The organism is Streptomyces zaehneri (genome assembly GCF_032248645.1).
In the GTDB taxonomy this organism is placed as follows: Bacteria; Actinomycetota; Actinomycetes; order Streptomycetales; family Streptomycetaceae; genus Streptomyces; species Streptomyces coriariae.
This window is the reverse complement of sequence record NZ_JASTTJ010000003.1, coordinates 337,738-450,461: the sequence shown is the minus strand read 5'-3', so window position 1 is coordinate 450,461 and position 112,724 is coordinate 337,738. Positions and strand designations below refer to the sequence as shown.

At 72.4% G+C, this 112,724-nt stretch carries 105 protein-coding genes and 3 pseudogenes (2 of these 108 only partly in view); 54 read left to right on the top strand and 54 right to left on the bottom strand.

Annotation, left to right across the window (positions count from 1 at the left end; all coding sequences use genetic code 11):
* Window positions 1-1,991 carry the 3' portion of a SpoIIE family protein phosphatase gene (locus QQM72_RS07715; RefSeq protein ID WP_314220152.1) on the top strand. 169 nt of this gene lie to the left of the window's left edge, so the window shows 1,991 of its 2,160 coding nt (coding positions 170-2,160); its start codon lies off the left edge, out of view; the stop codon is at window positions 1,989-1,991.
* A 72-nt stretch (window positions 1,992-2,063) separates the two neighbouring features.
* On the opposite strand, the gene QQM72_RS07710 is transcribed toward QQM72_RS07715, so the two are convergent.
* Window positions 2,064-3,476, bottom strand: a complete 1,413-nt coding sequence (locus tag QQM72_RS07710) for a S1 family peptidase (RefSeq protein ID WP_314220024.1) — start codon at window positions 3,474-3,476, stop codon at window positions 2,064-2,066.
* 1,027 nt (window positions 3,477-4,503) lie between these two features.
* On the opposite strand from QQM72_RS07710, the gene QQM72_RS07705 reads away from it, so the two are divergent.
* The 8 genes from QQM72_RS07705 to QQM72_RS07670 all read left to right on the top strand — a co-directional run bounded on the left by QQM72_RS07705 (window position 4,504) and on the right by QQM72_RS07670 (window position 14,662).
* Entirely contained in the window at window positions 4,504-4,719 is a 216-nt protein-coding gene (locus QQM72_RS07705) for a hypothetical protein (protein ID WP_020128984.1), read from the top strand.
* 84 nt (window positions 4,720-4,803) lie between these two features.
* Window positions 4,804-5,610, top strand: coding sequence for an HlyD family efflux transporter periplasmic adaptor subunit (locus QQM72_RS07700; protein ID WP_314220023.1), 807 nt, complete (start codon window positions 4,804-4,806; stop codon window positions 5,608-5,610).
* Window positions 5,607-7,829 (top strand): NHLP family bacteriocin export ABC transporter peptidase/permease/ATPase subunit, encoded by a 2,223-nt coding sequence (locus tag QQM72_RS07695; RefSeq protein WP_314220022.1) that lies wholly within the window; start codon window positions 5,607-5,609, stop codon window positions 7,827-7,829. Before QQM72_RS07700 ends, QQM72_RS07695 begins: the two co-directional genes overlap by 4 nt.
* 1 nt (window position 7,830) lies before the next feature.
* Window positions 7,831-10,707, top strand: a complete 2,877-nt coding sequence (locus tag QQM72_RS07690; protein ID WP_314220021.1) for an NHLP bacteriocin export ABC transporter permease/ATPase subunit — start codon at window positions 7,831-7,833, stop codon at window positions 10,705-10,707.
* A gap of 143 nt (window positions 10,708-10,850) precedes the next feature.
* Window positions 10,851-12,353: an MFS transporter gene (locus tag QQM72_RS07685; protein WP_314220020.1), complete on the top strand. Its 1,503-nt coding sequence runs from the start codon at window positions 10,851-10,853 to the stop codon at window positions 12,351-12,353.
* 439 nt (window positions 12,354-12,792) lie between these two features.
* On the top strand, window positions 12,793-13,809 hold the full coding sequence (locus QQM72_RS07680) for an iron-containing redox enzyme family protein (protein ID WP_314220019.1): 1,017 nt from the start codon (window positions 12,793-12,795) through the stop codon (window positions 13,807-13,809).
* A 45-nt stretch (window positions 13,810-13,854) separates the two neighbouring features.
* Window positions 13,855-14,484, top strand: a complete 630-nt coding sequence (locus QQM72_RS07675; RefSeq protein WP_399076318.1) for a HemK2/MTQ2 family protein methyltransferase — start codon at window positions 13,855-13,857, stop codon at window positions 14,482-14,484.
* Window positions 14,465-14,662 carry a CDGSH iron-sulfur domain-containing protein gene (locus QQM72_RS07670; protein WP_314220018.1) on the top strand — a complete coding sequence of 66 codons (198 nt, stop codon included), beginning with the start codon at window positions 14,465-14,467 and terminating at the stop codon, window positions 14,660-14,662. Before QQM72_RS07675 ends, QQM72_RS07670 begins: the two co-directional genes overlap by 20 nt.
* Window positions 14,663-14,842: 180 nt before the next feature.
* On the opposite strand, the gene QQM72_RS07665 is transcribed toward QQM72_RS07670, so the two are convergent.
* Window positions 14,843-15,277, bottom strand: a complete 435-nt coding sequence (locus QQM72_RS07665; protein WP_314220017.1) for a protease inhibitor — start codon at window positions 15,275-15,277, stop codon at window positions 14,843-14,845.
* A 392-nt stretch (window positions 15,278-15,669) separates the two neighbouring features.
* Between QQM72_RS07665 and QQM72_RS07660 the strand changes: the two are divergent.
* From QQM72_RS07660 to QQM72_RS07650, 3 genes and pseudogenes are all read left to right on the top strand, one after another.
* A pseudogene (locus tag QQM72_RS07660) lies at window positions 15,670-16,221 on the top strand (hypothetical protein); the annotation flags it as partial.
* A gap of 269 nt (window positions 16,222-16,490) precedes the next feature.
* Window positions 16,491-16,847: pseudogene (locus QQM72_RS07655) on the top strand (cytosine permease); the annotation flags it as partial.
* A gap of 92 nt (window positions 16,848-16,939) precedes the next feature.
* A complete protein-coding gene (locus QQM72_RS07650) occupies window positions 16,940-18,109 on the top strand; it encodes a lactate 2-monooxygenase (protein ID WP_314220016.1) in 1,170 nt (389 codons plus the stop codon).
* Between the two features lie 100 nt (window positions 18,110-18,209).
* Here QQM72_RS07650 and QQM72_RS07645 read toward each other — a convergent pair whose 3' ends face one another.
* From QQM72_RS07645 to QQM72_RS07630, 4 genes are all read right to left on the bottom strand, one after another.
* A complete protein-coding gene (locus QQM72_RS07645) occupies window positions 18,210-19,853 on the bottom strand; it encodes an RICIN domain-containing protein (RefSeq protein ID WP_314220015.1) in 1,644 nt (547 codons plus the stop codon).
* A gap of 438 nt (window positions 19,854-20,291) precedes the next feature.
* Entirely contained in the window at window positions 20,292-20,669 is a 378-nt protein-coding gene (locus QQM72_RS07640; RefSeq protein ID WP_314220014.1) for a toxin Doc, read from the bottom strand.
* Window positions 20,670-20,672: 3 nt separating this feature from the next.
* A complete protein-coding gene (locus tag QQM72_RS07635; protein WP_037735240.1) occupies window positions 20,673-20,918 on the bottom strand; it encodes a hypothetical protein in 246 nt (81 codons plus the stop codon).
* Between the two features lie 139 nt (window positions 20,919-21,057).
* Window positions 21,058-23,298 (bottom strand): glycoside hydrolase family 9 protein, encoded by a 2,241-nt coding sequence (locus QQM72_RS07630; protein ID WP_314220013.1) that lies wholly within the window; start codon window positions 23,296-23,298, stop codon window positions 21,058-21,060.
* A 215-nt stretch (window positions 23,299-23,513) separates the two neighbouring features.
* Between QQM72_RS07630 and QQM72_RS07625 the strand changes: the two genes are divergently transcribed.
* Complete coding sequence (locus tag QQM72_RS07625; RefSeq protein WP_314220012.1) at window positions 23,514-24,080, top strand: cysteine hydrolase family protein; 567 nt, start codon at window positions 23,514-23,516, stop codon at window positions 24,078-24,080.
* Window positions 24,081-24,397: 317 nt separating this feature from the next.
* Here the strand turns inward: QQM72_RS07625 and QQM72_RS07620 are convergent, their stop codons facing one another.
* A complete protein-coding gene (locus tag QQM72_RS07620; RefSeq protein ID WP_314220011.1) occupies window positions 24,398-27,484 on the bottom strand; it encodes a glycoside hydrolase family 2 TIM barrel-domain containing protein in 3,087 nt (1,028 codons plus the stop codon).
* A gap of 300 nt (window positions 27,485-27,784) precedes the next feature.
* On the opposite strand from QQM72_RS07620, the gene QQM72_RS07615 reads away from it, so the two are divergent.
* Window positions 27,785-30,154: a SpoIIE family protein phosphatase gene (locus QQM72_RS07615; protein ID WP_314220010.1), complete on the top strand. Its 2,370-nt coding sequence runs from the start codon at window positions 27,785-27,787 to the stop codon at window positions 30,152-30,154.
* A 72-nt stretch (window positions 30,155-30,226) separates the two neighbouring features.
* A complete protein-coding gene (locus QQM72_RS07610) occupies window positions 30,227-31,522 on the top strand; it encodes an arsenic transporter (RefSeq protein ID WP_314220009.1) in 1,296 nt (431 codons plus the stop codon).
* A gap of 9 nt (window positions 31,523-31,531) precedes the next feature.
* Here QQM72_RS07610 and QQM72_RS07605 read toward each other — a convergent pair whose 3' ends face one another.
* Window positions 31,532-33,526: an RICIN domain-containing protein gene (locus tag QQM72_RS07605; protein ID WP_314220008.1), complete on the bottom strand. Its 1,995-nt coding sequence runs from the start codon at window positions 33,524-33,526 to the stop codon at window positions 31,532-31,534.
* Between the two features lie 276 nt (window positions 33,527-33,802).
* Entirely contained in the window at window positions 33,803-34,789 is a 987-nt protein-coding gene (locus QQM72_RS07600) for a helix-turn-helix transcriptional regulator (RefSeq protein ID WP_314220007.1), read from the bottom strand.
* A 68-nt stretch (window positions 34,790-34,857) separates the two neighbouring features.
* On the opposite strand from QQM72_RS07600, the gene QQM72_RS07595 reads away from it, so the two are divergent.
* Window positions 34,858-35,682 carry a phytanoyl-CoA dioxygenase family protein gene (locus tag QQM72_RS07595; RefSeq protein ID WP_314220006.1) on the top strand — a complete coding sequence of 275 codons (825 nt, stop codon included), beginning with the start codon at window positions 34,858-34,860 and terminating at the stop codon, window positions 35,680-35,682.
* Window positions 35,683-36,007: 325 nt separating this feature from the next.
* Here the strand turns inward: QQM72_RS07595 and QQM72_RS07590 are convergent, their stop codons facing one another.
* The 3 genes from QQM72_RS07590 to QQM72_RS07580 form a co-directional block, all read right to left on the bottom strand.
* Window positions 36,008-36,523 (bottom strand): flavoprotein, encoded by a 516-nt coding sequence (locus QQM72_RS07590; protein ID WP_314220005.1) that lies wholly within the window; start codon window positions 36,521-36,523, stop codon window positions 36,008-36,010.
* Between the two features lie 186 nt (window positions 36,524-36,709).
* Complete coding sequence (locus tag QQM72_RS07585) at window positions 36,710-36,913, bottom strand: ferredoxin (protein WP_314220004.1); 204 nt, start codon at window positions 36,911-36,913, stop codon at window positions 36,710-36,712.
* Between the two features lie 9 nt (window positions 36,914-36,922).
* Entirely contained in the window at window positions 36,923-38,239 is a 1,317-nt protein-coding gene (locus QQM72_RS07580; protein ID WP_314220003.1) for a cytochrome P450, read from the bottom strand.
* Window positions 38,240-38,539: 300 nt separating this feature from the next.
* Between QQM72_RS07580 and QQM72_RS07575 the strand changes: the two genes are divergently transcribed.
* Together QQM72_RS07575 and QQM72_RS07570 are read left to right on the top strand one after the other, a co-directional pair.
* Window positions 38,540-39,163: a LysE family transporter gene (locus QQM72_RS07575; RefSeq protein WP_314220002.1), complete on the top strand. Its 624-nt coding sequence runs from the start codon at window positions 38,540-38,542 to the stop codon at window positions 39,161-39,163.
* Between the two features lie 107 nt (window positions 39,164-39,270).
* The gene (locus QQM72_RS07570; protein ID WP_314220001.1) at window positions 39,271-39,720 is read left to right on the top strand and encodes a nitroreductase family deazaflavin-dependent oxidoreductase; all 450 of its coding nucleotides are present in this window, start codon (window positions 39,271-39,273) and stop codon (window positions 39,718-39,720) included.
* A 133-nt stretch (window positions 39,721-39,853) separates the two neighbouring features.
* Here QQM72_RS07570 and QQM72_RS07565 read toward each other — a convergent pair whose 3' ends face one another.
* Entirely contained in the window at window positions 39,854-40,933 is a 1,080-nt protein-coding gene (locus tag QQM72_RS07565) for a cation diffusion facilitator family transporter (RefSeq protein ID WP_399076305.1), read from the bottom strand.
* 301 nt (window positions 40,934-41,234) lie between these two features.
* Between QQM72_RS07565 and QQM72_RS07560 the strand changes: the two genes are divergently transcribed.
* Entirely contained in the window at window positions 41,235-41,531 is a 297-nt protein-coding gene (locus QQM72_RS07560) for a DUF4235 domain-containing protein (protein WP_020127674.1), read from the top strand.
* Between the two features lie 141 nt (window positions 41,532-41,672).
* Here the strand turns inward: QQM72_RS07560 and QQM72_RS07555 are convergent, their stop codons facing one another.
* Together QQM72_RS07555 and QQM72_RS07550 are read right to left on the bottom strand one after the other, a co-directional pair.
* On the bottom strand, window positions 41,673-42,065 hold the full coding sequence (locus QQM72_RS07555; RefSeq protein ID WP_314220000.1) for a VOC family protein: 393 nt from the start codon (window positions 42,063-42,065) through the stop codon (window positions 41,673-41,675).
* Between the two features lie 73 nt (window positions 42,066-42,138).
* Window positions 42,139-42,603 (bottom strand): pyridoxamine 5'-phosphate oxidase family protein, encoded by a 465-nt coding sequence (locus QQM72_RS07550; RefSeq protein WP_314219999.1) that lies wholly within the window; start codon window positions 42,601-42,603, stop codon window positions 42,139-42,141.
* 135 nt (window positions 42,604-42,738) lie between these two features.
* Between QQM72_RS07550 and QQM72_RS07545 the strand changes: the two genes are divergently transcribed.
* Both QQM72_RS07545 and QQM72_RS07540 read left to right on the top strand, forming a co-directional pair.
* Complete coding sequence (locus QQM72_RS07545) at window positions 42,739-43,101, top strand: DUF1304 domain-containing protein (protein WP_267023093.1); 363 nt, start codon at window positions 42,739-42,741, stop codon at window positions 43,099-43,101.
* Entirely contained in the window at window positions 43,098-43,661 is a 564-nt protein-coding gene (locus tag QQM72_RS07540) for a TetR/AcrR family transcriptional regulator (RefSeq protein ID WP_314219998.1), read from the top strand. The genes QQM72_RS07545 and QQM72_RS07540 overlap by 4 nt, the downstream gene beginning before the upstream one ends.
* Window positions 43,662-43,668: 7 nt before the next feature.
* Here QQM72_RS07540 and QQM72_RS07535 read toward each other — a convergent pair whose 3' ends face one another.
* Window positions 43,669-44,523 carry a hypothetical protein gene (locus QQM72_RS07535; protein WP_314219997.1) on the bottom strand — a complete coding sequence of 285 codons (855 nt, stop codon included), beginning with the start codon at window positions 44,521-44,523 and terminating at the stop codon, window positions 43,669-43,671.
* 72 nt (window positions 44,524-44,595) lie between these two features.
* Window positions 44,596-45,552, bottom strand: a complete 957-nt coding sequence (locus QQM72_RS07530) for a GlxA family transcriptional regulator (protein ID WP_314219996.1) — start codon at window positions 45,550-45,552, stop codon at window positions 44,596-44,598.
* A gap of 71 nt (window positions 45,553-45,623) precedes the next feature.
* Here QQM72_RS07530 and QQM72_RS07525 point away from each other — a divergent pair, with 71 nt between their 5' ends.
* The gene (locus QQM72_RS07525; protein ID WP_314219995.1) at window positions 45,624-46,574 is read left to right on the top strand and encodes an NADP-dependent oxidoreductase; all 951 of its coding nucleotides are present in this window, start codon (window positions 45,624-45,626) and stop codon (window positions 46,572-46,574) included.
* 7 nt (window positions 46,575-46,581) lie between these two features.
* On the opposite strand, the gene QQM72_RS07520 is transcribed toward QQM72_RS07525, so the two are convergent.
* Entirely contained in the window at window positions 46,582-47,688 is a 1,107-nt protein-coding gene (locus QQM72_RS07520) for an NAD(P)-dependent alcohol dehydrogenase (protein WP_314219994.1), read from the bottom strand.
* A 30-nt stretch (window positions 47,689-47,718) separates the two neighbouring features.
* Window positions 47,719-49,173: an aldehyde dehydrogenase family protein gene (locus QQM72_RS07515; protein WP_314219993.1), complete on the bottom strand. Its 1,455-nt coding sequence runs from the start codon at window positions 49,171-49,173 to the stop codon at window positions 47,719-47,721.
* A 104-nt stretch (window positions 49,174-49,277) separates the two neighbouring features.
* Between QQM72_RS07515 and QQM72_RS07510 the strand changes: the two genes are divergently transcribed.
* Together QQM72_RS07510 and QQM72_RS07505 are read left to right on the top strand one after the other, a co-directional pair.
* Complete coding sequence (locus QQM72_RS07510) at window positions 49,278-49,742, top strand: MarR family winged helix-turn-helix transcriptional regulator (RefSeq protein ID WP_057604054.1); 465 nt, start codon at window positions 49,278-49,280, stop codon at window positions 49,740-49,742.
* A gap of 165 nt (window positions 49,743-49,907) precedes the next feature.
* On the top strand, window positions 49,908-50,315 hold the full coding sequence (locus tag QQM72_RS07505) for an anti-sigma factor antagonist (protein ID WP_082412745.1): 408 nt from the start codon (window positions 49,908-49,910) through the stop codon (window positions 50,313-50,315).
* Between the two features lie 99 nt (window positions 50,316-50,414).
* Here QQM72_RS07505 and QQM72_RS07500 read toward each other — a convergent pair whose 3' ends face one another.
* The gene (locus QQM72_RS07500; RefSeq protein WP_314219992.1) at window positions 50,415-51,368 is read right to left on the bottom strand and encodes a ribose-phosphate diphosphokinase; all 954 of its coding nucleotides are present in this window, start codon (window positions 51,366-51,368) and stop codon (window positions 50,415-50,417) included.
* A gap of 469 nt (window positions 51,369-51,837) precedes the next feature.
* On the opposite strand from QQM72_RS07500, the gene QQM72_RS07495 reads away from it, so the two are divergent.
* A complete protein-coding gene (locus tag QQM72_RS07495) occupies window positions 51,838-52,518 on the top strand; it encodes a DUF4230 domain-containing protein (RefSeq protein WP_314219991.1) in 681 nt (226 codons plus the stop codon).
* A 773-nt stretch (window positions 52,519-53,291) separates the two neighbouring features.
* Window positions 53,292-53,768 (top strand): VanZ family protein, encoded by a 477-nt coding sequence (locus QQM72_RS07490; RefSeq protein WP_314219990.1) that lies wholly within the window; start codon window positions 53,292-53,294, stop codon window positions 53,766-53,768.
* Between the two features lie 6 nt (window positions 53,769-53,774).
* On the opposite strand, the gene QQM72_RS07485 is transcribed toward QQM72_RS07490, so the two are convergent.
* Window positions 53,775-54,011 carry a hypothetical protein gene (locus QQM72_RS07485; RefSeq protein ID WP_028806480.1) on the bottom strand — a complete coding sequence of 79 codons (237 nt, stop codon included), beginning with the start codon at window positions 54,009-54,011 and terminating at the stop codon, window positions 53,775-53,777.
* A gap of 96 nt (window positions 54,012-54,107) precedes the next feature.
* Here QQM72_RS07485 and QQM72_RS07480 point away from each other — a divergent pair, with 96 nt between their 5' ends.
* From QQM72_RS07480 to QQM72_RS07470, 3 genes are all read left to right on the top strand, one after another.
* Complete coding sequence (locus tag QQM72_RS07480; RefSeq protein WP_314219989.1) at window positions 54,108-55,148, top strand: PHP domain-containing protein; 1,041 nt, start codon at window positions 54,108-54,110, stop codon at window positions 55,146-55,148.
* A 34-nt stretch (window positions 55,149-55,182) separates the two neighbouring features.
* Complete coding sequence (locus QQM72_RS07475; RefSeq protein ID WP_314219988.1) at window positions 55,183-55,839, top strand: HAD family hydrolase; 657 nt, start codon at window positions 55,183-55,185, stop codon at window positions 55,837-55,839.
* 424 nt (window positions 55,840-56,263) lie between these two features.
* The gene (locus QQM72_RS07470) at window positions 56,264-57,226 is read left to right on the top strand and encodes an SDR family NAD(P)-dependent oxidoreductase (RefSeq protein WP_314219987.1); all 963 of its coding nucleotides are present in this window, start codon (window positions 56,264-56,266) and stop codon (window positions 57,224-57,226) included.
* A gap of 187 nt (window positions 57,227-57,413) precedes the next feature.
* On the opposite strand, the gene QQM72_RS07465 is transcribed toward QQM72_RS07470, so the two are convergent.
* The 4 genes and pseudogenes from QQM72_RS07465 to QQM72_RS40840 all read right to left on the bottom strand — a co-directional run.
* Entirely contained in the window at window positions 57,414-57,695 is a 282-nt protein-coding gene (locus QQM72_RS07465; RefSeq protein WP_314219986.1) for a hypothetical protein, read from the bottom strand.
* Window positions 57,696-57,915: 220 nt separating this feature from the next.
* The gene (locus QQM72_RS07460; protein WP_314219985.1) at window positions 57,916-59,208 is read right to left on the bottom strand and encodes an ROK family protein; all 1,293 of its coding nucleotides are present in this window, start codon (window positions 59,206-59,208) and stop codon (window positions 57,916-57,918) included.
* Window positions 59,209-59,299: 91 nt separating this feature from the next.
* Window positions 59,300-60,262: a phosphotransferase family protein gene (locus QQM72_RS07455; RefSeq protein WP_314219984.1), complete on the bottom strand. Its 963-nt coding sequence runs from the start codon at window positions 60,260-60,262 to the stop codon at window positions 59,300-59,302.
* A 17-nt stretch (window positions 60,263-60,279) separates the two neighbouring features.
* Window positions 60,280-60,459 (bottom strand): annotated as a pseudogene (locus QQM72_RS40840) (hypothetical protein); the annotation flags it as partial.
* 146 nt (window positions 60,460-60,605) lie between these two features.
* Between QQM72_RS40840 and QQM72_RS07450 the strand changes: the two are divergent.
* Window positions 60,606-61,205 carry an HD domain-containing protein gene (locus QQM72_RS07450; RefSeq protein ID WP_314219983.1) on the top strand — a complete coding sequence of 200 codons (600 nt, stop codon included), beginning with the start codon at window positions 60,606-60,608 and terminating at the stop codon, window positions 61,203-61,205.
* Between the two features lie 74 nt (window positions 61,206-61,279).
* Here the strand turns inward: QQM72_RS07450 and QQM72_RS07445 are convergent, their stop codons facing one another.
* The gene (locus QQM72_RS07445) at window positions 61,280-61,927 is read right to left on the bottom strand and encodes a TIGR03086 family metal-binding protein (RefSeq protein ID WP_314219982.1); all 648 of its coding nucleotides are present in this window, start codon (window positions 61,925-61,927) and stop codon (window positions 61,280-61,282) included.
* Between the two features lie 182 nt (window positions 61,928-62,109).
* Here QQM72_RS07445 and QQM72_RS07440 point away from each other — a divergent pair, with 182 nt between their 5' ends.
* Together QQM72_RS07440 and QQM72_RS07435 are read left to right on the top strand one after the other, a co-directional pair.
* Window positions 62,110-63,366 (top strand): FUSC family protein, encoded by a 1,257-nt coding sequence (locus tag QQM72_RS07440; RefSeq protein WP_314219981.1) that lies wholly within the window; start codon window positions 62,110-62,112, stop codon window positions 63,364-63,366.
* A gap of 381 nt (window positions 63,367-63,747) precedes the next feature.
* On the top strand, window positions 63,748-64,944 hold the full coding sequence (locus QQM72_RS07435; RefSeq protein ID WP_314220149.1) for a lactonase family protein: 1,197 nt from the start codon (window positions 63,748-63,750) through the stop codon (window positions 64,942-64,944).
* On the opposite strand, the gene QQM72_RS07430 is transcribed toward QQM72_RS07435, so the two are convergent.
* Entirely contained in the window at window positions 64,912-65,637 is a 726-nt protein-coding gene (locus tag QQM72_RS07430; protein WP_314219980.1) for a DUF2470 domain-containing protein, read from the bottom strand. The two genes, QQM72_RS07435 and QQM72_RS07430, sit on opposite strands and share 33 nt — an antisense overlap.
* Before the next feature lie 127 nt (window positions 65,638-65,764).
* On the bottom strand, window positions 65,765-66,379 hold the full coding sequence (locus tag QQM72_RS07425) for a TetR/AcrR family transcriptional regulator (RefSeq protein ID WP_314219979.1): 615 nt from the start codon (window positions 66,377-66,379) through the stop codon (window positions 65,765-65,767).
* 107 nt (window positions 66,380-66,486) lie between these two features.
* Between QQM72_RS07425 and QQM72_RS07420 the strand changes: the two genes are divergently transcribed.
* A complete protein-coding gene (locus QQM72_RS07420) occupies window positions 66,487-68,073 on the top strand; it encodes a cytochrome P450 (protein WP_314219978.1) in 1,587 nt (528 codons plus the stop codon).
* Here QQM72_RS07420 and QQM72_RS07415 read toward each other — a convergent pair.
* The 10 genes from QQM72_RS07415 to QQM72_RS07370 form a co-directional block, all read right to left on the bottom strand.
* Window positions 68,035-68,865, bottom strand: coding sequence for a pentapeptide repeat-containing protein (locus tag QQM72_RS07415; protein ID WP_314219977.1), 831 nt, complete (start codon window positions 68,863-68,865; stop codon window positions 68,035-68,037). The two genes, QQM72_RS07420 and QQM72_RS07415, sit on opposite strands and share 39 nt — an antisense overlap.
* A 41-nt stretch (window positions 68,866-68,906) precedes the next feature.
* The gene (locus QQM72_RS07410) at window positions 68,907-69,650 is read right to left on the bottom strand and encodes a PIG-L deacetylase family protein (protein WP_314219976.1); all 744 of its coding nucleotides are present in this window, start codon (window positions 69,648-69,650) and stop codon (window positions 68,907-68,909) included.
* Window positions 69,651-69,678: 28 nt separating this feature from the next.
* Window positions 69,679-70,980, bottom strand: a complete 1,302-nt coding sequence (locus QQM72_RS07405) for an alpha/beta fold hydrolase (protein WP_314219975.1) — start codon at window positions 70,978-70,980, stop codon at window positions 69,679-69,681.
* Between the two features lie 127 nt (window positions 70,981-71,107).
* Window positions 71,108-72,166, bottom strand: a complete 1,059-nt coding sequence (locus tag QQM72_RS07400; RefSeq protein ID WP_314219974.1) for a LacI family DNA-binding transcriptional regulator — start codon at window positions 72,164-72,166, stop codon at window positions 71,108-71,110.
* Window positions 72,167-72,268: 102 nt separating this feature from the next.
* The gene (locus tag QQM72_RS07395) at window positions 72,269-73,693 is read right to left on the bottom strand and encodes a BNR repeat-containing protein (protein WP_314219973.1); all 1,425 of its coding nucleotides are present in this window, start codon (window positions 73,691-73,693) and stop codon (window positions 72,269-72,271) included.
* 74 nt (window positions 73,694-73,767) lie between these two features.
* Window positions 73,768-74,088 (bottom strand): L-rhamnose mutarotase, encoded by a 321-nt coding sequence (locus QQM72_RS07390; protein WP_314219972.1) that lies wholly within the window; start codon window positions 74,086-74,088, stop codon window positions 73,768-73,770.
* Between the two features lie 40 nt (window positions 74,089-74,128).
* Window positions 74,129-75,211 (bottom strand): rhamnose ABC transporter substrate-binding protein, encoded by a 1,083-nt coding sequence (gene rhaS, locus QQM72_RS07385; protein WP_314219971.1) that lies wholly within the window; start codon window positions 75,209-75,211, stop codon window positions 74,129-74,131.
* A gap of 35 nt (window positions 75,212-75,246) precedes the next feature.
* Entirely contained in the window at window positions 75,247-76,239 is a 993-nt protein-coding gene (locus QQM72_RS07380) for an ABC transporter permease (RefSeq protein WP_314219970.1), read from the bottom strand.
* Window positions 76,232-77,329, bottom strand: coding sequence for an ABC transporter permease (locus tag QQM72_RS07375; RefSeq protein WP_314219969.1), 1,098 nt, complete (start codon window positions 77,327-77,329; stop codon window positions 76,232-76,234). The genes QQM72_RS07380 and QQM72_RS07375 overlap by 8 nt, the downstream gene beginning before the upstream one ends.
* A 91-nt stretch (window positions 77,330-77,420) precedes the next feature.
* The gene (locus QQM72_RS07370; protein WP_314219968.1) at window positions 77,421-78,935 is read right to left on the bottom strand and encodes a sugar ABC transporter ATP-binding protein; all 1,515 of its coding nucleotides are present in this window, start codon (window positions 78,933-78,935) and stop codon (window positions 77,421-77,423) included.
* Between the two features lie 261 nt (window positions 78,936-79,196).
* On the opposite strand from QQM72_RS07370, the gene rhaI reads away from it, so the two are divergent.
* The 6 genes from rhaI to QQM72_RS07340 all read left to right on the top strand — a co-directional run bounded on the left by rhaI (window position 79,197) and on the right by QQM72_RS07340 (window position 86,941).
* Window positions 79,197-80,357: an L-rhamnose isomerase gene (gene rhaI / locus QQM72_RS07365; RefSeq protein ID WP_314219967.1), complete on the top strand. Its 1,161-nt coding sequence runs from the start codon at window positions 79,197-79,199 to the stop codon at window positions 80,355-80,357.
* Between the two features lie 120 nt (window positions 80,358-80,477).
* Window positions 80,478-82,517: a bifunctional aldolase/short-chain dehydrogenase gene (locus QQM72_RS07360; protein ID WP_314219966.1), complete on the top strand. Its 2,040-nt coding sequence runs from the start codon at window positions 80,478-80,480 to the stop codon at window positions 82,515-82,517.
* A gap of 5 nt (window positions 82,518-82,522) precedes the next feature.
* Window positions 82,523-83,959 (top strand): rhamnulokinase, encoded by a 1,437-nt coding sequence (locus tag QQM72_RS07355; RefSeq protein WP_314219965.1) that lies wholly within the window; start codon window positions 82,523-82,525, stop codon window positions 83,957-83,959.
* A 107-nt stretch (window positions 83,960-84,066) separates the two neighbouring features.
* The gene (locus QQM72_RS07350; protein WP_314219964.1) at window positions 84,067-84,822 is read left to right on the top strand and encodes a (Fe-S)-binding protein; all 756 of its coding nucleotides are present in this window, start codon (window positions 84,067-84,069) and stop codon (window positions 84,820-84,822) included.
* The gene (locus QQM72_RS07345; protein ID WP_314219963.1) at window positions 84,819-86,303 is read left to right on the top strand and encodes a lactate utilization protein B; all 1,485 of its coding nucleotides are present in this window, start codon (window positions 84,819-84,821) and stop codon (window positions 86,301-86,303) included. The genes QQM72_RS07350 and QQM72_RS07345 overlap by 4 nt, the downstream gene beginning before the upstream one ends.
* Window positions 86,300-86,941, top strand: a complete 642-nt coding sequence (locus QQM72_RS07340; protein ID WP_314219962.1) for a LutC/YkgG family protein — start codon at window positions 86,300-86,302, stop codon at window positions 86,939-86,941. Before QQM72_RS07345 ends, QQM72_RS07340 begins: the two co-directional genes overlap by 4 nt.
* Before the next feature lie 2 nt (window positions 86,942-86,943).
* On the opposite strand, the gene QQM72_RS07335 is transcribed toward QQM72_RS07340, so the two are convergent.
* Window positions 86,944-87,327, bottom strand: coding sequence for a winged helix-turn-helix transcriptional regulator (locus QQM72_RS07335; RefSeq protein WP_314219961.1), 384 nt, complete (start codon window positions 87,325-87,327; stop codon window positions 86,944-86,946).
* 105 nt (window positions 87,328-87,432) lie between these two features.
* Between QQM72_RS07335 and QQM72_RS07330 the strand changes: the two genes are divergently transcribed.
* Window positions 87,433-88,278: an SDR family oxidoreductase gene (locus tag QQM72_RS07330; protein ID WP_314219960.1), complete on the top strand. Its 846-nt coding sequence runs from the start codon at window positions 87,433-87,435 to the stop codon at window positions 88,276-88,278.
* A gap of 2 nt (window positions 88,279-88,280) precedes the next feature.
* Here the strand turns inward: QQM72_RS07330 and QQM72_RS07325 are convergent, their stop codons facing one another.
* Complete coding sequence (locus QQM72_RS07325; protein WP_314219959.1) at window positions 88,281-88,859, bottom strand: hypothetical protein; 579 nt, start codon at window positions 88,857-88,859, stop codon at window positions 88,281-88,283.
* Between the two features lie 124 nt (window positions 88,860-88,983).
* Between QQM72_RS07325 and QQM72_RS07320 the strand changes: the two genes are divergently transcribed.
* Window positions 88,984-89,841: an AAA family ATPase gene (locus QQM72_RS07320; RefSeq protein ID WP_314219958.1), complete on the top strand. Its 858-nt coding sequence runs from the start codon at window positions 88,984-88,986 to the stop codon at window positions 89,839-89,841.
* Window positions 89,838-91,190 carry a vWA domain-containing protein gene (locus QQM72_RS07315; protein WP_314219957.1) on the top strand — a complete coding sequence of 451 codons (1,353 nt, stop codon included), beginning with the start codon at window positions 89,838-89,840 and terminating at the stop codon, window positions 91,188-91,190. Before QQM72_RS07320 ends, QQM72_RS07315 begins: the two co-directional genes overlap by 4 nt.
* Before the next feature lie 17 nt (window positions 91,191-91,207).
* Here QQM72_RS07315 and QQM72_RS07310 read toward each other — a convergent pair whose 3' ends face one another.
* The 3 genes from QQM72_RS07310 to QQM72_RS07300 all read right to left on the bottom strand — a co-directional run bounded on the left by QQM72_RS07310 (window position 91,208) and on the right by QQM72_RS07300 (window position 93,412).
* A complete protein-coding gene (locus QQM72_RS07310; protein ID WP_314219956.1) occupies window positions 91,208-91,567 on the bottom strand; it encodes a cupin domain-containing protein in 360 nt (119 codons plus the stop codon).
* Window positions 91,568-91,715: 148 nt separating this feature from the next.
* The gene (locus QQM72_RS07305) at window positions 91,716-92,690 is read right to left on the bottom strand and encodes a threo-3-hydroxy-L-aspartate ammonia-lyase (protein ID WP_314219955.1); all 975 of its coding nucleotides are present in this window, start codon (window positions 92,688-92,690) and stop codon (window positions 91,716-91,718) included.
* Entirely contained in the window at window positions 92,687-93,412 is a 726-nt protein-coding gene (locus QQM72_RS07300; protein ID WP_314219954.1) for a helix-turn-helix transcriptional regulator, read from the bottom strand. Before QQM72_RS07300 ends, QQM72_RS07305 begins: the two co-directional genes overlap by 4 nt.
* 173 nt (window positions 93,413-93,585) lie before the next feature.
* Here QQM72_RS07300 and QQM72_RS07295 point away from each other — a divergent pair, with 173 nt between their 5' ends.
* The gene (locus QQM72_RS07295; RefSeq protein WP_314219953.1) at window positions 93,586-94,404 is read left to right on the top strand and encodes an SAM-dependent methyltransferase; all 819 of its coding nucleotides are present in this window, start codon (window positions 93,586-93,588) and stop codon (window positions 94,402-94,404) included.
* 11 nt (window positions 94,405-94,415) lie between these two features.
* Here the strand turns inward: QQM72_RS07295 and QQM72_RS07290 are convergent, their stop codons facing one another.
* Window positions 94,416-95,339 carry a helix-turn-helix domain-containing protein gene (locus tag QQM72_RS07290; protein WP_314219952.1) on the bottom strand — a complete coding sequence of 308 codons (924 nt, stop codon included), beginning with the start codon at window positions 95,337-95,339 and terminating at the stop codon, window positions 94,416-94,418.
* Window positions 95,340-95,473: 134 nt separating this feature from the next.
* Complete coding sequence (locus QQM72_RS07285; RefSeq protein ID WP_399076419.1) at window positions 95,474-95,695, bottom strand: DUF397 domain-containing protein; 222 nt, start codon at window positions 95,693-95,695, stop codon at window positions 95,474-95,476.
* Between the two features lie 139 nt (window positions 95,696-95,834).
* Between QQM72_RS07285 and QQM72_RS07280 the strand changes: the two genes are divergently transcribed.
* The 3 genes from QQM72_RS07280 to QQM72_RS07270 all read left to right on the top strand — a co-directional run bounded on the left by QQM72_RS07280 (window position 95,835) and on the right by QQM72_RS07270 (window position 97,853).
* A complete protein-coding gene (locus tag QQM72_RS07280; RefSeq protein WP_314219950.1) occupies window positions 95,835-96,320 on the top strand; it encodes an ATP-binding protein in 486 nt (161 codons plus the stop codon).
* A gap of 1 nt (window position 96,321) precedes the next feature.
* Window positions 96,322-96,810, top strand: coding sequence for a hypothetical protein (locus tag QQM72_RS07275; protein ID WP_314219949.1), 489 nt, complete (start codon window positions 96,322-96,324; stop codon window positions 96,808-96,810).
* Window positions 96,811-96,887: 77 nt separating this feature from the next.
* The gene (locus tag QQM72_RS07270) at window positions 96,888-97,853 is read left to right on the top strand and encodes a pirin family protein (RefSeq protein WP_314219948.1); all 966 of its coding nucleotides are present in this window, start codon (window positions 96,888-96,890) and stop codon (window positions 97,851-97,853) included.
* Between the two features lie 95 nt (window positions 97,854-97,948).
* Here QQM72_RS07270 and QQM72_RS07265 read toward each other — a convergent pair whose 3' ends face one another.
* The 4 genes from QQM72_RS07265 to QQM72_RS07250 form a co-directional block, all read right to left on the bottom strand.
* Window positions 97,949-98,983 carry a helix-turn-helix transcriptional regulator gene (locus QQM72_RS07265; protein ID WP_314219947.1) on the bottom strand — a complete coding sequence of 345 codons (1,035 nt, stop codon included), beginning with the start codon at window positions 98,981-98,983 and terminating at the stop codon, window positions 97,949-97,951.
* Between the two features lie 190 nt (window positions 98,984-99,173).
* On the bottom strand, window positions 99,174-99,551 hold the full coding sequence (locus tag QQM72_RS07260; protein ID WP_314219946.1) for a hypothetical protein: 378 nt from the start codon (window positions 99,549-99,551) through the stop codon (window positions 99,174-99,176).
* A gap of 253 nt (window positions 99,552-99,804) precedes the next feature.
* Complete coding sequence (locus QQM72_RS07255) at window positions 99,805-100,026, bottom strand: hypothetical protein (protein WP_399076271.1); 222 nt, start codon at window positions 100,024-100,026, stop codon at window positions 99,805-99,807.
* Between the two features lie 212 nt (window positions 100,027-100,238).
* Window positions 100,239-100,709, bottom strand: a complete 471-nt coding sequence (locus tag QQM72_RS07250) for an ATP-binding protein (RefSeq protein ID WP_314219945.1) — start codon at window positions 100,707-100,709, stop codon at window positions 100,239-100,241.
* A 172-nt stretch (window positions 100,710-100,881) separates the two neighbouring features.
* Between QQM72_RS07250 and QQM72_RS07245 the strand changes: the two genes are divergently transcribed.
* The 3 genes from QQM72_RS07245 (at window position 100,882) to QQM72_RS07235 (ending at window position 104,001) form a co-directional block, all read left to right on the top strand.
* Window positions 100,882-101,250: an STAS domain-containing protein gene (locus QQM72_RS07245; protein ID WP_314219944.1), complete on the top strand. Its 369-nt coding sequence runs from the start codon at window positions 100,882-100,884 to the stop codon at window positions 101,248-101,250.
* A 416-nt stretch (window positions 101,251-101,666) separates the two neighbouring features.
* On the top strand, window positions 101,667-103,613 hold the full coding sequence (locus tag QQM72_RS07240) for a glycoside hydrolase family 9 protein (protein ID WP_314219943.1): 1,947 nt from the start codon (window positions 101,667-101,669) through the stop codon (window positions 103,611-103,613).
* A gap of 52 nt (window positions 103,614-103,665) precedes the next feature.
* A complete protein-coding gene (locus QQM72_RS07235) occupies window positions 103,666-104,001 on the top strand; it encodes a hypothetical protein (RefSeq protein WP_314219942.1) in 336 nt (111 codons plus the stop codon).
* A 138-nt stretch (window positions 104,002-104,139) separates the two neighbouring features.
* Here QQM72_RS07235 and QQM72_RS07230 read toward each other — a convergent pair whose 3' ends face one another.
* Window positions 104,140-104,262 (bottom strand): hypothetical protein, encoded by a 123-nt coding sequence (locus QQM72_RS07230; RefSeq protein WP_314219941.1) that lies wholly within the window; start codon window positions 104,260-104,262, stop codon window positions 104,140-104,142.
* A 34-nt stretch (window positions 104,263-104,296) separates the two neighbouring features.
* On the bottom strand, window positions 104,297-105,484 hold the full coding sequence (locus QQM72_RS07225; RefSeq protein WP_314219940.1) for a cytochrome P450: 1,188 nt from the start codon (window positions 105,482-105,484) through the stop codon (window positions 104,297-104,299).
* A 319-nt stretch (window positions 105,485-105,803) separates the two neighbouring features.
* On the opposite strand from QQM72_RS07225, the gene QQM72_RS07220 reads away from it, so the two are divergent.
* From QQM72_RS07220 to QQM72_RS07210, 3 genes are all read left to right on the top strand, one after another.
* Window positions 105,804-106,286 carry a MarR family winged helix-turn-helix transcriptional regulator gene (locus QQM72_RS07220; protein WP_314219939.1) on the top strand — a complete coding sequence of 161 codons (483 nt, stop codon included), beginning with the start codon at window positions 105,804-105,806 and terminating at the stop codon, window positions 106,284-106,286.
* A 2-nt stretch (window positions 106,287-106,288) separates the two neighbouring features.
* Complete coding sequence (locus QQM72_RS07215) at window positions 106,289-106,741, top strand: MarR family transcriptional regulator (protein ID WP_314219938.1); 453 nt, start codon at window positions 106,289-106,291, stop codon at window positions 106,739-106,741.
* 73 nt (window positions 106,742-106,814) lie between these two features.
* Window positions 106,815-107,186, top strand: coding sequence for a tetratricopeptide repeat protein (locus QQM72_RS07210; RefSeq protein ID WP_314219937.1), 372 nt, complete (start codon window positions 106,815-106,817; stop codon window positions 107,184-107,186).
* A gap of 66 nt (window positions 107,187-107,252) precedes the next feature.
* On the opposite strand, the gene QQM72_RS07205 is transcribed toward QQM72_RS07210, so the two are convergent.
* The gene (locus tag QQM72_RS07205) at window positions 107,253-108,680 is read right to left on the bottom strand and encodes a PepSY-associated TM helix domain-containing protein (protein WP_314219936.1); all 1,428 of its coding nucleotides are present in this window, start codon (window positions 108,678-108,680) and stop codon (window positions 107,253-107,255) included.
* A gap of 161 nt (window positions 108,681-108,841) precedes the next feature.
* Here QQM72_RS07205 and QQM72_RS07200 point away from each other — a divergent pair, with 161 nt between their 5' ends.
* Window positions 108,842-109,486 carry a peptide deformylase gene (locus QQM72_RS07200; protein WP_314219935.1) on the top strand — a complete coding sequence of 215 codons (645 nt, stop codon included), beginning with the start codon at window positions 108,842-108,844 and terminating at the stop codon, window positions 109,484-109,486.
* Between the two features lie 26 nt (window positions 109,487-109,512).
* Here QQM72_RS07200 and QQM72_RS07195 read toward each other — a convergent pair whose 3' ends face one another.
* Complete coding sequence (locus QQM72_RS07195) at window positions 109,513-110,937, bottom strand: dihydrolipoyl dehydrogenase family protein (RefSeq protein ID WP_314219934.1); 1,425 nt, start codon at window positions 110,935-110,937, stop codon at window positions 109,513-109,515.
* A 143-nt stretch (window positions 110,938-111,080) separates the two neighbouring features.
* Here QQM72_RS07195 and trxA point away from each other — a divergent pair, with 143 nt between their 5' ends.
* Entirely contained in the window at window positions 111,081-111,485 is a 405-nt protein-coding gene (gene trxA, locus QQM72_RS07190) for a thioredoxin (protein WP_314219933.1), read from the top strand.
* A 42-nt stretch (window positions 111,486-111,527) separates the two neighbouring features.
* Here the strand turns inward: trxA and QQM72_RS07185 are convergent, their stop codons facing one another.
* Window positions 111,528-112,724, bottom strand: the 3' portion of a protein-coding gene (locus QQM72_RS07185; RefSeq protein ID WP_314219932.1) for an aldehyde dehydrogenase family protein. It continues 240 nt past the right edge of the window; the window shows 1,197 of its 1,437 coding nt (coding positions 241-1,437); the start codon falls outside the window, past its right edge; its stop codon occupies window positions 111,528-111,530.

Genomic DNA, 112,724 nt, shown 5'->3' with positions numbered 1-112,724 from the left:
TGGCGGTGATGGCGGGCCTGCCCCGGTCCTTCGCTGCCCCCTGGGAGCGGGTGGGTCTGAGCGCGCCGATCCCGGTCGCCGAGGCGGTGCGCGAGCGGCGGCTGGTGTGGGTGGGCGGGGTGGAGGACATGGCCCGCCGCTATCCGCGGATCGCCGTCGTGCTGCCCTATCCCTTCGCGCTGGCCGCGCTGCCGGTGCTGACCGCGACCCGGGTGTACGGCGCGGTCTTCGTGACCTGGCCCGGCTCGCACCCGCCGGACCTCTCCGACCGGGAGCGCCGGGAGCTGACGGCGGCCTGTGAGCGGCTCGCGCTGCGGCTGGAACGCGCCGCTTCGAAGAACCGTTCGGTGCGGGCCGAGACCGATCTGCTGGAAGCGGGCCCGCTGCTGGGCGGCGTCGCCGGCACGCTCGGCACGATCGAGGCGGCGCGGATGGTGTCGCGGCTGCCGTACGGAATGTGCTCACTCGACGTGAGCGGACGGGTCGGGTTCGCGAACGAGGCGGCCTCCGAACTGCTCGGCGTCCCGGTGGGCACGCTGCTGGGTTCGCAGCTGTGGGCGGCGGTTCCCTGGCTGAACGACCCCCTGTACGAGGAGCGCTACCGGGCCGCGCTGCTCAGCCAGGAGGCCACCTCCTTCGTGGCGCTGCGCCCGCCCTCGCAGTGGCTGTCGTTCCGGCTGTATCCGAGTACCACCGGGATCAGCGTGCGGATCAGCCGGGCCCGTGCGGTGTCGGAGATGAGCCCGACCGGTCCCCGCTCGGAGGACGCGCCGACCCGGCTGGTGTCGATGTCGCAGGCGCTGAGCATGGCCGGGGCGCTCACCGAGACGGTGAGCGTGCAGGACGTGGTGGGGCTGGTGGCGGACGAGATCGCCCCGGCGGTGGGCAGCCAGGCGCTGGCGCTGCTCGGCACGCGGGCCGGGCGGCTGCACGTGCTCGGGCACCACGGATACCCCGACCCGCATGTCGTGGAGCGGTTCGACCGGACGCCGCTGTCCTCCCCGACGCCGGGCGCGCACGCGGCCGCCACCGGCGTCCCGGCGTTCTTCGACTCCCGGCGGGACCTGGAGCGGCTGTACCCGGCCCGGCACTCCACTCCCGACGGGTTCGCCGCCTGGGCCTTCCTGCCGTTGATCGCCTCCGGCCGCCCGGTGGGCGCCTGTGTGCTGGCCTACGCCGAACCGCACGCGTTCTCCACGCACGAGCGTGCGGTGCTGACCAGCCTCGCCGGGCTGATCGCCCAGGCCCTGGACCGTGCCCTGCTCTACGACGTCAAACACCGACTGGCGCACGGGCTTCAGGCGGCGCTGCTGCCGCACTCCCTGCCGTCGCTGCCCGGGATCGAGGCGACCGCCCGCTATCTGCCCGCCACCCGCGGCATGGAGATCGGCGGGGACTTCTACGACCTGGTGCCCTCGCACCCGCACGCGGCGGCCGTGATCGGGGACGTGCAGGGGCACAACGTGACCGCGGCCGGGCTGATGGGCCAGATCCGTACCGCCGTCCGCGCGTACACGACGGTGGGGCAGGAACCGGCGGAGGTCATGCGCAGCACCAACCGGCTGCTGATCGACCTCGGCTCCGACCTGTTCGCGAGCTGTCTCTACCTGCGGCTGGATCCGGCCCGGGGGCGGGCCGTCATGGCCCGGGCGGGGCATCCCCCGCCGCTGCTGCGCCGGGCGGACGGCCGGGTGCGCGTCCTCGACCTCGCGGGCGGTCCGCTGCTGGGCATCGACGCCGCGGCGACGTATCCGACGGCGGAGTTCGAGCTGACCGACGGCTGTGTCCTCGCCCTGTACACCGACGGGCTCATCGAGACGCCGGGGGTGGACATCGAGGACGCGGTCGCCGACCTGGGGCGGCGGCTCGGCGAGGCCGGCGACCGTCCGCTGGCGGAACTGGCCGACGAGCTGGTGGGTGCCTACGCGGCGGCGGACGAGCGACGCGACGACGTGGCGCTGCTGTTGCTGCGGACGCGGGGTGACGCGTGAGGACCGCCGCCGGGCGCAGAAACGAACGGTCCGACCCCCGCCGGAGGGTCGGACCGTTCAGCTGATGCCGGGTCAGTGGGACTCGGTCACACCCGAGCCGTCCTGCGCGCCGTTGTCGTTCTGGTCGTGGCCGTCGGCGTTCCCGGCCGCGCCACCGTCGGCGTTCTCGTCCGCGCCGCCGACGATGGCCTCGCCGGTCTGGTCGTCGATGCCGTCACCGTTCTCGTCCACCGCGCCGGCGCCGGCCTCCTCGCCACCGCCGACGATGGCCTCGCCGGTCTGGTCGTCGATGCCGTCACCGTTCTCGTCCACCGCGCCGGCGCCGGCCTCCTCGCCGCCGACCGCGTCACCGGCACCGACGCCGCCGTCGCCGAGCGTCGCGCCGACCGCCTCGAGCGCGGTGGTCACCGGCTGGAAGAACGTCTCGCCGCCGACGGTGCAGTCGCCGCTGCCGCCCGAGGTCAGGCCGATCGCGAGGCCGTCCTGGGTGAAGAGCGAGCCGCCGCTGTCGCCGGGCTCGGCGCAGACGTCCGTCTGGATGAGGCCCGTGACGGTGCCCTCGGGGTAGTTCACGGTGGCGTCGAGGCCGAGGACCTGACCGTCGTTGAGACCGGTGGTGCTGCCCATCCGGAAGACCTGCGTGCCGACCGTCGCCTCGGCGGCCTGGGTGATCGCGAGGGTCTGGTCGCCGAGGTTGACCTCGCTCGCGGCCACGGTGGCGGGGTCGTCGTACTTCACCAGCGCGAAGTCGCCGTCCCCGGGGAAGGTCGCCTGGTCGACGGTGGCGATCGGCTCGCCGGCCTCGGAGTCGGACCACTTCTCGGCCGCGACACCGCAGTGACCGGCCGTCAGGAAGGCCGGGGAGCCGTCGCCCGCCGTCACGTTGAAGCCGAGGGAACAGCGGGCCCCGCCGCCGAATATCGCGTCGCCTCCGGCGACCTTCGTGGTGAAGGTGCCGGCCGACTTCTGGATCGTCGCCATGCCCGAGCCGAGGGTCTGGACGGTCGACTCGATCTTGTCCCACTTGGTGCCGGTGACCGTGGAGTCGGCCGTGACGAGGATCTTGTTCGTCTTCGGGTCGACGGCCCACGCGGTGCCCGTGATGGTCGCCTCGGTCTTCAGCGTCTTGGCGGCCGCCTCGAGTTCGGCCGTGCTGTTCTCGACCTCGCGGACCTTGGCGCCCGCCTTCTTCGCCTGCACGATGACGTTGTTCTCGTCGCCGGAGACGTTCACGACGTTGACGACCAGCTGCTGGCCCTCGGTGTCGTAGTAGGAGCCGGCGAAGGCGTCACCGAGCAGCTTCTCGAGCTGGGACGCGAGATCCGAGGCGTCGCCCGCCTTGAGCGTCTTCACCGTGGCGGCGTCGTTGGAGCCGCCGTCCTGGGAGGCGTTGGCGTTGGGAAGCAGGATGGCCGCCGCTCCGAGCGCCGCCACACCGCCTGCCGCGATGATGGCCTTGCGCTTCGTAACTCGCTTGTGACTCAAAAAACTCGACCTCCTGGGGGACGGGGTCTGGCTGCCGGGGTTCGGCAGCTCCGTACAGCGGCGCCTGGTTGGCCATGAGTACGCAGGGGTCACGGGGTGCGTTCAATCGCGTTTGCCAACTTCCTTTGCTCAAACCTGAATCGGCCATGACCGGAGCCCGACCTCGCGACCCCGGGAACAAACGCCCATATGGCGATGACGACCGCCGAAGCCGACAAGATCCTTTCGGTCGGCTTCGCCCTCCGGGCGCTCACTCCGGGCCTGCGTGCCGAACTCGTCGACGAGCACCGCCGGTTCGGCGTCCTCCCTGGTCAGGAGCGTCGGCACGGGAAGTCGGGGGGCCTGCGGGACAGGTGCCGGCGGCGGCCCCGGACACGACCGCCGGGATCACCGCGTCGGCCGTTCACAGGAACCCGGAAACAGGAAGACGACATGCCGGCCGACTTCGTTCCGGTGCGCGGTGACCGGTTCGGATGTCCTGAACCGAGCGGTACGGCCGGAGCCCGACCCCCGAACGGGGTTCGGCAACCTGTGCACGCGCTATGCGCCTCCCGAACGGGCACACGCCGGCCGACACGCCCCGTGGCCGACCGGCGACGTTCCGTTCGCAGTCGCGGGCCGAATCCCCGCTTCAGGGAATCTGCACATCGAATGCCCAAGCGGGTCACCGCGAGCAGGGGTTCTGCACAACTGCCCGGCGCCCGCGCTGCCTTTGGTGCGGGAGTGTCGGATTCGCCGCTAGAGCGCCGGAAGCTCATCCGAGCGGATCCCGCCCGTGGTGTGAAGAAGTCGCCGACAAGCAGTGGGCGCGCCTGCACCGTTTCCTGCTCCCGTGACACAAGTTCGCAGGTGAACGCGGTGATTGATTGGCTGCGCCGACCGTGGACCTGCTTTGATCCAACGCACCGCAGGGTCATCGCGGTCTCCCGGAAACGGGGTGCCCGGTGCCCGTGCTCGCGGCCGTCATCTGTCCCCAGAGGGGGCCGCTCCCCCCTTATGAGATATCCATGTGAAGGGAAGTTCCACCATGAACTCCACCCCCCAGGTTGAGACCGTCGAGATCTCCGACGCCGAGCTGGACAACGTCTCCGGCGGTCTGTCCCTGAACGCCGTCGGCACCGTCACCGGCCTGGTGGACGGCATCGCCCCGGTCTCCGGCCTGGTCAACACGGCCGTCGGCACCGTCGAGGGTGTCACCGGCCTGAACACGGCCCCGGTCACCAACCTGGTCGCCGGTCTCTGATCGCACCTTCGTGACCCCTTCGAGTCCCGGAGCCCTCACCCGGCTCCGGGGCTCATCGGCGCCCGAAACTCCCTAGGTAGGCCCGTGCAGTTCCGCCAACAGGCCCTCGCCAAGCTCCAGTCGCCGGAGGAACTCGACCTGCCGGTGCGTTTCGCGCGCCCCCAGGGCTGGCTGGTGCTGTCCGTGACCGTGGTCGTCATGGCGGCCGCGTCCGTGTGGGCGGTGACCGGTTCGGTCGCCTCCACGGTGAGCGCGCCCGCCGTCCTCACCCACGGCGAGGGCAGCTACATCCTCCAGAGCCCTGCCGCGGGCCAGGTCACCGCGGTCCTCGCGAAGGAGGGCGAGCGGCTGCCCGCCGGCTCGCCCGTGCTGAAGGTGCGTACGGCGGAGGGCGACGCCGTGGTGCGGACGGTCGCCGCGGGCCGGATCACCGCACTCGCCGCCACCATCGGTCAGATCATCTCCACCGGCGCGAACGTCGCCGCCGTCGAGAAGGTCGCCGACGCCGACGACCCGCTGTACGCCACGGTGTACGTCCCCGCGGAGAACGCCGCCTCCATCCCGTCCGGCGCGACCGTCGACCTGACCGTGCAGACCGTGCCCTCGCAGGAGTACGGCGTGCTGCGCGGTCATGTGAAGTCGGTGGACCGCGCGGCCCAGTCGGCGCAGGCGATCGCCGCGTTCCTCGGCGACAGCCAGCTCGGCGAGCAGTTCACCGAGGACGGCCGCCCGGTGGCGGTCCTGGTCCGCCTCGACAGGTCCTCGGCGACGAAGAGCGGCTACCGGTGGTCGTCCGCGGACGGGCCGCCGTTCGCCCTCACCTCCATGACCACGGCCACGGGTTCGATCCGGCTGGCCGACCAGCGTCCCGTCGATTGGCTGCTCCCGTGACCACCACCGAGGAGCCGCGGACCCGGCGGCGTGCCGCACCGCCCCGGCGCACGGTTCCCAAGAGCCGGACGAAGACCGTCCGCACGCCCACCGTGCTCCAGATGGAGGCCGTGGAGTGCGGGGCGGCCTCGCTCGCCATGGTCCTCGGGCACTACGGCCGGCACATCCCGCTGGAGGAGCTGCGCATCGCCTGCGGTGTCTCCCGTGACGGCTCGCGGGCGAGCAACCTGCTGAAGGCGGCCCGCGGTTACGGCCTCACGGCCAAGGGCATGCAGATGGACCTGGCCGCCCTCGCCGGGGTCAGGTCGCCCGCGATCCTCTTCTGGGAGTTCAACCACTACGTCGTCTACGAGGGCCTCGGCCGTCGCTTCGGCCGCCGGGGCGTGTACATCAACGACCCCGGCAAGGGCCGGCGTTTCGTGCCGATCGAGGACTTCGACGGCAGCTTCACCGGTGTCGTGCTGGTGCTGGAGCCGGGCGAGGACTTCGAACGGGGCGGACGCAGACCGGGTGTGCTCGGCGCGATGCCGGCCCGGCTGCGCGGCACCGCGGGCACCCTGCCGGCGGCCGTGCTGGCGAGTCTGCTGCTGGTCCTGGTGGGCGCCGCCGTGCCGGCGCTCAGCCGGACCTACATCGACATGTTCCTGATCGGACGGCAGACCTCGCTGCTGGGCGTGCTGTTCGTCTCGATGGGCACCTGCGTGGCCCTCACGGTGGCTCTCACCTGGCTCCAGCAGGCCAACCTGCACCACGGCCGGATCATCTCCTCGACCCTCTCCAGCGCCCGCTTCCTGCGCCATCTGCTGCGGCTGCCGGTCACCTTCTTCTCCCAGCGCAGCCCGGCCGACCTGGTCCAGCGGCTCCAGTCGAACGACGCGGTCGCCGAGACGCTGGCCCGCGACCTGGCGTCGGCGGGCGTGGACGCGATCGTCGTCGTCCTGTACGCGGTACTCCTCTACACCTACGACCCGCAGCTGACGGCCGTCGGGATCGGCGTGGCGCTGCTGAACATCGTCGCCATGCGGATCGTCATCCGGCTGCGCGCGACCCGGACGGCGAAGCTGCGCGCGGACAACGCGCGGCTCACCAACACGGCGTACACCGGGCTTCAGTTGATCGAGACGATGAAGGCTACCGGCGGCGAGGACGGATACTTCCGCAAGTGGGCCGGGCAGCACGCCACCACGCTGGAGGAGCAGCAGCGGCTCGGGGTGCCGAGCGCCTGGCTGGGCGTGGTCGCGCCGACGCTCGCGACGCTCAACAGCGCGCTGATCCTGTGGATCGGCGGCATGCGGGCGATCGAGGGCCATATCTCGGTGGGGCTGCTGGTCGCCTTCCAGGCTCTGGTCACCCGCTTCACCGCCCCGCTGACCCGCCTCAACGGGGTCGCGGGCCGCATCCAGGACTTCGCGGCGGACGTGGCCCGATTGAAGGACGTGGAGAACTTCCGCGCCGACCCGCTCTACGACCGCCGAGCCGGCGGGGACTCCACACGTCGGCTGAACGGTCATGTCGAGCTGGAGAACATCACCTTCGGCTACAGCCCGCTGGACAAGCCGCTGCTGACCGGCTTCGACCTGACCGTCGGACCGGGGCAGCAGGTGGCGCTGGTCGGCGGCTCGGGCAGCGGGAAGTCGACGGTGTCGCGGCTGATCTCGGGTCTGTACGCGCCCTGGGAGGGCGTGATCCGGGTCGACGGCCGGCGCCTGGAGGACATTCCGCGCGGGGCGCTCGCCTCCTCGGTGTCCTTCGTCGACCAGGAGGTGTTCCTCTTCGAGGGCTCGGTGCGGGACAACGTGGCGCTGTGGGACCCGTCGATCCCGGACGACGCCGTCGTCGACGCGCTCAGGGACGCGGCCCTCTACGACACCGTCGTACGGCGGCCCGGCGGCATCCACAGCAAGGTCGAGCAGGACGGCCGCAACTTCTCCGGCGGTCAGCGCCAGCGCCTGGAGATCGCACGGGCGTTGGTGCGCCGGCCCAGCATCCTGGTGCTGGACGAGGTGACCAGCGCGCTGGACGCGGAGACCGAGCAGGTGGTGATGGACAACCTGCGCCGGCGCGGCTGCGCGTGCGTGGTGATCGCCCACCGGCTCAGCACGGTGCGTGACAGCGACGAGATCGTCGTCCTCCAGCACGGCGCGGTCGTGGAACGCGGGCGGCACGAGGAACTGGTGGCGCGCGGCGGCTCGTACGCGGCGCTGGTCAGGGAGCGATGAGATGACTGCCGTGTCCGAAGGTGACGTCGTGCTCGCCGCGCTGGGGCAGCTGGGCGCGCGCATCGACTGCGCGGGCTTCAGCCGGCTCGACCTGGAAGGGCCGCAGGTGCTGTGGCTGGTCGCGTCGGGCGCGCTGGACCTGTTCGCGGTGGACGCCGAACAGCAGAGCCACTGGCACCACTTGGGCCGGCTGGAGGCGGGCGCCCTGCTGCTCGGTCCGGTCACCGGACCCCACCACACGCTCGTCGCACGCCCGTTGCGCGACTGCGTCGTGCACCGCGTCGGGCTGCGGGAGCTGTACCAGCCCGCGAACACCCAGACCTGGTCCTACGACGAGTACGGCAACCCCCAGTACGTGCCGCCGACCTCGAGCCCCCTGGAGTACGCGCTCGCCCTCGGCGTCGGCCGCGGTCTGTCGATCCTCTTCCAGGCGCCGATGGCCACCGAACGGGCCGCCGGGGATGGGGGCGCCCCTGTGCGAGCTCGTTCGAGCACGGGGGACGACGACGTGTTCTGGATGCAGGTGCCGCCCGGCAGCGTGCGGTACGGCTCGTCGTACGGCCCGGAGGCGGCCGCCGACCTGCTGATGGACCCTGCGGTGTGGCAGAGCATGGTCGACCAGCAGTACCGGCTGCTGACCACGCTGGACCGCTGGATCGAGCAGCTGGAACACACCCACGAGACCCGCACGGCCGCCGGGATCAAGGCGGGTGAGGCGGTCCGCGCCCAGGCCGACCGGACCCTGCTCGCGTCGATCGGCAGGAGCGGCCGCGGCGACAGGAACGGCAGGGGCACCGGCAAGCGCGCCACGGCCGCCGACGCCGACGCCACCTACGCGGCGTGCGGGCTCGTCGCCCGGGCCGCCGGGATCACCCTCGCCGAACCCTCGCGGATGGGCGCCGACAGCGACCGGCTGGACCCGGTGGAGCGGGTCGCCCTCGCCTCGCGGGTGCGCGCCCGTGCCGTACGGCTGGACGGCCACTGGTGGCGGGACGACGTGGGGCCGCTGGTCGGGCACCGGGCCCTGTCCGGGGCGCCGGTCGCGCTGCTGTGGCGGCGCGGCGGCTATGTCGCCGTGCACCCGGCGACCGGGCGGGAGACCCCGGTCGAGAAGGCCAACGCGGAGGAGTTCGAGCCGCGTGCGGTCATGTTCTACCGCCCGCTGCCGGAAGCGGGCCTCGGCCCCCTCGGACTGCTGCGCTTCAGCATGCGCGGCACGGCGGGGGACCTGACGAACCTGCTGCTGAGCGGACTGGTGACGGTGGTGATCGGGGCGCTGGTGCCGATCGCGACCGGCAAGGTGCTCGGCGAGTACGTGCCGAAGGCCCAGCAGGGGCTGATCGTGCAGGTGTGTCTGGCGGTGATGGTCAGCGGCGTGGTGGCGGCGGCGTTCATGCTGCTGCAGAACCTGACCATGCTGCGGCTGGAGGGCCGGATCGAGGCGACGCTCCAGCCGGCGGTGTGGGACCGGCTGCTCAGGCTGCCGACGAAGTTCTTCGCCGAGCGTTCGACGGGCGAGCTGGCGAGTGCCGCGATGGGCATCAGCGCGATCCGCCGGCTGCTGGCGGGACTGGGTCCCTCGGTCGCGCAGTCCCTCACCGTCGGCGCGATGAACCTGGGGCTGCTGCTCTGGTACAGCGTGCCGATGGCCCTCGCCGCGATCGGCATGCTGGTCGTCATCGCGTCCGTGTTCCTGGCGCTCGGGCTGTGGCAGGTGCGCTGGCAGCGGCGGCTCGTGGTGCTCTCCAACAAGCTCAACAACCAGGCGTTCCAGACCCTGCGCGGACTGCCGAAGCTGCGGGTGGCGGCCGCCGAGAACTACGCGTACGCGGCCTGGGCGGCGCAGTTCGCGCGCAGCCGGGAACTCCAGCAGCGCCTCGGCCGGATCAAGAACCTCAACACGGTGCTGGGTTCGGTGTATCTGCCGCTGTGTTCCCTGCTGATGTTCATGCTGCTGGCCGGTCCGGCGCGGGGTGCGCTGTCCGCGGCGGACTTCCTCACCTTCAACACCTCGATGACGATGCTGCTCACCTCGGTGACCTCGTTGACCGGCGCGTTCGTCTCGGCGGTGGCCGCGCTGCCGCTGTTCGAGGAGATCCGGCCGGTGCTGGAGGCGACACCGGAGGTCCGCACGGCGAGCACCCGCCCCGGCCCGCTGACCGGCGCGCTCGAGGCCCGCCGGCTGTCCTTCCGCTACTCCGACGACGGTCCCCTCGTCCTCGACGACGTCTCCTTCGAGGTGCGTCCGGGCGAGTTCGTGGCGGTCGTCGGCCCGAGCGGCTGCGGGAAGTCGACGCTGCTGCGGCTGCTCATCGGCTTCGACAAGCCGGTCTCGGGCAGTGTGCTGTACGACGGCCAGGACCTGGCGGCCCTCGACCGCTCGGCGGTGCGCCGGCAGTGCGGGGTGGTGCTCCAGCACGCCCAGCCGTTCACCGGCTCCCTGCTGGACGTGATCTGCGGCACCGAGGCCTACACGCCGGAGGAGGCGATGGCGGCCGCCGAGCTGGCCGGGCTCGCCGAGGACATCAGGCGCATGCCGATGGGGCTGCACACGATCGTCTCGGGCAGCGGGTCGGTCTCGGGCGGCCAGCGTCAGCGCCTGATGATCGCCCAGGCGCTGATCCGCCGGCCGCGCATCCTGTTCTTCGACGAGGCGACCAGCGCCCTCGACAACGAGACCCAGCGCACGGTCATCGAGAGCACCCGCAAGCTCAACGCCACCCGGGTCGTCATCGCGCACCGCCTGTCGACGGTGATGGACGCCGACCGGGTCGTGGTGATGGAGAACGGCAAGGTCGCCCAGCAGGGCCCGCCCGCCCAGCTCCTCGCGGACACCGGCGGAAGGCTGCACGAGCTGGTGCGACGCCAGCTGGCCTGAGGCCCCGGAACCACCGGCGCCGCGTCCGACACGGCCCCCACTAACGAAACTTTGCCGTTTCGCAGAAACTGGTCTAGCCTCCAGGTGTACGAAACCGTTTCGTTTACGTGCTCTTTGCCCTCACGTCCCTGGAGTGGTTCCCCATGTCTCCGAAGACCTTGACGGACGGCACCCGCACGGGCGCCGACCAGGGGCCGTCCGCAGCATCCGCCAAGAAGTGGTGGATCCTCGCGGTCGTCGCCCTGGCCCAGCTGATGGTGGTGCTGGACGCCACCATCGTGAACATCGCCCTGCCCTCGGCCCAGGCCGACCTCGGCTTCTCCGACGGCAACCGGCAGTGGATCGTCACCGCGTACGCGCTGGCGTTCGCCTCCCTGCTGCTGCTCGGCGGCCGGATAGCCGACCTCTTCGGCCGCAAGACGGCCTTCCTGATCGGGGTCGTCGGCTTCGCCGCCGTCTCCGCCCTCGGCGGTGCCGCGACCGACTTCGAGATGCTGGTCACCGCCCGCGCGCTCCAGGGCGCCTTCGGCGCGCTCCTCGCGCCCGCCGCGCTCTCGCTGCTCAACACCACGTTCACCGACGCCAAGGAACGCGCCAAGGCGTTCAGCGTCTACGGCGCCATCGCCGGCGCGGGCGGCGCGGTGGGCCTGCTGCTCGGCGGCATCCTGACCGACGCGCTCGACTGGCGCTGGACGCTGTACGTCAACGTGGCCATCGCCGTCGTCGCCTTCGCGGGCGGCTGGCTGCTGCTGTCCAACCACCGCGACGCCGAGAACTCCAGGCTGGACGTGCCGGGCACCGTCCTGGTCGCCGCCGGCCTGTTCTCCCTCGTGTACGGCTTCTCCAACGCGGAGACCCACGACTGGGACTCGCCGCAGACCTGGGGCTTCCTGCTCGCGGGCGGTGCGCTGCTCGCGGCCTTCACCTGGTGGCAGACCCGGGCCGCGCACCCGCTGCTGCCGCTGCGCATCCTCCTCGACCGCAACCGGGCGGCCTCGTTCCTGGCCGTGCTGATCTCCGGCGCCGGCATGTTCGGCGTGTTCCTCTTCCTCACGTACTACCTCCAGCTGAACCTGGGCTTCAGCCCGACGAAGACGGGTGTGGCGTTCCTGCCGATGGTCGGGGCGCTCATGGTGGCGGCGCAGATCGGCACCACGGCCCTGGTGCCGCGTCTGGGCCCGAAGGCGGTCATCCCGCTGGGCTTCGCGATCGCCGCGGTGGGCATGGCCTGGCTGACCGGGATCGGCGTCGGCTCCCACTACCTGAGCGCGGTGCTGCCGCAGTTGGTCATCACCGGTGTCGGCCTCGGCCTGGTCATGCCGCCCGCCATGCAGATGGCCACCGGCGGGGTCGCCGCCGAGGACGCGGGCGTGGCCTCCGCCACGGTCAACGCCATGCAGCAGGTGGGCGGTTCGATCGGCACGGCCCTGCTGAACACCCTGGCCGCGAGCGCCGCCGCCGACTACCTGGTCGGGAAGAACCCGGCGAACAAGCTGGTCCAGGCCCAGGCGAGCATCGAGAGCTACACCACCGCCTTCTGGTGGTCGGCCGTCTTCTTCGCCGCGGGCGCGGTCATCGCGTTCCTGCTCTTCCGCCGCGGGGTGCCGCAGCAGGACGCGGACGCGGCACCGGTGGTCCACATGTGACGGGCCCTCCACCCGCCGCACCAGGGAGACACCGGGAAGAGGGGCCGCCGTCCGCGAGGGACGGCGGCCCCTCTGTGCCGTGCCCGGAAGGGCGGGGAGCCCGCAGGTTCGGCCCTGGGTACTCGCGGCCCCTGAGAATCAGCGTGCTCGGCGTGGACTCGAACGCCGTGCGGCTGGTGGTCGCGGACGCGGCGGGCGGGGTCCCTCTGCCGGTACACACGGCCAGGAGAAGGTGATCTCGACCGGCTCGGGTACCGCTGCCGGCGGCCGCCGGCCCGACGCTCCGGGTGACCGGAGCAGGTCGGCGCGGATCGGCGCAGACGGGCCGCCCAGGCCAGTCCCGGCCCGCGGGGCCGCGCGAGCCGCCGTACGCGGAGGGTCGCTCCGCGTGATCCGGGCCCCGGCGGGTGGTCCGGCGTGCGTGGGGTACCCGGCGCGCATGGCACAAGACCCCCATGGACCACAGCTGCCGGTCGCCCGGGGCCCGGTGTCCGCGGCCGTCCGCGGATACCTGGCGGGCGCGGACGCGCTCCCGGCGGCGGAGACGGTCGCGGTCGCTTCCGCGTACGGCGACGACCTCCAGCTGGCCCTGTACCTCTGCTACGAGCTGCACTACCGCGGTTTCGCGGGGGTGGCCCCGGACCGGGAGTGGGATCCCGCTCTGCTGCGGGTGCGGGCCGCGCTGGAGCACCGCTTCCTGACCGCCCTGCGCGAGGACACAGCGGTCCACGACTGCGTCGAGGACGCGCTCGCGGAGCTTCTCGTCGAGCCCGTCGAGGGCTCGGGCGTCAGCCATTTCCTCGCGGCCGAGGGCGAGTTGTGGCAGCTGCGCGAGTACGCGGCCCAGCGGTCCCTCTACCACCTGAAGGAGGCGGACCCGCACGCGTGGGTGCTGCCGAGGCTGTGGGGCCGGGCCAAGGCGGCGATGGCGGCGGTGGAGTTCGACGAGTGGGGCGGCGGCCGCCCCGACCGCGTCCACGCACGGCTGTTCGCGGACCTGATGACGGACCTGGGCCTGGACACCGCCTACGGCCGCTATCTGGACGCCGCGTGCGCCGAGACACTGGCCACGGTCAACCTGATGTCCCTCTTCGGCCTGCACCGGGCCCTCAGGGGCGCCCTCGTGGGCCACTTCGCGGCGGTCGAGATCACCTCCTCGCCCGGTTCCCGGCGGCTCGCGCGGGCGATGCGCCGCGCGGACGCCGGGCCCGCCGCCGTGCGCTTCTACGACGAGCACGTCGAGGCCGACGCCGTGCACGAGCAGGTGGTACGCCATGACGTCATCGGCGGTCTGCTGGACGAGGAACCGCACCTGGCCCCCGACATCACCTTCGGCCTCGACGCCACCGGGCATCTGGAGGACCGCCTCGCCGCCCGCCTGCTCAGCGCCTGGCGCTCGGGAGAGTCCTCGCTGCGTACGCCGCTCCCCGATCAGGAAAAAGCCCATATTTCGTGATTGTCTGGGTACTTGGTCGGCGTGAATCCTCTCGTACTCCCGGGCGTGTACGCCCCACAGGAGGACACCGCCCTGCTGGCCGGGGCACTGTCCGAGGAACCGCTGCTCCCGGGGGCCGACGTCCTCGACGTGGGCACCGGCACCGGCGCGCTGGCGCTGGAGGCCGCGCGGCGCGGCACGCGGGTCACCGCGGTCGACGTGTCCTGGCGCGCGGTCTGCTCCGCCCGCCTCAACGCCTGGCGGGCACGGCTGCCGGTGCGCGTGCACCGCGGCAACCTCTTCGCCCCGGTGCACGGGCAGACCTTCGACCTGATCCTGACCAACCCGCCCTACGTGCCCGCGCCGGCCGGCGACCGCGGGGTCCGCGGGACGGCCCGGGCCTGGGACGGCGGTGGTGACGGCAGGCTCCTGCTCGACCGGATCTGTCTCGAGGCGCCCCTGCTGCTGCGGCCCGGCGGGGTGCTGCTGATGGTCCACTCCGCGCTCAGCGACCCCGCGAGCACCCTGACGGTCCTGCGCGCGTCCGGCCTGAAGGCGTCCGTGACGCGACGCCGCCGCATTCCCTTCGGCCCGGTCCTGCGCGAGCGCAGGGACTGGCTGCGGGAGCGGGGTCTGCTGTCCGCCGACGACGAGAACGAGGAACTGGTGGTCGTCCGTGCCGAACTCCCCAGCTGACAGGCCCTGCCGGATCACCGTCCAGCGCCGGGGCCCGCTGCTCCTCGAGGGACCGGTCGAGGTGGAACTGGAGGACGGCACCACGGTCGCCTCCGACCGCTTCCGGGTCGCCCTGTGCACCTGCCGGCGCAGCCGCCGCTACCCCTGGTGCGACACCAGCCACCGGGAACGGTCCTGAGGATTCCCGGGGACGCGCTCCCGCGCCCTTCCCGAAAACGGGTGCACCGGAGGCCGGCGGACAGCCCCACACTGTCCTCCGGCCTCCGGGTACGGAATCACGGTGCTCCCGTGTCAGGGGCTCGCACTCCCCACCTCACGAGCCTCTCTCGGTGTCCACGGGGACCACGCGATCCCGGTCTCAGAACGCGAAGAGGCTGCTCCCGGCAGCGTTCTTCACGCACTCGTTGGAGAAGGCGCGCTCGAAGGAGACGCGCTTGCCCTGCCACACGCCGTCGACGGTGACGACCACCGGGTCGTACTGCCTCGTGCAGACGGCGTCGCCCGGGCCCGCCAGGGCGTCCAGATCGCCGCCGGCGGCGCGCAGTTCGGCGCAGGCGCGAGCGGCGGCGGGGTGGGTGCCGGAGGGCGTCGGGGCGCAGCTCAGAGTGACGGCCCGGGCCGCGTTGACGGTGGCGGCGGTCTCTCCGTGGCCCACGGTCAGCACGAAGGCCGACGGGGCGTAGAGGGAGGTCGGCGCTGCGGCCGGGGCGGCGAGCGCGGATCCGGTGAGGGATCCGCAGACGGTGGCGGCCGTGAGGCCGAGGGTCGCTGCCCAGCGCGCGGTGTTCCGCATTGTGTGCATCCTTCCGCTCGATTCGGGGGTGTGCCGGTCCGGCTCGGTCGGTGTCGAACGCGGCGAGCGCGAGTCTGCCGAGTCCACCGCCGAAACTCACATCGACCCCATGGGTTTCAGTAACCTTGCGTATTGAATCAGTGGCGAGAAGTAACGAAATTCGAACGTTCCAACGCCGAAAGCAAGCGCTTCATGATCCCTTCGGTCGACTCGATGACCGGTTTCCATAGCTTCGTTAATCGGCCTGAAACATTCCGCCTCCGCCTCCGGATCCCTCCGCACGCCCCTCCGCCACTTCTCCGCGCACCCCTGCGCACACCCCTCCGTTCCGCTCTCGGCGGACTTCTCCTCGACCACTTGTGTTCATGTACCTGCGGAGTAATCGTCATTACATGATTACGACCGACCAGAAAGAGAAGCTGAGGGGCTGGTTCGCCGGCCGCCTGCCGGACGACCTCTTCGAGGAGCCCGCCGAGGTGACGGTCGACCGCGAGGAGATCACCGTGATCGGCCGCATCGCCACACCCCGGCTGACCGACGGTGTCTCGGCCGCCGAGCGGCAGGCGGCGGTCACCGCCCGGATCCAGGAGTTCCGGGAGCGCACCCGGGAGACCCGGATGGCGGTGGCCCGCGACGCCGAACACCGGTTCCGCCGGAAGGTGTCCTGGGGTGTGGTGTGCGACGGGGAGCGCGCCCTGTTCACCCATGTGGCCGCGCCCGTCATGACCCGGCTGCGGCAGCCCGAACGGCAGGTCCTCGACACCCTGATCGCCGCGGGCGTGGCCCGTAGCCGCAGCGACGCGCTCGCCTGGTGCGTCCGGCTGGTCCAGCGCCACACCGACGACTGGCTCACCGAGCTGCGCGACTCCCTCGAACAGGTCCAGCGGGTGCGGGCCCAGGGACCGGACACGGCCCCCGACTCCCACACCGCCCCCGCCCCCGATCCCGGTCCCGGTCCCGGTCCCGGTCACGACTCCGGTCACGACTCCGGTCACGACTCCGGCCCCGCCCACGGAGGGGTGGCGGATTCGCCCGCTCCCGACACGGAAGAAGGATGATTCATCCTCTGGTCGGGGTCTTGCCCCGGGCCGTAGGTTCGGCAGACCCCGATCAGTGACGGCATCCGCCCGCGTCGCGACTGGTCCCGCTACATCCCGGCCACCACCCCGCGCCGCAGGGTGGTCGGCGCCGCGTTCCTGTCGCAGATCGCATCAACCGCCGTCAGCGCGGCGGGCGTTACTGGTTCGCGCACTGCTGGAACCGGCGCGGTGTGACCGCCTGGTGGGTGTCGGCGCTGCCCGGTGTGCTGTTCACGAACATCCCGGGCCAGTTCGTTGGCCCGCTGGGTGATCCGGCGAACGGCATCGACATCGGGCTGCCGCTGCCCCTGGCCGTCGCCGCCGTGCTCTACCTGGCGTTGCTGCGGCTGTTCCCCGAACCCCGGGCGGTGTACGGGCCCGAGGGGGCGCGGCCGGCCAGGACCGTGGAGGCGGCGGTGCCGCCGATCACCGGTCCGGGCACGGACGCCGGCGACCCCGCCGCCGTACCGTCCGGGTCGGCCGTCGGCTGAACCGCCGGACCGCCGCGACCGACCCACCGGTATGGTCGCCCTGCGACGGCGACGACGCCGGACCGCGGGACGTCGAGAGGCGGGACGTACGGATGGCGAAGCACTGGGCGGACTTCCAGTACGAGATCTATCTGGGCGGGATGACGGGCGCGGTCCCCCGGCTGCCCACCGACCTGACCCGGCTCGAGGAACTCACCGAACAGCGCCTCGGCCCGGGGCCGGTCGGCTATGTGGCGGGCAGCGCGGGGGACGGCAGCACGGCGCGGGCGAACCGGGCGGCTCTGGAGCGCCGCCGGATCGTGCCGCGCATGCTGCGGGACGTCCACGAGCGGGACCTGTCGGTCGAGGTGCTGGGCCGTGCCCTGCCCGCGCCGCTCGCTCTCGCGCCCGTCGGCGTGCTGTCGATCATGCATCCGGAGGCCGAGTCCGCGGCGGCCCGGGCGGCGGCCGCGCAGGGGGTGCCGTTCGTCCTGTCGTCGGCCTCCAGCACGCCGATCGAGCAGGTGGCCGAGGCGATGGGGGACGCCGAGCGCTGGTTCCAGCTGTACTGGTCCAAGGACCGCGAGGTGACCCGCAGCTTCCTGCGGCGAGCGCGGACGAGCGGGTTCACGGTGCTCGTCGTCACCCTGGACACCCCGCTGCTGGCGTGGCGGCCCCGCGACCTCGACCAGGCCTATCTGCCGTTCCTGCACGGCGTGGGCACCGCCAACCACTTCACCGACCCGGCCTTCCTGGCGGGCCTTGCCAAGCCGGTGCACGAGGACCCGAACGCCGCCGTCCTGCACTTCGTGAGTCTGTTCGCGGACCCCGGCAAGACCTGGCCGGACCTGGCGTTCCTGCGGGAGAACTGGGACGGGCCGATCGTCCTCAAGGGTGTGCTGCACCCCGACGACGCCCGGTTGGCCGCCGACGCCGGGATGGACGGCGTGGTCGTCTCCAACCACGGGGGTCGGCAGGTCGCCGGTTCGGTCGCGGCCGCCGACGCGCTGCCCCGGGTGGCGCGGGCGGTCGGCGACCGGCTGACGGTGCTGTTCGACAGCGGGGTGCGCACCGGCGACGACGTCTTCAAGGCGCTCGCCCTCGGCGCGCGGGCGGTGCTCCTCGGCCGTCCCTACGTCTACGGCCTCGGCCTGGACGGACAGCCGGGCGTCGAGCACGTGATCCGCTGCCTGCTCGCCGAGTTCGACCTCACCCTGGCGCTGTCCGGCCACGCCGGGCCCGGGACCGTGGGCCCGGCGGACCTCGTCGAGGACGCCGGGTGACCACGGTCGGGTGCCGGCGGTCGGGTGACGACGGTCGGGTGACCGCGGGCACCGGGCGCCGCCGTGCCCGCGGGCCGGCCGGGGTCGCGTACCTCGTGCCTCAGGCGGTGCCGTCCGCCAGGTCGACCGGCTGGGCCGACGCGGGCGCGTCCGTACCGGTGACCGCGAGGGAACCGGGCGTGGCGGAGGCCACGTCGGTGAGCCAGCGCTGGCCGGTCGAGTGGTCGCGGACCTTCACGACCACGTCCGCCCCCGGCTCCTCACCGGCCGCCGCGAGGGCGAGCGCGTCGTCCCAGCGAGGCAGCAACTCGCCCTGCACGGTGAGGTCGTAACGGACGTCGTCCCCCCGGTCGTCGGTCTCGTCCACGCACGCGCCGAGGATGACCACCCCGGCGTCCGCGTGGGAGTCCACGCACAGGCCGGGCCCGGCCACGCTGCGCAACTGCCCGTCGTCGTCGTACGACCACTGCTGGGTCGCGTCGGAGGAGCAGTCGGCCAGTTCGACGGAGGCGCCCGCCCGCGCCTCGCCCCGCACGTCGAGGCAGAGGTCGGCGGCGGCGTTGCGCAGACTGGTCTGCCGTGGCGCGGTGGGCAGTCGGGCCGTGTCCGGGGCGGTCGGCGAGGCGGTGGCGGCCTGCGAGTCGATGCCGGGGACGGTGCCGCTGGTGGAGGCGGCCGGGTCGGCGCCACCGTCGTCCGACCACATGCCGGCGGCGAGCAGCGTGGTCAGCAGACCCGCCGAGGCCAGGCCGACACCGGTGAACAGCGCGCGCGGTGAGCGGGTCTCCCCCGACGACCGCCGGCGGGGCGAGGGGATCCGCGAGAACAGGTTGCCGGCCCTGCCGCGGGTGCCGCGGGTGCCACGGCCGCCGTGCCGTGCGGAGCCCTTGAGCCGCACGGTCTGCTGCTTGGCGCGGCCGGGGCGGGTGTCGTGGTAGCGGCGGGCGCCCCAGCCGAGCACCGCCTCGGCGAGCAGCACGCCGAGGCCGCTCTCGAAGTGGCCGAGCTGTTCGGCGGCGGCACGGCAGTAGCGGCACTCGTCCAGGTGCTTGCGCACGTCCGGCAGGAGGTCGCCGCCACGGCGGATCGGGACGTCGAGGAGCCGGTTGTAGAAGCGGCAGTCCTTGCTCGGCGCGAGTTCCCGGTGGGCCCGGACGACTCCCTCACGCAGTTTGTCCCGGGACTGCTCCAGGACGGAGGTCACGCTGTCGGTGTCCATACCGAGCAGACCGGCGGCGACGGTGACCTCTTCGGCCTCGACCTCCACATGCCACAGGACGCACCGGGCGACCGCCGGAAGGCCCTGGAACGAGCGTTCCGCCAGCACCCGGTTCTCCGGGATCATGGACTTCGCGGCCCGCATTCCCCGGGCGCCGGCCGGCTTGCGCAGCACCGGCAGCACGCCGGACAGTTCCTCGTCCGCGGACCACAGCCGGGCCATGTCCCGCACGGTCACCAGCAGCCGGGGCCGCAGCGCGGTCCCCGGTTCGCCCAGCTTCAGCCGGTCGAGGACCTGGTGGAAGGCGGCCGCGGTGACCATGGACGCGACGCTCCCGGAGGAGGCGAGGCAGATGACCGCGTACTCGTGCACCGGCCGCCAGTGCCGGGCGATCAGCAGAGCGGTGGACTGGGCGACCTCGCTGTCCGCGCCGCCGCGTATACCCGCGGCGAGTGACTCGTCGGATTCTCCGGGACCTCCGCCCGGCGGAGGGTAGGGCGGACGAGGAGGCTGAGGGGTGGGCACTGAGCGCATTCCTTTGGTACGTACCTGTCCGGTGCGGCAGGGAGCGTGAATTCGCCTCCGCCGACGAACGCGGGGGGTTTGGTCATGACCCCCCGCACGGGCGGTTCACCTTTGCACAACTGAGTCGCGCACAACAAGGCGACGGCTGAAGCTGCGCCTTGTTGATAGAAAGTCGATAGGCGGGGCCGGTTCACACCGGGGATCACGCCTTTCCGCGGCCTCTGCCGGCCCGGCCGGAATTCGCCCCTGCGCCCCGTGTGAAACACGCGCACACGGCAGGGCGCCGCGCACTCTCCCGGCGCACCGGCCCGCGTAGTTGGCTGGAACCGGCCACTTCCTCGGAGGCCCCGCGCAGGACGGCGGCTCTCCTGCGCGAAACGGCCGCCGGCCCTGTTCCTCCCGCCCTCGGCCGGCGGCCCTGAACGCTTTGCGCTTTGCCTATATCTGCCAGGACCGCAGCCGGTCCGCCGCGCCGTAGACGTCCGCCTTGCCGTCCAGCAGATCGCGGGCGAGGTCGACGAGCGCGCCGTACGGCGGATCGATGCCGGCCCCACTGGTGAACATGTACGCCACCGCCGTCGCGCAGGCGAAGCGGGCGTTGGCCGAGGGCAGGGGCTTGAGCACGGTGAGGGTGTGCAGCAGCGCGGCCGCCCGCCAGGCCGGGTCGGAGTCCACGCCGAGCCTGGGCGGATCGACCCGGTGCCGGGCGACGGCGGCGACCAGCGCCGAGAAGTCGTTGACGGTGGGCTGCTCCGGCAGAACCTCTTCGTGGCGCTGGAGCAGCCAGGGGACGTCGATGTGGATGACGGAGGTCATCGGTCAGGCGACCCGCCCCTCGCCCCGCACGGAGCGTTCGTCCTCGGGGAAGGCGGCGGCGAACTCGTCCGCGTGCGAGGCGAAGAACCTGCGGAAGGCCTCCGCGCCCTCCTGGAGCGCCCGGTGCCGCGCGATGTCGGCGGCGGCCGCCTCCCGCACGAGTGCCTTCATCGACGTACCGCGTTCCTTGGCGATCTGCCGCAGGTCCTCCAGCTCGCGATCGCTGAATTCCACATTGAGGGCTGGCATGCCCCTCACGGTACCGCGCGGGTACTTACTCGTAAATATCCCCAGGTCAAACTGGTGACCGCGCGGTACCGGAAGGTGTTCGACCCTGCACACTGCCGATCAGGCAGGGCCTATGGCTGATCCGGTCGCCGATCCCTCCCTATCCCTGGTCCGCCACGAAGGAGGCCAGCCGGGCCAGCGCCGCGTTCCAGTTGATCGCGGTCTCGTTCGTGGACCAGGACTGGATGTCGTCGATATAGCAGAACTGGCCCACGCAGCCCTGGAGCTTGCCCTGCGCGTAGGGGTCCTGAATGCTCGAGTTCGCGCCGCCCGCCAGGGTCCCCCGCGGCGGGTCCGGCAGGTTCGGGTCCAGCTGGCGCGCGTACCAGCGGCTGTGCTGGTGGTGGGAGTTCACCTCGCCGTAGCCGGTGACGTACGACAGGTTGAGCGCGTTGCGCCCGAGGACGTAGTCCATGCCCTGGACGGCCCCGGCCCGGTACTTCGAGGCGCCGGTGAGGTCGTAGGCCGTGGCGATGACCACGGCGTTGTTGAGGACCTGGTGGCTGGAACCCCAGTCGTAGCGGTTGCCGTCGGGGGCGTAGGGCATGCCGTACGGCTGTCCGGCCAGCGTGGCGAGATACGTGTCGGCGCCCCGCACCACCGACCGGCGGACCTTGTCGAGGCCGGGCAGCCGGTTCGGGACGGTCGCCAGGTCGAGGCGGCCGGCGGCGGCCGTGCGGGACCAGTCGAAGCCGTTGGGGACGAAGATGTCGGCCGTGTGCACCGGGGAGTTCACCACCTTGTCGGCGAACTGCTTCTCCCCCGTGCTGAGGTACAGCTCGGCGGCCGCCCAGTAGAACTCGTCGGTCGCGTCGTCGTCGTTGTAGGCGCCGCCGCCGGTGCCGTCGTTCGGGTCCGCGTACACGTCCGGATGCGCGAGGGCCGCCGTGAAGGCCTTGCGCGCGGCCGTCAGCGCCTTCGCAGCGAAGGCCTTGTCGTAGGGCCGGTACAGGCGGGCCGCCTGGGCGGCCGTGGCGGCCAGGTTGAGGGTCGCGGTGGTGGTGGGCGGGTGCAGTTCACGCTTCTGCGGATCGTCGCCCGGCAGCAGCGGCAGGCCCGTCCACTGCGCGTCGTGGATCTTGTGGTGGGCCATGCCGGCGAGCGGCTGCCCGTCCGGCACCTGCATCTTCAGCAGGAAGTCGAGCTCCCAGCGGGCCTCGTCGAGGATGTCCGGCACCTTGTTGCCGCTCTCGGGGAGGGCGAGCGTCCCGTCGCCGAGAGCGGCCGGGTCGCCGGTGCGGGCGAGCAGGGAACGTTCGTAGGTGCTCAGCAGCTCCCACGTGGCGATGCCGCCGTTGACGACGTACTTGCCGTGGTCGCCGGCGTCGTACCAGCCGCCGGTGACGTCGAGGGTGTAGTCGCACACCCCGGGCTGACACGGGACCGCGGAGTCGCCCTGGTTGGGGGCCGCGTCCACATGACCGGCCGCCCTGCCGTACCCGGGCCGCAGGTCGTCCCGTATCGCGATGCCGCTGCGCTGCGTGTAGTAGTACTTCACCGCGTCCAGCCGCAGCCGGTCGTAGTCGGCCGTGCCGATGTCGAAGGGGCGACTGGTCTCGCCGTCGGCGACCAGCGTGAAGCCCGTCCCGCGCGTGCGGTAGCCGCCGAAGTCGATGGAGTGGACGTTCTGTCCGGAGGAGACGTCGAGTCCGCGCGGCACGCTCCAGCCGTGCGCGACCGTCGTCCCGGAGCCGTTCTTGAGCTGCCAGGGCAGCTTCGCGCCGGCGTCGGTGACCAGCGTGGCGTTCTTCGGTCCGGCCGGCAGATAGGCGACCTGGTTGACGCGCACGCGTGGCCCGGTGTCGGGCTGGTACACCTCCGGCGGCACCCCGCCCAGCAGCGACACGTCGTCCAGGCAGAACCGCCAGGGATCGGCGCTCCCGCCGACCTGGAAGGCGACCTGCCCCTGGGTGCTGTCGACCGGCGAGGTGAACGTGTACGAGTAGGCGTCTCCCGACTCGTTCAGCACCGGGGTCGCCTCGTACCAGGTGTCGTACGGGGAGACACCGAGGCCCACGATCGCCCGCACCACATGCCCCTCGGGCACCCCGGAGGCGCTGAAGGAGAACCGGTACGACGACCCCTTCACCAGGGTGATCGCGTCCTGACCGATGGCGGAGTCCCAGCGGTTGACGGTGCCGCCCGGCACGTCCGCGCACAGCCGGCCGTCGGTGAGACCGGCGGTGACGTTGCTGGTCCACCACGGGTCGGCGGTCGTCTCGAAGCCGCCGTTCCTGACCTGTTCGACCTCATCGGCACCGGCCGGCTGCACGGGCAGCGCGGTGAGCGCCGCGCCCAGCAGGGCCGCGAGGGACAGCAGGGTGGTTCTGCGTCGTTTCACGTCCGGGCTCCTCGGGGAGGTGTGGGACGCTCCGCACGGGAGGCGGGTGCCATCTCGTGGGAGCGCTCCCAGAGCGGGGTCGCAGGACATGGTTGTTGGAGTCATGACACTGCGTCAACGGTCCCGACGAGATGGCTTCGGGGCCGTTGTCAGTGGGGCGTCCTAATGTGGACCGTCCGAGCACCGATCACCCAGACGAGGAACCGGAGTTCTCCATGACCACCCTGCCCGACCGGCCGAACACCGCCCTGCTCGTGATCGACGTCCAGAAGGGCCTGGTGGCGGGCACGCCCCGGCGCGACGAGGTGATCGCGAACATCAACACCCTGATCGGCGCGGCCCGCGCGCAGGACGTGCCGGTCGTCTGGGTACAGCACTCCGACGACGACCTCGAACGGGGCAGCGAGAACTGGGAGTACGTCGAGGAACTGGTCCGCCTCGACGCCGAGCCGCTCGTCCACAAGACCTACCAGGACTCCTTCGAGGACACCGGGCTGGAGTCGGTGCTCGCCGAGCGCGGGGTGGGCCGGGTGGTCGTCACCGGGGCGCAGAGCGACGCGTGCATCCGCTCGACGCTGCACGGCGCCTTCGTGCGGGGATACGACGTGACACTGGTCGGCGACGCGCACACGACGGAGGACCTGAGCAAGTACGGTGCTCCGGCGCCGGAACAGGTGATAGCCCACACCAACCTGTACTGGTCGTGGCAGAGCGCACCCGGGCGTGCCGCGGGCACGGTGGACACGGCGAAGGTGACCTTCGAGGCACCCGACGCGGGCTGAGGCGGCGCGGACGCGGGGTGATCGGGCGGCGGCGCCGGGCCGGCCTGTGCGGGCCGGTCTGTGCGGCCCGCCCGGAACGGACCGGCCCGGAGGTTCCAGCAGGGTGGTCCGGGCCGGGCGGGCGGGCCGGCCTCGGCACAGCGGGAGAGCCGAGGGCCGGGCCGTACGGGCCGGGCGGTGCGGGCCGGGCGGTGCGGGCCGGCCGGGCCGCTCCAGCCTCGGCACCCCGGGAGAGCCTCTGATGAGCGAGCCGGCCGGTTCTGCCGGTTCAGCCCGACCGGCCGGTCAGGCGGTCAGGCGGTCAGGCGGTCAGGCGGTCAGGATTCCAGCTTGGTGATGCGGATCGCCCCTTGGGGTGTGCCGGGGGCGCTGCTGGTCAGGGTCAGACGCAGCCCGGAGCCGCGGACCGGGTCGAAGGTGAGAGCCGTCGGCGTGTCCGAGGCGGTGGCCCAGTCGACGGTGGCGCCGGTGACCGGCACATGGCGCTCTCCGTCCCAGACCTCCGCCTCGACCGCCGCGGGCAGGCTGTGCGTGGCGTCGACGGTGAAGGACACCTCCACCCGGTCGAAGTCACGGGTGCGCCCGTAGTCCACCGAGACCCAGTCCCGCGGCCGGGCCCCGCCGAAGGCGGGCAGCAGGGCGGTGGCCGGCTTGGCGAAGGCGTTGGACCAGCCGGTGGCGGGGTCGCCGTCCAGCAGGGCCGCGGGCAGCGTGTCCGGACGGCCCGAGTAACTGGCGTCCGCGTAGGGGTGGTTCACCGGCGCCGGCAGGTCGGGAGTGAAGGCGGCGGGCTCAGTGGTCGCCTTCGAACGGGCGGGCGTGGTGCGCACGGTGGCGGTGCCCTTGCGCAGCCCCTCCACGCGGGCGGTCACCCGCAGGGCTCCGGCCCCGGTGCCGGAGCGCACGATGGCGAGGGCCTTGCCGTGGAAGGCGGTGCGCGTGCTGGCCTGATAGCGCTCGGCGCTCTCCTCCCGCCCGTTGTCGAGACCGGCCAGCGAGCCGCCGCCGACCTCGAAGGAGACGAGGTGTTCGGCGTCGGGCACCACGGTCCCGTGCGCGTCGACCACGTCGGCGGTGACGAAGACCAGTGACCGCCCGTCCGCGGGAAGGGACCTGCGGTCCGGAGTGAGGCGTACGGCGTGCGGGGCGCCGGCCGTGCGCAGCACATCGGTGGCGACCGTCCTGCCGCCCCGGCGGGCCACCGCCTTCAACTCGCCCGGCCGGTAGGGCACCTGCCACGTCAGGTGCAGCTTGCCCGCGCTGCCGTTCGGGCTGGTGTAGCTGCCGGGATAAGGGCCGGTGGTGAAGGTCTTGTCGTCGCCGGTGGCCTCGGTGGTCTCCAGGTAGGCGCGGCCGTCGACGGTCTTCTTGGTGTCGAACCTCCTTACGCCCAGGGACTTTCCGTTGAGGTACAGCTCCACGGTGTCGACGTTGGAGTAGGCCCACACCTCGACCGTGTCGCCCGTCTCGTGGTTCCAGGTCGTCGGCAGCAGATGGACCATCGGCTCGTCGGCCCACTGGCTCCGGAAGAGGTGGTACATGTCCTTCGGGAACCCGGCCGTGTCGACCGCGCCGAAGAAGGACGCCTTCACGGGGAAGACGTTGTACGGGGTGGGTTCACCGATGTAGTCGATGCCGGACCACAGGAACTGACCCGTGAACCACTTCCGGTCGCGGTCCTTCTTGTGCCCGTACTCGCCGCTCATCGTCCAGGAGGCGAGGTTGTTGTCGTAGGAGGAGGTCGCCCGCCTGCCGGGGGTGTGGTTCTCGCCGGTGTTGAGGTGCTCGGGTTCCTGGTAGGTGCCGCGGGTCGAGGTCTGCGAGGACGACTCGGACTCGAAGAGGAACAGGTGCGGGTAGGTCGCGTGCAGGACGTCCACCGACTTGGCGGTGTTGTAGTTCAGGCCGAGGCCGTCCAGCTTGGCGAGCATCAGGTCGGCGGCGGAGCCCTTGGCGGGCGGGGTGCGGTACTTGTCCGAGCCGATGATGAGCGGACGGGTGTCGTCCGCGGCCCTGATCGCGGTGATGATCCGGTCCGCCATGGCGAGACCGGCGGTGGAGGTGGAGTCGGTGATCTCGTTGCCGATGGACCACAGCAGGACGGCGGGCGAGTTGCGGGCCGCAAGCACCATCTCGGTGGCGTCGCGCTCGCACCACTCGTCGAAGAACCGCCCGTAGTCGTACCGCGTCTTGCCGGTCTTCCAGCAGTCGAAGGCCTCCACCAGCATCACGATGCCCAGCTCCTCGCAGACCCGGATCATCTCCGGGGACGGCGGGTTGTGGGAGGTACGGAAGGCGTTGACGCCCATGGACTTCATGATCGTCATCTGTCTGCGGACGGCGTCGACGCTGATCGCGGCGCCGAGCGCGCCCAGGTCGTGGTGCAGGTCGACGCCCTTGATCTTGGCGTGGCTGCCGTTGAGGTGGAAACCCTCGTCCGGGTCGAAGCGGAAGGTGCGGATGCCGAACGGGGTGCGGTAGGTGTCGGTGACCCGTCCGGCGACGCGCAGCTCGGTCTCCAGGGTGTAGCGGCGCGGGGTCTCGAAGTCCCACCGCTGCGGGTCGGTCACGGTGAGTTCGTGGGTCTGCGTGGCCCGGTCGGCGACGGCGGCCGTGGAGGAGGTGCGGGCGACGGTGCGGCCGTTCGGGGCGAGGACGCGGGAGACGACCTCGACGTCCGTGCTCGCACCGGACGCGTTCGCCACGGTGGTCGCGACCCGGACGACGGCCCGTTCGTCGGTGACCTCGGGGGTGGTGACGTACGTGCCCCAGCGGTCCACGTGCACCGGTTCGGTGACGACCAGGCGGGCCTCGCGGTAGATGCCGCTGCCGGAGTACCAGCGGCTGCTCGGGAGCCGGTTCTGCACCTTGACCGCGATCACGTTCTCGGTCGTGCCGTCGGTGTGCAGCAGGTCGGTGAGGTCGAAGGCGAAACCGGTGTAGCCGTAGGGGTGGTGGCCGACCTCGGTGCCGTTGCAGTAGACGTACGAGTCCATGTAGACGCCGTCGAACTCGACCGAGATCCGCCGGCCGGTGTGTCCGGGCGGCAGGGTGAAGGCGAGTCGGTACCAGCCCAGGCCGCCGGGGAAGAAGCCGGTGCCGCTGGTCGTGCCGTTCTGCGTGGTGGGCGTCTGCTCGATGCTCCAGTCGTGCGGAACCGCCACCGCGCGCCAGGTCGAGTCGTCGTAGCCGGGGGCGGCGGCGTCCGCGTACTGCCCGGTCGGGTCGGTGATCCCGCCCGGATTGACCAGCGCGAAGCGCCAGCCGTCACGCAGCGCGACCGTGCGGCGGCCGGATGCGCGCACGGCGTCGGCGGCGGCCCGTGCCGCCGGTGTGCCGAGGAACGCTCCGGCGGCCGGCGCGGCCGCGGACGCGAGAAGGACCGATCTGCGAGTGACCGTCATGGTCGGCTCTCCCTCATCAGGAACCAGAAGTACTCACAACTGATCGTTAACAAACAGAATCTGACGACGGGCCGCTCCTGCCCGTCAAGGGGCTCGACGCGCCCGCCCGCTCCGGCGGCGGACCGGGGCTGCCCCGCCCGGGGATCGCACGGGACTGGCCGGTTTTAGCCCTTGACCCCGACGGGAACTCGCTGTTCAGCCGAGCCCTGGGGGTTCCCGTCCGCCGGGGAGCGGGACACACTAGGCTGGAACGGAAGTGACGTGCCTGTTCACTGTGAGTGTCCGCGATGGAGTGCCGAGATGAGCCCGGAGTATCCGTTCGACGAGGCCGCGACGGCCCGGGCGATCGTCGACGACTCCGGCGCGCTGGTCGGGTGGAACGACGGCGCCCGGGCCCTGCTGGGCTGGACCCCGGCCGATGTCCTGGGCCGGCCCGCCACCGAACTGCTGGCCGACGGGACACCCGACTTCACCGGCACACGCTGGGACGGAACGGTCACTTTGCGCCATCGCGACGGCCGCCCGGTCCGGGTGTGGCTGCTCGCCCACCGCCTCCCGGACCGGGCCGACGACCGGGGACAGTGGCTCGTCGTCACCCCGCTCGCCGGCGGTGGCACCGACCCGTCGGACGCACTCCTGGCCGCGGCGGGCCTCGTCCAGTCCCCCTGCGCCGTGGCCGTCTACGACGAACGGCTGCGGCTGCGCCGGCTCAACGACGCGATGCGCGAGGTCATCGGGCTCCCCGAGGAACGGGTCCGGGGGCTGCGGCTCGCCGAGATCGGCGGCGGACCGCAGAGCACGGAGCTCGAACAGCACATGCTGCGGGTGCTCACCAGCGGCCGGCCGCAGGACGTGCAGACGTACATCCGCACCGGCGGCGAGTCGCGGGCCCACGCCTGGCTGGCCCGGATGGCGCCGGTCCTCGACGCCGACGGCCGGGTCCGGGGCGTGTGCCTGTCCGCCCACGACTTCACCGAGAACTACCTCGCACGCGAGCGGCTCCAGCTGGTCAACGAGGCCAGCGTGCGCATCGGCAGCACCCTCGACGTCATCCGGACGGCTCAGGAGCTGGCGGAGGTCTGCGTGCCCGCGCTCGCCGACTTCGTCAGCGTCGACCTGCTCGACCCGCAGGACGGCGGGGAGCCGCCGAGCCGGTTCAGCCCGCCGGTGGGGCTGCGGCGTGCCGCGCACCACTCGGTGAACGCCGGCAACCCGGAGGCGGTGGCCAAGCCGGGCGAGGTACAGCAGTACCCGACCGGGTCGCCGCAGGCCGACTCGCTGGTCGCGGGACACACCGTCATCGGCTCCCTGGCGGAGGGCGGTCTGGACGCGTGGCTCGCCTGGGACCCGGCACGCGACGCCCGGGTGCGGGAGCTCGGCATCCACTCCACGATGTCGGTGCCGATCCAGGCGCGCGGCATGACGCTCGGCGTCGCCGTCCTCACCCGGTTCCGCAGGCCGGACCCGTTCACCCCGGACGACGTGCTGCTGGCCGAGGAGATCACGGCCCGGGCCGCCGTCTGCATCGACAACGCCCGCCGGTTCTCCCGCGAGCGCGAGACGGCCCTCGCCCTCCAGCGCAGCCTGCTGCCGCGCTCCCTGCCCCGCACCGCCGCCGTCGACGCCGCCTCCCGTTATCTGCCGGCCGCCCGCGCCGGGGTCGGCGGCGACTGGTTCGACGTGATCCCGCTGTCCGGGATGCGCGTCGCCATGGTCGTCGGGGACGTCCTCGGGCACGGCATACAGGCCTCGGCCACCATGGGAAGGCTGCGCACCGCCGTGCGCACCCTCGCCGACATCGACCTCGCCCCCGACGAGCTGCTCACCCACCTGGACGACCTGGTCGTCCGGCTGTCGGAGGAGGCCGGCGGCGAGGGCAACCCCGGCGAGGTCGGCGCCAGCTGTCTGTACGCGGTGTACGACCCCGTGTCGCGACGCTGCACGCTGGCCCGCGCCGGGCACCCCCCGCCCGTGGTGCTGCGGCCGAACGGCCCGGCCCGCCGGGTCGAGCTGCCGGCCGGTCCCGCGCTGGGCCTGGGCGGGCTGCCCTTCGAGTCGGCCGAGCTGGAGCTCGCCGAGGGCAGCGTGCTCGCCTTCTACACCGACGGCCTGATCGAGTCCCGCGCGCAGGAGGTGGACTCCGGTCTCGGGCTGCTGAGCGAGACGCTCGCGGTGTACTCGGACTCCCTGGACGAGACCTGCGACCGGATCCTGCACGCCCTGCTCCCGCCCGGCGGCGCCGCCGACGACGTGGCCCTGCTGCTCGCGCGCACCCGGGGCCTGCCCGCCTCCCAGGTCGCGACCTGGGACATCCCCGCCGACCCCTCGCTGGTCGCGCCGATCCGCAGACAAGCGGTCGACCAGCTCTCCCGCTGGGGACTGAGCGAGGCGTCCTTCACCACCGAGCTGGTGGTGAGCGAACTGGTCACCAACGCCATCCGCTACGGCGCCCACCCGATCCGGCTCCGGCTGATCCATGACGCGACCACGCTGATCTGCGAGGTGTCCGACACCAGCCACACCGCCCCGCACCTGCGCCGGGCGAAGACCTGGGACGAGGGCGGCCGCGGCCTGCTGCTGGTCGCCCAGCTCACCCAGCGCTGGGGCAGCCGGCACACCCCCGAGGGCAAGACGATCTGGGCGGAGCTGAGCCTGCTCGACGAGGAGTGAGGCGGCCTCCCGGGGGCTTGGCCGGCGCTTTACCCCGGCGTGTTTTCATGGACGGACACCCGGACCAGTCAGATGGGCGGGCACCACCGCACCCCGCTCCCGGAGACACCCATCAACTCCCCGCTCGCCGAAACGCTGTCCGTCGTCCTGCTCGCCGCCGCCCTGGGATGGGCCGTGCTGCGCCCCGCCGGGCGGTCCGAGGCACTCGTCGCCGTCCCCGCCGCCGCACTGGTGATCGCCCTGGGTGCGGTCTCGCCGGAGCACGCGCTGGCGGAGGCCGAGCGGCTCGGACCGGTCGTCGGCTTCCTCGCGGCGGTGCTGGTGCTGGCGCACCTGTGCGATGTCGAGGGTCTCTTCACGGCGTGCGGGGCGTGGATGGCCCGGAAGTCGGCGGGCAGCCCCCGACGCCTGCTGGCCTCGGTGTTCGTGCTGGCCTCGGTGATCACCGCGGTGCTCAGTCTGGACGCGACCGTGGTGCTGCTGACGCCGGTGGTGTTCGCCACCGCCGCCCGGATGGGCGTGCGCGCCAGGCCCCACGTCTACGCCTGCGCGCACCTGTCGAACACCGCTTCGCTGCTGCTGCCGGTCTCCAACCTCACCAACCTGCTGGCATTCGAGGCGAGCGGGCTGAGCTTCACCCGGTTCGCCGCCCTGATGGCCTTGCCGTGGGTCGTCGCGATCGGCGCCGAGTACCTGGTCTTCCGGCGTTTCTTCGCCGCCGACCTGCCGGCCGCCGAGCCCGCCGCCGACGACGGCCCGGCGCCCGAGCTGCCGCTGTTCGCTCTGGTGACGGTCGCCTGCACGCTCGTCGGGTTCGTGGTGGCGTCCGCCGTCGGGATCGAGCCTGCCTGGGCCGCGTTCGCGGGCGCCCTGGTGATGGCCGGACGCGCGCTGCTGCGGCGACGGGTGACACCGGTCGCCGTGGTGCGGGCCGCCGCGCCGGGGTTCCTGGCGTTCGTGCTGGCGCTCGGCATCGTGGTGCGCGCGGTCGTCGACAACGGACTCGCCGACGCGCTGCGGCACGTCCTGCCGGACGGCTCGGGCCTGCTCGCCCTGCTCGCTGTCGCCGCGCTGGCCGCCGTCCTGGCCAACCTGATCAACAACCTGCCCGCGGTCCTGGTCCTGGTGCCGCTCGCCGCCCCGGCCGGGACCGGGGCGGTGCTCGCGGTGCTGCTCGGGGTGAACATCGGCCCGAACCTCACCTACGCCGGATCGCTGGCGACGCTGCTGTGGCGGCGCGTGGTGCAGGCGCGTGAGGAGCGGGTCGGGCTCGGGCAGTTCACCCGGCTGGGTCTGCTCACGGTGCCGACCGCGCTGGTCCCGGCCGTCGTGGCGCTGTGGGCCTCGCTGCAGGTGGTCGGCGCCTGACCGCCCGGGTCAGCCGCGCCCGCCGCCGAACCCGGAGCCCGAGCCGTATCCCCCGGAGCCGCCGCCGTACCCGGAGCCGCCGTAGCCGTATCCCGAGCCGCCGGACGAGCCCGACGGGCCGTCCCACGAGCAGTAGGGGGACGGGTAGTACGAACAGGAAGTGGTGTCGGAGCCCGAGGAACTCGTCGGGCTGGGGGTCGTCGGGGTGGCGGACGGCGTCGGCGCCGGGGGCTTCGCGGCCTTGGGCGTCGGGGTGGGCGCCGGGGCGCCCGAGGAGGTGCTGTCGGCGCCCCAGTTGACGAACTGCATCTGCGGGTCGGGCTGCGAGGTGTCGATCACCCAGCGCTGGGCTGCGCTGTCCACCCGGTTCTTCAGGACGAGGGCGCCCGATCCGTCGGTGGCGGCGGGCGCCAGCGCGAGGTTCTGACCCGAGCGCGGGACGAGCGTGCCCTGGAGGGTGAAGTCGTACCGAACGTTCTTGGGGTCGGACTGGGAGGCTCCCGCGCACGGGGCCAGCCGCACCGAGAAGCCCAGGTGGGAGTCGAGACACAGATCGGCGTTGGCGGCGCTGCGCACCAGCCCGTCCGGTTCGTACGACCACTGCTGGCCGGCCACGGAGGAGCAGGCGGCGAGTTCGGTCTCGGCGCCGCTGACGGCCTTGGTGCCGACGATGCCTATGCACAGCCCGGAGGCCACGTTGTGCAGCCGGCCGCGCAGGGTGCCCTGGGCGTCCTCACCGACGTCGACCCAGGACGGGTCGGAGGTGGCCGTGTCCGTCCCGGGGGCCGGGGTCTTCGCCGACTGGCGGCCGGCGCCGGGCGCGGCTGCGTCCCCGGAACCGACGGCGGCCCACACGCCGAGCGGCAGCACGACCAGTCCGCTCACGGTCAGCACGGCGGCGGCGAGGTTGCGGCGGCGGGCGCGGCGGGCCGCCTTCTGGGCCGAACGGCTCCCTCCGGGGCGGGAGCCGGCGCCGGGCGCGGCCCCGGCGCGCGCGACGGCACCGACCCGCGATCCGATGCGGGCCATCGCCCCGGCACGCAGCCCGGCGCGGGGGTTCGGTCCTGCGCCGGTGCCGGGCACCGCGGGGGCGGGGGCTCCATCGGTGAAGGCCTCGCCCGAGTAGCTCCTGGGCTGCTCCGCGGGGGTCTCGCCGGATTCGCCGTCGCCGGCCATCCTGACCTCGACATAGGCCGCGGCGGCCCAGCCCAGGATGCCCTCGGCCAGGGCGGCGCCGAGCAGACCCTCGAACTGCCGCAGCTGGTCGGCGGTGTGCAGACAGTGCCGGCACCGCTCCAGGTGGCCGCGCAGATCGGGGTCGAGGTCGCCGCCGCCGCGACGGCAGGTGACGTCCAGCAGCCGGTCGTAGCGGTGGCACTCGTCGTCGGTGGCGAGTTCGCGGTGCACCTGGAGGCACTCCTCGCGCAGCCGCTCGCGGGCCCGGCGCAGTTCGACCCGGGCGCCCTCCTCCTCGAGGCCCAGCAGTCCGGCCGGGACCGCCAGGGGCTCGGCCTCGACCTCGATGTGCCAGAGCAGGCAGCGCGCCGACTGGGGCAGCCGCTGGAACGCCCGGGACAGGATGCGCCGGTTCAGCGGCGGCAGCAGCCGGGCGGCGGCGCGGTCACCGTCCTCGCCCTCGGAGCGCAGCGCCGGGTGCAGCAGGTCACGGCGGCCGTCGGCGTCCCATTCACCGGCGATGCGGCGCACGGTCACCAGCAGATGGGGGCGCCAGGCGGCGGTCGGCCCGTTCTGCCGCAGGCTCTCACCGAACAGCCGGGTGAAGGCGGCCGTGGTGAGCATGCCCGCCGCGCGCTCGCCGTCGGTGCACAGCCGTGCGTAGGCGAAAGCGGCCGCCCAGTGGCGGTCCAGCAGCTCACCGACGGGATGCAGTGCGGGTGACGCACCCGTCCACTTCTTCAGCTCGGAGCTCAGCTGTTCGTCCGTCGCGTCGAAGCGGCGCGCCGAAGGGGAATTCGACAGGCCTGCGTCATTCACGGTCTGCATTCCTTCCGGGGGCATGCGGCATAAAGTCCATACCATCGGGTATGCGATCCCGCCCACGAAGCGGGATCGACTCGCACAGGGTTCGGCACCTCGAACGTCCGCGGGGGGACCGCTCTTTTGAAGCGTGGGGGGTGTGAACGGGAGGTGTCTCGTGCGCACCGGGGAAATCGTTGTCCGAGCGCCGACAGGGCTCACCTTTGCACAGCCGGACCAGGCGGAACAAGAGATCTCGCGGTTTCGTGCATTGCCTGTAAGCCAAATAATTTTGACGAAACGTCAACCGTGGAACCCCTGTGGGGTGGTCGCTGTATCGGTGTCCCTTTTGGCGCCCCTTTCGGCGTGCCTTTCAGGACGGGTAATTGTCGTCCGCATTCCGTCCCGGTACGTGCCCGGCGGTGCGCCGTGGCGGGCGCGGAAGACGCGGCTGAAGTGGAACGCGCTCGCGAAGCCCGAGGCCGACGCCACGCGTTCCACGGACAGGTCGGTGCCCTCCAGCAGCCGGGCGGCGTGGCTCAGTCGCGTCTCGAGCAGATCCCGCATCGGGGAACGGCCGACCTGCTCCGTGAAGAGATGGGCGAAGCGCGAGGGCGACAGCGCGACCTCCGCGGCGAGCGAGCGGACGGTGTGCGGGGCGCCGGGGTCCGCCGCCATCCGCGCCCGGACACGGCGCACGCGCTCGTCGAGGCCGGGCGGGGGCGCGGGAGGCCGGGCCGAGGCGGCCGCCAGCAGGACGGCCTCCTCCAGTGCGCACAGGGCGAGTTCCCGGGCCGCGGAGCCATGCGCGACCACGATCCCCAGGTCACCGGACGCCAGTTCGGCACCGGTCCACCGGGCGTCGGCGCGCATCCGCCGCCAGGCTCCCGCCATCCGGTCGTGCAGCGCGGCCGGCACGGGGCCGACGCCGTACAGACCGTCCGGGCCGTCGCCGGTGGCGTAGGGGCGAAGCCAGGGTGTCCAGGAAGGCCGGACCTGACAGTGCGCCCACCAGAACCGCCAGTGCCGTGCGCCGGGTTCGACGGCGTAGGCGTGCGGGACACCCGGCGCGAGCACCACCAGGTCTCCGGCGCCGGCCCGCACCTCGCTGCCGCCCTGCCGCAGCCGGCCGCGCCCGCCCGTCGTCCAGGTGAACAGCCAACTGTCCGACCCCTGGGGCCGGTCGACGCGGTACCCGGCGTCCTCGTCGAAGTGACCGACCACCACCAGGCCGGGCGGCGGGGACGGATCCGCGGGACCGGCAGTCCTGGGCAGGTCGTCAGCACGCATGGGCATCCTCCCGGGGGGTGCGTCGGCCTAGCGTTGCGGTCGAGACCAGTGGACCGAGGAGGCACAGTATGACCGTCACGGACACCGGCGCCGCCGGGGCACCCGTCCTGACCCGCGCGGGGCTGCGGCAGTACCGGGAGGACGGCTTCACCGTCGTACGCGCGCTGTTCGGGTACGACGAGGTCGACCGCCTGCGTGCCGAGTTCGCGCAGTTGCACGCGGCCGGGCGGCCGGTGCCCGGGCACTTCGAACCGCGTCCCGGCGCCGCCGACCCGCTGCACGCGTACCCGAGGGTGATGCACCCGCACGAGATCAGTTCCCTCGCCCGGCAGGTGCTGCTGGACGCGCGGCTGCGGAACGTGCTCGAGGAACTGCTCGGCGAGGAGGTGCTGGCCGCGCAGAGCATGTTCTACTTCAAGCCGCCGGGCGCCCGGGGCCAGGCGCTGCACCAGGACAACTTCTATCTGCGGGTCGAGCCGGGCACCTGCGTGGCGGCCTGGCTGGCCTGTGACGTGATCGACCGGGACAACGGCGGGCTCGAGGTGGTGCCCGGCACCCACCGGATGGGGCTGTTCTGCCCCGAGGAGGCGGACGCGGAGGTGTCGTTCGCGCGCGAGTACGTGCCGCCGCCGCCCGGACTCGCCGCGGTGCCGGTCGACATGGCGCCGGGTGACGTGCTGTTCTTCAACGGCAGCCTGGTGCACGGGTCGGGGCCGAACGCGAGCGGAGACCGATTCCGGCGGTCGTTCATCGGGCACTACACGGGGCAGTCGGCGGAGCGCATCGGGCGGTACTACCGGACGCTCTCCATGAGCGGTGAGCGGGTGCCGCTGGCGGTCAGCGAGGGGGCGGGGCCCTGCGGTACCGAGTTCGCACCGCAAGGCCCGCATTAGTGCTCCGCTCGCCGGACGGCACTTCCGCCGCCGGGTGCGCGGGGGCTGGTCGCGCGGTTCCCCGCGCCCTGCGGGGGCGCCTTCAGCGGCCGGCGACCGGGTGGGGCCCGCAAGACTCCTCCGGTTCCGCCAACTCCCTTTCTTTCAGGGGCAGTTCGGTGGCCGCTCCGTAGGTCGTGCAGCCCGGACGGATCCTGGAGACGTCCAGACCCGTCGAACCGGGCTTCACGTACCGCATCGCGGCCGCTCCTGACATCGGTGTGGGTTCGGAAGTGGAGCGTACGTCGGCCCGAGGGGACGGGCTGGACCGAGCGGCTTGCCCGACTCATTCGATCAGGTCCAGCGCCCGCTCCCAGTCGAACTCCTCGCCCCGGTCACGGTCGTAGGGGTACCCGAACCGGACGCCCATGCCGCGCAGCCGTATCAGACTGTCCTGGTAGGCGGGGTGGCTCGCGAGGGTCTCGTTCACACAGGGCAGGACCCCGAGGGGGACGCCCAGCCCGGCGACCTCGCACAGCGTGCCCAGGGCGAGGGTGTCGGCGATGCCCGCAGCCCACTTGTTGATGGTGTTGAAGGTGGCCGGGGCGACGACGACGGCGTCGGGCTCGGGGAACGGCCGCGGGTCGCCGGGGCGCCGCCAGGCGGAGCGGATCGGGCGCCCGGTCTGCGCCTCGACGGCGGCGGTGTCGAAGAAGCCTTTCATGGCGTGGGGTGTCGCGATGACGCCCACGTGCCACTCCCGTTCCTGGGCGGCGGCGATCAGCCTGCCGACGTCCGAGGCGATGCCGGCGGCGCAGACGACGACGTAGAGAAAGGGCGGCTGTTCGTCCTGTTCGGTCACCCGCGCACCCTACTGAAGCGGGGAGGGCGGCCCTCGTTCGGCCTCGGGGCCCGGCCCGTGACGCGCCGTCGCGTCGTCCCCCACGAAGACGCACGCGTCGGCCGCCGAAGGGGATACGGGGGGTGGACGCGGTCGGCCCACGGTCGCCGCGCTCCATGCCCGGGCCTCGCACTCCACGCCCGCACCTCATCCGGCCGGCTCGGACACGTTGATCGCGCCGACCGGGCAGGCCCGGGCGGCCTCCCTGACCATCGGATCACCGCCGCCGCCCTCCCGGCCGGGCAGCAGGGCGCTGAGGCCGTCGTCGTCCTGGGTGAAGACGCCCGGGGCGGCCAGCGCGCACTGGCCGGCGCCGATACAGACGTCCGTGTCGATGTGAATGTCCGTCACGGGTGCCCCTTACCAGGTCACGGGGAGTTCCAGCATCCCCTGGATGGTGTCGCCGGGCTTCCAGCGCACCTCGTCGGCGGGCACGGCCAGCCGCAGGCCGGGGAGCCGCTCCAAGAGGGCGCCCAGGGCGATCTCCAGCTCCGCGCGGGCCAGGTTCTGGCCGAGGCACTGGTGGATGCCGAAGCCGAACGCCACGTGGTGGCGGGCGGAGCGGTGCCAGTCGAGGGTGTCGGGCGCCGGGTAGGCGCCCTCGTCCCGGTTGATCACGGACGTCGCGAAGACCACGCCCTCCCCCGCCCGGATCGTCGTCCCGGCCACCTCGATGTCCTCGGTGGCCTGCCGCAGCAGGCCGTCCGCGATGGACAGCAGCCGCATCAGCTCCTCGACGGCCGCCGGCAGTCGCGACGGCTCGGCGCGCAGCTCGGCCAGCCGGTCGGGGTGCCGGAGCAGGGTGTAGGTGCCCAGCGAGATCATGTTGGCGGTCGTCTCGTGGCCCGCGACCAGCAGGATCGTGGCCAGCGCGATCGCCTCCTCCCGGTCCACCGTTCCTTCGCGCACCTGCTCGTGGACCAGGGCGTCGAGGACGCCGTCGCCGGACGGCTCCGTCAGCTTCCGGTCGATCAGCGCGCCGAGGTAGTCGTCGAGCCGGTCGCGCGCCCCGCGCACCTCCTCGGGCACCCGGCTGCGCAGCAGCCGTCGCGACTGCTCCTCGAAGAACTCGTGGTCGGCGTACGGTACGCCGAGCAGTTCGCAGATCACCGTGGACGGCACGGGCAGCGCGAAGGCGTTCACGAGTTCCGCGGGCGGCCCCTGCGCGAGCATCGCGTCGATGCGCTCGTCGACGATCCGCTGGATGGCCGGGCGCAGGGCGGTGGCGCGTTTGAGGGTGAAGTTCGCGACCAGCAGGCGGCGCTGGACGTGGTGCTCGGGGTCGTCGACGTTGAGCAGGGCCGTCCGGCGGTCGCGCAGCGCCTTGAAGCGGGGCGAGGTCGCCGGGTAGCCGGGGCGGGTGCGGTCGGTCGACAGCCGGGGGTCGGCGAGCAGGTGGCGGGCCGCCTCGTGCCCGGTCACCAGCCAGGCGACCCGGCCGTCGTAGAGGGTGACGCGGGCCAGCGGACGGGAGTCCCGCAGTGGCTCGTAAGCGGGGGGCGGCTGGTAGGGGCAGGTGCGGTCCTGGGGGAAGGCGACGGGCGCAGGCCCGCGCCTCACATCCGTCAGGCCCGTCGCGTCCGTCGCGTCTGTCGCGTCCGACGCATGCGTCAGGCCCGTGGTGTCCGTCGCGCTCACCAGGCCCCGGGTGTCCGTCGTGTCCGTGGTATCCGTCATGGGTGACCTCGCAGACGAAGAGTGCGTCATGCCGATCTTCATTAGATGCCCCGGGCACCTATGGAGCGACGCGCAGTTCGGCCAGATCGACCAATGGGGCGATTCGGCCGGAACCATTCGCTCCGAAGCGCCACTCTTGGGGCGGCGACGGGAAAACCGATTGCCGCCGCCCCGCCTTCACCCGCAGGATCCGGCCATGTCCACTTTCGCCGCCCTCCCGCCGCTGACGCCCGCCACCGCCCTTCCGGCGTGCGGCCGACAGCAGCCCGGCCGTCCCCGGAGGCCCGACACCGCGCGACCGTGACGGCCGCGCTCGTCGCGGGCCTGGTCGCGGGCTACGGCATCGCCGTACCCGTCGGCGCGGTCGCGACCTACCTCGTCTCCCTCACCGCCCGCACCTCCCTGCGCACCGGTGTGTGCGCCGCGCTCGGCGTCGCCCTCGCGGACGGCCTCTACGCCCTCATCGCCACGGCCGGGGGCGCCGCCGTCGCCGCCGTACTGCGGCCGGTACTGACGCCGCTGCGCTGGGCCTCGGCGCTGGTCCTGCTGGCGCTGGCGGCACGCGGCGCGATGACCGCCGTGCGCCAGTACCGGGCCCGGCGGCTCAGCACCCGGTCCGCGCCGCCTCCGCCGAGCCCCGCCAGGGCCTGTCTGAGCCTGTTCGGCATCACCCTCCTCAACCCGACGACCGTGATCTACTTCGCCGCCCTGGTTCTCGGCACCGGCACCACCGCGTCCGTACGGCCCCTGGAACAGGGCGTGTTCGTGGTGGCGGCCTTTCTCGCGTCCGCGAGCTGGCAGGTTTCGCTCGCCGGCGGCGGCGCGTTGCTGGGCCGCTTGCTGACCGGACACCGGGGGCGGCTGCTGACGGCGCTCGTGTCGAGCGGGGTGATGACGGTGCTGGCCCTGCGGATGATGACTTGAGGAGGCCACGGGGCGGATGAATCTCGCGGCCACCGGTGTTGAACCGGGTTGCGAGTCGGACGTACGTGACGCGCACGACGCGGCGCGATGACGAAGGGACGGATGCCATGCCTCTCGAAGGCGAGTACGAAGCCAGCCCGACGCAGTGGGTGCGCGAGCAGGTGGAGCAGTACGAGCGCTCCGGCGGCACCGAGGGGACGACGCTGCGGGACACGGGACTGCCCGTCATCCTGCTGACGACCCGGGGCGCGAAGAGCGGGAAGCTCCGCAAGACGCCGCTGATGCGGGTCGAGCACGACGGCCGGTACGCCCTGGTCGCCTCGCAGGGCGGGGCGCCCAAGCACCCGGTCTGGTACCACAACCTCAAGGCCGACACCCAGGTGGAGCTCCAGGACGGCCCCCTGAAGCAGGACATGACGGCCCGTGAGGTCACCGGCACGGAGAAGGCCGAGTGGTGGGAACGCGCCGTCGCCGCGTTCCCGTCGTACGCGGACTACCAGAAGAAGACCGACCGGGAGATCCCGGTGTTCGTCGTGGAGCCCGCCGCCGGCAGCTGAGACGGCCTCCGCCGGGGCACGGAAGGGGTCCCTGCGGCAACCGTTCGAGCGGCCCTCGAGGACTCCTCGACGAGGTCGCAGAAAAATCTGTCACGGTAGACGCATGACGGTGCCCCCACCGGGCACCTGACGGTCAGGCCCCGCCGCGTTCCCCCGTCGCGGCGGGGCTTTCCGCTGCCTCGCGCGCGCCGCGGTCGGTCACGTCGAGGAAGATCTGGTCCGCCTCGGACACCGTCGCCGCGATCGAGCGCTTGATGCGCACGGCGATCTCCTCGACCCGCTCGCTGTCCAGGCCCGGAATGAGGTCGATCCGGGCCGCCACCAGCGCCGCGTCGAGGCCCATCTTCATCGTGAACAGCGCTTCCACGCTGTCGATCTCGGGCTGGGCGTCGAGCAGGGCCCGGATCCGCGCCCCGGTCTCCGGGTCGGCGGCCTCGCCGATGAGCTGGTCGCGGGCCTCGCGCCCCAGTCGGTAGGCGACGTAGACGAGCAGCGCGCCGATCGCGAGCGAGGCGGAGGCCTCCCACACGACCTGCCCGGTCACCATGTGCAGGACCATCCCGATGGCGGCCAGCGTGACGCCGAGCACGGCGGTGCCGTCCTCGGCGACGACGGTGCGCAGGGCCGGGTCGCGCAGACCCGCGAGTCCGCCGCCCTGTTTGCGTACCTGGTGCAGGGCCCGCAGCAGTGAGGCGCCCTCGGCGAGGAAGGCGACGCCGAGCACGATCAGGCCGGCCACATAGCCGCTGAGCTCTTCGTCGACGTCGGACCGCAGGGCCTCGATGCCCTGGAAGAAGGAGAAGCAGCCTCCCATGACGAAGATCCCCACGGCGGCCAGCAGCGACCAGAAGAAGCGTTCCTTGCCGTAACCGAAGGGGTGCCGTGCGTCGGCCGGGCGTCGGCTGCGGTGCAGCGCGGCGAGGAGGAAGACCTCGTTCAGACTGTCGGCCACGGAGTGCGCGGCCTCCGACAGCAGCGCGGGCGAGCCCGCGAACAGACCGCCCACGGCCTTGGCCACGGCGATCACCAGGTTGGCGGCGAGTGCCACCAGGACGGTGACGCGGGTCCTGCGGTCGGCGTTCGACGCGGACTTGCGATCTCCACTCCCCCGCGCCTTCTCCTCCGCCGCCCTTCCGGTGTTCGTTTCGGCGCTCCGTTCGGCGCTCCGTTCGGCGGTCCGTGCGGTCTGGCGCTCTGAAGATGTCCCTGTCACCTTCGCCGACTGCCCAGGCAGATCGGGCTCATACCGTGCCGTCGGCGTAAATCGGGGAACGCGTTCAGCAGGACATGCAGGGCACAGGACATGCACGAGAGCACGGATGCCGACGGGAGGAACCATGAGCGACGGGGGCGACGGCAACAGCGCGTACGGCCACAAGGCGTTCCAACGGTCCAAGAGCCCCGTTCGGCACCGGGGCACCGCCCGATCCGGTCCGCGTCGACGAAGAGGTTCCGGCGCGGGGACGACCCTGAGACCCCCTCCACGCAACAACGGCAGAAGGAGTGAGACACACGTGGCCAAGAAGAGGAAACTCCCCCTTGTCTACAAGCCCGTCGGTTTCGTGCTCGGCTGGGCGAGCGGCGCCCTGGCGGGAGCCGCGTTCCGCAAGGCGTGGAAGGCGATACGACACGAGGACGACGCTCCGGACGCGCTCGACCGGGACCGCGGCTGGGGCGAGATCCTGCTGGCCGCGGCGGTCCAGGGCGCGATCTTCGCGGCGGTCCGCAGCGCCGCCGACCGCACCGGCGCCAAGGCGATCGAACGGTCCACGGGCGTGTGGCCGGCCCAGGACAAGGGCGGCCGGGACTGAGCGGCCCGCCCGGGACCGGCCGCGGTCGGCGGTGGACCCACGGGGTCCTCGCGGACTCCGGCCGGGCCACGCCGGTACGGGAGCGGCCCGGCCCTCTCCGGCGTCGTCCGGGTGAGGGCCGGGCCGCTCCCGTACCCGGCTTCAGCCCTGCTTCGGCGCCGTGGCGGGCTCGAGGCGGATGGTGAAGGAGTGTCCGGAGGGGTCGGAGTAGCCGCGCTCCTCGTGCGGGCCGGGGGCACCCTTGGTCTCCAGCGGGCGGCCCCCCAGGCCCACGACCCTGCGTTCCACCTCGTCGAGGTCGTCGACGAGGAAGTCCAGGTGGGCCTGAAAGGAGTTCTCGGGGCGGGGCCAGCTCGGCGGGGTCGCGTTCACGTCGCGCCGGAAGGCCAGCCGGGTCCCGTCGGCGCCCCTGATCTCCACGCGGTTGGCGGACGCGATGATCTCCTCGGCGTCCAGCAGCCCCTTGTAGAACTCGGCGAGCTTCTCGGGCTCGGCACAGTCGAGCACCACAACGCCCGCTTTCACCACTGCCATGTCGTCGTCTCCTCCGCGAGATCCGGCCCGGGGCGGGCTAGTCCCGCCCCCGGACCTTGCGGATACCCCGGTTTCAGTCGGCCACCAGCCAGGCCCCGTCCCGCATCAGTTCCCGCCCCTGGATCTCGTTGGCCGCCCGCCAGGCCTGGATCCGGCCGGGGAGGACCCGGAAGTACAGGTAGGGCGCGGCCAGTTCGCGCGGGTCGAAGCCGGTCTTGCCCGCGAAGATCTCGGCGTCCTCCTCGGGCAGTTCGACCGGCGGCACTGCCGCGGCGGTGCCCTCGATCATCACGACGTCCTGGGTCGGGCCGACGGCGATGCGCGCGACACCGGAGGCCAGCAGGTTGCGGCCGGTGGGGCTGGTGGCGGGCGTGGCGAAGAGCAGGGTCGCGCCGTCCCAGACGAAGGAGAGGGGGACCAGATAGGGGGCCGAGCCGCCCTCGGCGGCGGTGGCGACCCACGCGTCGACGTCGTGTTCGAGCCGGTGGAGGGTGTCGAGCTTGCGCTGCTTGGCGGGGCGTGCGGGTGCTGGCGTCATGGTTTCAGTCTGGCCGTCGCCGCCCGTTTCGCACCAAGAGCCCCACGCCGGGGGTCACGATTCCCACCGGCGGCTGGACTTCCTGGACAGGTGTCCCGCTATAGTGGACACCTGTCCAAGAAACTGAGGGAGACCATGGAGATCCTGGCGAACGTGCTGGTCGTTCTGGTGGCCGCACTGCATCTCTACATCCTGGTGATGGAGATGTTCCTGTGGCAGAAGAAGCCGGGGATGTCGTTCCACGGCCTGGACGCGGAGATGGCGAAGCGGACCGCCGCGATGGCCGCCAACCAGGGGCTCTACAACGGGTTTCTCGCGGCGGGCCTGGTGTGGGGGCTGATCGCGGCCGACCCGACCGGGTTCCGGGCGCAGGTGTTCTTCCTGTCCTGTGTGATCGTGGCCGGCGTGTACGGCGCGGCCACGGCGAACCGCAGGATCCTGGTCGCGCAGGCCCTGCCCGGTGCTCTCGCCCTGGCCGCCGTCCTGATCGCGCAGTGACCCGCGGCGAGCCCGAGGACCCGCGCGCGGCCCGCACCCGGGCGCGGCTGCGTTCCGCGTTGCTGGCGGAATGCGCCGAGCGGCCGCTGGAGGAGGTAGGCGTCGCCGCGCTGGTGCGGCGGGCGGGGGTCGGCCGGGCCACCTTCTACGTGCACTATCCCGACCTGGAGGCGCTCGCGGTCGACGCCTGCGCGGACGTCGTACGCGAGGCCGTGGAGGCGCTGCACGCCTGGCAGGGGCGGCCCGACCCGGTGCGGGCGCCGGCCGCGCTGCCGGAGTTCTTCGGCTCCCTGACGCCGCACGCCGCGCTGTACCGCACCCTGCTCGCGCCCGGCGGCGGCGGACCGCTCGGCCGCGTGCTGCACCGGGACCTGCGGGCCTACAGCCTGCGCGAACGGGAGCGTGCGGGTGCGGCCGACGCGCCCCTGGTCGCCTCGGCCGTCGCCGCGACCTTCGCGGGGGTGCTGGCGGACTGGCTGCACGGCGACCTCGACGGCACCCCCGGTGAGATCGCCGACCAGGTGTGGCAGCTGCTGGTCGCGCTGCACGCCAGCCGCTGACCGGCGGTCACATGCACGCCACCATGTCCTTCGCCAGGGGCCAGGCCTCGACCCCGTCGGAGGTGCGGACGTACGCCGTCGAGGCGTCGTCCGTCATCCACAACCGCCAGTCGCCGTAGCGGTACCCGGTGTCGTGGGCGTCGGCCGGCACAGCGGCGTCGCCGTCGTACGGCGAGGTCAGCAGATCCTCCTCGATCACGCCGTCGGGGTCGCGGACGTACTGCCGGTGGTCCTCGCCCCGGCCCATCCCCAGGAAGTGCGCCGTCTGCCAGTCGCAGTGCTCGGCACCGGGGTAGCTGCTCAGGATCGTGGTCGCGACCCGCGCACCGTGCCGGTCGGTCCAGATCTCCTCGTCGCCGGCGTCGGTGACGCGCGCGGGAAGCTCGGCCGGATCGCAGGAGGCGCTGGTCTCTGGGCCCCACCCCGGCCGGTCCTTCTGGTCCCGGGCGACGACGACCGCGACCTTCGTCCGCCCGGCCACGTCGTACGAGAACAGCACCCGGTCCGCCTCCTCGCGCTCCACCCGGAAGCCGGAGCGCGGGCCCGCCGGCTCGAACAGGTCGAAGTAGAGCCGCAGTCCCTCCTGCGGCGTGTCACCGCCGTCGCGTTCACTCCAGCCGTCCGGCCCGCCGCCCGAGGAGATCTCCCCGTCGCACTCCAGCGCCCGGCCCGCGGCGCCGGACGCGGTGCGCAGGGCCTGCGGCGTGCTCTCGTCCAGCTCCTTCGTGGCGATGTCCAGCGGACCGGCGTACGGCGTCGCCGGTGGCGTTCCCTCGACGACCACGTCCGTCCCGTCCCCGGCACCGCATCCCACGGCCGCCAGTGCCACCAGCAGTCCCGCCGCCACGAACCGTGCGCGCATACCCGCCCTCTTTTCCGTCCCGCGGCCGCCCGTTCGCGCCCGCTCCTGTGACGCGGCAGCGATCCGCAACGTTCAGCGGGCCGTCTGGAACGTCCTGCGGTACGCCTGGGGGGAGACGCCGATGGCCGCGTGCAGGTGCTGGCGCAGTGAGGCGCCGGTGGCGAAGCCGACCCGGCCGGCGATCTGGTCGACGGAGAGGTCACTGGCCTCCAGCAGGTGCCGGGCGTGCACCACGCGCTGCTGGATCAGCCAGCGGCCGGGACTGATGCCCACCTCGCCGTGGAAGCGGCGGGCGAAGGTGCGCGGGCTCATCCGGGCGTGCGCGGCGAGGTCGGCGAGGGCGAGGGGCTCGTCCAGGCGTCCCATGGCCCAGGCGCGGGTGGCCGCCGTGCTCGCCGCGCCGGACTCGGGAACGGGCTGTTCGATGTACTGCGCCTGGCCGCCGTCGCGGAACGGCGGGACCACGCAGCGGCGGGCCACCTTGTTGGCGAGTTCGCTGCCGTGGTCCTTGCGGACGAGGTGCAGACAGATGTCGACCCCGGAGGCGGCGCCCGCCGAGGTCAGCACGCGGCCGTCGTCGACGAAGAGGACGTCCGGGTCGAGGTCGACCTGCGGATACATCCGGCCGAACGCCTCGGCGACCTGCCAGTGGGTGGTGGCCCGGCGGCCGTCCAGGAGACCGGCGGCGGCGAGGACGAACGCGGCGGTGCAGATGGACACGATGCGCGCGTCGGGGCGGATCCGGGCGAGCGCCTCGGCGACCCCGTCCGGCAGTCCGGCGGTGATCCGGTCGGAGGCCACCGGGGCGACGACGACCGTGTCGGCCGTGGCCAGCGCCTCGGGACCGTGCTGCACGCCGACCGTGAAGTCGGCGTTGGTCTGGACAGGACCGCCGTCGACCGAGCAGGTCAGGATCTCGTAGTGCCCGTCTGCCGCACCGAGGATCCGGCTGGGGATGCCGAGTTCGAAGGGGTAGACGCCGTCGAGGGCGAGGACGACCACCCGGTGCTTGCGTTGCTGTGCCTGCATGGCACGATCCTATCGAAGCTTGGCAATCTTGCCATTTCCCGGTCGGACGCGGCCCGGCAGGCTGGCTCACCATGAGCACTGTGAACACCATGCGCGTCATCGACCAGAACGTCCTCGGCGGCCCCGAGGTCCTGACGGAGAGGGAAGTGGAGCGGCCCGCGCCGCGTCCGAACGAGGTACTGGTCCGGGTGCGCGCCGCCGGCGTCAACCCGACCGACTGGAAGCACCGCGCGACGGGCGGGTTCCTGGGCGAGCCGCCCTTCGTCCTGGGCTGGGACCTCTCCGGGACCGTCGAGGCGGTCGGCATCGGCGTGGCCGCCTTCGCCCCCGGCGACGAGGTCTTCGGCATGCTGCCGTACCCCTACGGACACGGCTCGCACGCCGAGTACGCCATCGCCCCGGTCCGTGCCCTGTGGCACAAGCCGGCCGGCATCGACCACGTCCAGGCGGCCGCGCTGCCGCTGGTCTCGCTGACCGCCTGGCAGGCGCTGGTCGAGAACGCCGGCCTCGAGGCCGGGCAGCGGGTACTGATCCACGCGGCCGCCGGCGGTGTGGGGCATGTCGCCGTGCAGATCGCCAAGGCGCGCGGCGCGTACGTGATCGGTACGGCCAGCGCGGGCAAGCACGACTTCCTGCGGGAGCTCGGCGTCGACGAGGTGATCGACTACCGCGAGAACGACGTCACCGAGGCCGTCAAGGACGTCGACGTGGTCCTGGACACGCTGGGCGGGGACGCCTCCGTGCGGTCCCTGCGCGTGCTGCGGCCGGGCGGGATCGTGGTGTCGATCCTGCCGGTGGGGTCCGACGAGTTCCACGAGGAGGCGGAGCGGCTCGGCGTACGGGCGGTGCGGATGCTGGTGGACGCCGACCGGGCCGGGATGCGGACGATCGCCGAACTGGCCGGGACGGGGAAGCTGCGCCCCACGATCGCGGGGACGTTCCCGCTGGCCGATGCCGCCGAGGCGCACACCCTCGGCGACACCGGCCGGACCACCGGCAAGCTGGTCCTGACGGTCGACTGACGATCCGTCAGAACAGCAGCACGGGCTTGATGGTCCTGCCCTCGGTCATGTCCCGCACCGCCCGGTCGATGTCCGCGAACGGATAGGTGCCGATCAGGCGGTCCAGCGGGAGCCGCCCCTCCTTGACCAGCTCGACCAGGGCCGGGATGAAGGCTTGCGTCTCGCTGTCGCCGAGGGTGAGCCCGACGACCCGCTTGCCGCCCAGCAGCCCGTTGACGTCGAGGGCGACCTCACTGCCGAAGGGCGGTGCGCCCACGACGACGAGGGTGCCGCGGGCGGCGAGCGCGTCGACGCCCTGGCGCAGCACGGCCGTGTTGCCCGTGGTCTCCACGACGCCGTCGGCGCCCTGCCCGCCGGTGATCTCGGCGACCGCCTCGACCGGCGTGACCGTGCTCGCGTCGACGGTGTGCGTGGCGCCCAGCTCCTTGGCCAGCTGGAGGCGTTCGGCGACCCGGTCGACCGCGATGATCGTGGTGGCCGGGGTGAGGGCGGCCGCCATGACCGCCGACAGGCCGACGGCGCCCGCGCCGAGGACGACGACCGTGCTGCCGGTCGCCGGCTTCAACACGTTCCAGACGGCGCCGACGCCGGTCTGGACCCCGCAGCCCAGCGGGGCGATCGACGCCAGGGGTACCCCGGGGTCGACCTTGACGAGGCTGCGCTGGTCGACCAGGGCCCGCTCGGCGAAGGAGGACTGGCCGAAGAAGTGGCCGCCGAGGGGCTCGCCGTCCCGGCTGAGGGTGCCGGTGCCGTCGGCGCGGCGGCCGCCGATGAGGTTCAGCGGCAGCCAGGTGGCGCAGTAGGCGGGATGGCCGCCGCGGCAGTTGCGGCAGTCGCCGCAGGAGGTGAAGGACAGCACGACATGGTCGCCGGGTGCCACCCCCGTGACGGCCGGGCCGACCGACTCCACGACGCCCGCGCCCTCGTGGCCGAGTACTCCGGGCAGCGGGAAGGGCAGTCCGCCGCTCGCCACGCCGAGGTCGGTGTGACAGAGTCCGGCCGCCACCAGACGGACGACCGCCTCGTGCGGGGCGGGGTCGTCGAGGACGACGTCGGACAGGGTGAAGGGCGCTCCGCCGGACTCGACGACGGCGGCGCGTGTGGTGATGGACATCGGTTGAACTCCCTCTGTTTCGCGGCGCGTTCAGTCGAGCGAGACGACGACGGACTTGACCTTGGTGTACGCGTCGATCGCCTCGGGGCCGTACTCGCGGCCGAAGCCGGAGTCCTTGACGCCGCCGAAGGGGACGGCCGGGTCGAGCATCGCCCAGTCGTTCACCCAGACGATGCCGGCCCGGAGGCGGTCGGCGACGCGGTGCGCGCGGGCCAGGTTGCCGGTCTGGACACCCGAAGCCAGGCCGTACGGCGTGGAGTTGGCCAGCGCGACGGCCTCGTCCTCGTCGTCGAAGGGCTGGACGGTGAGGACCGGGCCGAAGATCTCCTCCTGGACGACACGGGAGTCGTTCGCGAGGTCGGCGATCACGGTGGGCTTGTAGTAGTAGCCGCCGCCGAGGTCGAGCCGCTCGCCGCCGCAGACGATGCGGGCGCCCTCCTTGCGGGCCAGCTCGACGTACTCCTCGACCTTGCGCAGGTGCTTCTCCCCTGCCATCGGGCCGACGACGGTCTCCGCCTTCCGCGGGTCGCCGACCGGCACCCCGGGCACCGCCTCGGCGAGGATGCCCAGCAGGGTGCGGTAGACCGGACGGGCCACCAGCAGCCGCGGGCCGCCCATGCAGAACTGGCCGGTGTTGAAGACGAAGCCCTTGATGACGGCGCCGACGGCTTTCTCCAGATCGGCGTCCTCGAAGACGAGGTGCGCGGCGTTGCCGCCGAGTTCCATGGTGACCGGCTTGAGGTTCTCGCCGGCGACGCTCGCGGCGTGCCGGCCGATCGCGGTGGAGCCGGTGAACGCGATCTTGTCCACGCCGGGGTGCCGCAGCAGCGCCTCACCGGCGACCGGTCCGGCGCCGGTGACGACGTTGACCACCCCGTCGGGGACGCCGGCCCGCTGGAACAGGCCCGCCATGTACAGGGCGCTGAGCGGGGTCTCGTCGGCGGGCTTGTGGACGACCGTGTTGCCGGCGGCGAGCGCCGGGGCGATCTTCGAACCGGCCAGGATCAACGGGAAGTTGAACGGGGTGATCGCGGCGACCACACCGAGCGGGCCGCGCCTGGTGTAGGCGAGGGCGTTCATCGGGGTGTCGCGGGTCGCGCCGTCCAGGGAGAAGGCGAGGGAGGCGAAGTACTCGTAGTCGTTGGCCGCGTTCGTGACGTCGACCGCGTGCGCCAGGGTGATCGGCTTGCCGACGTCCAGGCTCTCCAGCCGGGCGATCTCGTCGGCCTCCGCACGGATCAGCTCCGCCACCCGGAGCAGGACGCGGCCGCGCTCCCGGCCGCTCAGCGCGGACCACCGCCCGGCGTCGAAGGCCGCGCGCGCGGCCCGTACGGCGGCGTCGACGTCGGCGGCGCCCGCCTCCGCGACGGTGGTGACGACCGTGCCCCGGGACGGGTCGACCACCTCGGTCCGCGCTCCGTCCGCGGCCTCGCGCCACTGTCCCCCGATGAACAGTCGACCGGGGTCGATCTCGAAGGTGGTCATCGCCACTCCTCAGCATCGTCGCCAAGATTTCAACAAACAGGATTCCTGTTGGTCCGCAGTCTCATTACAGACAGGTTTCCTGTCAATGGTCTACGCTCGGCCCCATGGCCGGCACCCAGACAACCAAGGCAGCGTCCGCACCTCAGCCCCACCGGACACCCCCGTCCCTGCTCTACATGGTGAAGCAGGTGGAGCTGGTCGTGCGATCCCACCTGGACGAGCTGGTCAAGCCGTCGGGGATCACGGCCCTGCAGTACACGGCGCTCACGGTGCTGGAACGGCACGACGGCCTGTCCGCCGCCCAGCTGGCCCGGGACTCCTTCGTGACCGCCCAGTCCATCGCCGATCTGGTGCGCTCCCTCGAGACGCGCGGCCTCGTCCGCCGCGAACGCAATCCGCGCAACCGGCGCGAGCTGCTGATCCTGCTCACCACGGAGGGTCGCGAGCTGCTCGACCGGCACGCCGGGCCGGTGCGGGAGCTGGAGGAGCGCATGGTGCGGGAGCTCACCGCACACCAGGCGGAGCAGTTGCGCACAGCGCTCTCCAAGGCCTGGCACGCCCTGTCGTAGCACCCGGCGCACCCCTTCGCTCACGGCGCGAAAAAACTCCGGCAGAGTCGGTTGTAATTTCGAAGACATATGTCAATCGAACATGCTGGAATTCACTCGATCGGGGGTAACTTGCTGGGGCGGGGAACAGCTGTCTGCTCCCCGGCCGTTGGAGGCTCCCGACCGGTGGAGCGGGTTGGAGGCGATGTCGTCGTGCTGGAGAAACCCGCAGCGGACACCCCGCATCTGCGCGTCCGCGAGGACCGGGGGTACACGGTGCTGGAGTTCCGCGGCGAGATCGACATCGTCGCGGCGACCGAGATCACCCCGCACCTCGACGACGCGACCGGTGGCCCGGCGCCCCGGATCGTGATCGACCTGAGCCGGATCGAGTTCTTCGACTGCTCCGGGCTGCGCCTGCTGTACCGGGCCCGCCGCCGCGTCCTCGACCACGGCGGGCATCTGCACCTCGTCTGCACCCATCGGCTCACCCTGCGGATCCTGCGGGCCACGGGGCTGTACCGGCTGCTGCCGCCCGCCACGACGCTGGACGCGGCCCTCGAACAGCCCGAGGCCACCTCCGGCACGTTATGACGGCGCTCGAAGCGCTCCTCCCGCTCCCGCAGTCCCCCCGCCGCCCGGCTTCCCGTCCCCGATGCCTGTGCCTGTGCCTGTGCCCGTCCCGGTCCCGGGCTATCGGCCGCGCTCCGCGTCGAACAGGGCGCTGACGGACTCACCGTTGTGAATACGGCGCACCGCCTCCGCGAGGGCGGGCGCGATGGACAGGATCCGCAGCTTGTCGGTGTGCTCCTCGGCGGGCACCGGCACGGTGTTGGTGCACACGATCTCCAGCACGTCGCTCTGCTCGCTGAGCCGCTTGAGGGCACCGGCCGCGAACAGGCCGTGCGTGCACGCCACCCGTATCGACCTCGGTTCCAACTCCCTCAGCCGGTCGAGCAGTTCCAGGACCGTGCTGCCCTTGGCGATCTCGTCGTCGAGGACGATCACGTCCCGCCCGGCCACCTCGCCGATCACCGCGCTGATACTGACCCGGTCGTCGGCGTACCGCTGTTTGGCGCCGGCCGCCACCTGGGCGCCGATCATCCGGGCGAAGGCGGCGGCCTCCTTGGCGTTGCCGAGGTCGGGCGAGACCACGGTGGTGCGGGTGAGGTCGTAGCGGCGGAAGTGGGCGGCCAGCTCCCGGTGGGCGTGCAGGTGGTCCACGGGCATCGAGAAGAAGCCGTGCACCTGGGGCGAGTGCAGGGTCATGGCGAGGACCCGGTGGACGCCGGCCGCCGCCATCAGATCCGCGACCAGGCGTCCGCCCAGCGAGATGCGGGGCGCGTCCTTCTTGTCCGAGCGGGCGTAGGAGTAGTGCGGCATGACGACGGTGATCCGGCCCGCCGACGCCCCGCGGGCCGCGTCGCACATCAGCAGCAGCTCGACGAGGTGCTCCTGCACGGGCCGGACCAGGGGCTGGACCAGGAAGACGTCCCGTTCCCGGCAGTTCGCCTGGAGCTGGACCTCCAGGCAGTCGTTGGCGAACCTGCTGAGTCGGGTGGGGCTCAGGGGCACGCCGAGGTGGGCACAGACCTCGGCGGCCAGCTCGGGGTGGGCACTGCCGCTGAACACGGAGATGTCTCGCACGACCGGCTCCTCGCTGATCATGTCCGGCTGGGGCGGGCAGCTCTCATGCTACGGACCGGGTCCGTTTTGCCCATCCTCAGGAGTGCGCGGGAGTCCCGCCCGGTCACTCGACGTCACCCGCAGTCCCTCGGACCCCGGGGAAACCGGTCGTCGCCTGCCTCCGGGGCCCGGACCGCCGCACGCGGCCAACCGGGTGGAACCGCCGCAACCGCGACGGTCGCGGCAGCACACGCCGTCGGCCTGGCGGCCCGGTGGTCCGGCGACCGGCGACCCGCGACGGGGCCGACGGGGCCGACGGGGCCGACGGGGCGGGACCCTCCCTCCGGCGCCCAGGGGTGACCTCGCGGCACCCACCGGCACGCTCACCTGAGCGGCAGGCCGGCCGGGCCCCCACTGTCACAGGTTGTCAACAGCGCGGTCTGACAGGGGATTTGACGGGCATCCGGACAGGAGGAAGGAGGGCCGTCGCATGACGACAGACACCAAGCCCGAGAAGCCCACCACACGCCTCCCCCGGCGCATGCCCGGCTGGGCCAAGGTGCTCACCGCCGTCGTGGTCGTACTCGTCGTGATGTTCGCCGGGATCCGGCTGAGCCTGCTGCCGGGACTGCGCGACTTCTTCGGCACCGAGACCCATGACCGCTCGGGCCCCGCCCTGCTGGAATCCATCCAGGACATGAGCCGCTACGACGCCGCCTCCGGGAACTTCCAGGTCGTCGTCGACCTGGAGAAGGACGCCAAATACCTCCCCGACGCGATCCGCGGCACCCGCACCCTGTACGTCGGGGCGGGCACCGTGGACGCCTACGTCGACCTCGGCAAGGTCGGCGACAAGGACGTGACGGTCGACGACGACCGCACCTCGGCCACGCTCCGGCTGCCGCACGCCCAGCTCGGCAAACCGGCGCTCGACCCCGACCGCTCCTATGCGGTCTCCAAGCAGCGCGGGCTCTTCGACCGCCTCGGAGACCTCTTCTCGGACAACCCGAGCGGTGAGCAGGCCGTGCAGAAGCTGGCGGTCAGGCACATCGGCGAGGCGGCGAAGGAGAGCGAGCTGATCGCGCGCGCCGAGACCAACACCACCGACATGCTCCAGGGGCTGCTGCGCTCCCTCGGCTTCACGGAGGTGAAGGTGACGTACCACGCCTGACCGGCCGCCCAAGGTGCCAGTCCTGCCGCGTCAGCCACCGACCACGCCCGGCAGCGCCGGCACGCCGGGCAGCGCCGGCGCGCCGGGCAGGACCGTGCAGACCGGCGGCCGGGCCACGTAGTCCCCGACGTGCCCGGACCGCGGGCGGCGCGGCCAGAGCCCCGGCCGGCGGCCGCGAGCAGGTGCGGCCGGGCGACGGACACGACCGCCGGACCCGCGGCCTGCAGGGTCGGGGCCAGGCCCGGCAGGGTACCGGCCCAGGCCCGCTGGACAGCGGTGAGCGCGTCTCGCGAACCGGTCTCGTTCACGGCGTGCGCGATCACGTGGGCGAGACCGGGGGCCGGGCGGGCAACCCGGCCCACCGGTACGCGCGTACAGCGCCCGCCGCCCATCGGCATCGCGCGGGCGCCGAGAGACTCGGCCACTCGAAGGTCGACGCGGGCCGCGGCGAGGCGGACCGCATCCCTCGGCCGTTCGGGGGTAACCGCCCTATCACGCTGGGAAGTTGAAGACTGGAGGACCGAATGGCCCGTGCAGCTCTACGTCCGCTTGCCGTGTTCCGCCCACGCGCCACCAGGACGGAGGAGCCCGCCCCGCCGAAGAACGGGGCCGGGAACTCGGGCCCGAAGCGCGGTTTCCCCTTCAGGACGCGCTCGAAATCCAGCCCGAAGCCGGTACCGAAGGCCGGCCCGAAGCCCAGCTCGAAGTCAGGTCCGAAGCCCGGTGCGAAGTCGGGCTCGTCGAAGAAGGCGGCACGCGCCGAGCGTCGGCCGTTGCCGCTTCCGCTCCGGCTGCTGGCGATGCTGTTCGCCTTCGCGTTCATGGTGGCGTTCGCCGTCGTGCTCGCCCGGCTCACCCTGGAACCGTCACCCGCCTCCGCGGCACTGGTGCACTCCAACCTGCGTCCGGGCGACTCCCTGCGTGCCTATCTCGACCAGCCCGAACTTCGCGACGCGGTGAAGCAGATCGGCGGGAACATCCTGCTCGGCGTGCCCTTCGGCGTTCTGGTTCCGGTGGTCGCTCCCCGGGCGCGCGGGCTGCTGCGGGTACTGCTGCTGACCGCGACCGTCATGCTGATGGTGGAGTTCGCCCAGGGCGCCGTGGTCACCGGACGCGCCTTCGACATCGACGACGTCATCCTCAACACCACGGGCGCCCTGATCGGTTACCTGCTCGTGGGCCGCCGGATGAGCCGCGCGGTGCACGCACGGGAACGGCACCTGCGTCGGGGCGCCCGACAGGGAGCCTGACCGCCGTCAGCGCGGGGTCCAGGTGTACCGGTCCCCGCCCACCCATCGCACGACGTCGGGGTCGTCGAGGTCGTGAACCGTGATTCCGTACGCGGCGGCGATCTCGAGGACGTCGGTCACGTCCCTCGCCTCGCCGACCACCTCGGAGTCGATTTCCACGATGCGGAACGGCGACAGGCCCGGCTGGACCCCGAGCACCATGATCCGCGGCTGGGAGATACGGAGGCTCGCGATTTCGGTCATGACATAGAGGATAAAACGGAACCAGTACGTGCGAATCATCCGATTTCCTGGTGCGGTCGGCCCGCGGGTGGGGAACTCTGGAGCCAGGAGGTGGCGATGGAGCCCGTCGAAGCCCTGGACCGGATCGCCTTCCTGCTGGAGCGGTCCCTGGCGCCGGCCTATCGCGTGAAGGCCTTCCGCACGGCGGCCCGGGTCCTGTCGCGGCTGCCCGCGGAGGAGGTCCGCGAGCGGGCCGGGGCCGGGACCCTGGAGACGCTGAAGGGCGTGGGGCCGAAGACCGCCCAGGTGGCGCGCGAGGCGCTCGCCGGAGAGACGCCGTCCTATCTGCGCGGCCTGGAGGACGAGGCGGGCAAGCCGCTCACCGACGGCGCGGGCGAACGGCTGCGGGAGCTGCTGCGCGGGGACTGCCATCTGCACTCCGACTGGTCGGACGGCGGCAGCCCCGTCGACGAGATGGGCCGGGCCGCGGCCGCGCTCGGCCACGAGTGGGCCGTGCTGACCGACCACTCCCCCCGTCTGACGGTGGCCCGCGGGCTCTCGCCCGAGCGGCTGCGCCGGCAGCTGGAGGTGGTCGAGGAGCTCAACGCCACCTGGGCGCCCTTCCGCCTGCTGACCGGCATCGAGTGCGACATCCTCGACGACGGGTCGCTGGACCAGGAGCCGGAGCTGCTGGAGCGGCTCGACGTGGTCGTCGTGTCCGTGCACTCCAAGCTGCGCATGGAGTCCCGCGCGATGACGCGCCGCATGGTGAACGCCGTGCGCGACCCGCACGCCGACATCCTCGGCCACTGCACCGGGCGGCTGGTGACCGGGCGGGGACGGCCGGAGTCGGAGTTCGACGCGGACACGGTGTTCGCCGCGTGCGCCGAGTCCGGCACCGCGGTCGAGATCAACAGCCGGCCCGAGCGGCTCGACCCGCCACGCCGGCTCCTGCGCCGGGCCGTGGAGGCGGGCGTGCTGTTCTCGGTCGACACCGACGCGCACGCGCCCGGCCAGCTGGACTGGCAGATCCTGGGCTGTGCGCGGGCCGAGGAGTGCGAGGTGCCGAAGGAGCGGATCGTGAACGCCTGGCCGCTGCCGGACCTGCTGGCCTGGACGCGGGAGGGGCGGGTACCGGCGGGCGTGACGGGTGCCTGAGGTGGTACCCGGGGGGCGAGAGAAAGGACCCGTGATGACACGCGCCGCCGTGTTCGACGTCGACGGCACCCTGGTCGACACCAACCACCTGCACGTCACCACCTGGTGGGAGGCCTTCCGGCAGGCGGGCCACCGGGTCCCGATGCACGCGGTGCACCGGGCGGTCGGGCTGGGCTCCGACGATCTCGTCGCCCATCTGCTCGGCGACGACCGGGACAAGGACGAGGACGCCCGGATCAGCGCCGCCCACAAGGCCCTCTACGGGCAGTACTTCGACCGGCTGCCGGCGCTGCGGGACGCGGGTCCGCTGCTGCGCAGGCTGCACGACGACGGCTGGACGGTCGTACTCGCCACCTCCGCGAGCGGGGCCGAGCTGTCCGCCCTGCGGCGCGCGATCGACGCCGACGACGTCATCGCCGCGACCGCGAGCGCCGACGACGTCGAGGAGGGCAAGCCCGCCGCGGAGCCCGTGGAACACGCGCTGGAGCTGGCCGGGGCGCCCGCCGAAAGCGCGGTGTTCGTCGGGGACACCGTGTGGGACATGCGGGCCGGCCGCGGGGCCGGGGTGCGCTGTGTGGGCGTCCTGTGCGGCGGCATCCCCCGCGCCGACCTGCTGGAGGCGGGAGCGGAAGCGGTGTACGCCGATCCAGCCGAACTCCTGGCGTCCCTGGAGGACAGCCCGCTGGCCTGAGGGACGGTGCTCCGCGCGGACCCCCGGGGCTGGTGACGCGCATCACCGCGCCTGGCCACGGACCCGGGAACACGCATGGGAAGTTCCCCGTTGAACCCTTCGTGGGTGTGGATGGGACAGTGGCCCCGGGCCTCACCTCTTGCCCGCAGGGACGATCGTTCGGCTGAAGCCCTGTGGAGCCTTTCGCCGAGAGGCGACCGCCATCCGCACCCACGCTCAGACCGCCCCGACCGTGATTCCCCCGTCCGGTCGGGGCATTCCCCTGTCCGCACGGACCGGATTCCCCCACGGCTCCGCCACCCGGGCATCCGGGCGCCCGACTTCGGGCGCCCGACCTGAGGCACTCGACCTGAGGCACTCGACGGCAGGCGCTTGACCTCAGGCACTTGACTTCGAGTGCGCTCCAATCCGTAGCGTTCCGGACATGAGCGACACCGCACAGCACAAGATCGGCTCGGGCTTCGGCGCCACGAGCACCGCCGACGACGTCCTGCGGGGCATCGACCTGACCGGGAAGCTGGCCGTCGTCACCGGCGGATACTCCGGCCTCGGACTGGAGACCACGCGCGCGCTGGCCAAGGCCGGCGCCCGGGTCGTCGTGCCCGCGCGCCGCCCGGACACCGCCCGCGAGAACCTCGCCGGCCTCTCCGGCGTCGAGACGGACACCCTCGACCTCGGCGACCTGGAGAGCGTGCGCGCCTTCGCCGACCGGTTCCTCGCCTCCGGCCGGACCGTCGACCTCCTCATCGACAGCGCCGGGATCATGGCCTGCCCGGAGACCCGGGTCGGCCCCGGCTGGGAGGCCCAGTTCGCCACGAACCACCTCGGCCACTTCGCCCTCGTCAACCGGCTCTGGCCGGCCATCGAGCCCGGCGGCGCCCGGATCGTCTCGGTGTCCTCGCGCGGCCACCACTTCTCGGGAATGCGCTGGGACGACGTCCACTGGCGCGAGGGATACGACAAGTGGGAGGCGTACGGGCAGGCCAAGACCGCGAACGTGCTGTTCGCCGGCCACCTCGACCGGCTGGCCCGGGACCGGGGCGTCCGCGCGTTCTCCCTCCACCCCGGTGGCATTCTCACGCCCCTCCAACGGCATCTGCCGAAGCAGGAGATGGTGGACCGCGGCTGGATCGACGAGGACGGCAACGTGCTCGACGTGGAGGGCTTCAAGACCCCGGAGCAGGGCGCGGCCACCCAGGTGTGGGCGGCGACCTCGCCGCAGCTGACCGGTAGGGGCGGCGTCTACCTCGAGGACTGCGACATCGCCGAGCCCGCCCCGGCGGACGGCGAGCGGGTCGGCGTCAAGGACTGGGCGACGGACCCCGGTCAGGCGGCCCGGCTGTGGGACCTGTCGGCGCGGCTGACCGGTGTGAACGCGTTCGCGTAGCGGGACACCCCGTCCTGCGGCCGTTGCGCTGGTCACCGCCCTCCCGGGCAGGCCTGCGGCACGTCCTGCGCCCAGCCGCTCGGTGCGTGGACTTGGCGGCGCTTCCCCGGCCGGCGCCGTCGCCGCCGGTGAGCTGACGGTGGACGGGTCATGAGCGGACCCGGTCGGCCATGCCCGTGCCGGCTCCTCAGTCGGCCGGCTCTTCGGGCACGGGCTGGTCGGCCTGACCGCTGCCCGCGCGGGGCGCGCCGCGCCGGCCGGTACCCGCCTCGTCGGTGTCGGGGACGTCCGGAGCGTTCTCCCCGTCCCCACCGGACTCGCTCGGCGCACCGGACTCGCCGGATGCGGCCGCCCGCTCGGGGCTGCCGATGTCCCAGGGGTCCTCTCCCCCGTCGGCCTGCTGGTCCGGCAGGTCACGCGGGATCGGATGGCCGCTCCCGCCTGGGCTTTCGGGGCGCTGTACGGCCACGACGTCCTCCCTCCACCGTCGCGCCGCGCCGGGCGCGGACGACTTTCCCGGGCGCCGATCGCCCGGCGAGGAGGCGAGTACCTCCAGGACAAACGCCGAAACGCGAGGCCGGGGGCGGTGACGGGCCGGGGGCGGGGGTCACCGGGGGGCGCGTTCCTCCAGGACCGTGCGCCAGGCGGGGGCCGGGCCCGCGGGGGCGGTGACGGGCCGGGGGCGGGGGTCACCGTGGGGCGCGTTCCTCCAGGACCGTCCGCCAGGCGGGGGCCGGGCCCGCGGGGGTGGGTTCGGGGCGTCGGCCGCCTCGGGCGAAGAAGTCGGCGAGCGGGAGGATCGCCGCGCCGACGGTGACCGCGTCGGGGCCGAGCCGCCCGAGCTCGACGGTGACCTTCTGCGCGGGGTGACGCAGCGCGTACGCGGTCGCGTGGCGGCGTACGGCGGGCAGGAAGCGGGCGCCGAGCTGGAGTCCGGCCCAGCCCCCGATGAGGATGCGTTCGGGCTGGAAGAGGTTGATCAGGTCGGAGAGACCGGCGCCGAGGTACTCGGCCGTCTCCTCCAGCACCTCGAGCGCCACGGGGTCGGGGGCCTCCGTGCTCCCGAGAGGGTAGGCGGCGGTGAGCATAGCGGTCAGCGCGCTCTCCTCGTCCGCGTCCTCCGGCGGCCGGCCGCCCTGTTCCCGCCAGCGTTCCAGCAGCGCCTCGGCGCCCGCGTACGCCTCCAGACAGCCGAGGGCGCCGCACCGGCAGCGGCGGCCCCGTACCCGTACGGTCAGATGCCCCCACTCGACGGCACGGCCGTGCTCCACCTCGGGCGTGACGAGACAGGCGCCGACACCCGAGCCGAAGAGGACGACGACCGCGTTGTGCGCACCGCGTCCGCCGCCGAACCACATCTCGGCCTGGCCGAGGGTCTTGGCGCCGTTGTCGATGAAGTACGGCACGCTCTCGGGGAGGAGGGCGCTCTCGCGCAGCAGCGCCTCCAGTGGGACGGCGTCCCAGCCGATCGTCTGGCCGTGCACGACGGCGCCCCGCTCCGGGGTGTGCTCGATGATGCCCGGGACGCCGATACCGACCCCGAGCAGCTGTTCCGGGCCGATGCCGGCGGCGCCCAGCACCTCGGCGACGCCGTCCCGGATGTGCCCGACGATCCCGTCGACCTCGTACCGCCGCTGCTCCAACGGCCTTTCCACCCGCGCGAGTTCGGTGAGGGTGAGGTCGAACAGCTCGATCCGCACCCGGGTCTCGCCGACGTCCACGCCGATCATGTGTCCGCTGGCGGGGACGACGCGCAGCAGGATGCGCGGGCGGCCGCCGTCGGAGTCGACGCTGCCGGCCTCCTCGACCAGTGCGTCGGCGACCAGGTCGGCGACGACATTGCTCACCGAACCGGAGCTCAGGCCGGTGGCCGGGCCGAGCTCGAAGCGGCTGAGGGGCCCGTCGAAGTAGAGCCGTTGCAGCACAGCCGTACGGTTGGCCCGCCTCAGGTCGCGTACCGTGCGCCCGTTCCGCCCCGTCATGTCGCTCCCCTTCGCCCCCTGCCCGACCTGCAACATACCCCTGCGGGCAGCCTCACGCGACATTCCTCCAACCCTTAGTTCACGATGTGAGCTAAGAGACGCCCGCGGACTCGATCTCGTCCAGTGCCGCGAGGAGCTCCGGCGCGACCGTCTCGCGCAGCCAGCGGTCGTGATCCGTGCCGTAGGCCCGCGGGACCGTCTCGACGTGCATGATCAGGTAGAGGTAGGCGCGGTACAGGGCGAGACGCAGCCGGGCGGACGTGTCGAACCCGGCGTGGCCTCCGGCCCGGCGATAGCCCTCCAGAAACGGCTCGTCCCGCCGGATGTCCCCGAGCAGCGCCAGCGAGACGAAGTCCGCGAGGGGATCGCCCCAGAACATGCGCTCACCGTCGACGAGGCCCCCGATCCGGGGTGTCGGGCCCGCCCGGTCGACCAGGATGTTGCCCGGCCACAGGTCGAAGTGGACGAGGCGGGCGACGCTCACCTCGTCCAGGGCGTCGTACGCGGCCCGCGCGACGGCGGCCACCTCGTCGACGGGACGGGGCAGCCAGGCGCCGTAGCCGCGGGCATCGGCGAGGAGGGCGTCGAACATTGCCGTGAACGCCGTGCGCCAGTCGGGGGCGAGCGGGCCGAAGGCGCCGGAAGGGTAGCCGAAGCCCGGCCCGGTCACCCGGTGCAGTCGAGCCACCTGACTCCCCAACTCCCTGCGCAGGTCGGCCTGTTCGGCGGGATCCAGGGATCCGTTCCAGGGGCCGCCCGGGCACACCGTCATCAGCAGCCACTGCCCGTCGAGGGCCACCACCCGCGGCGCCGGCACGTCGGCAAGGGCCGCCCCGCGGCAGAACTCCGCCTCCGCGGACAGCAGTCGGGTCTCGTGGCTCAGCCCCGGTGCCGTGGGCGCGACCTTCAGTACGTAGTGGCCGCCGTCCGTCAGGCGGAGCTCCTCGACGGTGTTGTACGTGCCGCCGCCGAGCGGCCCCACGTGGGCCAGCCGGTCGGGCGGGATGCCCGCCGCCGCCAGGACGCTCCGGGCACGCTCCCAGGAATCCGCCACCCCGCCCGCTCCTTCCTCCCGGCCGCCTGGACGTCCTCCACGCAACGGCCGTCCGCGATCAGCCCGTCGAGCCACGCCTCGGCGACCGTGTCACCGGCGCCGGGCGTGCGGTCCCGGTACAGCGTACGGAACGCCTCCCGGACGCCCGGCGCCATCCGTGAACCGTCGCCGCACACGTACACGCGGGCACCGGCGACAACTGCCCTTCGTTCAAAGGACGTACGGCACTCCAGCCTGGTCCGCCCGGTGGCCGGGGCCGTGCCGCCGGGCTACAGGTTCAGGCAGCGGAAAAGGCACGTGCGGGGTTGCCGGGGCGCCCTGCGACGGTTATTAGGCTGGGCCGATGACCTTCATCCCGACCGTGCGGTCCATCGCCCTGGACGAGACCTCGGACCCTGCGCTGCGCCCGCTGCCGGGGGAGGTGGCGGCGCTCCTGGACGAGGTCGGAGCGCCGCCCCGGCTGGTCGCTCATCTGCGGGCCGTCCACGACGTCGCGGACCGGCTCGTCGACTGGGTCGGACGGCACTGCCCGGCGCTGGCCGTGGACCGGGAGGCGGTGCTGTTCGGCGCGGCCACGCACGACATCGGCAAGACGCTGCACCCCGACGAGCTGTCCGGCCCCGGCGCCCGGCACGAGGCGGCCGGACGGGAGCTGCTGCTGGCCCACGGGGTGCGCCCCGAGGCGGCGCGGTTCGCCGCGACGCACGCCTCCTGGGGAACGCCGGGCGTGACCGTGGAGGATCTGCTGGTGAGCCTGGCCGACAAGGTGTGGAAGAACAAGCGGGTGGCCGACCTGGAGGACCTCGTCGTGGCCGAGCTGTCGCGAGCGGGCGGGCGGCCCGTGTGGCAGGAGTTCCTGGACCTCGACGAGTTCCTCACCGCGCTGGGCGAGGGCGCGGACCAGCGGCTGGCCTGGCAGGCGGCGCATCCCGTCCACGGGTGAGCGGGCCGAACGGGACGCCGTGGTGTGACGCAACCGCACGCTGCCGCTCTTCGACCGGGTGTGGGCGCGTTCGCTCAGTTCGCCCGCGGGGACCAGCGCGGGTCGCGGCCGAGGAAGGCCAGCAGCGTCGCCGAGCGGTCGTGGCGGTCCGGGGTCTCCCGCGCCGGGGCGAAGACCCGGTACGCGTCGCGCAGGTGGTCCACGAGATGTTCCGCCGCCGGTCCGATCCCTTCGGCCGTCCCGGCCGGCAGGGGGCGGTCCTGGCCGGTGGCCACGGCGATGTCCCAGGCGTGCACGGCCGCGTCCATCGCGGCGGCGCCGAGGGCGAGGGGCAGCGGCAGCGGGCCCAGCGGCGTCGGCACCTGCCCGGTGTCCGCGGGCAGCCCGGCGTACGCCCCGGCCACCGCGTCCAGCACCTTCGCCAGCTCGGCCGCCGGGTCGCCGTCGAGCGCGTCGGCCGGGTGGAACGGGTCGCTGCCGGGGCGGTCTCCGGTGAGCGCGAGGCCGTAGCCCTGCTGGTCGATACGGGCGTGGTTGAGCACCTGGCGCACCGTCCACGCCTCGCACGGGGTCGCGGCTCCCCACTGCTCGTCGCCGACCGCCTCGACCACTTCCCGCAGGTAGGCGTGCGCCCTCGTGAGGACCTCGATGTCCGGCGTGCCCGACCCGTCGGCCCGGTCCGCCGTGGCCGCTTCTTTTGACCCGGCTGCCTTGTCCGCCATGGAGCTTTCCCCCTGCGTTGTGCGTACCCGGTGTCTTCCCCGGCTGATGAGTGAAATCTAGGCTCACTTGCGGACAGCCACGGTCCTCGATGCGGCCGATCGAGGCAGCCGGTCGCCCCGCGCGTGCCGCGAGGTGGTGAAGAAACGTTCGAGGCCGCGGGGGAAGGGGAACTGGACTGTCGATGCAAGAAGAAGTACGTGAGCGAGCGGCCCCGCTCGTGCGATTGGTACAGCGCCACCGGGAACCCGTCGTCGTCCAGGCAGTGCGGTCCGCCACCGCGGCGACGATCGCCTATGTCATCGCGCTGCGCCTGAGCCCCGAGGCGCTGCCCCTCACCGCGCCGCTGACCGCGCTGCTCGTCGTCCAGGTCACCCTGTACGCGACGCTCACCAACGGGATCCGGCGGGTGAACGCCGTGGTGGCCGGTGTGCTCGTGGCCATCGCCTTCAGCCTCCTGGTGGGTCTGACCTGGTGGAGCCTCGCGCTGCTGATCGTGTCCTCGCTGGCGGTGGGGCATCTGGTGCGCGTCGACGAGTACGTCCCCGAAGTGGCGATCAGCGCCATGCTGGTGCTGGGCGTGACCACCGTCGGGGACACGGCGTGGGCGCGCGTGGTGGAGACGCTGATCGGCGCGTTCGTCGGGCTCGGCTGCAATCTGCTGCTGCCGCCTCCGGTGTGGGTGGAGGAGGCGGGCGAGTCCATCGAGGGGCTGGCCCGTCGGCTGCGCCAGCTGATGCTGCGCATCGGCGAGGAGGCCTCGGGCCGTACCCCGGTGGAGCAGGCGGCCGCCCGGCTGCACGAGGCGCGCCGCCTGGACCACGACATCGTCCAGGTGGACGCGGCCCTGCGGCAGGCCGAGGACAGCCTGCGGTTCAATCCACGCGTGCGTGAGGGGCTGCTGCACCGGGTGGTGCTGCGCACCGGTCTGGACACGCTGGAGATCTGCACGGTCGTGCTGCGGGTGCTCGCCCGGACCCTCACCGACCTCGCCAAGGAGCGCGAGCCGCAGCCACTGTTCCCGGACGGGACCGGCGAGGTCGTGGAGCGGTTGTTGTCCGAGGTCGCCGACGCGGTGGTCAGCTTCGCCGTACTGGTCACCACGAGCGTCAGCCTCAACGCGGACGCCGCCGAGGAGCGGCTCACCGCCGAGCTGCGGCAGGCCGCGGCCACCCGCGACAAGCTCGCCCAGCTGCTGCTGGAGCAGCTCCAGCACGACGCGCGCCAGTGGCAGCTGCACGGCGCGGTGCTGACCGAGGCCACCCGCATCATCGACGAGCTCGACACCGAGCACCGCTCCCGCCGCCTCCTGGAGGAACTGGACCGCAACAGCCGTGAGCAGCGTGAGCGGATGCCACGGCTGAACCGGCTGCGCGAGCGCCTGGGCGTGCAGGACGAGCTGTGGCGCAACCGTACGGGGTTCGGCCGGCGTTCTTCCTGAGCCGGCCCCGGACGGGGTCGGCGTCGGGTCCCGTCCGGTGCCCTGAACCCGTGGCGGCAACCGCCCGCCCCGCTCCGCACCAGCCGCAGGACGCACCGGGGAGGCCGGTGCCGTACGTACGGCACCGGCAGCCGGGCTCCGCTCGCCCCCCTCCGCCCCGGCGCACCCGGCCGTCCGCCGCGCCCGGCCGTCCGCCGCGCCGGGAGGTCCGCTTTTGCGCTCGACGGCCCGTCCGGGTCAAGGTGGCTGTCACGGCGGAGGCGTACGACGACCTGAGGTGCGGGCATGGGCAGTGGGACGGCAGCGGCGCGCGGGGGTTCCCCCCGCCCCGGCCGAAGCCGAGAGCTCGGCGGAGGCTGGAGCAGGCGCGGCTTCGTCGGGATGCTCGGCGGCGCGGCCGCCGCGTCGGCCCTCGCCGGGTGCGGCAGCGGAAGCGGCGGCGGCAGCGACGGTGGCGCGACGAAGAGCCAGGACTCACCGCAGGCCGCGCCGCCCGGACAGCCCTCGGCGTCGGCGTCCGCCGCCCCGGATCCCTCGCGGAGCTCCTCCGGCCCCCGCCCGCTCTACCTGGGCACCTACACCTCCGCGGAGGGCGGCGGGAAGGGTATCGGCGTCGCCTCGTACGACCCCGCCTCGGGGCGGATCACCGGCCGGGGCACGATCACCGGCGTCCAGGACCCGTCGTATCTCGCGGTGCACCCGGACGGCGCAACGCTGTACGTGGTGAACGAACGTGAGCGCGGTGCGGTGACCGCCGTGCGGCTGTCCGACGGGAAGGTGCTGGGCGACCGGCCGACGGGCGGGGCGCACACCTGCCACCTGTCGGTCCATCCGGGCGGGCGGTGGCTGCTGAGCGCCGACTACGGCTCGGGCAGCGTGGCCGTGCACCCGATCGCCGCCTCGGGGGCGCTCGGCGAGCGCACCGACCGGGTGACGCACAGCCGTCCGGCGCCCCGGTCGGGCCGACAGGGGCCGCACGCACACCAGTTCATCACGGCTCCGGACGGCGGCCATGTCCTCGCCGTCGACTTCGGCACGGACACGGTGTACAGCTACCGCCTGGACGAGCGGGCCGGGACGCTCACGGAGGTCGCGCAGGCGCACACCCGGGCGGGCGCCGGTCCACGGCACCTCACGTTCCATCCCGGCGGCCGGTACGCCTACCTCGCCGGCGAGGCGGACGACACGGTCGCGGTCTGCGCGTACGAGCCGTCGAGCGGCCGGCTGGCGATCGGGAGGCCGCAGTCCACGGGCGCGAAGGCGGAGACCAACTACCCGGCGCAGCTGGCGGTCACGCCGGACGGCGGGTACGCCTTTCTCGCCAACCGCGGCGACAACACACTCGCCCGCTACGCGGTGGAGGCGGACGGGGCCCGGCTGCGGCTGCTCGGCACGGTGCCGGTGGAAGGCGACTTTCCCCGGCAGATCGCCCTCTCCCCCGACGGCGGTCTGCTGTTCGCGGCCAACCAGCGCTCCGGCACGGTCAGCGTCTTCCGGGTGGACGGCGCCGACGGTGAACTGCGGCTCGCGGGCGAGCCGTTCGCGTCACCCGTCGCCGTCTGTGCGCTGCCGCTGTAGGGCTCGGGGGCAGGCGGCGGCCGCCGCCTGGGTCAGCAGGACGTGCATACGCTCGGTGAGCTGGCCGACGTCGTCGGCGGGCGCGTGGAAGGGCAGGCGTACGTCGCCGTGGGCGCGGGCACGCTCGACGCGCAGCGTCAGTCCGTGCCGGTCGACGGCGAGCGGCTGGACCCGGACGGCCCCGTGCAGGCAGTCCCGCCGGACGAGCCGGGTGAGCCGCTCCACCGCGTCGGGGTGGGCGTCGGCGAGATGGGTGAGCAGGTGCGCCTCGGCGGTGGCGAGCGGGTCGGGCTCGGCGCCGGCGAACTCCTCGAGGTCGACGACGACCGCGCCGGTGGGCTCCTTCAGCACGACCCGGGTGGCGTGGAAGGCGAGGTGGCCGTCCTCAGGGGTGAACCAGCCGGCCAGCCAGAGCCGGGCACGGATACGGCCGCGTACCGCAACGGGCGCCACGTCCGCGAACTCCAGCACGGCGGACGGCTCGCCGCGGGGCGCGCAGATCGCGGCCGTGAGCAGAGCGCTGTCCTCGGGCACGCGCAGGATCACCCGGCCGTCCTCGCCGACGGTGTGCGCACCGACGAACTCCTCGCGCCCGCCGTCCGCGGTCACGGCGCAGGACCACGAGGCCGCGAGTACCGAACGGGCCCGCTCGGCAGCGGCAGGCACGGCCGCCCAGCTCTGGCTGTCACCCATCCCAAATCCTCCTTAGGTAAGCCTTGCCTAACCTATCGGAGATCCGGGTGTTCGCCAACCGTGACCGCACCCTGTGCGACCGGGAAGTCTGCCGCCCGGCCTCGGCGACGTGGGCGCCGGCCGGCGATCACACCGGGCCTGCGATGACCCCCAGCAGCGCCCGCGCGCACAACTCCCCCACCTGCTCCCGTGACAGGTCCGACCCCCGCAGCCACTCCAGGCAGACCGCCGTCGTGAACGCCAGCCAGCCGCGCACCGCCAGCCGTACGTCGGGGCGCTCCTCGAAGACCGGGCCGAACTCCGGGTCGGCGCCGAGCGCCGCCAGGATCTGCCGCTCCTGCGCCGCGAGCGCCTGCCGGTAGACCCGGCGCACGGCCTGGTCGCCGGAGGCGTCGGCGCGGTGGAAGGCCCGGTAGCCGTGGGCGTGGGCCGCCACGTACGCCAGGTAGGTGTCGAGGCCGGACGCCAGCTGCACGCGCACCGGGACACCGGGAACCGCCGCCGTCATGCGCAGCATCCGCCGGCTCTCCCGCTCCACGACCGCCGCGAAGAAGTCCCGCTTGGTCGGGAAGTAGTGGTACAGCAGCCCCCGGGAGACCCCGGCGATCTCGGCGACCTGCTCGATCCACACGTCGTCGTACGGGCTTTCCGAGAACAGCCGTGCGCCGACCGACAGGAGCTGCTCCCTGCGCTCCTCGGTGCTGAGTCGGCGCCGGGTGCGCTCCCCCTGGTTCGCGGCCATCCCCGCACTTTACTTGACGCCGGTTCAACAGCGGCAGCAGACTGAGCCCGCTATTGAACCCACGTACAACATGCTCAACCTGCCGCTGCATCAAGGGAGATCGCGTCATGGCGGAGACGACGGGGACGACGGCTGGACCGGCCACGACAGGGACGACGGGGACGGCGGGGCCCGCGTCGGGGGACGTCCTGCCGAAGGGGTTCCGCAGCGCGGAGCTCGGATGGCCCGAGCTGGAGCGCATACCGCATCCGCCGCGTCGGCTCCCCCTGCTCGGCGACGTGCTGGGCGCGAGCAGGCGCACGCCCCTCCAGGACTCCCTGCGGTACGCCGGGCAGCTGGGGCCGATCTTCCGCCGCAAGGCGTTCGGCCGGGAGTTCGTGTTCGTGTGGGGCGCCCGGCTGGCCGCCGACATGGCCGACGAGACGCGGTTCGCCAAGCATGTGGGGCTGGGCATCGCCAATCTGCGGCCCGTCGTCGGGGACGCCCTGTTCACGGCGTACAACCACGAACCGAACTGGCAACTGGCCCACGACGTCCTGGCCCCGGGGTTCAGCCGGGAGGCCATGGCGGCCTACCACCCGATGATGCTGGACGTGGCGGAGCGGCTCACCGGACACTGGGACGGGGAACTGGCCGCGGGCCGGGCGGTGGACGTGCCCGGTGACATGACCAAACTGACCCTGGAGACGATCGCCCGCACCGGCTTCGGGCACGACTTCGCCTCCTTCGAGCGCGCCCGGCCGCACCCCTTCGTGACGGCGATGGTGGGCACCCTCACCTACGCGCAGCGCCTCAACACCGTGCCCTCCCCCGCCCTGCTGCGCCGGGCCACGCGCCGCAACGAGGCCGACATCGCCTACCTGAACCGCACGGTCGACGAGCTGGTGCGGGCGCGCCGCGACGGCGAGAGGGACGGGGACGGCGACCTGCTCGACCGGATGCTCGACACCGCCCACCCGGAGACGGGCGAACGGCTGTCGGCGCAGAACGTGCGCCGTCAGGTCGTCACCTTCCTGGTCGCCGGCCACGAGACCACCTCGGGCGCGCTCTCCTTCGCCCTGCACTACCTGTCCCTCCACCCCGAGATCGCGGCCCGCGCCCGCGCCGAGGTGGACCGGGTGTGGGGGGACGCGACCGTGCCGGGGTACGAGCAGGTCGCGAAGCTGCGATACGTGCGCCGGGTCCTCGACGAGGCGCTGCGGCTGTGGCCGACGGCGCCCGCGTTCGCGCGCGAGGCCCGGGAGGACACCGTGCTGGGCGGGGAGCACCCGATGCGGCGGGGCGGCTGGGCGCTGATCCTGACGGCCATGCTGCACCGGGACCCCGAGGCGTGGGGGCCGGACGCCGACCGGTTCGACCCGGACCGCTTCGACGCGGCGGCCGTACGCGCGCGTGCCCCGCACACCTTCAAGCCGTTCGGCACCGGGGCGCGGGCCTGCATCGGACGGCAGTTCGCGCTGCACGAGGCCACGCTGGTGCTCGGGCTGCTGCTGCGCCGCTACGAGCTGCGGCCCGACCCGGCCTACCGGCTGCGGGTCACGGAACGGCTGACGCTGATGCCGGAGGGGCTGCGGATGCACCTGGACCGGCGCACACCGACGACGGCACCGACGCCCGCGCCGTCCGGCGGGACGGTCGGCGCAAAGACGGCGCCCTCAGAGACCCGCTGTCCAGTGCACGGGGCGGGTGACTGACTCCGGCAGCCTGGTGCCCGCGCTCCCCCGGGCCGCGTTCAGCTGCGGCTGGGTCAGGAAGAAGGCGCCGGTCAGGTCGGCGTCGGCGAGGCCGGTGTCGCGCAGGTCCGCACCGATCAGGTCCGCTCCGCGCAGGTCCGCGCCGGTGAGGTCGGCGGCGATCAGACAGGCGCCGCGCAGGTTCGCGCCCCGCAGGTCGGCGCCTCGCAGGCGGGCGCCCATCAGGTCGGCGCCCCGGCGCTCCTTCTTGCGTCCGGGGATGCCCGCCCGGGCCAGTTCACTGGTCCTCAGCAGCAGCACGTTGACGTCCTGACGGTGCGCCGGGACGTCGAGGGCGAGCAGCTCGTCAGGGGACAGCCGGGTGAGTTCCTCGGTCTTCGCCAGGGTCCGGCGCAGCTCGCCGCGGATCGGGCGGGCGGCGGGCAGGCCGAGCGCCTCGGTGAGGTACCAGAGGAGTTCGTGGAGTTGGCGGACGACCGGGAACACCTCGGACATCCGGCGGGCGTCCTCGGGCGCGGCCGTACGCCGGTCCCGGCCGCCGAAGGTGAGCTGCGAGACCTTCTGCCCGGCGCCGAAGCAGTCGTAGACCGTGCAGCCGGTGAAGCCGCTCTGCCGCAGTCGCGCGTGGATCCCGCAGCGGTGGTCCTCGCCGAGGTTGGGGCAGTCCCTGCCCGCGGGCTTGTCGATCGCGAAGTCCGCGGAGCGGGCGAAGGGCAGGGCCACGCAGCACAGGCCGAAGCAGTTCTCGCAGTCGCCGCGCAGTCCGGTCCGGTCCACCGTCTTGTCTTGCATGCCGTCCAGCCTACGCATGCGATACGGGCCGACCTGCCCGATTATCGGTTGAACAGCTCGAACGCCACCGCCGGGCGGCCGCCGAACCGTTCGCCCACCGACTGCGCCACCCCGGTCAGGAAGCTCCTTACATAGCTTTCCGGTTCCTCGTCGGTCAGCGCCTCGATATAGGCGCGGTGTTCGAGCAGCGAGCCCACCGCCCGCTCCAGTCCCGCCGACGCGTCCACGGCGTGGGTGGGCGTCGCGGAGCCGGCCACCGCGACCCAGCGCACGCCGTTCCAGGGCTCCAGGCCCTGCTCCAGAAGTTCCGGGAAGATCCAGCGGTTCCCGGCGTCCCCGGCCGCGTCGAGGGTGGCGCGGCCGACCGCGACATGGTCGGGGGTGTTCCAGGCGACCCCGCCCCAGGTGTCCCGGTGGTTGAGGGTGATCACCAGCTCGGGACGGTGCCGGCGGATCGCGGCGGCGATGTCGCGGCGCAGGCCGGGACCGTACTCGACGACGCCGTCCCGGTGGTCCAGGAACTCGACCGTCGACACACCCACCACGGCGGCACTGGCCCGCTGCTCCCGCTCGCGCAGCGGACCGCACTCGGCGGGCGCGAGGGTGTCGATGCCCGCCTCGCCCCGCGTCGCCAGCACATAGGCGACCTCGCGGCCGGCGTCGGTCCAGGCGGCGACCGCCGCGGCGCACCCGTACTCGAGGTCGTCCGGGTGCGCCACCACGGCGAGGGCGCGCCGCCAGTCCTCGGGCATGGGCTGGAGCTGGGTGATCGTCGGCTCGGTCATGCCCGCAGACTAACCGGTGACGAAGGCGTCACGCCTCGTCACGGGCGAGGGCGAGCAGCCGGTCCAGGACGCGGGGGCCGCCGGCCCGGACGCCGTCGTGTTCGAACTCGTCGGTGACCCAGGTGCGCAGGCCGCGGATGGCGCGGGCGGTGCGCAGGGAGTGTGCGGTGTCGACGTACAGATCGTCGTGGTAGATCGCCGCCGCGACCGGGACCTCGTTGGCGGCGAGGCGCGCGGGGTCGTACAGGGGCGGCCAGTCGGTGCGGGCGGCGAGGAGCTCGGCGGTCTCGCGGAGCGGGCGCAGCGCGGGGTCGGTGTCGAACATCCAGGGGTGGACCGTCTCACCGGTGAGCAGCAGCGGTCCGTCACCGGTGAGCGTCTTCGCCGCGTCGAACTGCGGGAACTCGGCGCGCACCCGGTCGGCGGCCCAGGCGGTGGGACGGCCGTCCTGGCCGTAGATCGCCTCGTGGACCAGGGCGTAGAGAGGGTGTCCGGCGTAGGAGAGCAGGCCCTGCGTCTCCTCCTGGAAGGCGTCGGACAGCGCCGGGCCGTGCGGGGTGGGGACGAAGGCCTCTTCGAGGAGGTGGTGCAGACGGTGGCTGCCCTCGCCGCCGCCGAGGAGGATGCCGAGCGTCTGAAAAGCCTCGACGGTCAGGCGGTAGCCGTTCGGGAGGGTCACCTCGTGGTGGAGGAGGTGGTCGGCGATCCGGCGGACGCGGTCGACGTCCTGCGGGTAGCGGGCGTAGTGCGCGGCGACCTTGCGCTCCATGCGCGGGTAGGCGGCGCGGTACACGTCGTCGGCGTGCGCGTCGAGCGCGGGCAGACCGCCGGTGATCAGGGCGGCGGCGAGTCCCTCGGGCGCGAAGGAGAGGTAGGCGACCGTGCAGAAGCCGCCGAAGCTCTGGCCGAGCACGGTCCAGGGGGCGCCGCCGGTGACCTCCGGGCGGATCAGCTCGCAGTCGCGGACGATGGAGTCGGCGCGGAAGTGCGCCAGGTAGTCGGCCTGTTCGGCCGGGCCGCCGCGCAGCGGGAGCGTCTGGCGGTTGGCCGGGGTGGAGTGGCCGGTGCCCCGCTGGTCGAGGAGGAGGACGCGGTACTCCTTCAGCGCCCGCCCGAGCCAGGCCGGCCTGCCGACGAACCGGTTGGCGCCGAAGCCGGGGCCGCCCTGGAGGTAGAGCAGCCAGGGCAGGTCCTGGTCCGCCTTCTCGCTCGCGACGACCTCGCGGGCGTAGAGCCCGATCGTCTCTCCGCCCGGGTCGGCGTGGTCGAGGGGGACGGTGAAGCGACGGTCGGTGAGGACGACGCCGGGCTGGCGGTAGCTGACGGACAACGGAGGCTCCCGGGACGATCGGTGTAAGGGCCGCGTCCCAGTTCAGCACATGTCCGGGCGGTGCAGGAGCCCGGGGGATCATGAACGGCTACTGAACGGGCACTCAGCACGGTTACTGAACCGTCGCTCAGCGCGCCGAGAGGCTGGACCTGCGCACCACGAGCTCCGGCTGGAGCACCACCCGCCGGTGTTCGTGCCGGCCGGCGCCCGCACTTCCTGCCCCTCCTGCTCCTCCTGCTCCTCCTTCTTCGGTCTCCTCCAGCAGCATCTCGGCGGCCAGCGCGCCCATCGTGACGGCGGGCTGCCGGACCGAGGTGAGGGGGACGGCCGCGGCGGCCGCGAACTCGATGTCGTCGTAGCCGACGATGGCCAGGTCCTCCGGCACCTTCACCCCCGCCGAGTACATCGCCTGGAGCACGCCGAGGGCGAGCAGGTCGTTGGCGCAGAACACGGCGGTCGGGCGGCGGTCGCCGAGGCCCAGCAGGCGGGCGCCCGCGTCCCGCCCGGCGGCCACGTCGAGCCGTTCGGTGGGCAGCTCACGCAGGCATTCGGGGCCGAGGCCGGCCTCGGCGAGCGCGTTCAGGGCTCCGGTGCGGCGGTCGCGGACCTGGGTGAAACCGGGCGGGCCGCTGACATAGGCGATCGAGCGGTGCCCGGCGTCCACCAGATGCCGTACGGCGAGCGCGCCGCCCGCCACGTCGTCCACCGACACCGAGCACTCGGTGGTGCCCTCGGAGACCCGGTCGACCAGTACGAAGGGGATGCCGTGCCGGCGGAAGGAGGCGATGTTGCGGCCGGTCGCGTCGGCCGGGGTGAGCAGCACACCCCGCACCCGCTGCTCGGCGAAGAGCGACAGGTACTCGGCCTCCTCGCCGGCGCTCTCGGCGCTGTTGCAGACCATCACACCGAGCCCGGCGTCGCGGGCGGCCCGCTCCGCGCCGCGGGCGACGTCCACGAAGAAGGGGTTGCCCATGTCGAGGACCAGCAGCCCCATGATCCGGCTGCGGCCCGCGCGCAGTTGCCGGGCGGACTCGCTGCGCACGTAGCCGAGCCGGTCTATCGCCGACAGCACGCGCGCCCGGGTCTCGGTGGCGACGGTGTCCGGGCGGTTGATGACGTTCGACACCGTGCCGACGGAGACTCCGGCGGCACGGGCGACGTCCTTGATTCCCACCGGCTGGGCCATCAGGCGGGGACCTCCAGGTGAACGGGATACGGCGGGACGGCCTTCACATTACCGTCACTGCGCCGCACCCCTTTCCGAGTACGGACATGGGTCGGATTCGGGTCATGCGGGCAGTGCGAAGTCGACGACGTGGAGCGCCGAGGGGGTCGTCCCGCTCGACTTCTCCTGGTACATGAACGACAGCACGTTGTCGGCCTTGACGCGCATTTCGTCGATCACGACCTCGCCGAAGGCGTTGAGGCCGCTGCCGTCGAAGAGCACGGTCCAGTCCGTGTAGCCGGAGGCCTTGGAGGCGCCGGCGATCCGGCCGAAGGGGAAGATCGCGTACGCGTTGTCGTACTTGTCCAGGACCAGCTTGGTGCGCTGGCTGGAACCGAGGACGACGGGTATCTCCGTCTTCTGCCAGCTCCCGGAGGCGTTCTTGCGCAGATGGAAGGCGCGGCCGTTGGCGGTGCGGTCGCTGACGTAGTCGGTGGTGCACTGACCGAAGCGGCCGGGGACATAGCTGATGATCGCGTGCGGGAGGCCGGTGGAGCCGGTGGCCTGGCTCTCCTGGTTCATCAGGGAGTGGTCCGGGTTGAGCGCGTCCACGACGAGTCCGGCGTCCGTGACGGCGACCTTGTCGGAGCCGCCCGTGGTGCCGACGACGGTGCCCGCGTTGTTCAGCCAGGTGCGGCCGCGGTCGGTGGAGTAGACATAGCCGGTGTCGTGGTTGGTGATGCCGCCGCTGGAGCACATCACGGCGCCGTTCTGCTCACGCCAGGTGAAGAAGGAGTGCAGCCGGCCGTTGACGTCGTAGTCCATGCCGTGCAGGTACATGTTGCGGACGGTCGAGGAGCCGTGCTCGCTGGTGTAGGTGCCGGTCGAGCTGGACCACTCGCCGAGGTTCGTCCAGGTCGAACCGTCGTACTCCGCAAGGGCGTTGCGGCCGTTGCCCGAGATGCCGACCCGGTAGCCGAGCTGGAGCCTGCCCTCGGGGGTGGCGATGAACTGCGGGTAGGTGAACTGGGTGGTGAGCGCGAGGCCGTCCAGGGTGGTCTGGACGGCGCCGAAGACGGACGACGTCCAGGAGGTGGCCGCCGGGTTGTCCAGGAGTCCGGCGACCGACTTCACGTAGAAGAAGCCGTCGCTGTGGGAGTCCATGTTGAGGTGCAGACGGCCGTCGACCTTCGAGACGCCCATGGAGATGACGTTGTGCGAGTCGCTGGCCTTGAGCTGGTGCGAGAGGGTGACGGTGGACCAGGTGGTGCCGCCGAGGACGCGACGGGCGACGACCGCGTTCCTGGTCGAGGTGTACCAGGCGGCGTACTGGTAGCCCTTGTAGGTCAACAGGCCGTTCTTCTGGAACGAGTTGTTGTTGACCAGGCCGTCGTAGGACACGAAGAACACGGCCGTGGCGTCGAGTTGGGTGGTGGCCTTCCTGGTGACCGAGGGGCCGGGGTCGGCGGCGCGGGCGGTGCCGGCGGCGAGGACGGGGGATGCCGCGGCACTGAGGAGAGCGCCGGCCAGCAGGGTGCGTCGTCTCATCTCGGGGGACTCCGTTGTCTGCGAGAGCGGGAAGCAGAGGGAACAGCGGGGAACAGCGGGGAGGGGTAGGGGGGTCAGGCGAGGTGGAACACCTCGGTGAGAGGCTTCATCGCCTCGTCGGGCCGGGCCCCGTCGAGCGACTCGAAGAACGGGGCCATCTCCGCCTGCCAACGGGCGTTGACGTCGGCGGCCTCCATGCCGGCCTGGGCGGCGGCGAAGTCCGCTGTCTCCAGATAGCCGACGAGCAGGCCGTCGTCTCTCAGGAACAGGGAGTAGTTGTGCCAGCCGGTGGCCGAGAGAGCTTCGAGCATCTCCGGCCACACGGCGGCATGGCGTTCGCGGTACTCGGCGAGCCGGTCCTGTCGGACCTTGAGCAGGAAACAGACGCGCTGCATGAAGTACCGCTCCTCCGTGGGGGGTTGAGGTGTCCGGCGACTAGAAGTTGAACTGGTCGATGTTCTTGGCGTCGAACACGGTCGGCTTGCCGAGGCTGATCACGCCGTCCTTGCCGATGGTGTACGTGGTGGTGCCGGCCTTGAAGGTCTCCCCCTCCGCGCCGGTGATCTGGCCCGAGACCAGCGCCACCGCCGTCTGGGCGGCCAGCGCGCCGAGCTTCGCGGGGTCCCACAGCTCGAAGGCCTCGACGGTGCCGTTCTTGACGTAGGTGCGCATGTCGTTCGGGGTGCCGAGGCCGGTCAGCTTGACCTTGCCCTTGTACTTGGAGCCCGACAGGTACTGGGCGGCCGCCTTGATGCCGACGGTGGTCGGGGAGATGATCCCCTTCAGGTTCGGGTACTCCTGGAGCAGGCCCTGGGTCTGCTGGAAGGACTTCTGGGCGTCGTCGTCGCCGTACGCGACCTTGACGAGCTTGATGTCCTTGTACTTGGCGTCCTTCAGCTCGTCCTTCATGAAGTCGATCCAGGTGTTCTGGTTCGTCGCGGTCTGCGCGGCGGACAGGATCGCGATCTCGCCCTTGTAGCCGATCTGTTCGGCGAGCAGCTGCACCTCGGTACGGCCCAGGTCCTCGGCGGACGCCTGTGAGACGAAGGCGTTGCGGCACTCGGGGTTGGTGTCCGAGTCGTAGGTGACGACCTTGATCTTGTTGCTCATGGCCTGCTTGAGCGCGGTGCACAGGGCGCCCGGGTCCTGGGCGGACACGGCTATCGCGTCGACCTGCTGCTGGGTCAGCGTGTTGACGTAGGAGACCTGGCCTGAGGTGTCGGTGCCGCTGTTGGTGCCGACCTCCTTGTAGCTGGAGCCCAGTTCCTTCAGAGCCGCCTCGCCGCCCTTGTCGGAGCTGGTGAAGTAGGGGTTGTTGACCTGCTTGGGCAGGAAGCCGACGGTCAGGCCCTTCTTGGTGGCCGCGTTCGGGTCGGCCTTGCCGGCCGAGACGGCGGCGCCGGTGCTCTCGTTCTTCACGTCCTCCTTGGTCGTGCCGCCGCAGGCGGTGGCGGCGAGCGCGAGGGAGGAGACGGCGGCGAGGGCCGCACAGGCACGACGGAGGGATGACTTGCGCATCACGGGGTTCCTTTACGAGGGTGAGCGAAGCGGGGTTAGACCGTCGGAGTCGGGGCCGTGGCTCTACGGCCCGCCCGTGCGACGGAGATCTGCCGTGCGACCCGGGGGCCGAGCACGGAGACGACGAGCAGGACGCCGGTGACGACGATCTGCGACTGTGCGGAGACGTCCTGGAGGCTCATCACGTTCTGCGCGGCGCCGAGCAGGAAGACTCCCGCGATCGCGCCGCCGAGCGTGCCCTTGCCGCCGTCGAAGTCGATACCGCCGAGCAGGACGGCCGCGATGACGGAGAGTTCGAGGCCGGTGGCGTTGTCGTAGCGGGCGCTGGCGTAGTGCAGTGCCCAGAAGACGCCGGTGAGGGAGGCCAGCAGGCCGGTCACCGTGAACAGGATCAGCTTGTGCCGCCTGACCCGGATGCCGGCGAACCGGGCGGCCTCCTCGCTGGCGCCGATCGCGAACAGCGAGCGGCCGAACGGGGTGGCGTGCAGGACGACCACGGCGATCGCGAGCAGGACGACGAAGGGCAGGAGGGCCTGCGGGAGGAAGGTGTCCCCGAGCCGGCCGGCCGCGAAGTCCAGGTACTGGGTGGGGAAGTCGGTGACCGCGTCGGAGCCGAGCACGATCTGCGCGATGCCCCGGTAGGCGGCCATGGTGCCGATGGTGACGGCGAGCGACGGGAGCCCGAGGCGGGTCACGAGCAGGCCGTTGACCAGCCCGCACACCACACCGAGCAGCAGGCAGATCGGGATGATCGCCTCGATCGTGAGGCCCTGGTTCCACAGGGCGCCCATGACCGCGCCGGACAGCCCGGCGGTGGAGGCGACGGACAGGTCGATCTCGCCGGAGACGACCAGCAGGGTCATCGGCAGTGCGATGAGCGCGATGGGCAGGGTGTTGCCGATCAGGAACGACAGGTTGAGGGCGTTGCCGAAGCCGTCCACGAAGGAGAACGAGAACAGCAGCAGGACGATCAGGAGGGCGCCGACGACCGTGTCCCAGCGGACGGCGCGGGTGAGCGACTCAGGCATGGCCGGCGTCTCCCTTCTTGGCGGTGGTCTTCACGGGGGCGGCGGTGGTGGTCCTGGCCGCGGCCGACTTCTTCTTCAGCGCGGTCGCCACCCGCAGGGCGACGACCCGGTCGACGGCGATGGCCAGCAGGAGCAGCACGCCGTTGATGGCGAGCACCCAGACCGAGCTGACGCCGAGCGCGGGCAGGACGCTGTTGATGGAGGTGAGCAGCAGCGCGCCGAGGGCCGCGCCGTAGACGCTGCCGGAGCCGCCGGTGAAGACGACGCCGCCGACCACGACCGCGCTGACGACGGTGAGTTCGTAGCCGTTGCCGGTCCCGGAGTCGACGTTGCCGAACCGGGCCAGGTACATCGCTCCCGCGAGGCCGGCGAGGCCGCCGCAGAAGGTGTACGCGGCGAGGATCCGCTTGCGGACCGGGATGCCGGCGAGCCGGGCGGCCTCCGGGTTGGAGCCGAGCGCGTACAGCTCGCGGCCGCTGCCGAAGTGCTTGAGGTAGTACGCGGTGGCGATGAGGACGGCGAGCGCGATGAGCGCCAGCCACGGCACCGCGGACAGCCCGCCGGAGCCGAAGTCCACGAAGGAGTCGGGCAGGTCGGCGGCGGTGATCTGGCGGGAGCCGACCCAGATGGAGTCGATACCGCGGATGATGTACAGCGTGCCGAGGGTGACGACGAGGGCGGGCACCTGACCGAGGCTGACCAGCAGGCCGTTGAGGAGCCCGAAGCCGATGCCGAGCAGGATCGCCAGCACGATCGCGATCACCGGGTTGCCGCCGCCCTGCAGATACGTGCCGGCGGTGAAGGCGCTGATGCCCAGGGTGGAGCCGACCGACAGATCGACGTTGCGGGTGATGACGACCAGGGACTGGCCGGTGGCGACCAGCACCAGGATCGTCGCGTTCAGCAGCAGGTCCTTGATGCCCTGCTCGGACAGGAACTCGCTGTTGCCGGCCTGGGTGACGGCGATCATCACCAGGAAGACGACCAGGATGGCGAGTTCGCGCATCTTGAAGACGCGGTCGACCAGCCGGGTGCCGCTGGACTTCGGCACGTCGGCGACGGGGGCCTCGTGGGAGGTGGTCACCGTCATGCCGTGCCCCCTTCGTTCGCTTCTGCGCCCGCGCGGCGCAGAGGCGCGGGCATCGTGTTCGTCTGCGGCCCGGCGGCCGCGCGTGCGTCGCTCACGCGGCCCTCCCGGTGGCTGCGGCCATCACGGTTTCCTCGGTGGCTTCGGTGCGGGGGATCTCGGCGGCGAGCCGGCCCTCGTGCATCACCAGCACGCGGTCGGCCATGCCGAGGATCTCGGGCAGGTCGGAGGAGATCATCAGGACGGCGACCCCGTCGGCGGCCAACTCGCTGAGCAGCCGGTGCACTTCGGCCTTGGTGCCGACGTCGATGCCACGGGTCGGCTCGTCGACGATGAGCACCTTGGGGCCGGTGGCCAGCCACTTGGCGAGGACGACCTTCTGCTGGTTCCCGCCGGACAGTGTGTTGACGGTGTCGGCGAGCCGGGCGTACTTCACCTGGAGCTTGACCGCCCAGTCGAGGGAGCGGCTGCGCTCGGCGCCGCGGTCCATCAGTCCGGCCCTCACGGTCGTCCGCAGGCCGGTCAGGCCGATGTTGCGCTCGATGGACATGTCCATCACGAGGCCCTGGGCCCGCCGGTCCTCGGGGACCAGCGCGAGGCCGGCCGCCATCGCGGTGGAGGGGGCGCCGTTGGTCAGCGTACGGCCGTCCACGGCGACCTCCCCGGCGTCCCAGCGGTCGATGCCGAAGACCGCGCGGGCCACCTCCGTACGGCCCGCGCCGACGAGTCCGGCGAGGCCGACGATCTCGCCGCGCCGGACCTCGAAGGAGACGTCGGTGAAGACACCCTCGCGGGTCAGCCGGCGGACGCTGAGGGCGACCTCGCCCGGCGTCACGTCCTGCTTGGGGTAGAGCTCGTCGAGGTCGCGGCCGACCATCCGGCGGACCAGGTCGTCCTCGGTCATGTCCGCCAGCGGCTCGCTGGCGATCCAGGCCCCGTCGCGCAGGGTGGTCACCCGCTGGCAGATCTCGAAGATCTCCTCCAGCCGGTGCGAGATGAACAGCACCGCCGCGCCCTGCTCACGCAGGGTGCGCACGACGCCGAACAGCCGGGCGACCTCGCTGCCGGTGAGAGCGGCGGTCGGCTCGTCCATGATCAGGACCCGGGCGTCGAAGGAGAGCGCCTTGGCGATCTCGACGATCTGCTGGTCCGCGATGGACAGGCCGCGGGCCGGACGGTCGGGGTCGAGCTCGACGCCGAGGCGCCGCATCAGGGCGGCGGTGGCCGCGTGGGTGGCCTTGTGGTCGATGCGGCCGAGGGCGCGCCGGGGCTGGCGGCCCATGAAGATGTTCTCGGCGATCGACAGGTCGGGGAAGAGCGTGGGCTCCTGGTAGATCACGGCGATGCCGGCGTCGCGGGCGTCGCCGGGACCGTGGAAGGTGACGGGCTCACCGTCGAGCAGCACCCGACCCGCGTCGGGTCGGTGCACTCCCGCGAGGGCCTTGATGAGCGTGGACTTGCCCGCGCCGTTCTCGCCGGCGAGGGCGTGCACCTCGCCGGGGAACAGCTCCAGGGAGACGCCCCGCAGGGCGCGAACGGCACCGAAGGACTTGGTTACGTCCTCCAACGCCAGCACCGGGGCCGGTCCCGCGTCGGACGGGTAGGTCATGGATGGCTCCTCGACGACGCCCGGGACGTGCCCTCACGGCGTCGTGAAAGGTTTCAACTGGATTGCCGGGACGTTAGGCATCCGGGCCATGTCACGTCAATGGGTACGTCTCGAAAAGTTTTCGATAGCCGAAGGTCACGCGGCGGTCACGGAGAACGGAGCAGGCCGGAGGGCTTGACACTCTCCCCGCGGGCTCATAGCTTCCCGTTCTGAATCGTTTCATCCGGGAGTTGTTCCGGACCGATGTCACAGGAGCCCGAAGTGACCGACCTCGCCGCGGTGAAGGCCGCGCTGAAGACCCAGGCCGTCGAGACGCCGTCGTGGGCGTACGGGAACTCAGGCACCCGTTTCAAGGTGTTCGCCCAGGAGGGCGTCCCGCGCACCCCGCAGGAGAAGCTGGACGACGCGGCGCAGGTGCATCGCTTCACCGGCGCCGCCCCGACCGTGGCCCTGCACATCCCGTGGGACAAGGTGGAGGACTACTCCGCACTTGCGAAACATGCCGAGGACCGCGGGGTGAAGCTGGGCGCGATCAACTCCAACACCTTCCAGGACGACGCCTACAAACTGGGCAGCATCTGCCACCCGGACGCGGCGGTGCGGCGCAAGGCTCTCGATCATCTGCTCGAGTGCGTCGACATCATGGACGCGACGGGCTCCGCCGATCTGAAGCTGTGGTTCGCCGACGGCACGAACTATCCCGGTCAGGACGACCTCCGGGCCCGGCAGGACCGGCTCGCCGAGGGCCTCTGCGCGGTGTACGAGCGGCTCGGGGACGGGCAGCGGATGCTGCTGGAGTACAAGTTCTTCGAGCCCGCCTTCTACTCCACGGACGTGCCGGACTGGGGCACGGCGTACGCGCACTGCCTGAAGCTCGGGCCGAAGGCGCAGGTCGTGGTGGACACCGGGCACCACGCGCCCGGCACCAACATCGAGTTCATCGTCGCCACGCTGCTGCGCGAGGGGAAGCTCGGCGGGTTCGACTTCAACTCGCGGTTCTACGCGGACGACGACCTCATGGTGGGTGCCGCCGACCCGTTCCAGCTGTTCCGGATCATGTACGAGGTCGTGCGCGGGGGCGGGTTCACGTCCGATGTGGCGTTCATGCTCGACCAGTGCCACAACATCGAGGCGAAGATCCCGGCGATCATCCGGTCCGTGATGAACGTGCAGGAGGCCACGGCGAAGGCGCTGCTGGTCGACCGGTCGGCGCTGGCCGCCGCGCAGGCGTCCGGTGATGTGCTGGAGGCGAACGCGGTGGTGATGGACGCGTACAACACGGACGTGCGTCCGCTGCTGCGTGAGGTGCGGGAGGAGACGGGGCTGGACCCCGATCCCATGGCCGCGTACCGGGCGTCCGGGTACGCCGAGAAGATCGTTGCCTCGCGGGTCGGTGGGGAGCAGGCGGGGTGGGGGGCATAGGCGTCCGCCGAGTTGCGACAGTTCGCGGACTGCGGGCCTGATGTGGCTGGTCGCGCAGTTCCCCGCGCCCCCTGGGGGCGCCTTGCTCACCCGTGTCCAGGAAGTTAGGAAATGACAGTCATGGCATCGCACCCCGAAGCCGCCGCCCTCCTCGGTCGGTCCCATCGGCTCGGCGCCGATCCCCGTAACACCAACTACGCCGGCGGCAACACCTCCGCCAAGGGCACCGACACCGACCCCGTGACCGGCGGGGACGTCGAGCTGATGTGGGTGAAGGGGTCGGGTGGCGACCTCGGGACGCTCACCGAAGCGGGGCTCGCCGTGCTGCGGCTGGACCGGCTGCGGGGGCTCGCCGACGTCTATCCGGGCGTCGAGCACGAGGACGAGATGGTCGCCGCGTTCGACTACTGCCTGCACGGCAAGGGCGGGGCGGCGCCCTCGATCGACACCGCCATGCACGGTCTCGTCGACGCCGCACACGTCGATCACCTTCACCCCGACTCCGGGATCGCGCTGGCCTGTGCCGCCGACGGGGAGAAGCTGACGGCCGAGTGCTTCGGCGACACCGTCGCGTGGGTGCCCTGGCGGCGGCCAGGCTTCCAGCTGGGGCTCGACATCGCCGCCATCAAGGCGGCGAACCCGCAGGCGATCGGCGTGGTCCTCGGCGGCCACGGGATCACCGCCTGGGGCGACACCTCCGAGGAGTGCGAGCGCAACTCGCTGCACATCATCCGGACCGCCGAGGCCTTCCTCGCGGACAAGGGGAAGGCCGATCCGTTCGGGCCGGTCCTCGACGGCTTCGCGGCGCTGCCCGAGGACGAGCGGCGGGCGCGGGCCGCCGCGCTCGCGCCCTACGTGCGGGCCATCGCCTCCCAGGACCGTCCCCAGGTCGGGCACTTCACCGACTCCGACGCCGTCCTCGACTTCGTGGCCCGGGCCGAGCACCCGCGACTCGCCGCGCTCGGCACCTCCTGCCCCGACCACTTCCTGCGGACCAAGGTGCGGCCGCTGGTCCTGGACCTGCCGCCCACCGTCACGGTGGAGGACGCGATCGCGCGGCTGAAGGAGCTGCACGCCGAGTACCGCGAGGAGTACGCGGCCTACTACCGGCGGCACGCCGACGCCGACTCGCCCGCCATGCGCGGCGCCGACCCGGCGATCGTGCTGGTCCCGGGCGTCGGCATGTTCTCCTTCGGCAAGGACAAGCAGACCGCGCGCGTGGCCGGCGAGTTCTACGTCAACGCGATCAACGTGATGCGTGGCGCGGAGGCGGTGTCCTCCTACGCGCCGATCGAGGAGTCGGAGAAGTTCCGCATCGAGTACTGGGCCCTGGAGGAGGCCAAGCTGCAGCGGATGCCCGCGCCGAAGCCGCTGGCCACCCGGGTGGCCCTGGTCACGGGAGCCGGCAGCGGGATCGGCAAGGCCATCGCGCACCGGCTGGCGGCCGAGGGCGCGTGTGTCGTGATCGCCGACCTCGACGGCGAGAACGCCGCGCAGGTCGCCGAGGAGCTCGGCGGGCCCGACAGGGCGGTCGCCGTGACCGTCGACGTGACCTCCGAGGAGCAGATCGCCGGTGCCTTCCGGGACGCCGTGCTCGCCTTCGGCGGCGTCGACCTCGTCGTCAACAACGCCGGGATCTCCATCTCCAAGCCGCTGCTGGAGACGTCGGCACGCGACTGGGACCTCCAGCACGACATCATGGCCCGCGGGTCGTTCCTCGTCTCGCGTGAGGCGGCGCGGGTGATGATCGCGCAGGAGCTGGGCGGCGACATCGTCTACATCGCGTCGAAGAACGCCGTCTTCGCCGGCCCGAACAACATCGCCTACTCCGCGACCAAGGCCGACCAGGCCCACCAGGTGCGCCTGCTGGCCGCCGAGCTGGGCGAGCACGGCATCCGCGTCAACGGCGTCAACCCGGACGGCGTGGTGCGCGGGTCGGGCATCTTCGCGGGCGGCTGGGGCGCGCAGCGGGCCGCGACCTACGGCATCGCCGAGGAGAAGCTCGGCGAGTTCTACGCGCAGCGGACCATCCTCAAGCGTGAGGTGCTGCCGGAGCATGTCGCGAACGCGGTGTTCGCGCTCACCGGCGGCGAACTCACCCACACCACCGGACTGCACGTCCCCGTCGACGCGGGTGTGGCGGCCGCGTTCCTCCGGTGACGGCCGTGCGCTCGTACGCGGCGGTCGACCTGGGCGCGTCCAGCGGGCGTGTCATGGTCGGCCGGGTGGGCCCGGACTCGCTGGAGCTGGCGGAGGCGCACCGCTTCCCCAACCGGCCGGTCCGGGTCCCCGAGGGGCTGCGCTGGGATGTGCTGTCCCTCTACGCGGGAGTTCTCCAGGGCCTGCGGGCGGCCGGCCAGGTGGACTCGGTCGGCATCGACAGCTGGGCCGTGGACTACGGCCTGCTCGACGCCGACGGGGCCTTGCTCGGCAACCCGGTGCACTACCGGGACGCCCGTACCGAGGGGGCCGCCGAGAAGGTGTGGGCGACCGTGCCGGCGGCCGAGCTCTACGCGGCCACCGGACTCCAGTACGCGCCCTTCAACACCCTCTACCAGCTGGCGGCGGCCCACGGGACCCGGCAACTGGCCCACGCCCGCCGCCTGTTGCTCATCCCCGACCTGCTGGCGTACTGGCTGACGGGTGAGCAGGGCACCGAGCTCACCAACGCCTCCACCACCCAGCTGATCGACCCCGTGACGGGCGACTGGTCGTACGACATCGCCGCCCGGCTCGGCATCGATCTGGAACTGTTCGCGCCGCTGCGGCGGCCCGGCGACCCGGCGGGGCTGCTGCGGGCGGAGGTGCTCCAGGAGACGGGGCTGACCGGTCCCGTGCCGGTGACGACGGTCGGCTCGCACGACACCGCCTCCGCCGTGGCCGCGGTCCCGGCGACCGGAGAACGGTTCGCCTACATCTGCACCGGCACCTGGTCGCTGGCCGGCCTGGAGCTGACGGCGCCCGTGCTCACCGAGGAGAGCCGGGCCGCCAACTTCACCAACGAGCTCGGCCTGGACGGCACGGTCCGCTACCTGCGCAACATCATGGGACTGTGGCTCCTCCAGGAGTGCCTGCGGGCCTGGGGCGAGCCGGACCTGGGCGCTCTGCTGCGGGAGGCTGCCGCCGTGCCCGCGCTGCGCTCGGTCGTGGACGCCGGGGACGCCGCGTTCCTGGCGCCCGGGCGGATGCCGGAGCGGATCGCCGAGGCGTGCCGCGCGTCCGGGCAGCCGGTGCCCGGCACGCCCGCGGAGATCACGCGGTGCATCCTCGACTCGCTCGCGCTGGCCCACCGGCGGGCCGTCGACGAGGCGCAGCGGCTCGCCGACCATCCCGTGGACGTCGTGCACATCGTCGGGGGCGGCACGCGTAACGCGCTGCTGTGCCAGCTCACCGCCGACGCCTGCGGGCTGCCGGTGGTGGCCGGTCCGACGGAGGCCGCGGCCCTCGGCAACGTGCTCGTCCAGGCGCGGGCGCACCAACTGGTCGGCGACCGTGCCGACATGCGCCGGCTGCTCGCCCGCACGCAGACACTGACGCGCTACGAGCCGCGGGGCGACGCCGAGCGGTGGCGCGAAGCGGAGGCCCGGCTCGCCACGCGGTGAGCCGGGGTCTCCCCCGGGCCCGCGCACCGGGCTTCCCCCCACTACGCTGCACGCGTGTGGGTGGTGCCCCCAGCACTCATCCGATGACCTACCCGCAAGGAGCCGCGATGCGTGTCGCACTGTTCCTGACCTGTGTCAACGACACGCTCTACCCCGAGACCGGCCGTGCCGTGGTGAAACTCCTGACCAGGCTGGGCGTCGAGGTCGACTTCCCGATGGCCCAGACCTGCTGCGGCCAGGCCCACTACAACACCGGCTACCGCCATGAGGCCGAGCCGCTCGCCCGGCATTTCTCCGATGTCTTCGGGGAGTACGAGGCGATCGTGACGCCCTCCGGGTCGTGCGGGGCGATGGTGCGGGAGCTGTATCCGCGGATGGGCGAGCGGGCCCGGGCCGAGGGGCGCGGGGACACCCTCGCCGCCGCCCTGGCGCCGGTGGTCCCGAAGACGTACGAGCTCACCGAGTTCCTGGTGGACGTGCTCGGGGTGACGGACGTCGGCGCGTACTACCCGCACACGGTGACCTATCACCCGACGTGTCACGGGCTGCGGGGACTGGGCCTCGGGGAGCGGCCCCGGCGGCTGCTCCAGGCGGTCAGGGGGCTGGAGCTGGTGGAGCTGCCGGGGGCCGACGAGTGCTGCGGCTTCGGCGGGACCTTCGCGCTGAAGAACGCCGACGTCTCGGCGGCGATGGGCGCCGACAAGGTGCGCAACGCCGAGTCGACGGGCGCCGAGGTGCTGTGCGCGGCGGACAACTCCTGCCTGATGCACATCGGAGGGACCATGACCCGGCTGGAGACAGGCATGCGGCCCGTGCACATCGCGGAGATCCTGGCGAGCACGGAGGAGGTGCCGGCCGTATGAGCGGAACGTTCGTAGGAATGCCGTCCTTCCCGAAGGCCGCGCACGAGGCGGTCGGCAACCAGACCCTGCGCGCGAATCTGCGGCACGCCACGCACACCATCCGGGCCAAACGGGCGAGCGCCGTGGCCGAGGTGTCCGACTGGGCGGAGCTGCGGGAGGCGGGCAAGCGGATCAAGGACCACACGCTGCGCCATCTCGACCGCTACCTCGTGCAGTTGGAGGAGTCGGTGACGGCGGCGGGCGGCGTCGTCCACTGGGCCGCCGACGCGGACGAGGCCAACCGGATCGTGGCCGGCCTGGTCAAGGAGACCGGCGAGTCGGAGGTCGTCAAGGTCAAGTCCATGGCCACGCAGGAGATCGGGCTCAACGAGGCGCTGGAGGCGGAGGGCATCCGCGCCTACGAGACCGACCTCGCCGAGCTCATCGTGCAGTTGGGCAAGGACCGGCCGTCGCACATCCTGGTCCCCGCGATCCACCGCAACCGGGGTGAGATCCGGGACATCTTCACCCGTGAGATGAGCGAGTGGGGCCGCCCCGCCCCCGAGGGCCTGACCGACACCCCCGCCGAACTCGCCGACGCGGCCCGGCTGCACCTGCGCGAGAAGTTCCTGCGCGCCAGGGTCGGCGTCTCCGGCGCCAATTTCATGGTCGCCGAGACCGGCACCCTGGTGGTCGTCGAGTCCGAGGGCAACGGGCGGATGTGCCTCACCCTCCCCGAGACGCTGATCTCCGTCGTCGGCATCGAGAAGATCGTGCCGACCTGGCGGGACCTGGAGGTCTTCCTCCAGACGCTCCCCCGTTCCTCGACGGCCGAGCGCATGAACCCGTACACGTCGACCTGGACGGGCACGACGGACGGCGACGGACCCGGCACCTTCCATCTGGTGCTGCTGGACAACGGCCGCACCGACACCCTCGCCGACGAGGTCGGCCGGCAGGCCCTGCGCTGCATCCGCTGCTCCGCCTGTCTGAACGTGTGCCCGGTGTACGAGCGGGCGGGCGGGCACGCCTACGGCTCGGTCTACCCGGGCCCGATCGGCGCGATCCTCAGCCCCCAGCTCCGCGGCACCGGGAGCGAGATCGACGCCTCACTGCCGTACGCCTCGTCGCTGTGCGGCGCCTGCTACGAGGTGTGCCCGGTGGCCATCGACATCCCGGAGGTGCTGGTCCACCTGCGGGAACGGGTCGTCCAGGGCGGCCCGGTCACGCGCGAGGGCAACAAGGTGGTGCTGAAGCCGGCCAAGGGCCATGGCGCCGAGCGGGCCGCGATGCGGGCGGCGCGCTGGGCGTTCGGCCGGCCGGGCGCGCTGCGCGCCGGGCAGCGGCTGGCGTCCCGGACACGTCGGCTGCATCCTCGGACGCTGCCCGGCCCCGGCAAGGCGTGGAGCGCCACGCGGGATCTGCCGGCGGTGCCCGCGGAGCCGTTCCGCGACTGGTGGCAGCGTACGAACGGCGGGACATCCGAGGGGACGGCGAAGTGAGCAGCAGGGAACGGATTCTGGGCCGGGTGCGGCGCGCGCTGGCCGATGTGCCGCAGGACGACACCCCGTACGAGGAAGCCGTCGGCCGCGACTATCTGCGCGAGCACGGCGCCCGGAGCACCGAGGAGACGGTCGAGCTGCTGGCGGCGAACCTGGCGGACTACCGGGCCGTCGTGCACCGGTGCGGCGCGGACGAACTTCCGTCCGTGCTGGCCCGGTTGCTCGCGGAGCGGAAGGCGGCGACCGTGCTCGTGCCGCCCGGGCTCGACGAGGCGTGGCTGGCGGAGGCGGACACCGCCCGGGTGGCGGACCGGGTGGAGAGCGGCGCGCAGGAACTCGACCGGGTGGACAGCGTGGTCACGGCGTGCGCGGTGGCGGTCGCCGAGACCGGGACGATCGTGCTGGACGGCGGTCCCGACCAGGGTCGGCGCCGGATCACCCTGGTTCCGGACCACCACATCTGTGTGGTGCGCGTCCCCGAGCAGGTGGTGTCGTCCGTGCCGCAGGCTCTCGAACGGCTCGATCCGGCACGCCCGTTGACGTGGATCTCGGGCCCTTCGGCGACCAGTGACATCGAGCTGGACCGGGTGGAGGGGGTGCACGGCCCGCGCACCCTGGAGGTGATCCTGGTCGGCTGAGGTCAGGCTCGGCCGTCGTAGTCCTCCCGGGCCTCTTCCACCTGGGGCAGATGCTCGTCGGCCCACTCGGCGAGGTGGGCGAAGAGCGGGCGCAGGCTCAGGCCGAGCGCGCTGATCTCGTACTCCACGCGGGGCGGTACCTCGGGGTGATAGGTGCGCACCACCAGGCCGTCCCGTTCGAGCTGGCGCAGGCGCTGGGTCAGCACCTTGGGGGTGATGCGGGTGATCCGGCGCTCCAGTTCGACGAAGCGCTGCCGACCGTGGGCGTGGAGCGTCCACAGGATCGGTGTCGTCCAGCGGCTGAACACGATGTCCACGACCGGGGAGATGGGACAGGCGAGTTCGGGATCGGCCGCGACGTCCCTCACACGCAGCCCACCGGTCATGCGCACCCCTTTGGGTAAGTCACTTTCCCCTAGGTACCTACTATACGTGCGCTGTTAGCGTCGTTCCCGCAACACCAACCACCCATTTCCAGCGGGGAGTCAGTCATGATCGTGGTGACGGGGGCGACGGGAAACGTCGGCCGTGAACTGGTGCGGGTCCTCGCGGCGGCGGGCGAGCGGGTGACCGCCACGTCCAGGAACATCACGGACGGGGAGGTCCCGGACGGCGTACGGGCGGTGCGCGCGGACCTCACGGACAAGGGCAGCCTGTGGCCCGTGCTCGACGGCGCGAACGCGCTGTTCCTCCATGACGGCGGACCCGGCGGGCATCCGCTCAAGCCGCAGGAGGTGCTCGACGCGGCGCGCAAGAGCGGGATCGCCCGCGTGGTGCTGCTGTCCTCCCTGGGGGTGGTGACGCGTCCGGATTCGGTCTCGCACGGGGGCACGATGCGCGCCGTCGAGGACGCCGTGCGGGAGTCGGGCCTCACGTGGACCCTCCTGCGGCCCGGCGCCTTCCACTCCAACGCCTACGCCTGGGCCGAGCCGGTGCGTGTCCACCGCACGGCCGCCGCACCCTTCGCCGACGTGGCGCTGCCCACCGTCGACCCCGCGGACATCGCCGCGGTCGCGGCCGTGGCGCTGCGGGAGGACGGACACACGGGCCGGGCCTACGAATTGACCGGGCCCGTCGCGACGACGCCCAGGGAGCGGGCGGCGGCGATCGGCGCCGCGATCGGCGAGCCCGTCCGGTTCGTCGAGCAGATCCGGCGGGAGGCGCGCGAGCAGATGCTGGCGTTCCTGCCGGAGCCGGTCGTCGAGACCACCCTGGCGGTCCTGGGCGAGCCGACGCCCGCAGAGCGGCGGGTCAGCCCCGATGCGGAGCGGCTGCTCGGCCGCGCGCCGCGCACCTTCGAGGACTGGGCACGGCGCAACGCGGCCGCGTTCCGGTGAGCTCAGCAGTAGGTCATCGGGCAGCCGTGCCGTAGCGAGTACTGGGCGGCGCGCAGGTAGAGCGCCGTGTAGAACGCCGTGGCCAGGTCGTCGGCCCAGGGGCCCGGCCGGGTGGCGGCGGCCTTCTCCGCCTCGCCTTCCAGGAACCAGAAGGTCAGTTCGAGGTTGCCGAAGGTCGCCGGCACCAGGTCCAGCGGCAGGCCGAGGGCCGCGGCGAGCCGCTCGGCGAGCGCGAGGACGTGCGGCGCTCCGACGACCAGGGTCTCGTCCGTGAAGGCGGAGCCGACGGGCAGCAGGACGCCTTCGTCCAGCGCGAACGGGACCAGCACCGACCAGTCGAGGAGGGTGTGCCGCTCCTCGGGGGTCAGCCGCGCCCGGCACAGCTCGTCGAAGCCGTCCATGGACGGGCTGATCTTCTCCTCGAACCAGCCCCGCGCCTCCCGTACGGCCTGTCGCGGCTCGTACGGCGGCAGCCCGCGCCGTCCCAACTCCGTGTCCAGCGCGGCCGCGACGTCTCCGTAGCCGTCCTCGCCGGGCTCGGACCAGTCCTGCGCGGTGACGCTCACCAGATACACACCCATGATCGCAACGTACCGCCCGCCACTGACAACCCCTCCGGCCACTGATGACAACGGGGGTGAACAAGCGCTTAGATAGATGATCGAACACTCGCCGAGACCGCGACCGATCCGCCCGGAGGCCCCGTTGTTCACGTCCGTCGACGATGTCCGCGCCCGGCTCGCCGAGAGCGGCTACCTTGCCTCCCCCGCCGTCGCCACGACCGTCTTCCTCGCCGACCGGCTCGGCAAGCCACTGCTCGTGGAGGGCCCGGCCGGGGTCGGCAAGACGGAACTCGCCAAGGCCGTGGCCCAGGTGGCGGGGGCCCGGCTGGTCCGGCTCCAGTGCTACGAGGGCGTCGACGAGTCCCGGGCGCTGTACGAGTGGAACCACGCCAAGCAACTGCTGCGCATCAGCGCGGGCCGGGACGAGACCTGGGACGAGACCCGCACGGACATCTTCAGCGAGGAGTTCCTCCTCCCCCGGCCGCTGCTGACCGCCATCCGCGGCGACGAGCCGACCGTCCTGCTGATCGACGAGACCGACAAGGCCGACGTCGAGGTGGAGGGGCTGCTCCTGGAGGTGCTCAGCGACTTCCAGGTCACCGTCCCGGAACTCGGCACGATCACCGCCACGCGCCGCCCGTTCGTGGTGCTCACCTCCAACGCCAGCCGTGAGCTGTCGGAGGCCTTGCGCCGCCGCTGCCTGTTCCTCCACATCGACTTCCCCGAGGAGGAGCTGGAGCGGCGGATCGTCCGGCTGAAGGTGCCGGGCATCGAAGCGGCGCTGGCCGAGTCGGTGGTCCGGGTGATCGGCGCGCTGCGCGCGATGGACCTGCGCAAGGCGCCCTCCGTCGCCGAGACCATCGACTGGGCGCGCACCCTGCTCGCGCTCGGCGCCACCACCCTCGACGAGAGCGTCGTACGCGAGAGCCTGGGCGTGATCCTCAAACACCAGGACGACATCCTCAAGGCCGGCGCGAAGCTCGACCTGGACGCCGTGTGAGCGCCGAGGTCGCCGACCGGCTGGTCGGCTTCGTCGCCGCGCTGCGCGCGCACGGCCTGCGCGTCGGCACCGGCGAGTCGGTGGACGCCGCCGAGGCGGCGGCGGCGCTGGGGTTCGAGGACCGCGGACTGCTGCGCGAGGGGCTGGCCGCGACACTGCTGCACTCGACGGACCAGCGGCGGGTGTTCGACACCGTCTTCGACCTGTACTTCCCGCGCGGCGTCGGCGCGCCCGAGGGCGAGCCCGGCGACCGTGACGACCTGCGGGACCGGCTGGCCGCCGCACTCGCCACCGGCGACGAGACGATGCTGGCCCGGCTGGCGATCGAGGCAGTCGACGGGCTGGGCGGGTACGGGAGTTCACCGGGCGCGGACGGCTGGTCGTCGTACCAGACGCTGGAACGCCTGCGTCCGCAGACGCTGTTGGCGCGCGTGCGGGACGACGTCCGGGCCCGGGGCGGCGACGTCGGGTTCACCGACCGGCTCCTGGAGGACGAGATCCGCAGCCGCATCGAGGCCTTCCGCGCGCTGGTGGCCGGGGAGGCACGGCGCCGGGTGGCGGAGCGGCGGGGGCGGGACGAGATCGCCCGGCGGGCGGTGGCGCCGACCGCCGACCGGGTCGACTTCCTGTACGCGGGCAAGGACCGGCTGGCCGAACTGCGGCGGACGGTACAGCCGTTGGCCCGCAAGCTGGCGACCCGTATGGCCGCGCGGCGGCGCCGGGCCGCCCGGGGCACCATCGACCTGCGGCGGACCCTGCGCGGCTCGCTCTCGACGGGCGGGGTGCCGATGCGGCCCGTGCTGCGCCGCCGGCGGCCGGCCCGTCCCGAACTGGTGCTGCTGTGCGATGTGTCGGGGTCGGTGTCCGGCTTCTCCGACTTCACGATGCTGCTGGTGCAGGCGCTGCACGACCAGTTCAGCAAGGTGCGGGTGTTCGCCTTCGTCAACCGGATCGACGAGGTGACCGGCCTCCTCGAACACGGCGCGGCCGACCCGATGGGCCTCGGCGCCCGCATCCGGGCGGACGCGAACCTGACGGGGTACCACGGCAGCAGCGACTACGGCGTTGCCCTGGGCGAGTTCACCGAGCGCTACGGTGCGGCGGTCGGCCCGCGCACCACGGTGTTCGTGCTCGGCGACGCGCGGACGAACATGAGCGACCCGAACCTGCCGGCGGTCCGGCGGATCGCCGAACAGGCCCGTCACGCTCACTGGTTGAACCCGGAGCCGCGCTCCCTGTGGGGCACGGGCGACTCGGCCGCCCCCGAGTACGCCGGGTCGATCGCGATGCACGAGTGCCGCAACGCTCATCAACTCGGCGCTCTGGTAAGCCGGTTGCTTCCGGTCTAGCCGTACAGGGCCCCGTCCTACTGCGCCTTCGCGTAGTCCTTGGCCATCGCCCCGGCGAAGTCGTACACCACGCACTGTTCGTCTCCCACGACCCACGCGTCATGGCCGGGCGACAACACGAAGACGTCACCCGGGCCCACTTCGCCCTCGCCGCCCTCGTCCATGGTGATGTGCATGCGGCCCTGGACCACGTAACCGTTGTGGTGGATCTGGCAGGTGTCGGTGCCCGCCAGCGACGCGAGCGACTCGGACCAGCGCCATCCCGGTTCGAAGGTCGCCACGGCGAAGTCGAGCCCCGTCATATGGACGGCCTCGAGGTGCCCCCGGGGGAAATCGCGCCGCTCGTCCGGCTTCTCGAGCGCCTTCACTTCCATCATGACGCTCCTCCTTCCGGCCGCGCCTCACCGCGGCCGGGGCCGGTCTCCCCGGCGGCTCTGGACGTCGCCGGTCGGGGGCCGAGCCCCACCCCTCCATCCTCCGCCCGTCGCGCGGAGGCCGCCAATCGGTGGTAACGGCCCCGACCCCTCAGAGGCCGCCGCACAGCTCGGCGAAGCGGCCGGTGTCGATGTTGCCGCCGGAGACGATCACGCCGACGCGCCGGGGCGGGACTCCGGCCCGCCCGGCGAGGAGGGCGGCGAGCGGGGTGGCCCCGCTCGGCTCCACGACGATCTTCAGGCGTTCGAAGGCGAACCGCATGGCCGCGCGGATCTCGTCGTCGCTGACCAGCGCGATCTCGTCCACGAGCCGCCGGTTCACCGAGAACGTCAGCTCCCCCGGCGTGTGCAGGGCCTGGCCGTCGGCGATGGTGCGCGGCACCGGGATCTCGACCCGTCGGCCCGCCTCCAGCGACCGTTTGGTGTCGTCCCCGGCCTCCGGCTCCACACCGACGATCCGGGTGCCCGGCCGCAGCCCCTTGACCGCGGTCGCGCTGCCCGCGATCAGCCCGCCGCCCCCGACCGGCACCAGCAGGGCGTCCAGCTCGCCCGCCTCCTCGAGGAGTTCCAGCGCGGCGGTGCCCTGACCCGCCATGACGTGCGGATGCTCGTAGGGCGGGATCAGTGCCAGGCCCCGGTCGGCGGCCAGCGCCTCGGCGATGGCCACCCGGTCGCCGGTGTAGCGGTCGTAGGTCACGATCTCCGCGCCGTAGCCCTGCGTCGCGGCCCGCTTGGAGCGGGGCGCGTCCTCGGGCATGACGATCACCGCGGTGGTGCCGAGCTCTCGCGCGGCCAGGGCGACGGCCTGGGCATGGTTGCCGGAGGAGTACGCGGCGATGCCCCGGGCGAGCTGCTCGGGGGCGAGCCGGGAGGCCGCGTTGTAGGCGCCGCGGAACTTGAACGCGCCGACGCGCTGGAAGTTCTCGCACTTCAGCAGGACCTCGGCGCCGACCAGCGCGTCCAGGGTGCGGGAGCGGAGCACGGGCGTACGGTGCGCGACGCCCTTGAGCCGGACGGCTGCGTCGCGCACGTCGTCGAGGGTGATCGTCGGGGGTGTGGTCGTCACGGGTGTGCTCCCTCGGGGTTGTCGTCGGTGCCTGCGCTGCCGGTGCCCGGGGGACCGTCGGCTCCGGTCTCGTTCGTCGCTCTGGCCTGGGAGAGATAGCTGTAGGCGGAGGCGCGGGAGATGCCCAGGCGGGCGGCGACCTGCTCGATCGCGCGGCGCACGGCGAACACGCCGCGTTCGTCCAGGCTGCGGAACAGGGTCAGGCGCCGCGACCGGTCGAGGCCGGCCCAGGTCTGCCCCTGGCGCCGCAGCCGGTCGTCGAGGAGGGCGTCGACGACGGAGTCGATGTCGTCGCCGAACGTGGTCACGGGCGCCTCGGCCCGGCCGCCCGCCGCCCCCGCGAGCGCCGCCAGCAGACCCTGCACCCGGTCCACCTCGGTGACGTCCACGTTGACGCACAGCGCGCCGAAGACCGCTCCCGTGGAATCGCGCAGCACCATCGTGGACGACTTCACCAGCCGTCCGGCGCCGGTGCGGGTGACGTAGTTCAGCTCGTCGACGGCGTCGTCGCCGCGGGCGAGGACCCGCATGCCGATCTCGCTCATCGCCCCGCCGACCGTCCGCCCCGTCACCGATCCGGCGACGGCGACGACGGAGCGCTCCGGCCGCCGGTAGTCGTGCAGCACCACCTCGCACACCGGCCCGAACGTGGCCGCGATCCCGTCGACGACGGGGGTGAGCGCACGCAGGACCACGTCCTGCTCGGTCTCCCGGGGTTCCATGAGAGAAATTAGACCACACGTCCAGACTCTGGACCAACAGTCCAGAATGGACCGTGCGCCTCGGCCCCTTCAGGGGAACCGTCGATCAAGGGGGTGGTTCGCCAATTGCCGTTTCCCTAGGATGTGTTGTCGACCGCGCCAGTCCGTGGTGCGGCGGCGTTCTGGGGGAAGAGATGCAGCCTGGCAAGCAGCTGTCCACGTCGATCGATGCGGCCGTCCCCACCGCCGCACGCATGTACGACCACTACCTGGGCGGCAAGGACAACTACGCGGCCGACCGGGCGGCCTGCGAGGAACTCGACAAGGTCGTCCCGAGCACCCGCGCCCTCGCGCTGAACAACCGGCGCTTCCTCCAACGGGTCGTGAGGACCCTGACGCAGGAGTTCGGGATCCGGCAGTTCCTGGACCACGGCTCCGGCCTGCCCACCCAGGACAACGTGCACCAGGTCGCCCAGCGCGTCGACCCGACCGCGCACGTCGTCTACGTCGACAACGACCCCATGGTGCTCGTGCACGGCCGGGCCCTGCTGGAGCAGGACGAGCGGACCACCGTCATCCACGCCGACCTGCGGGAGACCGAGGCGATCTTCACGCACGAGGACACGCTGCGGCTGATCGACTTCTCGCAGCCGGTGGCCGTGCTGTTCAACTCGGTCTTCCACTGCATCCCCGACAGTGACACCGACGGTCCGCAGGCGGTGGTCCGCCGGGTGGCCGAACGCCTCGCGCCCGGCAGTTTCCTGGTGATGTGCCAGCTGGTCAGCGAGGACCCGGAGGTCAGGGCGTTCGTCACCGACTTCATGGACCAGGCCACGCAGGGCCACTGGGGCCGGGTGCGTCAGGAGAAGGACGTCGCCGCGTTCTTCGAGGGCACGCAGATCCTCGACCCGGGACTGGTGGAGGTCTCCACCTGGCGGCCCGACACCGAGGTCGCGCCCCGCCAACTCACGCAGGAGTGGATCGAGTTCGGCGGAGTGGGCCGCCTGGGCTGAGCCGCCTCACCTCACGGAGCGGCGGCATACCGCCGCTGCGCCGTGTCCTTCAGCAGCGCCATCGAGGCACGTGGATCGAGGGCCTCGTCAGCGAGCCGGTCCAGCGCGACCCGGTACTCCTCCGTCTCGTCCCGGTCCTCCAGGAACGTCGCGCTCCTGATCTGCTCCAGATAGACGACGTCGGGCAGATCGACGCCGCCGAAGCGCAGATAGGTGACCGGTATGGCCGGCGCGGAGGCATGCGTGACGTCCAACGGGACGACCTGGACCGTGACATGGGGCAGCCGGGCCAGCTCCACGAGGTGGGTGAGCTGCTCGCGCATCACGTCCCGGCCGCCCAGCACCCGCAGCAGCACCGACTCGTCGAGGACCGCCCACACCCGCGGGGCGTCCGGTCTCCGCAGCAGTTCGGTGCGCCGCGTCCGCAGTTCCACCCGGCGCTCGACCTCCCGGGAGGTCGCCGAAGGAAGTCCACGCTCGACGACGGCACGTGCGTACGCGGGGGTCTGCAACAGGCCCGGGACGTACTGGATCTCGAAGGTACGGATCGCGGTGGCCGCCTCCTGGAGGCCTACGAGCCGGTCGAACCACTCGGGCATGAGCCGCTTGTCGTAGCGCTGCCACCAGCCGGGCTCGCCCGCCTGCCGCAGCAACCGGAGCAGTACGGACGCCTCGTGGTCGTCGGTCTCGTACAGCGACAGCAGCGCACGGACGTCCGCCTCGACGGGCGGCCTGCGGCCCTTGCCCGCCTCGATGCGCGACAGCTTCGCCGCACTGAACCCGACGGCCCGCGCGGCCTGGTCCTGGGAGAGTCCCGCGTCCTCCCGGATACCCGCCAACTGGACGCCGACCAGCAATTTCAGCAAGGTCGGGGCGGGCTCGGCCCGGTTCAGATACGGTTCGAGGCGGGACACTCGAGGCGACTCGACAGACATCCTGACTCCCCGTGGACCGGCAGACGACAGACCGCAGTATCGCATCCGAAGGCCTCCGACCGCACGCGGCAGGGGAATTGAGCTTCCACACAGCCCCCTCGGACCAGGTGCCGAGCCAACTGCCGGCCCAGGCGTCAGACCAGGTGGTCGAACTCCCCGTCCTTCGCCCCGGCCACGAACGCGGCCACCTCGGCCGGTGTGTACACCAGCGCCGGACCGTCGGGGTCACGGGAGTTGCGCAGCGCGACGCCTCCCCCGGCCAGGGCCGCGACCTCCACACAGTTGCCCTCGGCGTTGCTGTGACTGCTCTTGATCCAGCGGACGCCCAGCGAACTCGCCCGTACTCCGTTCGACACTGACGACACTGCACTCTCCTCGCTTCGTACGCGCAATTTCTCGTGAAATTGCACGAGGACCTCGTCAGCGTGGATAATAGCCATGCCGTCAACCGCACTTCCAACTTGATGTCCTGACGCCGCCTCAGGGAGATGCCCCGTGTCATCACCTGCGCAGTTCCGGAGCCACGAGTCCGTCTCCGTCCGCGATTCCCCCAGAACCGCCGCCCTGCACCTCACGGGCAGCCGGGAGGGATTCGCCCAGGCACGGGAGTTCACCCAGCGCACACTCGACTGCTGGTCCCTGGAGCGCTGCACCGACGACGCGGTCTCGGTCGTCACGGAACTGGCGGCCAACGCCGTCCTGCACGCGCTCCCGCACACCTCGACGGACGAGTTCCACGTACGGCTCCGGCTCACCCTGCGCCGCGCGCACCTGGTGTGCGCGGTCACCGATCCGAGCGACAGCCTGCCCGTCCACTCGCGCACCGCGGACGCCCTCCTGGAACACGGCCGCGGACTGCACATCGTCGAGGCCCTCTCCGAACACTGGGGCTGGACCCGGCGCCCTCCCGTGGGCAAGACCGTCTGGGCGATGCTGCCGACCCACTCCCGTCCCGGCCCCTACCCGACACTTGACATCTGACATGACTGCGACGAAGAGACCCGCACCGCTCAAGGACCTGGGACACGTGCCGTGGCCCGAGATCAAGGACTCCACCGGATCCGCGGCGGGCATCCCCCTCCTGCTCACGACGCTCGCCCGCGGCGACGCCGACAGCGCCGGCCTGGCCCTCGGCCAACTACGCCGCCGGATCTGCCAGTTCGGCTTCGTCGTCGACGAGGCGACAGCGGCCACGGTGCCCTTCCTCTGGGAACTCGTCCGGCTCCCCCAGGTCACCTGCCGCGCGGAGATCCTGGGCCTGCTGAAGAGCATCGCCGACACCCGGCAGTGGGAGACCACCGCCGCCGCCTACCCCAAGCTGCTGCACCACCGCGACAACTACGTGGCATGGGAACGCGCGGCCCGGCACGCCGTCCACGCCCAGCGCGACGTCCTGCGTCAACTGCTCGCCGAGCGGGACACCGACCTCGTGCGGGCCACCACGGAACTCGCCGAGGCCCTGGCCGACTGAAGCCGCCGCCGGGGGCCACGCCCCGGCCTGCGCCGCCCGTTCTGCACCCCGCCGCGCCCGACCGCTAGGTTGACCGCATGAGCAACCTTGACCGCGCGCCCGTACCGAGTCTGTGCGGCGGCCGTGGATTCGTCGTAGCCGAACCCGTCCGCGAACTGCTGAGCCCCCGGCAGGTGAAGCTCGGCGGGTCGACCGAGGTGCGCCGGCTGCTGCCGAACCTCGGCAGGCGCATGATCGGCGCCTGGGCGTTCGTCGACCACTACGGCCCCGACGACATCGCCGACGAGCCCGGCATGCAGGTCCCGCCGCATCCGCACACGGGGCTGCAGACCGTCAGCTGGCTGCACGAGGGCGAGGTGCTGCACCGCGACTCGACCGGCAGCCTCCAGACCATCCGCCCCAGGGAACTCGGACTGATGACCTCGGGGCGGGCGATCAGCCACTCCGAGGAGAGCCCGCGGTCGCACGCCCGCTACCTGCACGGCGCCCAGCTGTGGGTCGCGCTGCCGGACGCCCACCGGCACACCGACCCCCGCTTCGAGCACCACGCCGACCTGCCCACGGTCACCGCCCCCGGCCTCAGCGCCACCGTGCTCCTCGGCGCCCTCGACGGCGCCGCCTCCCCCGGCACCACGTACACCCCCCTCGTCGGCGCCGACCTGGCACTCGCCCGGGGCGCCGACGTCCGGCTGCCGCTGGACCCCGACTTCGAGTACGGCGTGCTGTCGATGTCCGGCGAGGCACACGTGGACGGGGTGCCCGTGCTGCCTGGCTCGATGCTCTACCTCGGCTGTGGCCGCACCGAGCTGTCGCTGCGGGCCGAGTCCGACGCGGGCCTGATGCTCCTCGGCGGCGAGCCGTTCGAGGAGGAGCTCGTCATGTGGTGGAACTTCGTCGGCCGCACTCAGGAGGAGATCGCCCAGGCCCGCGAGGACTGGACGACGGGCACCCGCTTCGGCGAGGTGAAGGGCTACGACGGGGATCCGCTGCGCGCACCGGAGCTGCCGCCCACGCCGCTGAAGCCGCGCGGAAGGGTGCGCTGACCCGGGAGGACCGCCCGCCCCGCCGGACGCCCCCACAGGGGTCTCCCCGGAAGTCCTTTTCGGGGTCCTCCGGCGTCATCCGGGGTCCTCCGGGGTCATCTCGAAAGGCTGGAGACGAGTTCCTCGCGGCTGTTGACTCCGGTCTTTCGGTAGACGGCCTTGAAGTGATCGTTGACGGTGTGCAGGGAAAGGTGCAGGCTGCGGGCGATCTGTTTGACGGCCAGCCCGTCGAGAGCTCGCCTGACAACCGCCTGCTCCCTCGGGGTGATCCCGTACAGGACGGCCGCGGCGGGCAACAGCACGTCGGAGGAGGCGGCTTGGATCGTCACCGCCACACCGCCGGGTTCTGATTCGTCGAGCGGTTGGGCCTGCAAGACGATCCACCCGTCAGGTCCGGGGATACGGCTCAGTGCCTGACGGCCCGGCTGCCGTGCCGCGAGGACGATATTCCAGACGTACGCGAACAGCTCGTTCTCGTCGGCCGTCGCGTTCTCCGGCACGAGCCTGCGCACCCATTCACGGCCCGTTCCGGTCACGGCTCTTATCGTGTCGCCGCTGTCGATCACCAAGACGCCCGGCGCGGGTGCGCTACGGACGGGACGCAGGAACCGGCCGGCGACGTACTGTCTCAGCGTGCCCGCCAAGGGTCCGGCCAGCCGCCCGGCGTTCACGGCGTCGGTCGGCGAGAAGGGCGTGCTGCCCCTCCCCCTCAGCAGCACCAGTACGCCCCACGCCATCCCCTTGAGGGTCAGCGCGACCCGCATTTCGCTGCCGACTTCGGCCGCGTTCATGATCTCTTCGTGCTGGACGCTGTGCCGTCTGTCCCGTGCGTCGGATTCGAGGACTGCGACGGGACACGTACTTCTGACCAGGCTCGTCACCGTGTGCCGGTCGTCGCCGAGGATTTCCTCGGTTTCCAGCGCATGGTAGAACGCGGCTCCGTAACCGTGTTCTTTCGCCAGGAAACACGCGGCGCCCGTGAGCGGGTCGACTCCCCTCAGCATGTATCCGTCGTGCGGCACGAGTCGCGCGATCTGCCGTGAAATCACCATGCCCAGTTCGGGAACGGTGGTGGCCTCCGCGGCCGCACGGGGCAGGGTGCGCGCGATCAGTTCCAGGTCCGGATTCATGGAGGGAGTCTGGATCGGCACGCCTTTCCCGGTACGCGTATTCGGGACGTTGGCCGACAGGGAGCGGTCGGTGGCGCGTATCCGCCCTCTTCCGGAGGAAACGGAATTGGAAGGTTCGATTCCCGCCATTGCCTGAGGGCTGTCGCCCGGCCCTGGGGCGACCCAGGACCGGGCGGCTCGGCTCATCCCGTCAGCACTCCGGAATGGCCCCGCTGTGGAATGCGGCGTTGCCGTCCACGTACGCCCCGTACGTCCACCCCGTGACGTACAACTCCTGTCCGGTGCTGGCGGTGTAGCGCTCCGTCAGCGTGTGGTACCAGACGTTCCCCCGGTTGTTGATGTTGTCACCACGGCCCCAGCAGTCGGCGATGATCGCGTCCCCGAAGCCCAGGTCCGGGACGCCCACCTTGCCGTCGCGTATGTGTGTCGTCCTGTAGACGCCCACCCCGCCCGAGGTGATGGGGATCAACGCGGCCGCGGCGGACGCGCTCCCGGTCGCCAGGGCCAGCGCACCGGCGCTCAGTACTGCCACGACGGCGCCACGGCGCCGCAGGATGGTTCTCCTCATCGTTTCCCCCTGATCACTGCCGGCAATGTGCTGCCGTGCGGAGCGTGCCCCGAAGTCCGGCGCACACTCTGGACAATGGCCTGCCGGGGGGAGGCGCGTGAATCCCCCAGAAATAGGGGGGTCACGACCTGCCGACGGTGGTGCATGTGGCGGATCCGGGGGACTCGGCACCGGCTGCCACCAGGACGGCCGCGCCGTGGGCGGCCGGTGTCACCGAGGTTGCGATGTACTCGCGGCCCTCCGGCGGAGGAGGTTACGAGATGGCCCGCAGCAGGCCGCGGGGCCGTGCGCGGAGTTGATCGACGGCCTGGACCGTCTTGTCGTCCGCGGGGAGGTGGACGACGAGTTGTTGTGCGTCCGAGGGGAGTTCGAGCGTCTCGCGGCGCAGCCTGAGTTCGCATCCGCAGGGGTGGTTGAGCCGGAGGATGCCGTGGCGACCAACTGGCCTGGTGGGCAGGCGCGTTGCGCACGGCACGCGAGGCCACCCCCTACCCCGCGTGACGACGGGCGACGCGGTGACGCGGTGACGCGGTGACGCGGTCACGCGGTCACGCGGTGACGGACGAGTCCACCGGAGCTTGACCCTGTAGTCGGCGCGGGGTCCAGGCCGAGAGGCCCGGTGGTGTTCGCCTACGGAACGGGCGTCGCGCAGGTCGGAGAATCGGGCGTCGGCGTACGGGGCGAAGCTCAGGTGCGCGTGGCGCCGTTGTGGGGTGTGCCGGCGAGGGCGATGCGGGCGGTGATGCGTTTGCCGACCGGTTCCTGCTCGACGAAGAGGTCTTCCGTCACGGCCTTGACGATCTCCAGGCCGTGCTGGCCGATCCGGCCGGGATCGCTCGTCCGGGCTGCGGGCACGGTCGGGTCGCTGTCCCACACGACGACTTCCACCGCGTGGGCCGTGAGGCGCAGTTCCATCAGAACGGGGCCGGGGGCGTACTTGCGTGCATTGGTGACCAGTTCGCTCACCACCAGCTGGGTGAGGTCTCGCGCGCGGGCGGGATCGGGCAGGCGATGGTGGTCATGGGCCTGGTCGAGGAAGTCGACGGCATGGTGGCGGGCGTCCGCGATGCTGGCGTCGTCCGCTCCCAGGGAGTATCCGGCGCGCATCAGATGGCCGTCCAGCCCGGTACGGCCGTCACCTCCGGCGTGGGAATCCACGTGTCCTCGCCCTCACTCCCCCGGTCACGTGCGCCGGTACCCGCGATCGCGTCATGCATGCCACGGGATGCCGCTCGGCACAGCCGCCCGGATGCATGCCACCGCGATGGTGGGGCAGAATCTTCCGCGCACGCCCTCACCCGGGGTCAGCCTAAACGCAGTCGAGGAGACGGTGACCGACATCGAGAAAGCGGACCGGCCGAAGAGCCTGTCCGTCGAACAGCGCGTGGTCGACGGCGTCCGTGTAGTGACCCTGCAGGGCGAGATCGACCACGACGTCAAGGACGTCCTCGGCGAAGCCCTGCTCTCCACGGACGGAGCGGTGCCGCCGCAGCGGATCGTGGCAGACCTCAGCGGCGTGACCTTCATGGACTCCAGCGGCATCAACGTCTTCCTCGCCGCCCACCGGCAGGTGAGCGGCGCGCACGGCTGGCTGCGCATCGCCGCCGCGCAGGAGCCCGTCCTGCAGGTCCTGCGACTGGTCGGCGTCGACGCCCTCCTCTCCTGTCACCCCACCACCGAGCAGGCCCTGAACCCCTGAGGCCGACGTGCTCCGGTCTTGACCTCAAGTGCGGTTGACGGCCGACGCTCCGGCCATGACCACACAGACGGATCACACCGAGATCAGCGTGCTCGTCAGCCGATTCTTCCGGGCTCTGGACGAGCGGAAGTTCGAGGGCGACCGGGCGCGCGGCTACGTCACCGACGACGTCCGGACGGTGACCCCGATCGGCGCGGCCGACGGCGTCGAAGCGATGGCACACGCCAGGGAGGACGGGGCGAGACCGGACCGGCGCGGGACCCGCCGCCCACACCGTCTAAGCTCCGAGCCATGCGCGTATCGGTCTTGGAGGACGAACCCGGGCCGGGGACGGTCGTCGCTGCTCAGCGGCGTGGCGCGGGGTTCACGGCGGCCCCCGCGCGGAGCGTGGCCGTCGCGGATCTCGAGAGGGGCGCATGAACACTGCGCCCAGGCCCCGGCTGTTGGTCGGCACCGCCGCGGGACTCGGCGCCCTGCTCCTCGCCGCGACCCTGCACGGCCTGCCCCTCGGCGACGGCAACGGGCCTGCCTCGACCGAGGTGGCCATCCGGGTCGACCAGGTCGGCTATGTACGAGGCGAGGCGAAGCAGGCCTACGTCATGGGGCCCTCGGCGGCCCTCGCGGGAGCGCGCTTCAAGGTCGTCGACGCCGAGAACGACGTCGTCACGGCGGGGCGGCTCGGTGCCTCCACCGGCCGCTGGAACGCCGGGTACACGTCGGTGCGTACCGTCGACCTCTCCAGGCTGAACACCCCCGGCACGTACCGCATCGTCCTGACCGGAACCGCGGCCGGCCGCTCCCCTGCCTTCCGGGTCGCCGACGCCGACGAGCTGATGACCCCGCTCGTCCGGGACAACGTCCTCTTCCTGCAAGCACAGCGCGACGGGGCCGACGTGCTTCCCGGCGCCCTGCGGCGCGGCCCTTCGCATCTGGCCGACGAGGACGCGACCGTCTACGCCGACCCGGACTACGACGAGGAGGGCAGCGAGCTGCTCGACGAGCGGCTGACCCCGACCGGCGACCGGGTCGACGTCTCGGGCGGCTGGTTCGACGCGGGGGACTTCCTCAAGTTCACCGGCACCACCTCCTACTCGGTCGCCGAACTCCTGCTGGCCCAGCGTGACCTGCCGGGCATGGCGGAGCTGTCCGCCGAGGCCTCGCACGGGCTGGCCTGGCTCGACAGGATGTGGGACGAGGACAGCGAGACCCTGTACGCGCAGGTCGGCATCGGCGCCGGCAACGACGCCGTACTGACGGACCACGACGTGTGGCGGCTGCCGGAGGCCGACGACCGACTCGACGTGTCCCCCGGTGACCCCGACTACATGATCAAGCACCGGCCGGTCTTCCGGGCGGCCGCACCGGGCGAGCCGATCAGCCCCAATCTGGCGGGACGGGTGGCCGCGGTCTTCGCCCTCGCCGCACAGCGCGCGGCCGACACGGAGCCGGAGGAGGCCCAGGACTGGCTGGACAAGGCGGCCGCCGTGTACGACCTGGCCGACGCCGACCACGAACCCGCCGAGCAGCTCGTCACCGCGTTCCCGGGCGCCTTCTATCCCGAGGACTCATGGCAGGACGACATGGAGTTCGGCGGCGCCGAACTGGCCCTGGCCGCAAGGAGACTCGGAGACGACCGGGAGGGCGACTGGGCCGACGCCGCCGCCGGATGGGCCGGGGACTATCTGGACTCCGACGTCAAGGGCACTCTCAACGTCGCGGACGTCAGCGCACTGGCACACGTCGATCTGGCCACGGTCCTGGACGGCACCCGGACGAACGGCCTCGGGGCCGAGGAGCTGTACGCGGACCTGCGCCGGCAGTTGGAGGACGGTGTCGCCCGCGCCGGGCGCGACCCGTTCGGAGCCGGCGCCGTCTACGACGACTTCGACGCCGTACCGCACACCTTCGGCCTGGTGGCCACCGCCCGCCTGTACGCCGGGGCCACCGGGGACACCCGCTACGCGGCCTTCGCCGGCCGGCAGCGAGGCTGGGCCCTCGGCGCCAACGCCTGGGGAACCAGCTTCGTGATCGGTGCGGGTGAGGTCTACCCGCACTGCCCGGAACACCAGCTCGCCAACCTCCGCGGCAGCCGTGACGGAAAGGGCGCCATTCTGCGGGGCGCCGTGGTCAACGGCCCCAACGCCGCAGCAAGGATTGAGGAGTTGAACGGCTTCCCGACCATGAGGAAGTGCACGGCCGCCCCGCCGACCGGAGCCTGGACCGACTTCGACGGGAAGGGCGCACGGTACGTCGACGACGTGGGCGCCTGGCAGACAGTGGAGCCCGCACTGGACTTCACCACGACGGCGCTGCTGGCCTTCGCGCTGACCGCACAGGGCGACAGCGAACGGCCGAGCCTCTGAGACTCCTCAAGTCGCTTGGCACGCGGGGATCATGACCGTCAGGCTGCTGCCCATGACAGGAATCACGGGACTGAGCAAGAAGAACGACTTCGTGCTGGCCATCCGGGACGCGGACCTGGTCGCGGCGGCGCTGCGTCAGGCGCTGGCCGAGGCATCGCCGCAGGAGCGTCCGGGCCTGGAACGCGCCGCCGCACTCGTCGAGTCCACCGCCGCCGCCACCGAAACCCAGGTGCGTGCCCGCTGGGTCCGCTCCCGGCTGGCCGCCGTCGGCTTCACGGGCGACATCGCCTCGGTCGCGGCGGTGAAGGCGCTGCGCCAGGCGGAACGGAAGCTGAGCCTGCTGGCGGCGGTGCAACTGCAGAAGGACGCGGTGGCCCATCCGGAGTGATCCGGTGTGTTGCTGAGTGACCCGGGGTGATCCTGGGTGTTGCTGAGTGACCCGGGGTGATCCGGGGTGATCCGCATGCCGCGATGGAGCACCGTCACGGCCGCTCCCGTCTCCGCTCACCCGGTGCTCACCCGGTGCTCACGCGGTGGGGGCAGCCGGGGGACGATGGCGGGCCTGCTCGGACAGCGGCTCGGCGGCCGGGGTGTTCAGCACGTACTCGCCTGAGGCGTGCACCTCGCCCCAGCCTTGCACGCGTCCCACACCCGGCCGCACCAGCTTCCGGGGCCGATGGGTCTCAGGTCGCTTTCCCCGCGACGAGTCGGACGGGGATCTCGGCGTAGGTGTTGAGCAGCGTGTTCTCCGCGATCACCGGATCGCCGGTGAGTTCGATGCGCTCGACGGACTCGAGCAGCGCGTGGATCAGGGTGTTCATCTCGAGGCGGGCCGCGCCCTGTCCGACACAGCTGTGCGCTCCGTATCCGAATCCGAGGTGGTCCAGCGGATTGCGGCGGAGGTCGAACTCGTCCGCGCGCTCCCACTTGCGTTCGTCACGGTTCGCGGAGGCGAAGAGGGCCCACACCCGCGCGCCCTGCGGGATCGGCACCCCGCCGAGCTCCGTGTCGCGCGCCGCGACGCGGGTGAGGCCCCGCAGGGGACTCTCGTATCGGAGCAGCTCGTTGACCGTCGAAGCCACGAGCCCTGGCTCGGCGCGCAGCGCGGCCCACTGGTCGGGACGCTCGGCGAAGACGACGAGGAGGTGGCCGATCGCCGCGGCCGTGGTCTCCAGCGACGGTCCGATGAAGTCCACGAGGAGGAGCGGGCACTTCTCCTGGGGAATGACACCCTGGTCGGCCGCTTCGAGCATGGCGGCACCGGGGCTTCCCGGCGCGAGTTCCCTGTCGGCCGCGAGTTCGTGGGCGAACTCGAACAGGCGCCGCGTCATCTCCAGGTTGTGCGGGGTGCGTTCGGTGACCGGGCCGAGCAGGTCGTTGCCCACCTGCCCCCACTCGTAGAGGTGCTCGCGGTTGCGTTCGGGCAGTCCGAGGAAGTCGGGGACGACCGCCATCGGCATCGCCTGGGCCAGCTCCGCGACGCCGTCGATCTCTCCCCTGGCGACGACTTCGTCGACGAGGTCCCGCGCCTTGCGGGCGACCTCCTCACCGCGACCGCGCAAGGCGCGGGGACGCAGACCCGCCCCGACGACGGAGCGCAGCACGTCGTGCTCCGGCGGGTCGCTGACGAGGGTGACGCCCCGCATCATCTGGTTCACGACGGGGTTGAATCCCACGCCCTCGCCGGAGATGAAGGCGCCGTGATCGGCCAGCGCGGCCTTCACCTCGTCGTAGCGGGTGACCGCGTACACGTCCGGTTCGCGCAGCCGGACGACGGCGCCCAGCTCGCGCAGGTGCCGGTACTGCTCGTAGCGGGTGCGCTGATCCGACGTCGCGAACATGTCGATCTGGGTCATCGGTACGACGGCCACGGGTTCCTCTCCTGAGCTGCTGGCGACGAGGGTGGGCGAACCCGGTCCAGGTGCCGGAACGTGCACGGCCGTGCCGGTCGCGGCGGTCCGAGGACGCGGCGCCGGCGGGTGGCGCGGCCGACGTCGGCCGGCGTGTCCCGACTCGCGGTCCGAGAGGAACACGCAGCACACCTTCGCCTCTTCGTTCGAGCCGGACGCATCCCCCTGAGCCTGCTTCGGCGCAAGTCGCAGCAAACCCGGTTCCCGGCGCTCGCGTCACTCCCGACCCACGGCAGAGATTAAGTAGCCATGGACATAGTAGCCATGTACTCTATCGTCCATGAGTGAGCGCAGGGGTCCCGAAGGGGCTACGCCCGGTTTTCTGGTGTGGCGGCTGTCGACGAAGTGGCGCGTGGCGGTGGACCGGGCGGTGGCCCCGCTCGGCCTGACCCACGCCCAGTACTCGCTGGTCGCCTCGCTGTACGGGATGCAACGCGGCGGCGAACGGCCCAGTCAGCGCCGGCTCGCCGACCACACCGGCCTCGAGCCGCTCTACGTCTCCAAGCTGGCGCGCGCCCTGGAGTCCGGCGGACTCGTCGAGCGCACCCGGGATCCCCGCGACCCGCGCGCCGTACAGCTCGCCCTGACCGAGCGGGGCCAGGACGTGACACAGCGGGCCGTCAAGGTGGTCCAGGGGCTGCTGGAACAGCTGCTGGAACCGCTCGGCGGCCTGAAGAGCCCGCGCACACGCGCGTTCACCGGCGAACTGGCCCTTCTGCTCGACGTACCGCTCGACCTCACCGACGAGAGAACGCAGGAGTGACGATGACCGACACCGCACCGCCCGTCGGCGGCCGCACCATAGGACTGGCCCACTACGCGGGCCGCGCCGTCCTGGAGCACGTCCTGGCACGGCACGGCGCCACCTTCCAGCAGCAGATCACCCTGCGGGCGGCCGTCACCGCCGACGGACCGCTGGAGCGCGGCGCGCTCGTCGAGCAGGTGACCGGCGCGCTCAAGTCCGAAGCGGCGGACGTACACGCCACCGTCGACGGGCTGCTCGCCGCAGGGCTGCTGGCGGCCGACGGCCCCCTGGTCCGGCCCACGGACGCCGGGCGTGAGCTGTTCGCCGTCGTCGGCGCCGAGACGGGCGAGATCTCGGCCCGGATCTATGCCGGGATCCCGCCGGAGGACCTGGCGACCGCCGGCCGCGTCCTGGCCCGTGTCACCGAGCGGGCCGAGGCGGAGCTGGCGGAGCTGACCCGCGCGTCCCGGTAGCGCACCCGCACACCCTCCGGGTAGTGGAATATTCAACCATCATGACCGGTTGTCGGCCTCGAAGGAGGCACGAGTGGACACCACATACGAGACGACCGACAACACCGCCTACTACGCCCACGGAACGCCGGCCGAGCGGTGGGAGCGGGCGCGGCTGTTCTTCGCCGCGAAGGAGTACACCGCCGCAGCGCAGGTGCTGGTCGGGCTGGTCGAGGAGGTGCCGGAGCAGACCGGACCGCGGCTGCTGCTGGCCCGCTCCTACTACCACTCGGCCCAACTGCTTCGCGCCGAGACCGAGTTGCGGCTGATCGTCGAGCGGGACCCGGTGGAGCACTATGCCCGGCTGATGCTGGGCCGGACCCTGGAGCGACAGGGGCGGCACGCCGAGGCGGGGCCGCACCTGCGGCTCGCCTCGGCGCTGGCCGGGGACTTCCCCGAGGCCTGAGCCCGCGACAGCGAGCGGCCCGGCGGTGGCTTTCCACCGCCGGGCCGCCGCCGTGCGCGGACCCGCTCAGACAGCGGTCCGCCGCCCCCGCCGGTGCGCGATCTCACCGAGGACGACGTCCACGACCAGGAAGCCGGCGAGCGGGATGCCGAGGAGCGGCACGAAGTAGGCGAGCACGGCGACCGTCGCCATCAGCGGGACGAGGACGTACGGCGGGACCTGCGCCCAGGCCCCGCGCGGGACGGGCCGGCCGAACGCGGACCCGCGGCCGCGCTGCCACCACATGCGGTAGCCCCAGACGATCAACAGGACCAGGGAGCCGGCGAGAAGCATCAGCGCGAGCTGGTTGACCAGACCGAACAGGACGCCGGTGTGCAGGTCGATGCCCCAGCGGGTCAGCTTGGCGAGCAGGGGGTGGTCGTCGAACCGCAGCACGTCGGTGACCTCGCCGGTGGCCGGGTCGACCGCCACCGCGTCCTGCTTCTCGGGCCAGCTGCGCTGCACCTGCTTGACCACGAACGCGGACGACGCGTCCGCGGGCGGGACGATCTCGACCGGGTCGCCCAGCCCCTCGGCCCGCGCCGCGGCCAGGACCCTGTCGAGGCCGACCCCGTGATCGGCGTCCCCGCCCGCACCGGAGGCCGTGTCGTGACCGGCGTGGTCGCCGCCGCTCGCGGCCGCCGAGACCGACGGGGTGGCCTGGCCGAGCGAGGTGCGCAGGACGTCGATGTTGGCGCCCGCGTAGGTGGACCAGGTCAGTCCGGTCGCGGACAGGAAGATGAAGCCGGCGGCGGCCCACACGCCGACGGTGCCGTGCAGACCCAGCGTGCGGCGCCGTCCGGCGGTGCCGCGGACCTTGCGCAGGGCGCGCCGCCGGGAGAACCAGAGCACCAGACCGCCGCCCGCGATCACCCACAGCCAGCTGGCGGCGAGTTCGCTGTAGAGGCGGCCGTTCTCGCCGAGGTGCAGATCGCGGTGGAACTCGTCGATCCAGGTGCGCAGCGGCAGCGCGCCGGTGGAGCCGTACTGCTCCAGGGCACCGCGTACCTTGCCCGTGTACGGGTCGACGAACACGGCGAGGGTGTGGGTGGCGCCGACGCCCTCGACGCCGGAGAGCATCACCCGGGTCGTGGCGTCGTCCTCCGGCGAGGGTCGGACGGCCGAGACCGTGCCCTCGGGGTGGGCCTCGCGGGCGGCGTCAACCTGTTCGGAGACCGGCAGCTTCGTGTCACCGACCGGCACGGTCAACTCGTGGGAGTACACGAGCTTCTCGGCCTGGAACGCGCCGGCGTACAGGAACCCGGTGGTGGCGGCGACCAGCAGGAACGGCGCCACGAACACGCCGGCGTAGAAGTGCAGACGCAATATCAGCGGGCGCAGCGGGGCCCACGGACCGCGGGACTTCGGCGCGGGGGCCGCTGCTTGCGGGGCCTCGTCCGATCCCCCGGCTCGAGCGGAGCCGGGAGTGGGGGAGGTCGGGGGAGCGGTGGACATGGTGGCGCTTCTCCGGGGGCAGGAGGAGTGGGTCGGGGTCAGCGGCCCGGGGGGACGCTTTTCAGCCGTGACGCACCAGTAGTCGGCGGCGGACCGCCCCGAGTTCCCGCCACTTCGAGTGACGCGCGTCACACGTCAGGCGGCCGTGGCATGCTGGCCCGATGGCATCTCCCAGTCCCCGCGCGCCCCTTGCCGAACGGATCGAGGAACTCCTCGACCCCGGCGGCCCGTTGCCCATCGTCACGGCCGGAGACCCGGTCCTGCGGACGGGCACCACGCGCTACGAGGGCCAGCTCGACCCCGCGCTGCTCACCCGGTTCGTCGAGGCCCTGCGTGTGACCATGCACGCGGCGCCGGGTGTCGGCCTCGCCGCCCCGCAGGTCGGTGTGGAACTGCGGATCGCCGTCATCGAGGACCCGGCGCCGGTGCCGGAGGAGGTGCGGCTGGCCCGCGGCCGGGTGCCCCAGCCGTTCCGCGTGCTGGTGAACCCCGAGTACGAGCCGGTCCGTTCCGCCCGCGCCGCCTTCTTCGAGGGCTGTCTGAGCGTGCCGGGCTACCAGGCGGTGGTGGCCCGGCACGCCGAGGTGCGGCTCACGGGTGCGGACGAGCACGGCCGGCCGCTGGACGAGGTGTTCGCCGGCTGGCCCGCCCGTATCGTCCAGCACGAGACGGACCACCTCGACGGTCTGCTCTACCTCGACCGGGCCGAACCGCGCTCGCTCTCGGCCAACCAGGCCGTGCTCGAACGCTGGACGCAGCCGACGGCGGATCTGGCCGCGAGGGCGCTGGGGTTCGAACTCCCCTGAGCGGCGGGCCGGTCGGCCGGGTTCGCTCAGTTGTCCCGGTAGGCCTCCAGCAGCCGCAGCCACACCTCACTGAGCGTCGGGTACGACGGGACGGCGTGCCACAGCCGGGCGAGCGGGACCTGGCCGGCGACCGCGATCGTCGCCGAGTGGATCAGCTCGCCGACACCGGGGCCGACGAAGGTGACGCCGCGCAGGATCTCCCGCTCCAGGTCGACGACCATCCGGGCGCGGCCCTTGTAGCCCTCGGCGTACAGGCCCGCTCCGGCCACGGACGACATGTCGACGTCGACGGCCCGCACCCGGTGTCCGGCCTGTTCGGCCTCGGCGAGCGAGAGGCCGACGGCGGCCGCCTCCGGGTCGGTGAAGACGACCTGGGGGACGGACTCGTGGTCGGCCGTGGCGGCGTGGGCGCTCCACGGGTCGCTCTGCGGCAGGTCGGTACCGGCCGCGCGGGCGGCGATGGCGGCGCCCGCGATCCGGGCCTGGTACTTGCCCTGGTGGGTGAGGAGGGCCCGGTGGTTGACGTCGCCCACCCCGTAGAGCCAGTCGGTGCCGGTGACCCGCAGACTGTCGTCGACGGTGAGCCAGGAGCCGGGTGCCAGGCCGACCGTGTCCAGGCCGATGTCGTCGGTGCGCGGGGCGCGGCCGACGGCGAAGAGGATCTCGTCGGCCTCGATACGTTCGCCGGTGTCGGTGACGACCACGACGGCGCCGTCGGAGCGGGTCACCGACGTGACCGAGGTGCCCGTGCGCACGTCCGCGCCGGCCTCGGTGAGCGCCTCGGCGACCAGTTCGCCCGCGAACGGCTCCATCCGGTCGAGCAGGCCCTTGCCCCGGACGAGGAGGGTGACCTGCGAGCCGAGCGCCTGCCAGGCGGTGGCCATCTCGGTGGCGACGACTCCCCCGCCGACCACGACGAGCCGGCCGGGCGCCGACCGGGCGCTGGTCGCCTCCCGGCTCGTCCAGGGCCCGACCTCGGCCAGGCCCGGCAGGTCGGGCAGCGCCGCGCGGGTCCCGGTGGCGACGACGACCGCGTGGCGGGCCGTGAGCACCTTGTCCCCCACCGTCACCGTGCGCGGGCCGGTCAGTCTCCCGTGGCCGCGGTAGAGGTCCGCGCCGATGCTCTTGATCCAGTCGACCTGGCCGTCGTCCGTCCAGTCGCCGGTGAACCAGTTGCGGCGGGCGAGGACCGCCGCCGTGTCCAGCGGGCCTTGCACCTCACGCAGGCCGGGCAGCCTGCGGGCGTCCGCGCGGGCGATCACCGGGCGCAGCAGGGCCTTGCTCGGCATGCAGGCCCAGTACGAGCACTCGCCGCCGACCAGTTCGCTCTCCACGACCGCGGTGGTGAGGCCGGCCGCACGGGTGCGGTCGGCGACGTTCTCCCCCACGGGCCCGGCTCCGAGCACAACCACGTCGTACAGGTTGGTCAGGTTGGTTTCCGTTTCCGTCATGGGGTCAGTCTGGTGGGTGGTGTGCGGGGTGGCCACACGGGTAGGGGCGCGGAATACGCGTCGGGCCGGCCGTGTTGTGGCGGACGGCTTCACCCCATGTCGGGAGACCCCTGACAGGAAGCACCGGGAAGAGGAATCACGCCATGAGCAGCACCGTGGAGCTCACCAAGGAGAACTTCGACCAGACGGTCACCGACAACGACTTCGTCCTGATCGACTTCTGGGCGTCCTGGTGCGGCCCGTGCCGTCAGTTCGCCCCGGTCTACGACAAGGCCGCGCAGGAGAACCCGGACCTGGTGTTCGGCAAGGTGGACACCGAGGCGCAGCCGGAGCTGGCCGCGGCCTTCGGTATCCAGTCGATCCCGACGCTGATGATCGTGCGGGACCGGGTCGCCGTGTTCGCGCAGCCGGGCGCCCTGCCCGAGGCCGCCCTCACGGACGTCATCGGACAGGCGCGCAAGCTGGACATGGACGAGGTCCGCAAGTCGATCGAGGAAGAGCAGGCCAAGGCCGGGGCCGACGGCTCCCCGGCCGCTCAGGGCAAGTAGGCCCGGGAGTCCCCGGAACAGGAGTCCCCGGCGCGGGAGTCCTCAGAAGGGGTACGGCGCCACGTCCGCGCGCACCGTCGTCCAGCGGACGTCGGTGAAGGCCTCGAGGTTGGCCTCGCCGCCGAAGCGGGCGCCGGTGCCGGAGGCGGCGACCCCGCCGAAGGGGGCGACGGCCTCGTCGTTCACCGTCTGGTCGTTGATGTGCACGATGCCGGTGGGGATACGTTCGGCGAGGTCCAGACCGCGGGCTGCGTCCCGGGTGACGATGCCGAGCGAGAGGCCGTAGGAGCTGCGCGCGGCAAGGGCCGCCGCCTCGTCCGGGGTGCCGAAGGAGCGGACGGGGGCCACCGGGCCGAAGACCTCCTCCGCGTAGGCGGGGGTGTCGTCGTCGACGCCCGCGAGGACGGTCGGCCGGTAGAAGAGGTCCTCGTGCCTGCCGCCCGCGGCGAGCTTGGCGCCGGCCGCGGTGCTGGCCTCCACCAGGCCGTGCACCTTGGTGAGCTGGCCGCCGTCGATGAGCGGGCCGAGGTGGACCTGCGCGCGGTGCGGATCGCCGACGGCGAGGGCGTCGGCCTTCGCCGCGAGCCGCTCCACGTACTCCTCGTAGAGGGAGGCGTGCACCAGGTGGCGGCCGGTGGTCATGCAGATCTGGCCCTGGTGGAAGAAGGAGCCCCAGGCCGCGGTGGAGATCACCGCGTCCAGGTCGGCGTCCTCCAGCACGATCAGCGCGGAGTTGCCGCCGAGTTCCAGGTGGGCCCGCTTGAGGTGGCGGCCGGCGGCCTCGCCGACCGCCCGGCCGGCCCCGGTGGAGCCGGTGAAGGAGATCACCGGCACCCGCGGGTCGGCCACCAGGGCCGCGCCGGTCTCGGCGCCGCCCGGCAGGATGTGCAGGAGGTTCTCGGGCAGGCCCGCCTCCGCGAAGACCGCGGCCAGGGCCAGTCCGCCGCACACCGCCGTCCGCGGGTCCGGCTTGAGGAGGACCGCGTTGCCGAGCGCGAGGGCGGGCGCGACGGACCGGATCGACAGGATCAGCGGGGCGTTGAACGGGGAGATCACGCCCACGACGCCGACGGGCACCCGCCGGGTGTACGACAGCCGGGGCGCCTCGCTGGGCAGGACCTGTCCGGCCGGGCGGGAGGCGAGGGCCGCGGCCTCGTAGCACTCCTGGGCGGCGACATGCAGCTCGAAGTCGGCCTTGCCGGGTATGGATCCGGACTCGCGGACGATCCACTCGCGCAG

Bases quoted from the DNA above. Each gene is read 5' to 3' on its own strand.
- QQM72_RS07360 (WP_314219966.1), top strand. From the start codon at position 80,478: ATGGCATCGCACCCCGAAGCCGCCGCCCTCCTCGGTCGGTCCCATCGG.
- QQM72_RS07545 (WP_267023093.1), top strand. From the start codon at position 42,739: ATGGAGATCCTGGCGAACGTGCTGGTCGTTCTGGTGGCCGCACTGCAT.
- QQM72_RS07600 (WP_314220007.1), bottom strand. From the start codon at position 34,789: ATGCGTGCTGACGACCTGCCCAGGACTGCCGGTCCCGCGGATCCGTCC.
- QQM72_RS07535 (WP_314219997.1), bottom strand. From the start codon at position 44,523: ATGCGCGCACGGTTCGTGGCGGCGGGACTGCTGGTGGCACTGGCGGCC.
- QQM72_RS07470 (WP_314219987.1), top strand. From the start codon at position 56,264: ATGAGCGACACCGCACAGCACAAGATCGGCTCGGGCTTCGGCGCCACG.
- QQM72_RS07290 (WP_314219952.1), bottom strand. From the start codon at position 95,339: ATGTCTGTCGAGTCGCCTCGAGTGTCCCGCCTCGAACCGTATCTGAAC.
- QQM72_RS07270 (WP_314219948.1), top strand. From the start codon at position 96,888: ATGAGCAACCTTGACCGCGCGCCCGTACCGAGTCTGTGCGGCGGCCGT.
- QQM72_RS07420 (WP_314219978.1), top strand. From the start codon at position 66,487: ATGGCGGAGACGACGGGGACGACGGCTGGACCGGCCACGACAGGGACG.
- QQM72_RS07445 (WP_314219982.1), bottom strand. From the start codon at position 61,927: ATGGCGGACAAGGCAGCCGGGTCAAAAGAAGCGGCCACGGCGGACCGG.
- QQM72_RS07215 (WP_314219938.1), top strand. From the start codon at position 106,289: ATGACCGACACCGCACCGCCCGTCGGCGGCCGCACCATAGGACTGGCC.
- trxA (WP_314219933.1), top strand. From the start codon at position 111,081: ATGAGCAGCACCGTGGAGCTCACCAAGGAGAACTTCGACCAGACGGTC.
- QQM72_RS07330 (WP_314219960.1), top strand. From the start codon at position 87,433: ATGATCGTGGTGACGGGGGCGACGGGAAACGTCGGCCGTGAACTGGTG.
- QQM72_RS07510 (WP_057604054.1), top strand. From the start codon at position 49,278: ATGGCCGGCACCCAGACAACCAAGGCAGCGTCCGCACCTCAGCCCCAC.
- QQM72_RS07415 (WP_314219977.1), bottom strand. From the start codon at position 68,865: ATGCAAGACAAGACGGTGGACCGGACCGGACTGCGCGGCGACTGCGAG.
- QQM72_RS07665 (WP_314220017.1), bottom strand. From the start codon at position 15,277: ATGCGGAACACCGCGCGCTGGGCAGCGACCCTCGGCCTCACGGCCGCC.
- QQM72_RS07635 (WP_037735240.1), bottom strand. From the start codon at position 20,918: ATGCCAGCCCTCAATGTGGAATTCAGCGATCGCGAGCTGGAGGACCTG.
- QQM72_RS07515 (WP_314219993.1), bottom strand. From the start codon at position 49,173: ATGACCACCTTCGAGATCGACCCCGGTCGACTGTTCATCGGGGGACAG.
- QQM72_RS07425 (WP_314219979.1), bottom strand. From the start codon at position 66,379: ATGGCCGCGAACCAGGGGGAGCGCACCCGGCGCCGACTCAGCACCGAG.
- QQM72_RS07380 (WP_314219970.1), bottom strand. From the start codon at position 76,239: ATGCCTGAGTCGCTCACCCGCGCCGTCCGCTGGGACACGGTCGTCGGC.
- QQM72_RS07275 (WP_314219949.1), top strand. From the start codon at position 96,322: ATGACTGCGACGAAGAGACCCGCACCGCTCAAGGACCTGGGACACGTG.
- QQM72_RS07650 (WP_314220016.1), top strand. From the start codon at position 16,940: ATGGCGAAGCACTGGGCGGACTTCCAGTACGAGATCTATCTGGGCGGG.
- QQM72_RS07335 (WP_314219961.1), bottom strand. From the start codon at position 87,327: ATGACCGGTGGGCTGCGTGTGAGGGACGTCGCGGCCGATCCCGAACTC.
- QQM72_RS07480 (WP_314219989.1), top strand. From the start codon at position 54,108: ATGGAGCCCGTCGAAGCCCTGGACCGGATCGCCTTCCTGCTGGAGCGG.
- QQM72_RS07460 (WP_314219985.1), bottom strand. From the start codon at position 59,208: ATGACGGGGCGGAACGGGCGCACGGTACGCGACCTGAGGCGGGCCAAC.
- QQM72_RS07530 (WP_314219996.1), bottom strand. From the start codon at position 45,552: ATGCAGGCACAGCAACGCAAGCACCGGGTGGTCGTCCTCGCCCTCGAC.
- QQM72_RS07520 (WP_314219994.1), bottom strand. From the start codon at position 47,688: ATGTCCATCACCACACGCGCCGCCGTCGTCGAGTCCGGCGGAGCGCCC.
- QQM72_RS07525 (WP_314219995.1), top strand. From the start codon at position 45,624: ATGAGCACTGTGAACACCATGCGCGTCATCGACCAGAACGTCCTCGGC.
- QQM72_RS07620 (WP_314220011.1), bottom strand. From the start codon at position 27,484: ATGACGGTCACTCGCAGATCGGTCCTTCTCGCGTCCGCGGCCGCGCCG.
- QQM72_RS07375 (WP_314219969.1), bottom strand. From the start codon at position 77,329: ATGACGGTGACCACCTCCCACGAGGCCCCCGTCGCCGACGTGCCGAAG.
- QQM72_RS07265 (WP_314219947.1), bottom strand. From the start codon at position 98,983: ATGAATCCGGACCTGGAACTGATCGCGCGCACCCTGCCCCGTGCGGCC.
- QQM72_RS07205 (WP_314219936.1), bottom strand. From the start codon at position 108,680: ATGTCCACCGCTCCCCCGACCTCCCCCACTCCCGGCTCCGCTCGAGCC.
- QQM72_RS07310 (WP_314219956.1), bottom strand. From the start codon at position 91,567: ATGATGGAAGTGAAGGCGCTCGAGAAGCCGGACGAGCGGCGCGATTTC.
- QQM72_RS07260 (WP_314219946.1), bottom strand. From the start codon at position 99,551: ATGAGGAGAACCATCCTGCGGCGCCGTGGCGCCGTCGTGGCAGTACTG.
- QQM72_RS07555 (WP_314220000.1), bottom strand. From the start codon at position 42,065: ATGGCAGTGGTGAAAGCGGGCGTTGTGGTGCTCGACTGTGCCGAGCCC.
- QQM72_RS07325 (WP_314219959.1), bottom strand. From the start codon at position 88,859: ATGGGTGTGTATCTGGTGAGCGTCACCGCGCAGGACTGGTCCGAGCCC.
- QQM72_RS07200 (WP_314219935.1), top strand. From the start codon at position 108,842: ATGGCATCTCCCAGTCCCCGCGCGCCCCTTGCCGAACGGATCGAGGAA.
- QQM72_RS07610 (WP_314220009.1), top strand. From the start codon at position 30,227: ATGGGCGGGCACCACCGCACCCCGCTCCCGGAGACACCCATCAACTCC.
- QQM72_RS07395 (WP_314219973.1), bottom strand. From the start codon at position 73,693: ATGAGACGACGCACCCTGCTGGCCGGCGCTCTCCTCAGTGCCGCGGCA.
- QQM72_RS07295 (WP_314219953.1), top strand. From the start codon at position 93,586: ATGCAGCCTGGCAAGCAGCTGTCCACGTCGATCGATGCGGCCGTCCCC.
- QQM72_RS07550 (WP_314219999.1), bottom strand. From the start codon at position 42,603: ATGACGCCAGCACCCGCACGCCCCGCCAAGCAGCGCAAGCTCGACACC.
- QQM72_RS07570 (WP_314220001.1), top strand. From the start codon at position 39,271: ATGCCTCTCGAAGGCGAGTACGAAGCCAGCCCGACGCAGTGGGTGCGC.
- QQM72_RS07195 (WP_314219934.1), bottom strand. From the start codon at position 110,937: ATGACGGAAACGGAAACCAACCTGACCAACCTGTACGACGTGGTTGTG.
- QQM72_RS07235 (WP_314219942.1), top strand. From the start codon at position 103,666: ATGACAGGAATCACGGGACTGAGCAAGAAGAACGACTTCGTGCTGGCC.
- QQM72_RS07615 (WP_314220010.1), top strand. From the start codon at position 27,785: ATGAGCCCGGAGTATCCGTTCGACGAGGCCGCGACGGCCCGGGCGATC.
- QQM72_RS07680 (WP_314220019.1), top strand. From the start codon at position 12,793: ATGGCACAAGACCCCCATGGACCACAGCTGCCGGTCGCCCGGGGCCCG.
- QQM72_RS07640 (WP_314220014.1), bottom strand. From the start codon at position 20,669: ATGACCTCCGTCATCCACATCGACGTCCCCTGGCTGCTCCAGCGCCAC.
- QQM72_RS07625 (WP_314220012.1), top strand. From the start codon at position 23,514: ATGACCACCCTGCCCGACCGGCCGAACACCGCCCTGCTCGTGATCGAC.
- QQM72_RS07400 (WP_314219974.1), bottom strand. From the start codon at position 72,166: ATGGCCCAGCCGGTGGGAATCAAGGACGTCGCCCGTGCCGCCGGAGTC.
- QQM72_RS07300 (WP_314219954.1), bottom strand. From the start codon at position 93,412: ATGGAACCCCGGGAGACCGAGCAGGACGTGGTCCTGCGTGCGCTCACC.
- QQM72_RS07410 (WP_314219976.1), bottom strand. From the start codon at position 69,650: ATGACCGAGCCGACGATCACCCAGCTCCAGCCCATGCCCGAGGACTGG.
- rhaS (WP_314219971.1), bottom strand. From the start codon at position 75,211: ATGCGCAAGTCATCCCTCCGTCGTGCCTGTGCGGCCCTCGCCGCCGTC.
- QQM72_RS07580 (WP_314220003.1), bottom strand. From the start codon at position 38,239: ATGACGGATACCACGGACACGACGGACACCCGGGGCCTGGTGAGCGCG.
- QQM72_RS07240 (WP_314219943.1), top strand. From the start codon at position 101,667: ATGAACACTGCGCCCAGGCCCCGGCTGTTGGTCGGCACCGCCGCGGGA.
- QQM72_RS07475 (WP_314219988.1), top strand. From the start codon at position 55,183: ATGACACGCGCCGCCGTGTTCGACGTCGACGGCACCCTGGTCGACACC.
- QQM72_RS07450 (WP_314219983.1), top strand. From the start codon at position 60,606: ATGACCTTCATCCCGACCGTGCGGTCCATCGCCCTGGACGAGACCTCG.
- QQM72_RS07685 (WP_314220020.1), top strand. From the start codon at position 10,851: ATGTCTCCGAAGACCTTGACGGACGGCACCCGCACGGGCGCCGACCAG.
- QQM72_RS07345 (WP_314219963.1), top strand. From the start codon at position 84,819: ATGAGCGGAACGTTCGTAGGAATGCCGTCCTTCCCGAAGGCCGCGCAC.
- QQM72_RS07430 (WP_314219980.1), bottom strand. From the start codon at position 65,637: ATGGGTGACAGCCAGAGCTGGGCGGCCGTGCCTGCCGCTGCCGAGCGG.
- QQM72_RS07605 (WP_314220008.1), bottom strand. From the start codon at position 33,526: ATGCAGACCGTGAATGACGCAGGCCTGTCGAATTCCCCTTCGGCGCGC.
- QQM72_RS07690 (WP_314220021.1), top strand. From the start codon at position 7,831: ATGACTGCCGTGTCCGAAGGTGACGTCGTGCTCGCCGCGCTGGGGCAG.
- QQM72_RS07390 (WP_314219972.1), bottom strand. From the start codon at position 74,088: ATGCAGCGCGTCTGTTTCCTGCTCAAGGTCCGACAGGACCGGCTCGCC.
- QQM72_RS07220 (WP_314219939.1), top strand. From the start codon at position 105,804: ATGAGTGAGCGCAGGGGTCCCGAAGGGGCTACGCCCGGTTTTCTGGTG.
- QQM72_RS07705 (WP_020128984.1), top strand. From the start codon at position 4,504: ATGAACTCCACCCCCCAGGTTGAGACCGTCGAGATCTCCGACGCCGAG.
- QQM72_RS07435 (WP_314220149.1), top strand. From the start codon at position 63,748: ATGCTCGGCGGCGCGGCCGCCGCGTCGGCCCTCGCCGGGTGCGGCAGC.
- QQM72_RS07485 (WP_028806480.1), bottom strand. From the start codon at position 54,011: ATGACCGAAATCGCGAGCCTCCGTATCTCCCAGCCGCGGATCATGGTG.
- QQM72_RS07495 (WP_314219991.1), top strand. From the start codon at position 51,838: ATGACGACAGACACCAAGCCCGAGAAGCCCACCACACGCCTCCCCCGG.
- QQM72_RS07595 (WP_314220006.1), top strand. From the start codon at position 34,858: ATGACCGTCACGGACACCGGCGCCGCCGGGGCACCCGTCCTGACCCGC.
- QQM72_RS07350 (WP_314219964.1), top strand. From the start codon at position 84,067: ATGCGTGTCGCACTGTTCCTGACCTGTGTCAACGACACGCTCTACCCC.
- QQM72_RS07440 (WP_314219981.1), top strand. From the start codon at position 62,110: ATGCAAGAAGAAGTACGTGAGCGAGCGGCCCCGCTCGTGCGATTGGTA.
- QQM72_RS07370 (WP_314219968.1), bottom strand. From the start codon at position 78,935: ATGACCTACCCGTCCGACGCGGGACCGGCCCCGGTGCTGGCGTTGGAG.